Genomic DNA, 109,758 nt, shown 5'->3' with positions numbered 1-109,758 from the left:
ACCACTGCATCTCAAAGCGCATAGTTGAAATAGCGAAGGAAGAGGGCAAAGCCATCGCGCTTGAGAACCTGCTGGGTATCCGCGAGCGGACCAAAGGATCAAAGAAGTTCAACCGGATGATGTCCGGGTGGAACTTTAAGGAGCTGGCCTCGTTCATCGAATACAAGGCAGCCCTTGCCGGAGTGCCTGTAATCTACGTCGATCCCAAGGAGACCTCCAAGACTTGTCCGAAGTGCGGGAATGTTTCCCGGTATAACCGGAAGATCCAAGGCTGGTTTAAATGCGTAAAGTGTGGATACCAGTCTGATGCGGACAGGGTGGGGGCAATAAACATAGCCGCGAAAGCGCTCGATGCTCTCGGGGCATGACCCCGGGAGAAAGGGGAGCGTGACACCCCTTAAGGCCAAGGTGATGATCCGGGTAGACCGGGGAATGCTGGCTAACCTGCGGCTTAAAGCCGCCGTCCCACGTTGGGATGCCCCCTAATTCATTAGGGGGAGGATGTCACTTTTGGAACTCCTACAGTATCCAATAAACGCAAAGCATATTTAGGTATAAGTACAAATATATTTTCTCCTTCTTTCCAGTTTTCTGCAGAAGTACCTGAACTATCAGCTACAATAACTAAGCCGTCACTTATTCCAATCCATAATCTTGTAACAGCACCAAGAAAAACCTTCGTTTGGATTATACCAGGTATTTTATTGAATAAAAACTCATCACCATTGTCTTTTTTGCTAACCTTAATATCTTCTGGTCGAATTATAGCAATAATTTCTTCCCCTAATTTTTGCGACAGATCAAACATGGTTTCTATTTCGTGTTCTCCAATTAGTATACTATTTTTTGAGACTATAATCCCTTTAAAAATATTTGAAGTACCTACAAAACTAGCTACAAAAGGTGTAGCGGGAGCGGAGTATACGTGGAATGGTGTGTCAATTTGCTCTATATTGCCATGATTCATTATTACTATTCTATCGGAAACAGCTAAAGCCTCTTCTTGGTCGTGAGTTACAAGAATAGTTGTAATTCCTAAAACTTGATGTATTCGTCGCAATTCCCACCTTAAATGCTGTCTTACTGCAGCATCTAAGGCAGAAAGAGGCTCATCCAGCAAGAGAACTCTGGGATGTGGTGCTATCGCTCGTGCCAGAGCTACCCTCTGCTGCTGTCCGCCAGATAATTGATGTGGAAATCTAATGGCCAAATCTTTTAATCTTATCATTTCAAGAAGTTCATTTACTCGTGCATGCACTTTTTTCTCATCCATCTTCATAGCTCTTAATCCAAAAGCAATATTATCAAATACATTCATGTTTGGAAAAAGAGCATAAGACTGGAATACCAACCCTATGTTTCGATATCTTGAAGGAACATAAGTAATATCATGTCCCTCAAGAAATAATTGACCCGAATCTGGCTGTTCAAGCCCTGCAATTATCCTCAAAAGTGTTGTTTTTCCACATCCACTAGGTCCTAAAATTGTAATCCATTCTCCTTTTTTTACTTCAAGACTTACATTATTTACAGCTACAACATTACGAAAACTTTTTCTTATCTCTTTTAACACCAGATACAATTGGAATCCCTCCCAATTCTCCTTTTGATAACAGTAAAGAAGACAAAATATACACAAAAACAAAATTAATAACTGCTAAAACACTACCGATTTTCCCATCAATGCGAGAAACCTTAAAAGTCCATACAGGTATGGTTATCCAATTGGTGCCCACCAATAGATTTGCAAATACAAACTCACCAAAAACTAAACTTGCAACCAGCAAACTTCCATTTTGTAATCCCGTCAAAATATTGGGAAACAAAATTTTTTGCATAATGGTTATCCAGTCAGCTCCTAGAGTAAGCGCAGCTTCTATAAGCTGTTTAGCATTTGTCGCTTGTAAAGCGTTGTCAATAGTCCTGTACGTAAATGGCAATACCAATGTTGTTACGGCTAAAATTAGCAATAATGGTGTGCCATAGATTGGTATTGGCAGAGGTGCAAAAACTTGAATAATACCAAGTGCGAGTAAAACTGGAGGTATTGCATAAGGAAAAATCGAAAAAAGTTCTAAAAATGAGCGAAATTGAGGTAATTTTAATTCTACTGCCAAAGCGGCTGGTAAAATCAAAATTACACTTAAAAAAATAACTGATACTGACAATATGGAAGAATGGAGTAAAGAAAGCCAAAAATCTGGATTAGTAATTACTTTTTCAAAGGTTTCTATGGAAAAACCTTCAGGTAAAATAGTTGTATCCCATTTAGTAGAAAATGCGAATATTACAGAGGACAAAATAGGCAGTAGAATGTATAATAAAATTAGGATCAAAAAGATTTTTCCTATAATCTTAACCACGTGCGTACCCTCCCTTGTACTTTCAAATACACAAGCACCGTAATAGATAAAATTATAACCATAATTATAGCTGTAGCGCTTGCTTCTCCAGGTTCATATCCTACATTTCCTGCAGTTGCCAGACTGACTTGTATAGGTAAAAGATTAATACGGGCTCCCATAAGTGCAAATGCTGTAGCATATGCTCCAAAACTGTTAGCAAAAAGAATAGCAGAACTTCCAAGAATAGCAGGGGTAATAATAGGAATACCCACATTTTTCCAAAAGAAAAATGGAGTTGCTCCCATTGTCATCGAAACTTCTATCCACTCTTTTTTAATAGCATTAATTGCCGGTAAAAGCAGCAATATCATTAATGGGATTTGGAAATAGATATAGACAGCAATCAATCCCTTTAAACTATAAAGATTAAAAATATTAGTAAGATCTTTGCTTACATTTTTGAATAAAAGAGTAAATATACCCGAATATCCAAATAATATGATAAATGCAAAGGCCAAAGGTACACCTGCAAAGTTTGCAGCCACTCCAAAAAAAGTAATTACTAGGCGCTTTAAAATTGGATTCCTAATGAAAGTTACCGCAAAAGCAGCCGGAACACCTGAAATCGCTCCAATTGCTGTAGTGGTAAGAGATACAATAATGCTGTTTTTTAAGGCATCTAAATAAGTACTTGATGCAAGTGCTTTATAAAATTCAAAAGTCAATCCTTCTGGTTTTTTTAAACTTGTAATAAGAATAAAAGTGAGAGGCAGCAAAATAAAGAAAATTATAAAAAAAGAAAAAGGAATGATTGGAAGGTAATTAATTACTCCACCCAAAAAACTTCTTTTTTTCAACAATTTTGTCTGCACAATACTTCTTACAAAAGGTGATATACTGACATCACAGTTCTCCTGTAAACCTTTTCTTTTCATCATATAATCACCTTCCCATTAACTGGATTATTTTAGACCACTCCTCTGCTATTTTCTTGGCGCTCTTTTCAAAAGCATCCCAGTCAGTTATGGCTCTTGCGCTCTTATAAGCTGATTCGGGAAGCAATTTTGCTGCAACATCTGGTGGAAGATCAACTTTACGTATGGGTCTAGCATAACCTTTTGCAAGATTTATCTGCCCTTGATCGGAGAATACAAATTCCTGCCATAACTTTGCTGCATTAGGATGTGGCGCCCATTTATTAATTATGCTGACGTATGCGCCAATTACTGTTCCGTCCTCTGGTATAATTACCTCTAATGGAATTTTATCTTTTAAACGGTCTCTTTGTGCCAGTGTAAGGAAATCCCAATTTATCACAATTGGAGCTTCTCCCTTTTCAATATTCGCTGCTGATGGTTCTACCGGGATTAAATTGCCACTTTCAGCTAATTTACGGAAAAAGTCAAGTCCGGGCTGCACATTAGTTTCATCTCCTCCCATTGCAAAATTCGCGGCAAATATTGCCCAGTTCGCATTAGCAGCCTGGCGAGGATCTCCAAAAGCTATTTTACCTTTGTATTCCGGTTTGAGAAGGTCCTTAAAAGTTCTAGGTATATTTGGTACTAAATTTTTATTTACAGCAATCGACATTGTGCCTGTGTACCATGCTACCCAATGACCATCTGGATGCTTAGCCCAATTAGGTATTTCATTCCAATAACTATTTTTATACGGCATTGTTACCCCTTCAGAAACCGCTATAGGAGCAAATTGAATTCCAATATCTCCGACATCAGCTTTAGGGTTATTTCTTTCTGCCTTGAATTTTTGAATTTCTTCAGCAGACGACATATCTGTATCATGGTGAACAAGATTATATTTTCTAGTAAATTGTTCCCATGATTCTTTCCAATTAGCCCAATCATCGGGCAAACCATAGCTTACTATTTCTTTTTCATTTTTAACTGCCTCTTCCATCTGTTTTATCATTTCGGGTGTTGTTATGGAAACAGACTCCAAATTCGCATTTATAGGAGTAGACGGCTTGCATCCATTCAATAGTAATAGTGATAAAAATACTACAAGGAAACTCCCACATTTAGTTACATGAATTTTTTTCATAGAAGCCCCTCCTCGTTAAATTAGTTTTTAAAGGTTTATGTCTATAGTATAAATTTTGTATGTTAACTATGAATTAAATATATGTTAGCGATGAATTAAATAAAGGTTAAAACAAAGTAAAATATTTTTATCTTACTTGTCTTTCGTAACCTTTCATCAAATCTGCCGCCGCTATAGGTCCCTGCTGTCGTCTGTCGCGTGTAATTTTATATTTTAATCTTCGGCTTTCTATGTAGTTTATTAGGTTTGGGAATTGCTGCGTGTATTAGATGTATGTTTTTGGTGGGGCAGAGTGCATTCGAATGTGGGGAAAAAAACTATAAAAAAACTATATTAAAGGATAAAGGTATTTTTCTTCTCGCTCTATTCTCTGCCGTAATGCGGTGTTAATTTTTGAAAAATCTTCTATAAATTTTTCGGGGTTTTCCTTTATATTTTTGGCTTGCATGTATTCTGATTTGAAATTCGCGAATTTTTGCGAAAGGTCGCCCGTTTCATTCGTAAATTCGAGGGCTTTTTTCCTTATTTCGGGGTTATAATGGCTTAATAAAACCGGATAGAAATATTTATCTTCCGAATTTAGATGTAGGGAAAGCAGCCCGGAAAGCTTTCCGATCATTAAAGAGAGTTCAAACGCTTTTTTTCCGAAAAGTTTTTTACTAACCTATCAATTTCATCCAAAATTTTTGCAATTTCTTCATGCTGCCTCCTAAGAGATGAAATATTCATATTGGACACCACCTTTTAATAAAATTTAAAGCTTTGTATAATTTATATATAACAGGATGGATATCAATAGGAGTATGATATTTATCACAAATTTTCTATTTTTTTATATAAATAAAGTTTTATATTAAAAGGGTTTAAAAGGGGGAATGTTAGGATGAAAGTCATAGGGATTATAGGAAGTCCTAGGAAAGGCGGCAATACCGAAATCTTGGTGGAGAGAGTATTAAAAGGAGCGAGCGATAAGGGAGCTGAAGTTAAAACCTTCAAGTTGAATGAACTTAATATTAGAGGATGTCAGGGCTGCAATTACTGTAAGCAAAATGACGGGTGTATGCAGCAGGACGATATGCAAGAGATTTACAGGGAATTGGTTTCAGCAGATGCTGTAGTAATAGGTTCGCCGATATACATAAGCCATGTTACTGCCCAGACAAAGATTTTCCTTGACAGGCTTTATGCGTTTCTAGTAGTCGGGAAAGGTTCAAAGCTTCCAGTTGGAAAGAAATGCATCTTAGTGTATACCCAGGGAGGAGGAGATGACGGAAAGAAGGTAATGGAAGGAATAGCGTCGTTTTTAAAACGTGCCTTAGGTATGGACGTAAAAGCCATAATAGGCGGCAATAACCTCAATCCTTTGGGTGCAGTCAACGAAAGAGAGGATTTACTAAAGATGGCTTATGAAGCCGGTGAATTATTTGTAAGGTAAAAAAGGAGATGATGAAATTGAGACATGTTGAAGTGAAGAAAGGCATTTATTGGGTAGGGGCTATCGACTGGAATGTCAGAAACTTTCACGGCTATTCCACCCACAGGGGAACCACTTACAACTCTTATCTCGTCGTTGATAAGAAAATAGCCCTCATAGATACTGTAAAATCGCATTTTTTTGATGAGATGATATCGAGAATATCCAAAGTAATAGATCCCTCTAAGATAGACTACATAATTTGCAACCATCTGGAAATAGACCATTCGGGAAGCCTTCCAAGATTAATGAATGTAGCTAAAAACGCAAAAATAATAACATCTTTGAATGGTGAAAAGTTTTTAAAAGCTCACTTTGGAGCAAATGAAGAGTGGGACATTAAGGCGGTCAAATCGGGAGATATTTTGCAACTTGGGGAAAAATCTTTAGTATTTATTCATACACCTATGGTTCACTGGCCGGACAGCATGGTAAGCTACTTGCAAGATGATAAGATTTTGTTTTCTAACGATGCTTTTGGCCAACACTTAGCTTCTTATGAAAGGTTTGAGGATGAAATTCCCCTTGATGTTGTCCTTGAAGAAGCGGCTAAATATTACGCGAATATAGTGATGCCTTACGGAAACAACGTACAAAAGGCTATTGAAGCTTTATCCGGTCTTAATGTAGAAATTATTGCTCCAAGCCACGGAGTGATCTGGCGCTCGCATATTGAAAGGATAATTTCCGAGTACAAAAAGTGGTCTTCTAATATAACTGAAGATAAGGCTGCAATTGTGTACGATTCGATGTGGGGTTCTACGGAAAAAATAGCATACGCACTCTTTAAAGCTTTTGACAAGAGAAATATTCCTGTGAAAGTGTTTGACTTGAAGACGAATGATATTTCCGATATCATGACGTATATTCTCACTGCAAAATACATTTGCGTCGGATCGTCTACGCTCAATAACAATATGCTGCCTGCGGTAGCTGCCTTCCTGCAATATATGAAGGGACTTTCGCCCAAGAACCGTAAGGCTTTAGCTTTCGGTTCATACGGGTGGGGCGGGCAGAGCGTGACTCAGTTGGAGGAAGTACTGAAAAGCTGCGGCTTTGAAGTTCTTGAAAGCATACGTGTCCAGTTTGTACCCTCAGAATCAACGATTGAAGAAATCACGGAAAAAGTATATCAAAGTATAGGGAATAAGGGATAGAGCAAATACAAGATTTTATTGAAAAAACATAAAAGGCAAGGCACATAAAAGTAGCCTTGCCTTTATAATTTATATCTTCAGCCGCCGAAGATAGGTGGTAGAAATACAACCGTATCACCGTCGTGAAGGGGTGTCTTTAAACCTCCGATTAGCTCGTATTCCTGTCCGTTTATCAAGATCCTGAGGCCGTTGATGGAATTCATTTGGGTTTCGAAGTCTTTGTATTCTTTATCGAGATGAGAAATGAGGTGCGACAGAACAGAATTATCTTCTAATGCAATGGTCGTTTCTCGCGTCCCGGTTAAGGTCCTGAGCTGCCCGAAGAAAATCACCTTTATGCTTGCCATTTAATTTCACCCGGAGTATTTTGCGGCAAATTCAAGCCCAAGGGCTTTTAATTTCTCGGGAGTAGGTATGCCAGTGTTGAGGTCCCAGCCGCGGGCCTTGTAGTAATCTTCTAGCAAAGCCGCCTCTTCGAAAATCTGGCCTGCTGCGGGTCCTGCGGGGAGGGGTTCTGTTTTAAGCCTCTCGGGGAACGAATCGGCCTTTTTATCAAAGCCTTCCCTTACGTTAAACATTCTTTCTAAATTATAGATTCGTTCTCCTACTAGCCACATATAATCCGGGTCTGCGAAGTCTTTTATGCCTGTAAGCGTTGAGATTAATTTGCTGTATACCTCAGCGTTTATAAGCCCCATAGAGGGTGGGAAGCCGCACAGAATTCCGGTCTCCAGAAATGCCGTGAGGTCCTGGTTGAATTTAGTTATCTCTCCTTTTCCTTCTACGGCGAATCTATCAATCTTTTTGGGAACGGGTACGCCGAATATCTCCTGCGATGAATATCCGGTGTTGTGGTCTGCTCCAATGTTCGATGTGAGCAGGTTGAGTCCGTGGGCTTTGGCGCCCCTTGGGTCGTACGCCGGGAGTTCCAGACCCTTTACCTGAATAGCATATTTCTCCGCATCTTTTCCTATGCGGCGGGCTGCCTCTAGGGTGCCGTCGGCCAAAATGGCACCGAAACCTTCCCGGTAAGCAATCTGCCTGATGAGTTCCAGTACCGGTTCTTGATTTCCGTAGACCAGTTCGAGTCCTCCTGTGTCCGACTTTGTGATTATACCTTTTTCATACAGTTCATAAGCAAAACCTATGGCGCTTCCCGTGGAGATGGTATCCAGTCCCAAATCGTCGCACAATTTATCGGCTGCTACGGTAAGTCCGATATCCGGTAAGTTTATCGAGCCGGTAAAAGCCCATATAGTTTCGTATTCCGGACCTTCGCTCCAGGTGCCTTTATATCTTCCGAAATTCACTTTAGTTATGCTTCCGCAGTGGAGCATACAACTATAACAGGCAGTTTTTCTCACCCTCAGCTTTGTGTATTCTGAGCTTTCGATTTTTTCCCAGCCCGGCAGTACTCCTTCGCGGAAATTCCTAGTGGGGAACATGCCGAGAAGGTTAGTAAATTCGGCTATTTGCGTGCCGGTTTCGGAGAAGGATTCTGCCGCCGGGTTACCTTTGTAAAGTGCTATCTGTTCTTTTACCGCCGCTGCAAATCCCTCGGGATCTGCGATATCCACCTTTTGTCTTCCGCGAACCGCAATAGCTTTCAGGTTTTTCGCTCCCATTACCGTGCCGCCTCCGCCTCTTCCGGCAGCCCGGCGGTCACTGAAAATACCCGCAAACTTTACCCCGTTTTCGCCGGCAGGTCCGATACAAGCTATGCGGATGTTGGGGTCATGGAGTTCTTCGCGGATTAAGGTATGGGTATCATCGCAGTCCAATCCCCATAGATATGTTGCATCTCTCAGTTCGTATTTTCCGTCATTTATCCAAAGGTACACCGGTTTTTCGGACTTACCCTCTATAATTACCGCGTCAAATCCTGCGAATTTCAATTCGGCTGCTAAATGCCCGCCTCCTGAAGATTTGAAATAAGTCCCTGTCAGCGGTGACTTGAAAAATACCTTCCACCTTCCAAAAGACTGAGCGTTTGTACCGGCTAGAGGACCAGCAATAAATACCAGCTTATTTTCCTCGCCTAAAGGGTCAATTCCGGGTTTTAATTCATCGTAAAGGAGCTTAATTGCAAAGCCTCGTCCGCCTATGTAGTCGTGGATTAGGTCGTAAGACAATTCTTCTTCAGAAAAGGTGCGGCTGGTCAGATTAACCCTTAAGATTTTGTTTTTGTAACCTCCTAATTTCACTTCAATACCTCTCCTTTCCCGCTATTCCTTAACTCATTAACCCCGGCTCACAGGCACTATTCGGGGCTATACAGAATAGTTATTCAAGAAAATAATATCAGATAATGACATATAAGTCAATAAAATCAGAAAATAATGCTTTTGAGAAAGGGCGAGATTTTCTCGCCCCTAAGGTCATATAAAAAGCGTCATATTTGACTTTTCCGCGGAATTTAGGAAGGTGGCTACCCCGCCTATTTCCACGCCGTCTATCAATTCTTCCTTCTTTATCCCCATCACGTCCATAGACATGTTACAGGCGACCATCCTCACGCCCAAACGGCGGGCTTGTTCAATTAGTTCTTCCAGTGATGAAATGTTTTTCCTCTTCATTACCATCCTGATCATGCGGGGGCCGATTCCCAGCATGTTCATCTTGGAAAGCGGAAGATTTTTGCTTCCCTTCGGCATCATCATACCGAACATGCGGTCTAAAAGTCCTTTTTTAACGGGTACATACTGGTCCTTTCTGAGAATATTTAACCCCCAGAATGTGAAAAACATGGTGACAGGTTTTCCAGTAGATGCAGCTCCGTTTGCTATGATAAATGCGGCTATGGCTTTGTCCAAATCCCCGCTGAAGACCACCATGGTCTTTTCTTTTGTGCTTTTCTCGGTAAGTTCGGGAGTGCAGCATGATGAGTAATCGTCTTGTGCTTCCTTTTTGGCACCTTTTCTTATATAGGCGATATACGCATCCTTTGTTTTTTCAATTTTCAAAAGTTCGTTTCCCGTGGTTTCGCACCATGAGCGAATATCGTTTAAAAATCCCGGGTCTGTAGCCGAGACCTCAACTATAGAACTTTCTTCCAAATTTTTCATTGTCTGAAAAACCTGGACAATGGGACCGGGGCACTGAAGACCGCGGGCATCGATCTTAATAATATTGTCATTAATTTTAACATCTTCTTTGTCTTTAGTTTCTGAAGATAGATTTACGTTTTCTTTCGCAACTTCATTTTCTTTGTCATCTATCCTTTTTTTTTTTCGTCCATGGCCGGTTTATAAGTTTTCCAACCACCGCTCAGGTTCCTGACTTTGACGTATCCGTTTTGCATCAATATTCGGGTTGCTATATAACCCCTCAAGCCGACCTGGCAGTATATAACTATATCCTTGTCCTTCGGCAGTTCTCCAAGACGGTTCCTTAACTCGTCTACCGGAATATTGATGGAGCCTTCGATATGTCCCAGTTCATATTCCGCTTTAGTTCTTACGTCCACCAACAGCGTATTTTGCCTATCCAGGTTTTCTATTTCATGCCAATGGATTACCGGCATATCGCCATTTATTATATTTCCTGCGACGTATCCGGCCATGTTTACAGGGTCCTTTGCCGATGAGAACGGAGGCGCGTAAGCGAGCTCCAGTTCTTGCAGGTCGAATACCGTATCGCCCCTTCTTATTGCAGAAGCTATAACGTCAATTCGCTTATCTACTCCGTCCTTTCCTACAATTTGAGCACCCAAAATCTTGCCGGTTTTAGGATTGAATAAGAGCTTTATAGACATAGGGACAGGTCCCGGGTAGTATGCAGCATGGGATGCTGGGTGGGTGTAAGAAACCTCATAAGGTATTCCCAGTTTTTTCAAGATTTTTTCGTTGGCACCGGTGGAGGCAGCTACGCAGTCGAATATCTTAACTATTGCTGTACCCTGAGTGCCTTCATATTTGGAGTTCCTACCGGCTATAATATCTGCGACTATACGGCCCTGTTTATTCGCGGGTCCTGCCAAGGGGATCAGCGTATACTGCCCTGTTACTAAATCTTTTACTTCAATGGCATCACCTATGGCAAAGATATATGGATCGGATGTCTGGAGTTTTTCGTTTACCCTTATTCCGCCGCGCTCGCCTATTTCTAGGCCGGCTTCCTTTGCTAGTTTAACTTCCGGTTTTACGCCTATGGCAAGGATTACCAGGTCTGCTGGAATACGCCTTCCACTTTGTAGTTCAACTTCTTTGGTGAGGTTGTTCTCGTTGATGAAAGCCTTGACGCCGTCCTTGAGCACAAGGTCCACCCCGGCTGCCCTGATGTGGCTGTGGACTATGGCGGCCATTTCAAAATCGAGGGGGGCCAGCACCTGGTCCAACATCTCCACTATGGTAGTCTTTATGTCCCTGGCGTGGAGGTTTTCCGCCATCTCGAGACCTATAAAACCGCCTCCGACGACGACGGCCCGCTTGGGCTTTGTCTTTTCTATGAAATCCTTAATATTATCCACATCGGGAATGGTGCGCACGGTGAAGATATTTTCGGCCTCAATGCCAGGAATTGGGGGACGAACCGGCGAAGCGCCGGGGGACAGAATAAGGTAATCGTAAGTTTCGATGTATGTGCGTCCGTCTTTTTCCCTTACTTCCACCTGCTTTTTATAGGGGAAAATCCTTGTGACCTCGCTGTTTACCCTAACATCGATGTTGAAGCGGGCTTTGAAGTTTTCAGGGGTCTGCACCAGGAGTTTTTTCCGTTCGGCTATTACTTCCCCAACGTAATAGGGTAGGCCGCAGTTGGCAAAGGATACATACTCGCCGCGCTCAAATATTATTATTTGAGCGCTCTCATCCAGTCTGCGGAGTCTTGCCGCAGCGCTAGCTCCGCCGGCAACTCCTCCCACTATCAAAACTTTTTTACTCATGACTTTTCCCTCCCAATATCCATATATACAAATTAATTAATATATGTGGGCAAAAAATATTTGACATTAGCATTAAGAAAACAACGCTTCAATTAATCGCTTTACTTTTTCATCGACTACCGAGTAGTGGACTTCTGTGCCTTCCCTCCGGCCTTCTATGATTCCGGCAGTCCTCAGCTTTGCAAGGTGCTGTGAAATTGTCGACTGCGGAGTCTTGAGGCAGTTTTGAATTTGGGTAACGTTGGCTGATTTTTGCTCGATAAGGTTTTTTACTATACATAGTCGCACGGGATGTCCCAGCACCTTCAAAAGTTCCGCTTTTTCTTCGAAGATTTTGGGATGGGTTGAGTATGTCATCGATTGCAATTGATTCACCACCTGAGCATGAAAAAACTTTCTCTAATTCAAATATTATAATATATGGATATATAGAGTCAAGGATTTTTTGCAAAAATTGTATGGAAACATCGCAAAGTTAAATGATATAATCTATATTGACTAATTTTGTGATTTTTTGGTAAAATCACATATATGACGAAAGAAGGGGTCCAGGTGGACATAAAGCGCCGGCTGGGAGATTTGCTCGTAGAATCGGGTATGATAACGGCAGAACAGCTTGAAAAGGCGTTAAATGAGCAGAGACGGACTGGAGAGCGGTTGGGAAAAATTCTAACCCGCCTGGGATTTGTGAGAGAGAAGGATATTCTGGAAGTTCTGGAGTTTCAATTAGGCATACCCAAAGTAGTACTTGAGGATTATCAACTAGACTCCAACGTGGTACATATTGTACCTGAAGCTTTAGCGCGCAGATATATGGCGATCCCTATAAAAAAAGACGGGAACCGGCTATTGGTGGCCATGGCAGATCCTTTGAACCTCAATGCAATAGATGACCTGCGATTAGCTACGGGAATGGAAATAGTACCAGCTATTGCTTCAGAAAAGGAAATCGAAACTGCTATAGGGAGGTTTTTCGAACCACGAATAGACGAAGCGGCAATTTCGGCTTTGGAAGAAATAAAGGTGGATACTGCTGCTTCCTGGGATACTTATGACTTAGATGAACCTGCTGCTGGTGGGATCGATAGGGCACCGGCAGTTCAATTGGTCAACCAGCTTTTATCAAAGGCAATAAGGGCCAAAGCCAGCGACGTCCACATAGAGCCCCAAGAAAGCTACGTAGCGGTGCGCTACCGAATAGATGGGCTTTTGCGGGAGGTTATGAGGCTTCCTTTAGGAGTTTTAAACAGCCTCGTTTCCCGAATTAAGATCATGGCGGGGATGGACATAGCGGAAAAGCGTCTACCGCAGGATGGCCGTTTTCAAATAACGCTGGAAAGGCGAAGCATAGATTTTAGGGTTTCCACAATGCCTACAGTTTACGGAGAAAAAATAGTCCTGCGCATTTTGGACAAAGCTAACATGTTTTTGAGCCTCGATAGTTTAGGTTTTCTTCCGAGAACTCTTGAACAATACGAAAGTTTGATAAGAAGTTCTTACGGGATGATACTTATTACAGGACCTACGGGCAGCGGGAAAACTACTACCCTCTACGCTACTTTGAATACCTTGAATACCCCTGAAAAAAATATAATAACCATCGAAGATCCGGTGGAATATCTGCTTCCTGGAATCAACCAGGTGAGGGTGAACCCCAAAGCCGGCCTTGACTTTGCCCGGGGGTTAAGGGCGATACTTAGACAGGACCCGGATATAATTATGGTAGGTGAGATTAGAGACAGAGAAACCGCCGATATAGCGGTAAGGGCTGCCACAACAGGACATCTTGTTTTCAGCACTTTGCACACAAATGATGCTGCAGGGGCTGTGACCAGACTTTTGGACATGGGGATCGAGCCTTTTTTGGTCAACTCCTCGCTTCTTGGAGTGGTAGCCCAGCGCCTTGTAAGGCTTGTATGTCCTCAGTGTCGCGAATCTTATGAGCCGAAGCCGGGAGACATAGAATATGAGTTTATGGATGACAAAAGGAAGGTATTTTATCGGGGCAAAGGCTGCAGGCAATGCAACTATACGGGATACCAGGGAAGGACGGCAATCCACGAAATCCTGGTGATGACCGATGACATAAGGCAGATGGTATCTCAAAAGGTGCATGTATCGAAGATAAGGGAAGCTGCTATCGCCGGGGGGATGGTTACTTTGCGAGATGATGGGGTCTCAAAGGCTGCCCAAGGTCTGACAACGGTACAGGAAGTTTTAAGGGTGACGATAAGCGGATTTTAGTGGGGTATGGTGGTCATACTTGAAAGTTCAATTAATAGATATATTAAAAAAAGCGGTTGAAATAAAAGCTTCGGATATCCATTTAACGGTGGGATTGCATCCGGTTTTCCGTTGTAATGGAGTGCTGGAACCTCATACGGAATGGCCGGTGCTTGCTGCTTCTGATACGGAGAGGTTGGCCAGAGAAATTTTGGTTGGGAGATGGGAAGAATTTATCCAAAAAAAGGAAATTGACATTGCATATTCTGTAACAGGATTGGGACGATTCAGGGTGAACACCTTTTTCCAGCGGGGAAGCGTGAGCCTTGCCATACGCCTTGTAGGAGATTTAATCAGAAGTATTGAAGAACTGGGGCTTCCACCAATCGTAGGCGAGCTTGCCGATAAAAATCACGGCCTTGTTTTGGTTACCGGCCCCACCGGAAGCGGCAAAACCACGACCTTGGCGGCGATGATAGACAGGATAAACGAAACGCGAAGCTGCCATATAGTTACCTTGGAAGACCCGATAGAATACCTGCACAGGCATAAAAAGAGCATCGTAAATCAGCGGGAAATAGGGAGTGATACCTCTTCCTTTGCCAGTGCCTTGAGGGCTGCACTGCGCCAGGACCCTGATGTAATTCTTGTTGGTGAGATGCGTGACCTGGAGACTATCGCTACTGCCATTACAGCGGCGGAAACGGGTCATCTGGTGTTGGCGACCCTGCATACCGGCAGTGCCGTTCAGAGCATAGACAGGATAATAGACATTTTCCCACCCCACCAGCAAAACCAGGTAAGGTCTCAATTGGCAGATGTATTGATAGGGGTTGTTACTCAAAGGTTGCTACCTCGAGCTGACGGCGGAGGGCGGGTGGCGGCCGTCGAGATTTTGATAGCGACTCCGGCGGTCAGAAATCTCATACGGGAAGGCAAGACTTACCAGATAATTTCCCTTATGCAGACCGGAAGCCGCTTTGGAATGCAGACGATGGAAATGTCTATCCTCCAACTTTGCCAAAGAGGGATAGTTGATCCAAAAGCCTTTTTGATAGGAAAGGAAAATGATAATTTGTCCTGAAAAAGGGCAAACCCGGCGAAAGCCGGGGGCGCAAAGCTGCGGGCCTAAGGGCTTATGCCTATGGCAGCCGGGCTGCCGGGAATTTTTTCCCGGCATATTTTTTATAAATCGCAGGTGAGACATATATGGCAATTTTCGGGTATAAAGCCAGAGGAGAACGAGGAGAATTGATTACAGGTAAAATTGAAGCGAAAAGCGAAGAGGAGGCATTGAGGGAACTTGACGATAGAGGCCTTTTTGTGGTCGAACTGAAAAAAACAAGGGTGCTAGAAATAGCTAACTGGATTGAATCTGCGTTTTACAGAGTCAACAAAAAAGACCTGTCCGTTTTCTTCAGAGAATTAGCCACTATGATCAGTGCGGGAATCCCCATAGTGCCTGCATTAGAAATGCTTTCAACACAAACTGAAAAGAAGAAAATGAGAGAAAGCATAGAGAAAATACTGGAAAATTTAAGAGAAGGCTTCGCATTCTATGAAGCCTTGGAACGGCAACAAGGTATATTCCCTCAGATTGTTGTCCGCTCAATTGAGGCGGCAGAAATCAGCGGAACCCTAGACAAAACCTTGGAAGAACTTTCGGACCATCTTGCGAGAGACCACGAATTGGAAGAGAAAATAAAGTCGACTTTGGTGTATCCGGCCATAATAATTTCTTTGACAGTAGCAGTATTGATGGTGCTCCTTATCTTTGTTATTCCGGCCTTTCAAAACGTGATGAATTCTCTGGGAGTGCAACTGCCTTTACCTACTAAGGTGGTTTTACATACCGGCATTGCACTTCGAAGGGGATGGTATGCAATATTTGTCCTGCTTTTGGCACTTACTTTTTTCGCAATCCGCTTAATGAAATCGGAGCGCGCAAGACGAAAGGTTGACAAGTGGCTCTTGAAGGCCCCCATAGTAGGGATTCTTTACGAAAAAGCAGTGATATCGCGCTTCAGCAGGATTTTAGGGACGCTTCTTAAAAGTGGCGTCCCAATAATGGAGGCCCTTGAAGTGGCGGCGAGAACCGTTGGAAACCAGGTAGTGGGAGACGTTATCCTTCAGGCTAGGGAAAACATCAGGGAAGGCAGGAGCGTTGCGGATACCCTTGAAATAAGCGGCCTTTTTCCGCCGATGGTGACAGCCATGATAGCAGTGGGAGAAGAGACAGGTGCTCTGGATGCTCTCCTTGAGAGAGTCAATAACTTCTACGAACGCGAACTTGAAGAAGCAACTAGGCGACTTTCTTCGATGATAGAGCCGGTAATGATAGTCGTGCTGGGTGCGGCGGTGGGATTCATCGTTATTTCCATACTGCTGCCGTACTTCCAGATAATAGGGAATATGGGTTGACATGGAGGGAGGTGGACAAGAGAAAATAAAAAAAGGTGATGAATATAATAAACGAAAAAAATAAAAAATTAAGGGGGTTTTTGTTTATGGGTAAAGGGATTTTCCAGAAAGGAAAGTACCAGTCAGGTTTTACACTTGTGGAGCTCCTAGTTGTAATAGCAATTATCGGTATCCTTGCTGCAATAATCCTACCCAATGCTTTCAATGCTATAGAGAAAAGCAAAGTAGCGGCGGCGGAAGCGGATTATAAGGCAATTAAAGCGGCAGCGTTGAACTTTTATGCTGACTTAGGAAAATGGCCTGCAGATCTTACGAATAATAATGGAAACGACCCAGGTTTTGTGAGTAACCCTTTCACATCAGATCCTGATAAAAGTAATTGGAATGGTCCATATTTAGAGCGGTGGCCTTCCAAAAACCCGTGGGGTGGAAAGTATTTATATCAAAACGACAGCAATCACAACTGGGACAATCAAGCAGGTAACGATCTTGCTAGGTATTTAGAACTACAGTCTGTACCGGATAGTGCTTCCGACAGACTGAAGGCTGATCTAGGCGAAAGTATGGTTATTCAAGACAAAAGTGCCAAAAAAGTGTATATTTTAATTTCAAAGGATTAAGGGATTCTTTACAGTAAGCCTGCAACTCAATAATGCAAATTGCCCGGTCGGAGTAGCCTGCCTGTGGTGCTCATGCGCCTATAGCAGGCTACCCGGCCCTACCTTAACTCGCCTCATCTCATTTCCGGCAAGGGGTAGATGGTGAGCAGATGTTATTTTTTCTGGGAAGGATGTGAACCGTGAGGCTTGGTCTATCAAACCTGAGACGCGGCCAGCGAGGCTTCACCCTGGTGGAGCTTTTGGTAGTTATCGCCATCGCCGGTATCTTGGCGACTATTATTGTGCCCAATGTCTTCAAAGCGATGGAAAAGGCGAAGATATCGCGGGTGGTCGCCGATGTTCGGGCAATAAAGGCGGCCGGTTACGCCTATTACGCCGATACCGGTGATTGGCCGAAGGCAGGGCAGGATTTCTATGACCCCGGCTTCAGCGACGACTATGGCTTTGTGTACTTCATGAAGCCCGACGGTAATGCCGGTTGGAACGGGCCTTACTTGGAGAAGCCGCCCGGCGCCACGCCTTGGGGCGGGCGTTACCGCTACTGGAAGAGCAGAATAACAGGCACCGTGTATGACGCCGGGGGCAATCCGATTACGGTTAACAACACAAAATGCGCCGTGGTTACTATCGGCGGTTTTCCTGAAGAAGGGATTCGCGACGCCGTGGACAGGCAAATTCGAGAAGATATCGGTTATTCCTATGTAGGAGAGGAAAACGGCAAGTATTATATTTCGGTGGTCATCTGGATGGATGGATTGTAATGGTATAGTGTTTGGAATTTGAGCAAAGGGAAGGGACTTGAAAGATAACTATGTTTTGGATGGGGAGTTTCTTCTTAGTAGGCCTATTTATCGGCAGTTTTCTCAATGTAGTCATATACCGCCTGCCGCGAGGAGAGACGATAATTTGGGGGCGATCCCGCTGCCCTGCATGTGGGCGGGTGCTGGCATGGTACGACCTTGTGCCGGTGGTAAGTTACCTTGCCCTGCGGGGCAGATGCCGCCACTGCGGGGAGAAGATCTCCCCGCGGTACGTGGCAGTGGAGCTCCTGACGGGTGCGGTTTTCGCTGTGCTTTTTTGGCATTTCGGGTTAAGTGCGGCTCTCTTGAAATACCTTTTTTTGGGCTGTATCCTGATAGCGGCGTCGTTCATAGACCTGGAACATTACGTTATCCCGGATCGGTTGGTGGCGGCAGGGTTTATCGGGGTCGGGCTGTTTGAGCTTTATTTTCGGGAAGTTGGATTTTTGTCTTCGTTTTTTGGCAGTGTTGCATCGGGAGGAATCCTGCTTTCAGTCATTATCCTGAGCCGTGGCGGAATGGGGCTTGGCGATGCGAAGCTTGCCGCGATGGTGGGATTTTTTCTCGGGTGGCCGAAGGCTGTTTTTTCGCTTTTTTTGGCTGTAATTTCCGGCGGCATTGTGGCAGCTTTCCTTCTTTTATTAAAGCTCAAGGGGAGGAAGGACGCCGTGCCTTTCGGCCCCTTTATTTCCATCGGGGCGATTGCTGGCCTTTTATGGGGAGAGGTCGTTTTCGGGTGGTATGTGAACGTATTTATTCACTCCATTTAGGGATGACTTATTAAAGGGCGTTCGTTGGGGAGGCGCAAGCGATGAACTCAGGGCAAAAAATCGGCGGCTTTACCCTTGTCGAGGTGCTCCTTGCCACTTTGATCATAGTAGTTGCTACTGTCCCCATTATGAACGCCTTTTTTCAGGGGACAAGATGGACCGCAGAATCTCGGGAAATGATAATGGCCTTGAACCTGGCGCAGATGGTGCTAGAAAAATTGTATGATAAGGAGTATGATGAGTTGGATGCTTCGGAGGTTACAGAGCCGATTTCCTTTGACGAATATCCCCAATATAAATACCAAATACTGGTGGAGGATAATGGGATAGAAGGGATAAAAAGAATAAAAGTTACGGTATACGATGCCGATACCATGAAGGAACTTGCGACTCTGGTGACCGACAGGAGTGACTGGTGATGAACGAAAGCAAAAGTTCTAGAGCAGCTTTCGCCCTAATAGAAGTCGTCGTCGCCCTTTCGGTGTTCACGCTCGTTGTAGGAGCAGCCCTTACCCTTTACCAGCAATCGATTCTTACCTGGAAGAGGGATGAAGCGAGGTTTGACGTACAGGAGGAATTAAAATATGCTCTTGAGTGTATGAGCAGGGACATAATGTCTGCTGTAGAGGTAATTGATTTAGAACAATCGAAGCTGCACATAAAAGTAATACCGCAGAGTAGTGCTTCCCAAGGCATTGTGGATGCAAAAGAAGTAATTTATGAATGGGACTCGGCAAAAGAAGAATTGATAAAAATATTCGAAGGGAAACGGGAAGTCCTGGCAAAAAAGGTGACCGGCTTTGAAGTCGGATATTACAATGGCAACAATATTGCCACTAGCCCCGAAAATGTAAGGAGAATAGAAATCGCCTTAACGGCCAGAATAGGGATATCGAAAGAAAATAAGGCAGTGATGACGTTGAAAACCTCGGCTGTTATTAGGGCTTTCAGGTAGGAGGGGTCGATTTTGGCTTTTTTTTTATACTTAAAGCAAAATAAAAAAAGGGGACAGGCCCTCGTTCTGGTGTTGCTTGTGCTTGCTGTGGTGATGATTTTAAGCGCTGCAACGCTCACCCTGACCGCAAGTCACAGGCTCTCCGTGAGCAAGCTGAGCGACCGGATGCAGGCCCTTTACACGGCACAGGCCGGAGTGGAAAGGGCGCTTATTATGATAAAGAAAAATCCCCGGCTTTTAGAAGAAATCTCGCAAACTCCTAGACTTTTGATATCAGAAGAGCTTTATCTTGAAAAGGGAGAAAAAAAAAGTTACATTAAAAGTGTGACTGCTCAAAGAATACAAGGGGATGAGGGAAGATTGAAAATAACTGCGGTTGGAACGTTTGGAAATGCACAAAAGACCATTGTCGCAGTAGTAAAAATTAGACATTTCATAGGTTTTACAAAACTATTGAAAGGAATTGGTATACTTCCTGATAAAAAAGAGGATATTTTGATAAATAGCGGAAGCGTCTTCATAACAGCAGAAGAGGGAACTTCTCCTGTTTTTTATATTAACGGAGGATTAAATATAAAAAGCGCTTATATGCGGTTAGAGGGATTCAATTTATTTCTTTCAGGGGAAATAAAAATTACTAGCGGAAATGCAGATTTTCCCGAAACTATTATTGAGGAATTATACGATAATGTACCATCCTTTCCCCAAATGGATGCAGAAAGATACAGGATTTTGGCAAGCGAATACGGTCAGTGCTTTTATGAAGACAAGTTTTTTTCCCAGTCCAATTACGAGGGAGTATATTATGTGAAAGGGGATGCAAATTTTTCGAGTGCGAACTACACCGGCAGAGCTGTAATTTTTGTCGATGGAAGAGTATTGTTTGAAAGAGGCAGTGTACGCCTCATGCCGAAGACGGAAGATGACATGTTGCTCATTATAGCCCGGGAAGGCATAAAAGTTACTAGTTCATCAGTCAATATTGGGGCTCTGATAGTAACAGAAGGTAAAATTGAAATCTCAAGCGGCAGTGTGCGCATTGAGGGAGCGATACTATCAAAAGGTTTTGAGTTCAATAGCGCTCATCTTGACATAAACTGTGACCCTTCTCTGGTGGAAGAGCATTCCGAGCTTATGGAGCTTGCTTTTGGAGAAAGTAGCGGAGCTTCCGGTATGGAGATTGAAATTGAAAGCTGGAGCGTGCAATAAATATTTTGGGGGTCGGAAAGTGGGCATATTTGGGTTTGGGAGTAAAAGTTTTTTGGGTGTGGACATAGGAACCAGCCGTATAAAAGCAGTGGCCGTTGATAAGGGTAGGGTATTGGGCAAGGGCACGGCGACGATTGAGGGAAATGGAGCGGATGATTTTTCAAAAATAAAAAGTGCTCTTGAAATAGCATTGGAGCAGATAGGGGTGCGCGTATCCGAAGCGGTTCTTGCGTTAGGTGCTGACAAGGCCATTGTTAGGTATGTGCTTTTGCCGAAGATGACGGAAAAAGACCTTAGAGCAGGGTTGAAATACGAAGCGTCTAAATATTTGCCCATTGCAGACCAAGACGTGGTGGTCGACTTTGTAATTTTAGAAGACGAGGTGGAAGGTGAACCCGGGAAGATGAGGGTTCTCCTTGCTGCTTTGAGGCGGGAGCTGGCAGAAAAATATTATGGATTATTCAAGCAAACGGGCCTAAAATTGAAAGCAATTGATTTGATTCCCCTTGCTCTTTGCCGCCTCTTCAGGACATTGGGCGAAAGAGGGAATATTATAGCCGTGGACATCGGCGAAAACTTTAGCTATGTGGTGCTGTTAGAATCAGGGAAGCTAGCATTCAGCAGAGCGGTAAACATTGGATGCAGGGAAATGGCAAGAGTAGCCTTTCCATCGAGTTTAAACCCTGCAGCAGATCTGGTGCAGGAGATAAGGCGTTCTCTTGACTTTTACCGAATGCAAAAAAAGTATGACTACATCCCCGAGAGATTGCTTATTTGCGGAGGAGGAGGATATATATCAAATATCGAATCTATTTTGGAAGAAGGGATGGGAATTTCATCTGAAGTGGTAACTCCTCTAGGCCTCGGGCCCGAATACGCAGTAGCAGTAGGTTTGGCATTGAGGGAGAGATAAAGGATGTATGAAATAAATCTCCTGCCGGAGGAATTGCGGCGTTCCGGAAGAAAATTATTGAATGTAAAAACGCCCGGCGTTATATTTGGGACGGCCTTTTTCGTCTTATTGTCGTTTTACCTTTTTTTACTCGTAAATTCACATTTTTTGGAAACAACACTCGAAAATGTAAAACGTGAGGTGGAATCTTACGAGATTAAAGAAAAAGAGGTGATTAGGGAGCAGGAACTGCTTGAGAACCTGAAAAAGAAAAGGGAGGAAGTAAAAAATGTAGCGCAAGGCAGAATCTTTTGGTCGAAATTTTTGATCGAAATAGAGAATGCGCTTCCTCAAGACGTATGGATAAAATCCATAGAAATAGGGCCCGAAAACAAATTGAAGATGGTGGGCGTTTCTTCCAGTTTCGAGAGGATAGGTGATTTCTACGTAGCTTTGAAGGATGTTTCTCTGCTTAAAAACGTTTATCTGGAATCGGTTCAGGAAAGGGGAAAAGACGAAAGCGGAAAGCCCGTTTTGGAATTTACCGTTACGGCAGACATATTTCCCTAGAAAGTGAATAATTGGAAAGGGCGAAAAACATGCGGGAAAAGGGCAGGATGATACTTTATATTCTTATTGTGCTTTTGGCATTTTCAATATCGTTATCGATTAATAAAGCTTTGCCTCATTACATAGAACTCAGGTCGCAATTGAAGGCTGAAAATGATAAACTTTCCATGCTAAAACAGCGGGTCGAAAATTTACCGGAAATTGTAAATAAAAAAGAAGCGGCGATGCGGGAATTTTATGAGCTTTTGGAGGAATTAAACGTTGATTTTGACGACGATGACTCGTTTTTGCTTTCGGTAAACCCTCCTCAGTCAGGGCTGAGGATAACTAAATTTCGCCCTTCTGAGGAAGGGAAGCTTGAAAGTTTGAGCTACAAGCCTTTTGAAATAGAAGTAGCCGGGGATTATGGAGACCTCGTGGGGTATTTGGTCTACCTTGAAAATCTCAAAGCTTTAATTGAAATAAGAGAGCTCAAGATAGATGCCGACGAAAAAAATGGAGAAACGATAAGGGGAAGTTTTATAGTGCGCCTTTATAAATTAGGGTTGACGGAAGGAGTAAGTAAATCGGGAGATGGATTATCGTCATCTAACGGTGAAATATACAGAGAATATTTGCCAGCAAATAGCAGGAATATATTTAAAAAAGGAAGCGTAAAACTACCCGGCATGAATGGGGAAAAATGACAAAAAGTTTTTAATAAGCGTACATTTGTCCGTAAGGCCTGTGGCTCTTAGGCCTTAATTTTATGAAATTGTGAGAGAGTATAGAATTGGGATCGGCTATTCCGAAAGCATCGCAGAATTCCTGGACTATGTTTTTTAGTGCTGATAAGTCATTTTCGTCTATTTCTTCAATGCTCACGTCGTGGGCGACGTGACTTTTATTTATGCTCCCCCTTATATATATTGTGCCGCCGTGCATTCCGGTAGCTATGAATCTTCCAACGATTGGGTCCTTCTCCCTGCCATAAATTCCCAGAACGACTAATATTCCTCCTGCCATGTATTCTCCGAGAAAGTCACCGGCTTTACCGCCGATGACGATAACGGGACACTGGTCTTTGTAGGCCTTAATATGAATTCCGGTTCTGTAGCCTACTGAGCCCTTTATAAAAATCTTGCCCCCTCTCATCGAAAGCCCTACCACATTTCCCGCATCTTTATGCACTACTATTTTGCCGTTATTCATGGTGTTTCCTATTATATCCTGGCAACTTCCAAAAACATTGATGACCGGGCCATCCATAAAAGCTCCAAGGTCGCTGCCCGGAGTTCCGTAGACATTTATCGCAACTTTTTCTCCTATACCCGTGCCTATATAGCGCTGGCCTAGGACGTTTACAATGTCGATCTCTTTAATCCCTTTTAGTACCGCATCGTGAATCCTCTCGTTTAGTTCCATGTAATGCATTCCTCTTGCGTCAATTTTCATTATTATATCCCTCCGGAAGAATTATGAAATGCTTGAGATTTATCTGCCGGCCGGTTTTATCCCGAGCACGTCCAGATAAACTTCATCTAGGTCAATGCCTCTTAGCCTTTCCCGGTTGCCCCGAAGGCTTTCAATCGAATTAATACCTAATGCTCCCAGGATTTCTTTGATTTCCAGGTTCCAGGCTTTTACTAAATTTGTTACCCTTAAGACTCCTTCTTCCACATTTAAGCGCCTTGTAAGTTCGGGTCTTTGCGTGGTTATGCCCCATGCGCAAAGGCCCGTGTAACATTTCTGGCAAAGGTGGCAGCCTAATGCAATAAGAACTGCTGTACCGATAGCAACAGCGTCTGCACCAAGGGCTATGGCTTTTAGAACATCAGCACTGCTTCTTATCCCTCCGCTTGCGACAATTGATGCCAGATGACGTATGCCTTCTTTTCGAAGCTGTTCGTCGACCCGTGCAAGGGCAATTTCTATCGGCAACCCTGCGTGGTCCCTTATCACCTTTGGGGAAGCTCCCGTGCCACCTCTGAAGCCGTCGATAGTGATGATATCGGCTCCGGCTCTTACCACTCCGCTAGCGATGGCCGCCACGTTGTGAACGGCAGCTATTTTCACCCCGACCGGCTTTCTATATCGGGTGGCCTCCTTTATAGCGTAGATAAGCTGCCTTAAATCTTCGATAGAATAAATATCATGATGGGGCGCAGGGGATATGGCGTCCGTTCCGGCCGGTATCATCCTGGTTCTTGATATTTCCTCGGTTACTTTCTCGCCTGGCAGGTGTCCGCCAATGCCAGGTTTTGCACCCTGGCCGATTTTTATCTCGATCGCGGCGCAGGAGTTCAAGTACTCTAGATTTACTCCGAACCTCCCGGAAGCTATTTGCACAACGATGTGGTCTTTATATGGTAAGAGCTCTTGAGATAGCCCTCCTTCCCCGGTGTTCATGATGGTTCCTAATTCCTGAGCTGTTTTTGCCAGAATTAAATGCACGTTTAGGCTTACTGCGCCGTAAGACATTCCTGCAAAGATTACAGGGGTTTCGAGCTTTATTTGAGGTTCCATTACCGTAGTAAGTTTTATCTCGCCGGATTTGTCGTGCCAGAATTCCAGTTTTTCCGGTTTTTTACCAAGATAAGTGCGAAGTTCCATGGGTTCTCTCAGAGGATCTATGGATGGATTCGTCACCTGACACGCATCTATAAGCATCTTATCCCAAAGAACAGGGTAAGGTTTGTCATTTCCGCAGCCGGTGAGTATCTTACCGCCGGTATATGCCTGCTTTTTTATATCGCGGAGTATTTCTTCCGTCCAAAGATGATTTTCTTTGAAACTGACCGGGTATTTTAAGATGGTTATAGCAGATGCTGGACAGCAGGCAGCGCATCTATGACATGCTACGCACTTTTCATGGTTAATTTTAATTTTTTCCCCATCCCAGGAAAATACTCCAAAACTGCACTCCTTAATACAACGCCGGCACTTTATACAATTTTCGCTTACCTTGACTAGAAATTCTGGATAAGAGAAGTTCATATTTGCACCTCCAGACGCGCTACTACTGGTTCTCCGCCTTTTGGGCTCCAGACGGCATCGGGTTCTAGGCATATCTCCCTAATTGCAGCTTCTTCAGAAGCCATATAGACAAAATCGTCTTTTTTAGCGGCTACGAAAGGCCTCAGCATTATTCTGTCAGTAAGGCCTATCATGCTTTCGCTGTTGGCGATAATAATGCTGAACGGCCCGTTTAAAAGGGCGCTTCCGTAGACTATTCTCAAAGCTGTTAAAGCCTCTCTCATGTTTTTTTCCATGGAGTCTATTTCGCTCCAGAAGGGAGGGGCCAATGCATTAAGGGCTATATCTATAGGTAACCTGTGGCGCCTTATCATAAGGTCGAGCAGGTAAACAATTACTTCCGTGTCTGTAAGCAAAGAGCATTCATAGCCGAAGGTTTCTACATATCTTTTGTTTATGCCGTAAGAGCTTATTTCTCCATTGTGAACCACAGACCAATCCAGCAAAGCGAAAGGATGGGCACCTCCCCACCAACCCGGGGTATTTGTAGGAAATCTTCCGTGAGCCGTCCAAAGGTATCCTTCATATTCTTCAAGCCTGTAAAACCTGCTTATATCTTCGGGATAGCCAACCCCTTTGAAAACTCCCATGTTTTTGCCGCTGGAAAAAACAAAAGCTCCCTTAAAACGCTTGTTTATATTCATCACTATTGACACAACGTAGTCTTCTTCGGTTATTTTCGGGGTTAGTTTGCTTTGTGGGACTTCGAGGAAGTACCTCCACAGGATCGGAGTATTTAAGAAACTCATCTTTTTACGGATTGGTATGTCTTCGCTTTTAACCAGCACCATCTTTTCCTGGAGGTAAGCTTCTACCGATTCCTTGATGCCTTCATCCAGAAACATTATGTGGAAAGCATAATATTCTTTGTATTCCGGATATATTCCGTAGGCGGCAAAGCCACCTCCCAGGCCGTTAGAACGCTCGTGCATTACCGAAATAGCTTCTGTGATGACATCGCCTTTAATCGGTTTTCCTTTGGTATTTATAATGCCGAATATGGCGCATCCTGAAATATCTTTGGAATATAAAGGCTCAATCATTATTTCCCTCCTTGCACTAAATAATACTGGGAACTCACGTATGATTGTATACAAGAGTTTGATTCTAAATTATATATCGACATTGCCAGGTCGTCAATGGTTTATGTCAAGTTTGTTGTAAAAAAGTTGTTAAGTTCATTTTTAAAGGCTTGCAAATTTTAACAAAACAAAAAGACGGTTTTTTCCTCCCATGGAGGAAAAATGCCGCCTCTTTGACTCACCCCATTGCAGCAGCGGTGTTGGTATTTATTGCGATATATCCTATTTTTTCGTCCAAGCCGGAGAGAGTCGAACCCGGATTGAATCCGAACCGGCCGAACCACAGTATGAACGTGCCAAGAGCAGCTAACGTTATGCTGTGGCCGGGAATTGCATTTGCCCTGCCGTCCTTTGAATATTTTCCTGTCCTGGGACCGAGCATTGTTGCTCCAATAAGTGCTGCCCAGCCCCCAATAGAATGTACTACTGTTGAACCGGCAAAGTCAATAAATCCCATCTTGCTCAGCCAGCCGCCACCCCAAGCCCAGTGTCCTACTATAGGATATATGAGGAGCGAAATAGCGGCACTATATAGGCAATATGCGATAAATTTTGTCCTTCGGCCATTGCACCTGAGACGATTGTTGCGGCCGTTGCGGCGAATACGGTCTGAAAGATTAGGAAGGACATCAGAGGGATATTAAGTTGAAGGTGTTCGAAGCTATCTTTTAGGAAAAATCCTGATGTACCCACGAATCCACCCATATCCTTTCCGAACATCAATGCAAATCCCACAAGCCAGAAGGCGATAGAGCCTATAGCAAAATCCATCAGTTTTTTCATTACTATGTTGCCTGCATTTTTCGCTCGAGTGAAGCCTGCTTCAACCATCGCAAATCCGGCTTGCATGAAAAAAACATTAGTTAAAATGGAGGCTTAAGAGGCAATATTCTTTTATGTTCGCTTGATTTTATCATCGCGTTTATTTTCTCCTCGATTTCCCTCGAAGCCTTTCCGGTGAGGATGTATTCGTCCAGTTGATTGTATGTCAAGCCCATTTCACTCTCGTCGGTCTGTCCTTCCCAGAGCCCTGCTGTAGGGGGTTTATCGACAATTTCTTTAGGAATTTTGAGAAATCGGGCTAATTCGCGGACTTGACTTTTTATAAGATTCCCAAGGGGTAGCAGGTCTACTCCGCCATCGCCGTATTTAGTGAAGTAGCCCACAGTCAATTCGCTCCTGTTCCCCGTCCCTACCACTAAAAAATTGTTTAGAGCAGCATAGTAATAAAGTGTAATCATCCTAAGGCGAGATTTTATGTTGGCTAAAGCTTTTTTATTTTCAGTCTTATCAAGTATTGCAGCGAATTTGTCAAAAACCTCGTCCAAGATAATTTTTTTGTATGGAATGCCGAATTTTTCTGCAACCATTAGCGCATCTTCTTCGTCTTTTGGGTCACTGTGGCAAGGCATGATGAGCCCCAGGCAATCATCCTCGAAAGCCTTTTTGCAAAGGACCCCCACTACGGCAGAATCTATCCCGCCGCTCAACCCGAAGACCGCCCCCTTAGCATTGGCTTCATAGACTTTTTCCCTCAGCCAGCCGACCAGAGATTTATACAATTTTTCCATAGCAATCTCCTCTCGAAATGATAAATTACACGAGGAACAGTATATCGGTGTAAGTTGGCAATGGCCACAGTTTTGCGTCCACTATTTTTTCCAGTTTATCGCCGGTTTCTCTCAGTGCGGACATCTTACTGAATACCACATCCCTGTAATATGAGGCTTTGGCATAAAGGTCCTCCTCCATATTGGATGCTTCGTTAAGCGATGTTTCCAGTTCATCGAGTTTTTTCTTGAATTCCTCAAGCAACGTGGAAATTTCTTCGAGTAACTCGGTTTGAGCCGTTGTCGTTATTTTTAGTCCCGTGCTTTTGATCGAGTTAATAGATTCAGAAATCTTTGCGGTATAGTCTATTGTAGCGGGAATTATTTGCCGCATTGCTATATCGATCATGGTTAGTGCCTCGATATTAATCGTTTTTATATAATTTTCCAACATTATGTTGTAGCGCGATTCAAGTTCACGCCTGTTTAATACCCCGTGTTTTTCCATAAGCCTTATATTTTTCTCTCTGATCAAAGCGGGAATCGCTTCAACGGTGTTTTTGATATTTGGTAGTCCTCTTTTTTCGGCTTCTTTGACCCATTCTTCTGAGTATCCATCGCCGTTGAATATAATTTTTTTATGCCTTTTGACAATTTCCTGAAGTAAAGCCTGCACTTCTTCATCGAGATTCGATGCTTTTTCCAACCTATCGGCGATTTGGGACAGCGACTCGGCGACTATTGTATTTAGAACAAAACAGGCGGTTGCTATTGATGAAGAAGACCCGACCATCCTGAATTCAAATTTATTTCCCGTAAATGCAAAGGGAGATGTCCTGTTTCTGTCTGTTGTGTCCTTCCACAATGCGGGAAGGGTGGATACGCCTATTTTCAATACCCCGCCGTTTTTTGATGATGTTGCTGCACCTTTTTCTATCTGCTCGAGAATGTCCGTAAGCTGCTCGCCGAGGAAAATGGAGACTATCGCAGGGGGTGCCTCATTGGCTCCGAGACGGTGGTCATTTCCTGGATTTGCTATACTTACCCTCACTAAATCGGCATATTCATCTATGGCCTTGATTACGGCGCAGAGAAATACCAAGAATTGGGCGTTTTCGTGGGGGGTATGGCCTGGCTCCAAAAGATTTTGACCATCATCGGTGCTCATCGACCAGTTTATATGCTTACCTGAACCGTTGATACCTGTGAAGGGTTTTTCGTGTAAGAGACAGACAAGGCCATGCCGCAAAGCAATTTTTTTCATCAGCTCCATTGTGAGTTGATTGTGGTCTGCCGCGATGTTTGCCGTGTTGTAAACTATTGCAAGTTCATACTGGGAAGGTGCCACTTCATTGTGCTTGGTCTTGGCAGGTATGCCCAGCTTCCATAATTCTTCGTCCAGTTCTTTCATGAATGCCGAAATTCTTTCTTTGATAGAAGCAAAGTAATGGTCTTCCATTTCTTGGCCTTTTGGGGATCTTGCTCCAAATAGGGTCCTTCCTGTAAGAATTAGGTCCTTGCGCTTCTCGTACATCTTTTTATCAATTAGAAAGTATTCCTGTTCGGGGCCTACGGTTGAGACGACCTTTTTTGCGGTGTTATTGCCGAACAATCTCAATACTCTAAGGGCTTGTTTTGACAAGGCTTCCATAGACCGCAGCAGCGGTATTTTCAAATCCAACGCCTCACCCGTATAGGAGAAAAAAGCTGTGGGTATATACAGGGTGTTATCCATTATGAAAGCCGGCGAAGTGCAGTCCCACGCAGTATACCCTCTTGCTTCAAAGGTGCTCCTCAGGCCGCCGGATGGAAAAGAAGATGCATCGGGTTCTCCTTTTATAAGCTCTTTACCGGAGAATTCGGCGATAACCTTGCCTTCCTGAGTGGGAGAAATAAAAGAGTTGCGTTTTTCTGCTGTTGCGCCGGTGAGTGGCTGAAACCAGTGGGCGAAGTGAGTCGCGCCTTTTTCGATCGCCCAGTCCTTCATGGCGTTGGCTACTACTTCGGCAACCGATGGGTCAAGCGGAATCCCCTCCTCTATTGTTTTCTTTAAAACTTTGTATGTTGCTTCAGGGAGCCGCTCTCTCATAACAGAGTCGTTAAAAACATTTTTTCCAAAGGCTTCTCTAAATTTGCTCTCCATTTCTTTTAACCCCCTTGTTTGTGACTTGTAAACTATTTTTGTAAAAATTATATGCTCAGCGGGTAATATTGTCAATAAAATGTAAGGTTTTTAATATAAAAAATTGAAAACCTTACATTATGTGTCGAAATAATCTTTTGATAAGAAAAAAATAAAAGGCAAGGCGATTTTTACGCCTTGCCTGTGGCTACGAATGCCTATTCTATTTCAATCTTTCGGCCTGAAGGTTTGCTCGGGGTCATTTTGGGCAATATAACCTTTAGAACTCCGTTATTGTAGTTTGCCTTTATCTTTTCTGCATCTACATTTTCAGGGACAGGGATGGTTCTGCTGAAACTTCCCCTTCTGCGTTCGCGGTGAATGTAATTTTCTCTCTTTTCTTCGGTTATTTCATCATGCTGTCCGGAAATGGTGAGCATGTTGTTTTCGTACCTTATTTCTATGCTGTTTTTGTCAAAACCGGGCATATCGGCTTCTACTATATATTCGCTTTCGGTCTCCCGCATGTCGATCCGGATGGGCTGCTGTCCGAAGAAATCGAAGAAATTATCAAGGAAGTTTTCTACGTCAAACTCAAAGATGCTTGGGAAAAATCCTCTTCTTCTCCAAGGCATCAATTCCCGGCCGCGCATACCATTCCCTCCTTTTACAAATTTTACTACTGGCAATTATAATTATAATACAAAGGTCAAAGAAGGTCAATACCTTACCTGTAAAATTTTTTAATATTCGGGAAGGTGTTTGGGGTGGGAATATAGAATTATTTATTGCATTAGATTAACCTAGCATATATTATTTCCCTTTTTTCCTGGAAACATAGAGGTGATTTTTGGTGGAAATAGGAGTCGATATAATAGAGATCAAAAGGATAAAAAGAGCAGTGAAGAATGATAATTTTATAAGAAAGATATTTACAAAAGAGGAAATAAATTTAATTAAACAAAAAAAAGGCGAGATTCTCTACAGGTACGTGGCCGGCAGGTTTGCTGCAAAAGAAGCCGTAAGCAAAGTGTTAGGGACTGGCATTGGCTATGTAAGATGGAAGGATATACAGATACTATCGGATGAATCGGGAAAACCGACGGTGAGGCTCGGCGGAAAGGCTTTGGAATTAGCGGAAAGCTGGGGATTTACTCGGTTGCTTGTCAGCATTTCCCACTGCCGGGATTATGCCGTGGCCTTTTCAATGGCGGAAGGGGGCGTGAAGGATGAGGGCAGTAAGTCCTTCGACAATGCGGCAGATAGATAGAAGGGCTATTGAGGTTTACGGAGTTCCGGGGATAGTCCTGATGGAAAACGCCAGCAGAGCGGTGGCCGTTGCTGTGAGGCAAAAGATTGAAGAAGTGTACGGAAAAAAGAAATCTCCGCGGAAGGTGGCCGTGGTCTGCGGCAAGGGCAATAACGGCGGTGACGGCTTTGGGGCCGCAAGACACCTTGCCAATATGGGTTTTGAGGTGATGGTTTTTCTGGCGTCGCCTTTTAATGAGATTTCGGGGGATGCCGCGGTAAACCTCAAAGTCATAAAAAATATGGGAATTCCCGTTTTGGAGCTAAAAGGGGATGGCGAATCGGAGAAACTCAGGGGACTTTTTGATGGATTTAGTGCAGTAGTGGATGCCCTTTTCGGGACCGGCCTGAGGGGGGAAGTGGGAGGGTTTCACAAAAAGCTCATAGAAGCGATAAATGAGTCCGGACTTCCCGTTATTGCAGTAGATATACCATCGGGAATATGCGGGACGACCGGAAGGGTACTGGGCGCTGCGGTGAAAGCCGATGTCACGGTAACGATGGGAGCTTTGAAAGTAGGTTTGTTGCTCTATCCGGGGGCAGCCTATGCGGGTAGGGTAGTAATCGCGGACATAGGTATACCCAACAGGGTTTTTGAGGAATTCGAAGCCGATGGTTGTCTTTTGGAACCGGCGCTCATAAAAGGCTATATTAAAAGCCCCGCACCCGATGCCCACAAGGGAGACATGGGTAGGGTTTTCATTTTAGCGGGTTCAAAAGGGATGACGGGGGCTTGTGCCCTTTCGGGACTAGGTGCGGCCCGGTGCGGAGCAGGGCTCGTGACGCTGGGGGTGCCGGAAAGTTTGAACGACATCCTTGAGGTGAAGGTGACCGAGGTTATGACCCTGCCCCTTCCCGATACGGGGGAAGGGACGCTCTCGGAGGAAGCTTTAAAGCCCGCACTGGAATTTGCCCAAAAATGCGATGCGGTTGTAGTCGGCCCCGGGCTTTCGTGCCATCGGGAAACGGCGAAATTCGTGAGAAGCTTTGTATCAGAATACGAAAGGCCGATGGTGATAGACGCCGACGGGATAAACAACCTTTCTCGGAGTCCCGGGGTGCTCAAGGATGCTAAAGCTCCCGTCGTAATCACGCCTCACCCCGGGGAAATAGCAAGGCTGCTTTCCATGACACCCCGGGAAGTGCAGGAAAACAGGTGGGATGTGGCAAAAAAGGCCGGCGAAACCTTCGGATGTACGGTGGTCTTAAAGGGAGCCCGCACCTTGATATACTCGCCGGGACACCCGGTCTATATAAATCCCACCGGAAACCCGGGAATGGCTACGGGCGGCAGCGGCGATGTGCTCGCCGGCATGATAGGCGCTTTTCTGGCAAGGGGTCTTGATGCTGTGGAGGCTGCCGCGGCCGGAGTCTACCTGCACGGGCTGGCAGGGGATGCGGCGGCGGAGAAAAAAGGTGAAATCCCGCTGGTGGCAGGGGATATAATAGAAAACATCCCTGAGGCTTTAAAATACCTGCAAAAAGGGGAGAAAGTATATGGATATGAGATTCAGACCTACCAGGGCTGAGATAAACCTGGATAACCTGGAACACAACATCAACGAAATAAAAAGGATAACAAGTTCCGGGGCCTTCCTCTGCGCGGTGGTGAAGGCCGATGCCTACGGCCACGGAGCCGTGGAAGTAGCAAATACGGCCCTTTCATGCGGGGCAAAGTATTTGGCCGTGGCCATCTTGGAAGAAGCTTTATCTTTAAGGGAAGCGGGAATAAAAGCGCCCATCCTGATTTTGGGTTTTACACCCGAGGAGCAGTTTGATAAAATAGTAGAGTACGGCATAACCCAGACCGTTTACAACCTTAATTCCGCGAAGTTGCTTTCAAAAAAAGCCGAAGAGCGTGGATTTAAGGTCAAGGTTCATATAAAGCTCGATACCGGCATGTCGAGAATTGGCTTTCCGGCAAGAATGTCGTGCCTTACGGATATTGAGGAGATATTTAAACTCCCCGGGATTGAAGTGGAAGGCATTTTCACCCACTTTGCAAAGGCCGACGAAAGGGACAAGAGCTTTACTAAAGAGCAGTTTGAGAAATATGACATGATTGTAACGGCCTTGGAGAGCCGGGGATTCAGAATACCGATAAAACATGTGGCCAACAGCGCTGGGATTATCGACCTTCCGGAAATGCACCTTGACATGGTAAGGCCCGGCATCATCCTTTACGGCATCTACCCTTCCGATGAAGTAGAAAGGGAAAAAATCAATTTAAAACCCGTGATGAGCTTTAAAACCTGCGTATCCCACGTAAAAAGGGTGCCTGCAGGCACTCCGATAAGTTACGGAGGAACTTTTGTCACGAAAAGAGAGAGCATCATTGCGACCTTGCCTGTGGGGTATGCAGATGGTTACCCGAGACTTTTGTCTTCCAGAGCGGAGGTCTTGATAAAGGGGAAAAGAGCCCCGATAGTTGGCCGGATCTGTATGGACCAGAGCATGGTGGACGTTACCGATGTTCCCGGAGTAATGCCCGGCGACGATGTTGAACTTTTTGGCGAAGGAAAGGACGGCGCGGTTACGGCCGATGAAATAGCCAGGATAGTTGGTACCATCCCTTATGAAATTGTATGCGGCATATCCAAAAGGGTTCCCAGAATATACATTAAAAATGGTAAAATAATAAAAATAAATAACCCTCTGGCATGAGAGGTATAATTTACATAGCCAAAAGGCATAATGTTATTGATTTTTGATAACATGTAGGGGGTGCCAATGTGGTGGAACTCAGAAGGATTGTGGTCAACCTGCCAGACAGCCTTCTGAGGCAGGTGGACATGATATTGTCAAAGGAGAAAAAAAACCGAAGCGAATTTATTCAGGATGCCATGAGATTATATCTTAGAGAAAGGGAAAGGATAAGAATGAGAGAGCAGCTAAAAAGCGGGTATCTGGAAATGGCGGAAATAAATCTAAGGATGGCGGAATTTGGGATAAACGAAGACTTAAAAGATTTGATGCTTTATGAGACAAGTCTTTCGGAGAGTGAATAAGGTGCAGATAAGACGAGGAGACGTATTTTATGCCGACTTAAATCCCGTTGTCGGTTCCGAACAAGGGGGCATACGGCCTGTATTGGTAGTGCAAAATGACGTGGGGAACAAGTACAGCCCCACCGTTATCGTGGCAGCGATTACTTCCCAGATCGACAAGGCCAAACTGCCCACTCACGTGGAACTTAAACGCGGAGAATACGGCCTGGAGAAGGATTCGGTAATACTCCTGGAACAATTGAGAACCATAGACAAGAGGCGACTGAGGGAAAAGGTGGCTTTTCTTGACAGCGAAATAATGGCTAAGGTTGATGAAGCGCTGAAGATAAGCCTGGGACTTGTGGAATTTTAAATTTAAGCCCGCCCAGGGCTTTTTGATTTTTTGAAGGATTTTTAGGTTTTATTTAGAATTTAATAAATCAAAGTCATAAATGTCTGCAGGAAGAGGAGAGAAAATGAGGCCGTTGATAGCGATAACGTGTTCTTTTGCCGAAGAAAAAATTTTTTTAAATCGCGGGTATTATGAAGCGGTGGAAAAAGCTGGAGGGATTCCGGTAGGTGTTGCGCCTTTGAAGGACAAGGATGCCCTTTCTACTATTCTCGATAGGGTGGATGGTCTGCTCCTTTCGGGAGGTCCCGATGTTGACCCGAGGTATTTTGGAGAAAATCCGATGCCTGGTCTTGGCGTGGTAAATCCGTTGCGCGATGAGGCGGAAATCTTCCTATGCCGCGAAGCCGTAAAAAGGAAAAAGCCGTTGCTCGGCATATGCCGCGGTGTGCAGCTTATAAACATAGCCTTGGGAGGCACCGTTTACCAGGATATCGGCTCTGAAATTGAAAAGCCGCTGAAGCACCGGCAGGATGCTCCCCGGTGGTACGCCAGCCACGATGTGAATATATCGAAGGATTCACTGCTTTACCGAATATTGGAATCCAACCTAGTTCCGGTTAACAGCTTCCACCACCAGGCCGTAAAAGACGTGGCGGAATTATTAAAACCCGTGGCCTTTTCGCAGGATGGCATAGTGGAAGCATTGGAAAGTGCATCCGGGGAATTTTTTTTGCTGGGGGTGCAGTGGCACCCCGAGGAGATGTGGCAAGAATATCCTCTTCAGCTTAAGCTCTTTGAAGCTTTAGTCGATGCGGCCCGGAGGAAGTGACTACAAAGAGGAGGGATAAGTCGTGATAGCCATAAAAGGCGGTACGGTCTACACCATGAAGGGCGAAATAATAGAAGGAGGGACGGTGTTAATTGAGGACGGCAAGATTGTCAAAGTAGGTAAAGATATACGGGTGCCGGAAGGCTGTGAGGTGATAGACGCCGGGGGCAAATATATTTTTCCCGGCTTTATTGACGCCCACAGCCATGTGGGTATTTTTGAAGAAGGCGTGGGGGAAATAGGAGAGGACGGCAACGAAATGACTGACCCTGTAACGCCCCACCTGAGGGCCCTTGATGCCGTAAATCCGGGAGATAAGGCTTTTGACGATGCGATAAAGGGTGGAGTTACCTGCGTTTTTACCGGGCCCGGCAGTGCCAACGTGATAGGAGGCCAATCCATTGCTGTCAAGACCTTTGGTCGAGTCATAGACAAAATGGTCGTAAAAGCTCCGGCAGGGCTCAAAGTGGCTTTCGGAGAAAATCCCAAGCGAGTTTATGGTCAGCAAAAAAAGATGCCCTCCACCCGAATGGGAACGGCGGCCCTCCTAAGGGAGACATTAACAAAAGCGAAAAATTACCTGGAAAAAAGAAAAATAGCCATGGAAAAAGGAGAGTTTTTCGAAAAAGACCTTAAAATGGAAGTGCTCTCTGAGCTTTTGGAGAAAAAGATTCCACTGAGGGCCCACGCTCATAGGGCGGACGACATAATGACTGCTATAAGAATAGCTCGAGAATTCGATGTGGAAGTTGTGATAGAACACTGCACCGAGGGGCATCTCATTGCCGATGAGCTGGCGGAACTAGGCGTGCCTGCAGTGGTGGGACCTTCTTTGACGTCCCGCTCAAAAGTGGAGCTAAAAGATTTGAGTTTTAAAACCGCAGGCATCCTGGCAAAAAGAGGAGTCAAAGTAGCGATAATGACGGACCATCCCGTTGTTCCCATACAGTACCTAAATATATGCGCTGCCCTTGCGGTGAAAGAAGGAATGAAACAGGAAGATGCCCTTTCGGCCATTACCATTAACCCTGCCGAGATTATCGGCATAGCGGACAGGGTGGGCAGTATCGAGGAAGGCAAGGACGCCGATATAGTAATATGGGACGGCTTCCCATTAGAGGTCATGTCAAAACCGGAGCTTGTAATGATCGAGGGCAAGGTGGTTTATAAAAGAGAAGAATTCCCCCTTGACAAGTAAAAGTTATTTGATATATTTGATTATGAAAAACTTATTAATTTCCGAGGATATGCCTTCGGGGCAGGGTGAAATTCCCGACCGGCGGTGAGCCTGTAAGGCGAGCCCGCGAGCCCTTTTTTGGGGTTGACCCGGTGAAAATCCGGGGCCGACGGTTAAAGTCCGGATGGGAGAAGGCGAGAATTTATTGTGTGACATTGTTGCCCCGGGGTTTATCCCGGGGCTTAAATTATTATGAGATATTCGGAGGTGTAAAAAATGAGTGCGCTTAACAATTCAAAAGCGGAGTCTTTGCGCGAGACCAGAAACCTTACAAAAGTGGCGGTCCTGGGAGTTATGGCTTTTTTGTTGATGACTTACCTCGAATTTCCGCTTCCTATGTTTCCCTCTTTTTTGAAGATGGACTTAAGCGACCTGCCTGCCCTGCTTGCAGGTTTTGGAATAGGGCCATGGGCGGCAGTATTGGTCGAAATAATCAAAAACATTATGCACGCGATTTTTAAAAACCAGACCGCATTTGTAGGGGAGATAGCCAACTTTTTGACGGGAGTTCTATTTGTAGTGCCAGCAACCTTGGTGTACGCTGCTAATAAGACAAAAGCGGGTGCGATAATTGGAATGATCCTTGGAACTTTAATGATGGCTGTTGGCATGGCTCTGGCCAATTACTATGTCTTCCTCCCGCTTTATGCAAAAATATTTAATATGCCCATCGATGCAATAGTGAGTATGGGTTCGAGCGTCAACGGGAGGATAGTAGATTTGAAGACCCTTGTGGTTTATAGCATCGTTCCGTTCAACATCTTAAAAGGTGCAATAATAATGGCTATCACCCTGCTTATTTACAAAAAAGTTTCTCCCATTTTGCACAGCTAACTCGAATGAACGCAAGCACTAACCGGGTAACGGTTGGTGCTTTATTTTTAAGTTTTTATCAAAGGGAATTTGCGATATAATGTAAATGTATATGTAAAACTAATACGAAGAATGGGGAAAATTATGGAGTTTAAAGTTGTTTTTGAAACCAAAAGCGTTGTAGAGACACAGGAGCTGGGAGAAAAATTGGGTAGTCTCCTTTCAAAAGGGGATTTGGTGGCCTTAAAAGGGGATTTGGGTGCGGGTAAAACAGCCTTTGCAAGGGGAATTACAAGAGGGGTCGGAAGCGAGGATTTTGTGACGAGTCCCACCTTTACAATAATAAACGAGTATGGTGGAGATGTGCCTGTTGCCCACATTGATGTTTACAGGTTGAGCGATGCCGGAGAATTAGAAGAGATAGGATTTAGAGACTATTTAAAAGAATATGTCGTCATAATTGAGTGGGCGGATTTGGTCATCGACATTCTTCCCGAAGAGATTCTTTGGGTGGAATTAGAGACGATTGGAGAGCAGGAAAGAAGGATAATTTTCACGGCAAAGGGAAAAAAGTACGAAAAAATTTTGCAGGAGATGAAGAAGTCATGAAGGTCCTTGGCATAGATACATCTTCTGAAGTTGCAACGGCAGCATTGCTTGCGGAAGAAAAATTAGTGGGAGAGTACATTTTGAACCACCGTCACACCCATCTTGAAAAGCTCGTCTCAATGATTGACAGGCTTCTTTCCGATTCGTACACCCAATTGGGAGAATTGGACGCCATAGCGGTGGCCATAGGTCCGGGGTCCTTTACCGGAATAAGGATAGGAATGGCTTGTGCCCAGGGGCTTTCTCACGTTCACGGTATACCCCTTGTTGGGGTCAATACACTGGACGCTTTGGCACACAATCTCATGCACTGCGGTGATTTTTTATGCCCTGCCGTTGATGCCCAGAGGGGCGAAGTGTACGCTTGCCTTTACCGTTGGGAAGGCAAAGAATTGGTCCGCTTTTGGGATTATGAGGTAATAAAGGTGGAGAAACTAGTAAAACGGCTTATTGACTTAAACCAGAATGCCGTTTTGCTGGGAGATGGAGCGCCTTTGGTGCATTCTTCTCTTCCTGAAGATGTAAAATCTGCGGGAAAGCTCGTAGTGGCAAAAAGGCCTTTTGCCATGCCCAGAGCATCTTCGGTGGCTGAGGTTGGCTTAAAGGATTTGAAGGCCGGAAAAACCTTTAATTGTTTTAATATCAGGCCTTTTTACATGAGAAAATCCCATGCAGAAGAAAAGTGGGAGGAAAGGTATGGAAAGGGCAAGTCTGGAAAAAGTAACCGTTGAGCTTATGGGAGTGGAAGATTTGGACCAGGTGATGGAAGTAGAAAAGTTGAGCTTTACCAATCCTTGGTCCAAAAATTCTTTTTTCCTTGAGCTTACGACGAATGAGCTCGCCACGTACATAGTGGCCAAGGTCGACGGCAGGGTTGTGGGCTATGCGGGAATGTGGCTAATTGTTGGGGAAGCTCACGTGACCAACGTGGCGGTCCACCCCGGATTCAGAAAAAAGGGTATAGGGGAGCTTCTTATGCGCTCCCTCATAACGATGGCCAGGGAAAGCGGAGCCAAGATGATGACCCTCGAAGTGAGAAAGAGCAACTACATTGCCCAGAACCTTTATACTAAATTGGGATTTGAGCCCATAGGGATAAGGCGGGGATACTATACTGACAACAATGAAGACGCTGTCATAATGTGGACAAATTTGAATGAAAAGTAAGTATTATCCACATATCCACAAAGTTATCCACAGAAAAAACTTAAAAACCATCCTTTGTACGTCACTTATCCACAATTTCCCCAGTTTTATTTTCCACATGTATCAAAAAAGTCTCAGATTTGCATAAGCTTCGAGGCTTAGGTCTGACGAAAATCCTTGCCTGTACCTGTAATAGCCTGCACATGCTATCATGGCGGCGTTGTCAGTGCAGAGTTTTACTGGCGGGAAGTGAATTTCGAATTTGTCGTCGGCTCTTTTTTGGAATTCCTCCCTTAGCCGGCTGTTTGCAGCGACGCCTCCTGCCAGAGCTATAACCCGGCAGTTGGTTCTTTTTGCCGCTTCAATGGTATTTTCCACAAGAGCACTTACGACGGCTTTTTGAAAGCTGGCAGCTACGTCTTCTACTTTTACCAGAACCCCTTTTTGCCTGCAGTGGTTGAGAAAATTGAGAACGGCTGATTTAAGGCCGCTGAAGCTGAAATCCAGGTCACTTCCCTTTATCTGGGCGACCGGAAAAGAGATAGCGTTTTCGTCGCCCTGCCGGGCTATTTTGTCGATAGCCGGCCCCCCTGGGTAGCCAAGGTTCAAGGCCCTCGCTATTTTGTCAAAAGCCTCACCGGCAGCGTCGTCCACTGTCCTGCCCAGCACGGTGTATTTTCCATGGTCCTCCATGTGGATAAGATGAGTGTGTCCTCCAGAAACTACGAGGCAAATAAAGGGAGGTTCAAAATCGTTTTCAAGGAAATTAGCGTAAATATGCCCCTCTATGTGATTAACCCCGATGAGGGGCTTTTTTATTGCGTAAGCTACGGCTTTTGCGTAGGAGACGCCGACAATCAAAGCGCCTATTAGCCCGGGGCCATTGGTGACTGCTACCAGGTCTACGTCACTAAAATTGACGTTAGCTTCTTGAAATGCCTTCTCTACAACTGCGCATATAGATTCCAGGTGTTTCCTTGATGCGATTTCAGGTACAACGCCGCCGAATCTTTCGTGCCATTCAGTCTGGGAAAGTATGACGTTAGAAAGAATCTTTCTGCCGCCCGCTACTACTGAAGCCGACGTTTCATCGCAGGAAGTTTCTATGCCGAGTGTTATTAATTCTCCGTTTTTCATAGCAAATCCCCTTTCTAAAAAGTAATCTTAGCACAACGGCGTTCGTTGTGCAATTTGTTAAATAGTAAACTAATAATGTAAATTAAAAAATGTGTATTTAATTCGAAGGATTTTTTAAATAAATGAAGAATATCTATAAAGTAAATATAACTGGATGACCAAGTAAGCTAAATAGTCAGGAGGTCATCATGAATTTCCAAAGGGTCAAAAACGTGAGGCTGTATGAAACCATAATCCAGCAGGTAATGGGCATGATCGACAAGGGGGAATTGAAGCCCGGCGACAAGTTTCCGTCCGAAAGGCAGCTTATAGAACAACTCGGAGTGAGCAGGTCGATTTTGAGGGAGGCTTTCAGGGTGTTAGAATCAAGGGGCATAGTGGAGAGCCGTCCGGGCGGAGGGAGATATCTAAGGAAAATATCCGGCTCTTCCTTCATGAACTTTACCTCGATGGACTTGGAAAGAGATGCGCTTTTGGATGTCATTGAAGCCAGGGAAATTATCGAAATAAGGGTTGTAAGCTTGGCGACGAAGCGCGCAACAAAAGAGGACATAGAAAAGTTGATGGCATTGGATAGAGAATTCCACGGGGCTGGCACGAGTTTGGAAGAATACCGGGAAAAAGACAAAGATATGGCCTTTCATCTGGCATTGGCCGAAGCGTCGCATAATTTCGTCCTAAAGGAGGTGGTGGCCTACCTTCTCACGGTAAGCAAGGACTTGCGGGAAAAAACTATGTTGGATTTCGACGACTGGCTGGAGCTATGCAGGCAGCACAGCGATATAGTTAAAGCCATTTCTGAGCGCAAGGAAGATGAGGCCGTTGAAAAGATCAAAGTGCACCTCAGGGAATTGAGGCATTACATATTAAAAGAAAAGCATTTTAAAGATGAGAGGTGAAGGGACATGAGAATCGAAGAACACCCTATATTGACTTTCAAGCGGGGAAGGGAAGTTGAATTCACCTTTAACGGCAAAAAGATGAAAGGATTTGAAGGGGAGCCCATTGCGGCGGCGCTGCACGCCAACGGCGTGAGGGTTTTAAGTTACAGCAAAAAGCTGAAAAGACCGAGGGGATTTTATTGTGCCATAGGGAATTGTTCTTCATGCCTCATGACCGTGAACGGCGAACCGAACGTGAGGGTGTGCACCGAGAAGCTGCGCGAAGGCATGGTAATAGAAACACAGGAAGGCAGGGGTGAACTCAATTGAAGCAGGCACAGATTGCGGTTATAGGTGGGGGACCGGCTGGCCTCATGGCGGCGCTGGCTGCTGCGGAAATGGGCGCAAGCGTCACGCTGATAGACAGAAATTCGAGACTGGGAGGGCAGCTCGTAAAGCAGACACACAAGTTTTTCGGCTCGGAAAGGCAGTACGCTTCGGTGCGCGGAATAGAAATTGCTGAGATTTTGTCGGAAAAGATAAAAGAAAACCCGAAAATTAAAGTAATGTTGGATTCGACAGTCGTTGCCTATTATCCCGATGACGGCGTGTTGGGGATCGAGGTTGAAGAGAAAAAATGGGTTAAGATGAAGGCTGAGAGAATTGTTGTAGCAACGGGCGCCTCGGAAAAATTTCTGCTTTTTGAAAACAACGACCTTCCCGGAATTTACGGAGCCGGGGCCGTGCAGACCCTGATGAACGAACACGGGGTGTTGCCGGGTAAAAACGTGCTGATGGTCGGAGCAGGCAACATAGGCCTCATTGTGAGTTACCAGTTGATGCAGGCGGGGGTCAACGTAAAGGCGATAATCGATGCCGCGCCTACAATAGGGGGTTACTGGGTTCATGCTTCAAAAGTGGCAAGACTTGGAGTGCCCATCCTTACTTCTTATACTGTGAAGGCGGCATATCCCAACAAGATGACAGGAGCCCTGGAAAGGGCGGTTATATGGAAGTTGGATGAAAATTGGAAGCCGGTACCGGGGACTGAAAAAGTGTTTAACGTGGATGTGATGTGCATAGCGGTGGGGCTGTCACCTCTGGCAGAACTTTTGTGGCAGGCCGGCTGCAGGATGAAATACGTTCCGGAACTCGGAGGGCATGTGCCCGTGAGGAACGAGAATATGGAGACAACGGTTCCCGGAATTTACGTGGCCGGCGATGTGGCTGGAGTGGAAGAGGCTTCGAGCGCAATGATGGAGGGAAGGCTGGCAGGTCTTTCTGCTGCTCAAAGTCTCGGATATGACGATGGTAGTTGCGAGGAAAAGAAGGCAGAGGTTAAAAGAGAGCTTGAAAATCTGCGCTCCGGGCCGGTCGGGGAGAAAATCCGCAAAGGACTTTCCAAATTAGCCTCGTAAGGAGTGTGAATTGATATGCTTGCTACAAACGGAATACCGACGGCAGAGGAATTGGCCCCTAGGATTCCTCCGGCCGAAAGGCTCAAAAAGGGGCCAGTGGCGGTTATCGAATGTTTCCAAAAAATCCCTTGCAATCCGTGCTACACCGCCTGCAGGGTCGGAGCAATAGAAAAGTTTGAAGATATAAACGACCTTCCCAAAATCGATTACGAAAAATGCATTGGGTGCGGTCTTTGCATAAGCAAGTGTCCGGGACTTGCCATATTTGTAGTCGATGAGACTTATTCGGAAAGTGAAGCCACGGTGTCTATGCCCTTTGAGTTTCTCCCGCTTCCGGAAGAAGGCCAGGAGGTTGAGTTGCTGGACAGAAGCGGTGCGATGGTAGGTAGGGGTAGGGTCGTAAAGGTACGGAAGGGGAAGTATGAAGATAGGACCCCAATCGTTACCGTAACAGTTCCGAAGCATCTTTCGATGGCGGTAAGGAATATAAAGGTCGGGGTGGTATAAAATGAAAAGCAAGACGATTATCTGCCGGTGCGAGGACGTGACGCTTGAGGAAATCGAGGCCCTTATAGAAAAGGGATATACATCGATGGAAGAGATAAAAAGGATAACCCGCTGCGGCATGGGACAGTGCCAGGGCCGGACATGCCGGACGTTGCTTTTGGCGGAGCTTGCGAAGGCAACGAATAAAAATCCAGCAGAAATAGAGGTAACTACTTTCCGGCCTCCTGCCAAAAATATAAAGATGTCGGTGATACTGGAGGGAAGCGAAGATGAAAAAAACTGCTGAAATTGTAATTATAGGCGGGGGGATATCGGGCCTTGCCACGGCTTATAACCTCGCGGCCATGGGCATGAAGGATGTGGTGGTGTTAGAAAAAGGTTACCTGATGAGCGGTTCTACCGGAAGATGCGGCGCTGGCGTCAGGCAGCAGTGGGGAACGGAGATGAACTGCCGTCTTGCCAAGGCTTCCTGCGAGATTTTCGAAAACCTAAACGAAATTTTGGACTATGAAGGAGATATCGAATTCAAACAGGGCGGATACCTGCTGATGGCCGTAACGGAAAAAGAAGTGGAGCAGTTCAAGAAAAACGTTGCCCTTCAAAATAGTTTAGGGATAAATTCGGTGCTCCTCACCCCCGAAGAGGCAAGGGAGATAGTGCCGGACCTTAATATAGAAGGTATTTTGGCGTGTGCTTTCCACCAAAAGGATGGCCACGCCAATCCTTTCCACACTATGATAGCTTATGCACAAGCGGCAAAAAGGCTCGGCGTGGAGATTTATACCTATACTGAAGCGACGGGGATTATTGTCGAAGAAGGAAGGATTAAAGGCGTAAATACCAACAAAGGAGATATTTACACGGATAAGGTACTCATCGCCGCAGGTGCCTGGTCGAAGGAAGTGGGCTTTATGGCTGGCGTAGACATACCCGTGAGGCCAGAACGCCACCAGATCCTCGTTACAGAGCCCGTAAACCACCGCCTGGGCCCTATGATAATGTCCTTTGCTGGTAATATTTACTGTCAGCAGGAACCGGGCGGGGAATTCATAATGGGTCACGGCCCCGCGGAACACGAAACTTACAGCGTAACATCATCGTGGGACTTTGTGGAGGAGATGTGCAGGAAAGCGGTGAGATTCCTGCCTTACTTAAAAAATGTGCGAATCGTGCGGCAGTGGTCGGGTCTTTATGAGATATCTCCCGATGCCCAGCCCATCCTGGGCAGGGTAGAGCAGGTGGAGGGGCTTTACGTAGCCACCGGTTTTTCAGGCCACGGATTTATGTTCGGGCCCATAACCGGTGTGCTTATGGCGGAATGCGTTTTAGGACTTCCCACGAGTATACCTATCGATAAACTGGACCTCGGAAGGTTTGAAAGGGGCGAGCTCATATTCGAACCGTCTGTTGTATAAAGTTGCATAAATGGGCTATACGGCCCATTTTTTTTATATATAATTTTTTTTAAATAAGGCAAAAATAAAAAAATGGACATAGCGAAAAAATTTATGGTGAAAACTTATGAGCTTGCCTATAATAAAACTATACGATATAGTGTTAAAGTACGGTTGGATTGCTATTTTTGCTGTTTTTGCCTTGGAAGGAACGGGAATGCCGTTTCCCGTACAGGTGGTATTCATTGCTTGTGCCTTTCTCATAAAAATCGGAAGAATTTCTTTCTGGAATACCGTAATAATTATAGCCCTAGGCAACCTTTTTGGAAACGTGCTCGCATATTATGCGGGTCGCACCAAAGGAAAACCCTTTTTCGACAGGTACGGGAGAAAAATTAAGCTTTGGCGGGAAGGCTTTGAAATGGTAAAGGAGTGGTACATCCGCTATGGAGGTCCTTTCATAATCGCAAGCAGGTTCATTGGGATTCCGCGCACTCCGGCTATTTGGGCTTCGGGCATCGTAGGAATAGATTTTAAAGTTTATTTTATTTACAGTTTTCTTGCGGATTTTTTGTGGGCATATTTTTATACCTTTTTGACATATAAGGGGCTTACCTTATTTCCCTTGTTCCAATATTTTAAGGCCAGATATAAATAGCAAAGTAAGAGCCCGCAGCAACCTACGCTACGGCTATCAGAGATCTCTACGTAGCCCGCTGCAACCTTTCGGCTGCATGGGACCATTACAAAACCCCTGATAACCTTCGCTCGACCTTCACGAGTACCTTAGAAGCCTTAAGCAATCTCTCGACTGCTTAAGACCTCGAGCCAAACCTCATTAAAAGGTCGTGACCTGCGGAACCCATGAAGATCTTAGCTCGAATGTTATGCATCCTTTTGGACCCTTGAATGACCCAATCAGGCCATCCAAGAGCCTTATAAGACACATAACACTCTGCCCGCCGGCCGGTACCGGTGTTTGGCACCCGATACCGACCTTTGGCCGACCGCCGCAGGACCTTATCAAAGTCCTGCGGCGATCTTGGCTCGGCTGCTGCGAACCCTTACGTTCTTATTTTTCCCCCTTTGAAAATTAATATACATTTTTAAAGAATATTGGGGAGGCATTTTTGAATGTCAATGAATGAGAATAAAAAATTAAAAAGTTATATAGCTTTTGACCCGCTCCAATTGGAAGAATTCAAAAGGAGGACGCTGGGTTTCGGGTCAATCGGAGGAAAAGCTAAGGGATTTTTGTTTTCGAAACTACTGCTTGAAAAGAAGGAAGATGAAATTTTAACTAACGTGACAATACCTACTAGCTATTTTATAGCGACTAGTGTATATGAAGACTTTATTGAAAAAAATAAGATTTACAAGATTATAGAGGACGAGCCGGATGAAATTAAGAAAATTCAAAAGGCCATTATGGGTGGGGATTTTCCTGAATACGTGATCGGGTTTCTGAGGAAGATTGTTGCTGAGATGGACTATCCTCTGGCAATCAGGTCGTCTTCAATGTTGGAGGACAGCGTGAAATACTCTTTTGCAGGCAAATATTTTACTACGTTCATACCAAATAATGGTGGCGAAGAACAAAGACTGCACCAGATAACTTTTGCGATAAAACAGGTTTATGCCAGCACGTTTGGGATAAATGCGGTAGTGTACAGAAAAAAGCATAACCTACCCGAAGAAAAGATGGCGGTCATCGTTCAACAACTTTTTGGAAAACGAAGGGGCGATGGTTTTTACCCGGAAATTGCGGGTGTGGGGTTTTCCCAGAATTACCGGCGCTTTACGGAGAGGATACGAAAGGAAGACGGGGTCGTTCGGATGGTCTTCGGCCTCGGCACAAGGAGCACGAATAGAGGATATGCGAGAACCTTCTCTCTGACGAATCTGGAATTAAGGCCGGAAGGAAATAATGTCCAGGAGATTGCCAAGTACTCCCAGGAAACTTTTGATATGCTGAACTTGAGGACGGGATATTTGGAATCTTACAATATCAATGAGCGGCTCGACCTGATACCGTATCACAGGAACTTTAATAAACTCTGCAGCCTCTATTCTGCCTACGAAAACGTGATAAAGGATATTCCTGCTGTGATATCTTCCCTAGGACCGGGAGAAAAGCTTATATTCACCTTTGACAGGTTTCCCGCATATAAACCCCGTTTTTTCAAATTGATGAAATATCTTTTTTCAGTGCTCGAGGATGCGATGGGGATTGCGGTGGATGTGGAGTGGGCGTACGAGCCTGAGGATCCCAAGTTTGCCCTGATTCAGGTAAGGCCTCTTTCTAGCAAGGAAGAATACCGCAAGGTAAGGATTCCGGAAGGAATAAAAAGGGAGAATATTATACTTGCCGGGGACCGAATGCTGACCAACGGTATGGTGCAGGGGGTAAAATTTCTGGTCTACGTGGACCACGACGAATTTTACGCATGCGCTGACAAATACGCTATCGCCAGGGAAGTGGGAAGGGTTAACGAGAGCCTTGCAGGGGAAAAGTATATCCTGGTGGGGCCGGGGCGATGGGGCTCAAGCAACCCCTTGCAGGGCGTTCCCGTAAACTATAACGAAATCTGCAACTGCGGAGTTCTGGTTGAGGTGGGGATTCAAAGGAAAAATTTTACACCGGAACTTTCTTACGGCACCCACTTTTTCGCCGATTTAGAGCTGGACGGCATTCTGTACATGCCCGTTTTCGACAACATTAAGACAAATATCATTAATTTCGATTGGTTCAGAAACGCCCCCAGAAAGGCCACCGGTCATAAGGCTGTCTGGATTTATGAGGGAGAATTCGATGTCTACCTGGACGGGGACAACATGAAAGGGGTTATAGTCAAAAAATGAAGACGGGTTAAACAGGCACAAGCCTGATCAACCCGTCTTTACAAATCGTTACCTTTCCGCGCTCATAAACCGAACGAGGGCAACGGCTGCCTGGGCTCTAGTAACCTCAGCCTGAGGCAGGAAATTACCCGAGGTACCCCTGATAAGCCCAAGACCCATTGCTATTGCTGCATGGCCTTTGTAAGCCGGATTTACTGCCGAAGCGTCTTTTGCCTTTATTATATATATATCGTTAATCGAAGCTACCTTCTCAAACCCCATAGCTCTTACTAAAACTGCCGCCATCAATTCCCTCGAAATGGGGCTTTGTTTGGCGACTTCTCCCTTTTTGATCAATCCTAGCCTCACGGCGGATTCGATTATTTTTTCGTCCTGGTCTACGGTTTCCCGCGTTTCATCATTATTTACATATTCAGGCATGGGCTTTGCCATACCTGTTATTGGGTAACCGCCAGTAGCTTTAAGCATCATTTTCAAAAATTCAGTTGCTTTTATTTTTTCGTCAGGTCCGAATTTATCGCTTTCAGCTTCTATTATACCCAGGTCGCAAAGCAGCCTTATCTCCTTTTCCGCCCAATGGCCTTTTATGTCTTTAAATTCTATTCTGGGTTTTTCTTCGATGGTATTTCCTGTATAATCCAGGGGCTTCATGTTAAAGGCGTCAAAGGTGTTAGAGCTGAAGGGAGTAATTCTATATACGAGCTTGTAATTGCTCTTTCCCGATTCATAAAACGGCACATACGAAAGCTGCAGGCCTATTTTTTCCAAAAAGAGCTTTTCAGCGTCGCTTTTATCTACTATTCCGGCGGGTTCGGGGAAAGAAGCCTCCGTCCATCTGGTGTAGTAACTTAAAATCTTGCCGGTTTTAGCATCAACGGTTACGCTAAAGCCGTTGTCCGGGAAGGGTATGTCGTTTACCTGCCTTACATAATTGAAGCCGAATTCCCTGACTTCTTCGGAAGTCGGTGGTTGGCTTACGGGTTTTTCGAGCTTTACCATGCCGTACTTTTCGGGCTGCACCAATTTTAAAAATTCATCGGCCTTTTTCTGGGCATCTTCAAGGTTCAGGTTCTGCCTGAAATCCTGGGTGTATCTTGAGCTATCATAAGTATAAAAACTCAAGAGCTCTGCATTTGAAGCATCGATCTGCGCACTTATAGTTCCGTAGTCTTCGGGCTTATCAGTTCTCTTTTCCCAGCTTAAGCTCCACAACCTCCGGCCCGGATTTTCGTAATCCTCGTAAAGCGATGCATATTGTTGCACATAGTTTTCTGGAATTTCCACGTAATTTTTTACGATTTCGATAGCTTTTTCCTTTGATATTAGTTTTTTTGCATCTTCCAGCTCTTTTTGCTCCTGAGGAGTGAGTTCGGTCAAAGCCTGTTTGATTATATCACCCGCTCCGGCTTCCCCATAATATGGCGGGTACCTGTAATCAGGGCTTCTTTGTATGACCTCGCCAGAGTAAGCATCAACAAAGAAGCTGTTGGGACTTTCTATTTGATAAACCAGCTTTATTTTGAGCTGCCTTTTTTCATAGTCGAAGTAACGCTTGTAAATCAAATTCAACCCGGATTTTTCGAGGAAAATCTTTTCGGCATCACCTTTTGACAGGATTTTTTCAGGGGAGGGAAGTTCGCCGAAATACCACTCGAAACTGTAATCTATAACCTGGCCTGTAAAGGCGTCTACGGTTATATAAAAACCATTGTCGACTACAGGAATACCCTCGTGTATCCGTTGAAAATAAAAGCAGTACTGCCTCGCATAAATGTCGATAAGGGGCCGTACAGGTGGCAGCGGCTCAGGGCTTAGAACTGTGTTTTCAAACTCCTCGGGTTGCAGCTTTGCCGCGAACCCTATAGCGATGTTCTTCGCCTCGTCTTCAGAAAATTTTGGCAAAATTGCGCCTTTTCCTGAGTCACTTCCAGGGTATATGGAAAGATTCTTTATGTGTCCCCTGTCAGCGTCCACCGTAGCATAAAGACTTGGGTAAGGCTCTTTAGAAGAGGTCCAATTTAAATACCAGAAAGCGCCTTCCGGTGTTTCCCTGTAATCTATCGAAAATTTGTCGTATATCCTAGTATCGAAAAATTTCTTCACGAGTTCTACTGCTTGCTCTCGAGAAATTTTCGGACTTTCGCCTTCTAATGCGAAAGCGGGAAAGGCCGAGAATACCAGGAAAAGGATAAACAAAATAACGATAGAACTAATAAATTTTTTCCACATATATTATGTTCCCCCTCGCAAGATATAGGATTTAATTTTCTACCACCCCCTCTAAAATAATTATACTATTAATTGCTGAAATTTACCAGAAATAAAAAAATAACGGGCTTTTTAGCCCATTATTCCTGTTCCCAGACGAGTTTTAGGATTTTTTCAACATCTTTTATGGCTTTATTTATTTTCTCCACTACAACCTGGTTATTCGAAAACAGCAATTCTAGCATTTATGTTCCCCCCTAATGAAAATAATATTCAATCTCATCTAGTCACATTATAACATGAAAATGATTTTCAATCAAGCAGCTATTGAGAAATTTTTTCATCTAGTTTATATATGAAAGCAAGGACCTCGGCTATCGCTGCATATAGTTCTGGCGGAATTTCTAATCCAACCTCCACTGAAATTAGTGCCTTAACGAGTTCCGGGTCTTTATGGATTGGAATTCCGCATTCGGCGGCTGTCTCTATGATTTTTTGTGCTATTTCGCCCCTGCCGGAAGCGATGACTTTTGGAGCAAAATCCTTGTCGAGGTCGTATTTGATCGCAACGGCTTTTTTGCCCTGGTTGTTTTTCTCTTTCAGAGCGATGACCCCCTTTTTCTAATTGAAGCTATAGAATTACGTCTAGTTTTCTGTTTAAATTAAAGGATGCCAGATCCTCCTTTAAAAATTCTTCCAATAAATTGGATTTTTTCCACTGCCAAGAGAGCGTTTCGATAAAAGATGAAAAGATAAATTCGGTTTTGATTTCTTCATAGCGCTTTCGGGCCTTTTTTAAATTATCGGGACCTTCAAACACCAGGGTACCGCTTAACTTCCCGTTTATATAGAATAAATTTACAAGAACCTTCCCGAAATTGAAAGTATTAACGAAAAAGGAAAAAGATTTGGTTAAGTCTTCAGGGCTCTTATTTTTTAATTCTTCTTTCACTTTGATGAAGATATGTCTATAAACGGGATGATGCAGAGCAAAGAATGCTACTTTTTTGTCCTTAAGTGCAACATGGGCGACGTTCAGTATTTTGATGCCCAGTTCCAATGTTGGTTCGGCAACGGGTTTATATTCACTTTTTTTCTCTTGTACCAATTTTTTTGCCAGCCTTTCGACAATGCTGTGAAGCACTTTTAGTCTTTCTTGAGTAATAGGCAGGTTTAGGTTGGAAAGTGTAAGAAAAGGCAAGACATCGGGTGAAGGAGTCTTTGAAAAAGGAGGGTTTTCTTTCATTTCCTGCCGGCTTAGGAGTTTAAAAATTATTTTTCCACCGGAATAGGAGATGGGCTTTAAATGTACAATCTCCCCTTCAGGGATTTGAAGTTCACTCCTTGCGAAAAATTTTTCGCCGTCAATTTCGATTATGTAACCACCTTCAACTTTACACCGAATAAATGCCTTTAGTGGTGCATTTAAAGTTGCATTAAAGTTATTCCAAAAACTATCAACTACAAATGTCCTCATAGCGCTACCACTCCGGGTATCCTCATTTTTATTTATTATATAAAAAATTTAAGGGTATGGCAAAAAATAGAAACGAACGATTCACAAAATTAAGCTAAAAATTGTTCGATTCTATATTGACTTTTCCAAATTCATCTGGTAATATAAATTTAAACTTAAAACCGCCCCAATTTATTAACCCCCCTATATAATTCCGGGAATATGGCCCGGAAGTCTCTACCGGGTGGCCGTAAACCACCGAAGGCTATAGGGGAAAAATTACTTTCCCCATAGTCGGGGACTTTTTATTTTTTCGGGGGAATAATATCACTGGAGGGATTTATTGTGAGGGAGGAGATGGCTATTTCCAAAAAAACTTCAGAGAGCCTGGCGGAGAAGGTGTTCAAATTATCGGAAAATGGTACAAATGTGAGGACGGAGATTACCGCTGGTATTACAACTTTTGTGACGATGGCCTACATACTTCTGGTTAATCCGGTGATATTGAAGGATGCCGGTCTAGACCAGGGGGCAGTTTTTATGGCTACAGCTTTAGCTGCTGCGATTTCAACAATGTTTATGGGGCTTTATGCCAACTATCCTTTTGCATTAGCGCCTGGCATGGGGCTAAACGCGTTCTTCGCATACGTGATGGTGGGCGGCATGAAGATTCCATGGCAGACGGCGCTCGGTGCGGTTTTTGTTTCTGGAATAATAGCTGTTATAGTTACGCTGACGGGGATTAGGGAACTTCTGATAAGGGCGATTCCGCTGCAGTTAAAACACGCCGTGGGTGCAGGAATAGGACTATTCATAGCCTTTATAGGTTTTAAAAATGCCGGAATAATAGTCGCAAATCCTGCAACTTTTGTAGACTTAGGAAATTTGAAGGACCCGGGGACGCTTCTTGCAGTTATAGGGCTTGTTATTACTGCCGCGCTGGTGGCAAGAGGAGTAAGGGGCGGTATCCTCATAGGGATAATCCTGACGACCATCATCGGTATTCCCATGGGTATAACTAAGTTGCCTTCTTCTTTGATATCTTCGCCTCCTAGCATCGCCCCAGGATTTTTGAAGCTTGATATTATGGGGGCATTGAAACTTTCGATGTATCCTGTGATATTTTCACTGTTTTTTGCTGACCTCTTCGATACTATAGGCACGTTTGTAGGTGTTGCAAGTCGCACGGGAATGTTAGATGAGCACGGCAATTTAAAGCGGGGTAATAAAGCGCTCTTTGCCGATTCGTTAGGGACTGTTGTAGGTGCATTGTTGGGTACCAGCAATACTACCACTTATGTAGAAAGTGCGGCTGGCGTCAGTGTGGGTGGAAGGACGGGCCTTACATCCGTAGTTGTGGCGTTGCTTTTCATCGCTAGCATCATCTTTTCTCCGATAGCGCTGGCTGTGCCTGCCCAGGCTACAGCACCGGCATTGATAATAGTTGGGGTATTCATGGCCAGCAGCTTAAATGAAATAAAGTTCGGAGACTTTTTGGAAGCCTTTCCAGCTTTTCTCACGGCAATCCTGATGCCGCTTACTTTTAGCATATCGATGGGACTTGCGCTGGGATTTATATCGTATACTGTCTTGATGCTGCTTTCCGGAAAGGGAAGAGAGGTCCATTGGGTGATGTACATTTTATCGATAACCTTTGCCCTCTACTTCATGTTCATAAGATGATACGCTTTGAAATTGGGCACTTTTATGTAAAGGATGAACAGCAAATTAACGCGAGCGATAACTTCTTATATTGACATATTCCGTATTTTTATTATAAAATATATCAACAAGCAAGATTAAATAAGTTCAAATTCGATGAACGGGAAGGATGCGGTAAACCAGGTCGCAGAGAGCCGGGGTAGGTGGGAGCCCGGTACTCTGGTTGCCGCTTGATGGGCCCGGGAGGAGTCGTGCGAAAGGTCAGTAGTATTGACCGGGAGTCCGCCGTTAAAAGGGCAGGGTATCGAAGGGAAACCTTCCGTACCCGAAACGAGATGGCTGCATTTAGGTGGCTGAGAGAGGCATTTCGTCCTAAAGGATGAAATGCCTTTTTTGCTATAAAGGCTACTTGGGCGGCCGAAGTTGGGTGGCACCGCGAGGGCACCTCGTCCCATGGGATGAGGTGTCTTCTTTTTTTAAGCGTACAGTTTTATTTCAAAGCAAGTAAGAAAGGAGTGGAATTACAATGACATTTTTCCCCGAAGAAGATGAATTTAGAAAACTAAAGGGGAAAGGCGGCATTGTACCTGTAGTATTTAAACTAAAAGCCGATGAGCTTACCCCTATTGGGCTTTTCTACAATTTAGATGGAAAAAGGAAATTTCTGCTTGAGAGTGCGGAATGCGCAAGGAGTTGGGGAAGATATTCGTTTCTGGGCAGCAACCCCTACATGGCGATAAGCAGCTTTAAGGATAAGGTGACTGTAGAAAAGGGAGGGCTTACCGAAACGTTTACTGGCAGAGTCCTCGACGAAGTAAAAAAATTTATAAAGCGACATGAGGTAGTTTATAAAGCGGGACTCCCGCCCTTTGCAGGGGGCGCGGTGGGATATGTGGGTTACGATGTGATAAGGCAGTACGAAAAACTTCCAGATAAAAATCCGGATACTATTCAAGTGCCGGAAGCCTATCTTCTATTTTACAAAGAGGTCATTGTATACGACCATTTTTATCACACGATATCCATCATCCGTAACGTATTTCCCGAAGAAGAGGTAAGTTATGGCGATGTAATAGAGGCTTTGAACTTAAAAAAAGTTGAAATATTAAGGTGCTCACCACTGCACCCGATAAAAAATGAGGCGAGTTTAGAAAGTTTAGATTCAAATTTCGACGAAGAGAGTTTTTGTCAGATAGTGCGCAGGGCAAAGGATTATATAACTGCAGGCGATGCTTTCCAGATTGTCTTGTCCCAACGACTGACCGCCATAACCGACGCCAAGCCGTTTGACGCCTATAGGAAGCTCCGCTACCTCAATCCTTCTCCTTATATGTTCTATATAGATTTTGGGGATTTTCAGATAGTAGGCTCCTCTCCCGAAAGCCTAGTAAGGGTGGAAGGAAAGAAGGTGATGACCAATCCAATAGCGGGGACGAGGCCAAGGGGAAAAAACGAGCAAGAAGATGAAAGATTGAAATCAGAACTTTTGTCAGACGAGAAAGAAAGGGCAGAACACCTAATGCTGGTTGACCTTGCGAGGAACGACATAGGAAAGGTTAGCAAAATCGGCACGGTTGAGTTGGAAAGATTTATGGAAGTTGAGCTGTATTCGCACGTCATGCATATTGTCTCTACTGTATCGGGTCAGCTTAGCGATGATAAAGATTATTTCGATGCACTTGTGGCTTGCCTTCCTGCTGGTACAGTATCGGGGGCGCCTAAGATCAGAGCTATGGAAATAATTGATGAGCTTGAAAATGTAAGACGCGGGATATATGCCGGTGCGGTCGGGTATTTTTCCTATACTGGAAATATGGATATGTGTATCGCAATCAGGACGATTATATTTAAAGGACGGAAAGCCTACATTCAGGCGGGGGCTGGTATCGTCTATGACTCCGTCCCTGAATTGGAATACCAAGAGACTTTAAATAAGGCTATGGCGCTAAAGGAGGTGTTATAGATGGTACTTATCATAGATAATTACGACTCATTCACATACAATTTATACCAATACATCAGAGAAATTTATCCCCGTGTCGAAGTTGCGAGAAACGACGAGGTGTCGCCAGAACAAATATTGGGCTCTGGAGCTAAGGGAATAGTGCTCTCGCCAGGACCGGGAAGGCCGGAAGAAGCCGGGATCTGCGTTGAACTGGTAAGAAAAGCTGCGGGGAGAATTCCGATTATCGGGATTTGCCTGGGCCATCAGGCTATAGGGTACTCCTTTGGAGCGAAAGTTGTTAAGGCGGATAAGATACTGCACGGAAAGACATCTTTAGTTGTACACGAGGGAAAGGGGATATTGAAGGGATTAAAAAGTCCAGTTAGGGTGGCCAGGTATCATTCTTTAGTGCTCGACGAAAACAGCATACCGCCAGAGTTAGAAGTTACGGCTAAAACTTTAGATGGTACTATCATGGCCATAATGCACAAACATTTTCCTTTATTCGGTATACAGTTTCATCCAGAGTCAATAATGACCGAATATGGAAAAGAAATATTGAGAAATTTTATAGGAGTGATGCTGGATGCTGAAGGAAGCCATTAAAAAAATAACTTTAGGTGAAAATTTGAGCCAAGAAGAAGCTGCGATGGCGATGGACGATATAATGGAAGGTCGTGCCACACCGTCGCAGATAGGGGGATTTTTGGTGGGCCTTCGCATCAAAGGTGAGACAATTGATGAAATAACGGGCTGTGCATTTACTATGAGAAATAAGGCCAAAAAAGTGATACTGGACGGATACGCAATAGATACATGTGGAACCGGAGGGGATGGCGGCAGGACGTTCAACGTATCGACAGCAGTTGCGATTGTAGCGGCATCTTGCGGTGTGAGGGTTGCAAAGCACGGCAACAGAGCAGTCTCCGGAAAAAGTGGGAGCGCGGATGTCCTAGAGGCTCTTGGGGTAAATATTGAGATGTCCTCCGAAGAGGTTGCCGAAACCATCAGAAGGACGAATTTGGGCTTCATCTTTGCTCCACTTTATCATCTTTGCATGAAAAACGTTGCCGGGCCTCGAAGGGAATTGGGAATTAGGACAATCTTCAACATCCTTGGCCCACTTACTAACCCTGCTGGAGTAAAAGGCCAGGTAGTGGGAGTATACGACAGAGGACTTGTGGAAAGCATGGCTCAGGTGCTTGAAAATCTTGGAGTTAAAAGGGCTATGGTAGTGCACGGCCTGGACGGCCTTGATGAGATTACCACTACAACGAAAACTCTTGTGAGCGAGGTCAAGGATGGGAGAATAGTCCGTTATGAAATAGACCCTGCGGATTACGGAATCCCTTATGCAAGGCACCGGGACATCGCAGGAAATGATGCCTCTTACAACGCCCAACTTATAGTGAAGATATTCAAAGGAGAGAAAGGCCCGACGCGAGATATCGTCCTCTTAAATACAGCGGCCGCCTTATATATTGGAAATGAGGCAGAAAATATCAAAGAAGGGCTAGAAAAAGCTGCCTACGCCATTGACTCGGGAGCGGCTTATGAAAAACTGAGAGAATTCATAGAGATAAGTAAGGGGGTGCACGATGATACTGGACGAGATAATATATCACAAGAAAAAAATCTTGCGAGAAAAAAAACATCTTAAACCCCTTAAAATCCTTGAGAAAGAGGCCTATGATATGCAGCTTCCGAGGGATTTCCTTGGAGCACTTCGCACAGAGAAACCAAATGAGGTAAGGATTATAGCAGAAATAAAAAAGGCATCCCCATCGAAAGGCATAATAAGGGGGAATGTGAGCCCTTCCGAAATTGCGTCGATGTACCAAAGAGGGGGAGCTGATGCCATATCAGTTTTAACCGAGGACAAATATTTTATGGGAAATGATGAGTTTTTAAGACAGGTTAAAAAGTCTGCTACATGTCCAGTGCTGAGGAAAGATTTTATAATTGACCCTTATCAAATATACGAGTCAAAAGTATTGGGTGCCGATGCTGTGCTGCTAATAGCTGCAGTATTAGGAAGTAGGCTTAAAGAGTTCTACAATTTGGCAGAGTCGCTGGGGTTGGGGTGTCTGGTAGAGGTCCACGACGAATATGAACTTCAGATAGCTCTTGATATAGGTGCAAAGGTCATTGGTATTAACAACAGGGACCTCAGGACTTTCAAGGTCAATATCGAGACTACTGAAAGGCTCGTGCGACTGATTCCCGGGGATAGGGTGAAAGTTTCGGAAAGTGGGATAAAGAGCGTGGAGGATATAAAGAGACTTAAATTACATGGCGTCGATGCGTTTTTGATAGGCGAGGCGTTTATGGTTGCGGATGATGTAGAAGATGCCGTAAGAAAGTTTAAGGCCGGATAATGAGGTGAATGGATGAATGATCAGGATAAAGATATGTGGCCTTCGTAGAAAGCAGGATATTGAGTGGATAAACTTTTTAAAAGTGGACTATGCGGGATTCGTATTTGCTGAAAGCCGAAGGAGGGTATATTTGAAAGAGGCTGAAAGGTTGGTTGCGCTTCTTGAAAAGGGAATAAAAAAAGTGGGGGTATTTGTAAACCAAAATCCGGATTTTGTAAAAGGAGTTTGCAGTGCGTTAGGAATAGATGTTATCCAGCTTCACGGAGATGAAGGCCAAAAAGAAATAGAAAGCTATCTTGGTCTTGGCTTTGAAGTGTGGAAAGCTATCAGGATAAAGGATAAAAGTGATTTAATATCTGCCTTTGAATACCGAGTAGATGGCATATTGCTAGATGCCGCAGTGCGGGGGATGTATGGCGGGACTGGCAGGACATTCAACTGGGATATTTTAAAGGGGGCATATTTCAAAAACAAAATAATCCTGGCAGGAGGGCTTGACCCCCAAAATGTGGGCTTTGCCATTACCAAGGTAAAACCGTTTGCAGTGGATGTGAGCAGTGGTGTTGAAACCGAAGGGTATAAGGATTTTTTTAAGATGAAAGAATTTGTAGAAAGGGTGAGAAGATTTGGAAAACATGACAGGTAGGTTTGGAATTTTTGGAGGGCAGTACGTGCCGGAGACGGTCATGAATGCATTGACAGAACTTGAAAGGGAGTTTAATGCTGCAATAAAGGATGAAAATTTCATAAAGGAGTACAGATATTATTTGAAAGAATATTCGGGACGGCCTACGCCGCTTTATTTCGCATCTAACCTTACGGAGAAACTGGGCGGCGCCAAAGTATACCTTAAGAGGGAAGACTTAAACCACACAGGGGCGCACAAGATAAACAATGTTCTAGGGCAGGTCCTGCTCGCAAGACGGATGGGGAAGAAAAGGGTGACGGCTGAGACAGGAGCAGGACAGCACGGTGTAGCTACTGCAACAGTGGCAGCCATGTTCGGCCTGGAATGCGAGATTTTTATGGGGAGGGAAGACATAAGAAGACAGGCCCTGAACGTTTTCAGGATGAGGCTTTTAGGGGCGAAGGTGCACAGTGTGGATTCGGGGACCGGGACTTTAAAAGATGCAGTAAACGAGGCGATAAGGGATTGGGTGGCTAGAGTAGAGGATACTTTTTATGTCATAGGTTCAGCAGTAGGTCCGCACCCATACCCGACGATGGTAAGAGAGTTTCAAAAAGTAATAGGAGAAGAGGCGAAAGCGCAAATTCTTGAAAAGGAAGGCAGGCTACCTGATTATGTCATAGCCTGTTTAGGTGGAGGCAGCAATGCTATTGGGATATTCCACCCTTTTTATCATGACAAAGAAGTGAATTTGGTGGGTGTTGAGGCTGGGGGCTTTGGATTAGAAAGCACAAAGCACGCTGCTAAAATGGCAAGAGGCAGCGTAGGTGTGCTACACGGCATGAAGACCCTGGTTTTACAGGATGAGGAAGGTCATATTATGCCGGTACATTCTATCTCCGCAGGGCTCGATTATCCGGCTGTGGGGCCAGAGCATGCCTATTACAAAGAAATAGGAAGAGCCCAGTATGTAGCTGTGACCGACGACGAGGCAAAAGATGCTTTCATTAAGCTTTCGAGAATGGAAGGAATAATCCCCGCATTGGAAAGCGCCCACGCCGTAGCCTATGCCATCAAATTGGCTCCTCAACTTTCCAAGGATAAGGTCGTAATCGTAAACCTGTCGGGGCGAGGAGATAAGGATGTAGAGATAGTGGCAAATCTACCGGAGGTGATGCTATGAACAACAGGATTGACATGACTTTTGAAAGATTAAAAAAAGAAGGGAAAAAGGCTCTAATAGCATATATAACGGCTGGAGACCCGGATATTGAAACAACAGCTGAGTTAATATTTAAAATGATTGGGGCAGGAGCTGATGCGGTCGAAATAGGAGTACCTTATTCTGACCCCTTAGCCGACGGGCCGGTAATACAAAGGGCTTCTGCGAGAGCCCTAAAGAATGGTACAAGAATAAAGGATATAATGAAGATAGTTGAAATGATAAGGAAGAATTCCCAAATTCCAATCCTTTATCTTGTATATTATAATTCGGTATTCATCTATGGAGTAGAAAGGTTTATGAAAGAGGCCTATAGCGCGGGGGTTGACGGAATTATAATCCCCGATTTGCCGTTGGAGGAGAGGGGGGAGGTCTTTGAACTTACAAAAAAATACGGCTTGCATCTGATTCCCCTTGTTGCCCCAACTTCCCACGGGCGAATTAAAAAAATTGTGAAAAATGCAGGTGGATTTGTGTATTGTGTTTCAAGCACAGGGGTTACCGGTGAAAGGGAGCGCATTGAGACCGACATAAAATCCTATTTGGAAGAAGTTACAAAATACACAGGACTTCCAAAAGCTGTGGGATTTGGCATATCCAGCCCTGAGATGGCAAGAAATATAAAAGATTACTGCGAGGGTATAATAATAGGCAGCGCTATAGTTTCCATAATCGAAAAAGCGTCTACAAAGGAAGAAATGCTTGAAAAAATAGATAATTTTATAAGAAGCATAAAAAAAGTTTTGTAGTCCCGCTCTATAGCTGCTTTTTTAGGGAAGTTTTTGATGTATAATATTTTTGACATACATTGCGATAATGGGGGTAGTTGAAATGGGTTCTAAGGTTTACTTTTACAACATGAGGGCAAAAAGGCGGTCGCAGAACTTTCCGTCCAAAGTTGCAAAGCTTTTTGACGCTGCGGGCTTTGATAATATTATTTCGCCGAGCGAACTTGTGGCGATAAAGATTCATTTCGGGGAAAGAGGTAATACCGCATACATAAATCCCGTGTTTGTTAGGCAGGTGGTGGATAAAATAAAGGGAAAGGGAGCTAAGCCCTTTCTCACTGACACCAATACCCTATATAAAGGTTCCAGGAGCAATGGGGTGGACCACATTGTGAGCGCTATAGAAAACGGTTTTGCCTATGCGGTGGTTGGAGCGCCGGTAATAATAGCAGATGGAATTGTTAGCAAGGATTCGGTTGAAGTAGAAATAGGGAAGAAGCATTTTGAGAGGGTTAAGATTGCTTCGGGAATTTATTATGCCAATTCGATGATAGTGATGACACACTTTAAGGGCCATGAAATGGCGGGCTTTGGCGGGGCGATAAAAAACCTCGCTATGGGATGTGCTCCGGCTGCAGGGAAACAGCAGCAGCATTCCACATTAAAGCCGAAGGTAGGAGAAAAATGCAGGAGATGCCTTTCATGCGTAAACAATTGTCCCGAAAATGCAATTACTATCGTAGATAATGCAGCCTACATAGATCCCGAAAAATGCATCGGCTGCGGCGAATGCGTGTCGATGTGCTATTTCGGGGTGATAAAACCTCAGTGGGAAACTGACAGCCGGGAATTCATAGAAAGAATGACGGAGTATGCTTACGGGGCTTTCTTGGCTAAAAAAGGAAAGATAGCTTTTATGAATTTCGTTGTTGACGTTTCGCCTCTCTGTGATTGTACGCCGTGGAACGATGCGCCCATTGTGCCCGATATAGGAGTACTCGCATCCCTAGACCCGGTGGCTATAGACCAGGCAAGCTACGACCTGGTGACAAAGCAGCACGGAAATGCAAACAGCGTTCTAGGAGAAAAAGGGGTGGGTTTAAAACCCGGGGAGGACAAATTTAGGGCCGCGCATCCGGAGACTGACGGTCTTGTACAATTGGAGTATGCCGAAAAACTTGGGATGGGAACGAGGGAGTATGAGTTGGTAGAACTAAATTAAAAAAATTTCAAAAAACCTCCTGCCCTTAGGAACGGGGCTGGAGGTTTTTTGAATTATATGACATTCCGGCAATTATAATTATAAAAGTCAAATATTTTTAATAAATAAAACAATATTGACAAACAAAAATTACTTGTATATACTAGTAGTGAAAAATATATACAAAATTTAATAAATTATAAAATTATCTTGTTTTATGTTATATAACACGCTGTGTGTGATTCATTTTTTCTTGGGTTTGAAATTTAAAGCAATAAAATAAAGGGGGGACGAAATTATGAAAAATGCAGAAGAACTAAAAAAAGAAAGAACGGAAATTTTCCACGACCTATATGATGGCAAGATACCGAAAAGAGTTCCGGTTGGCGGCTTGATCGGGATAGAATTCTGCATCGAGTTTGCGGGACTACCACCTGCTAAGACACAATGGACGTTAGAAGGAATAGAGGAAGCAATGGACAGGATATGTCAGATGACGGGACAGGATATATATCCTTTCGGCTTTGCGAGGTCGCCGGTTGCCCTCCAGATCCTCGAATCAAGAATTCTTAGGATGGGGTCCGGGGGATTCATCCAGTACACCGAGGTTCCGGTCATGGAAGCGGATGAATACGATGACCTCATTAAAAATCCTCATGAATTCATAATGGAAAAAGTTCTTCCCAGGAAATACAAGGCTTTGGATGCCGACTCGGTGACCCGCTCTATAGTCTACGCAAAGGCTGCCAAAGCGCTTTTTGATCATTTGGATGCCTTTGCAAAAATAGATGCAAAATTGATAGAAAAATATGGATATTATACTCCCCCGCCTGAGTCTACCGGCATAGCTCTTGCACCTTTGGATTTTATCGCTGATGAGCTAAGGGGAGTAAAAGGACTTTTAATGGATGTTAGGAGATGTCCTGAAAAAGTGGCTGAGGCTTGTGAAGCTTTGCTGCCGCTGACCCTGAAAAGGGCTCTCCCGCCGGTGCCGTCAAAATACGGCCAGACCTTCATGCCATTACACATGCCGGGGTTTTTGAGGACCAACGATTTTGAAAAACTCTACTGGCCTACATTTTCCAGGATTGTGCAGGCACTGGCAAATGCGGGGCAACCCGTTTTCATGTTCTGCGACCATGACTGGATGAGGTTTTTGGATTACCTGTATGAACTTCCGGAGAATACAAGGATAGCCTTTGAATTCGGAGATCCAAAAGTAATAAAGGAAAAACTGGGGAAAAGGCATATACTTTCGGGTCTGTATCCGATGACCTATCTCAAGACGGCGACGAAAGAGCAATGCATAGATAAGGTAAAGGAACTCCTTGACATAATGGCACCCGGGGGTAGATATTACTTCGACTTTGACAAGAGCCTCATCACATTAAACTCTGTCAATGTAGAAAATTACTTTGCTGTAGTCCGATACGTGGCTGAAAATGCATATTACGACAATGCCGGAGAAGAAGCTCCAAAATATGAAAATTCCGGGAGGAGTTTTATAAAAGTAGGCGAAATACCCCCGTTTAAGTCGAAATATTATAAGACCTGGGAGGATTACAAAAAAGAGCACCCTGAAATTCCTGCAGAGCTCGAACCGGTTGTTGCCCAAAAGCTACAGATGTACGAAGAAATGTTTTTCATGTTGATCTCGTAGATAATATAAGGTAAATAATATAAGGGCCGGGCTTTTACCCGGCCTTTTTTACTATATCCCTTTTGTTATAAACCTTTGCCCCTGTCTCCCAGCAGGAGGAGTATCAGAATCAAAAATACTATAAACGCTTTGCTGTCATCAAAAAAGCCGCCGCCCACTGCGGTACCTCCTTTCAAGTTTTCTAGTTATAATATATGAAAGGAGGTTTTTTTGGGTTACTTTATAGTTTAACTAATTTGCCGTTATTTCCACCGTCCTTGACTTTTCATCCCATGTTATTTTTGCCCCAAGCACCTCGCTGATAAATCTTAAAGGCACAACTACCCTCGAGTTTTTGAGTTCGGCTTTAGTATCGAAATTCACCTTTTTCCCGTTGACAAGTGCGGATTTTTCTCCCACCCTAAGGGTAACGATGTTCCCATCTTTTTGTATGATTACCTGTCTTGCTCTGTCGTCCCAGTGCACCCTTGCCGATAGATGTTCTGACACAAACCTTACTGGGACCATCGTGCGCTGTTCCTCGTTAATATAAGGCTGCTGGTCGGGGAAGTTTATTTCTTTTCCGTTTACCTTTACTCCGACGTCGGAAATGTAAAGTTTTACTTTCCCGGTGAATACCTCAGTTTTTACCGTAATCTCGATTTCGACGGCTTTTTTCCCGTTAATTTCGAGAGTTTTCGAATCAAGAGTGCAAGCGCCGGGGGGAGTTATGTTATATTCTGCGGCGTAAGGGTATTCCAGCGGAACCTTAAAGCCTGTCGGGGAAATTCCAAAAAGTTTCAAGCGGCTAGGAATGCCTTTTCTGACAGATGGAGTTTCCGACACTATATTTTCGATTAAGGGGATGACCCTGTAATATATTTTGCTTTCTTGAATGTTAAATATCAGCGCTGCAGGTTCTTCGGCGTTTACACCGGGAACACTTATGTATTTTACCCCGTTTTCCATATTGGAGGCAAATTTTTTTGCTCCCCCACATAGCACTAGGATGTTTTTGAATGAAGCTTTGTTTTCTGACAGGACTTTTTTAAGAAGTTCGCCTTCTTGAGAGTCCTGGAAGCTTGAAATTGCCCTGTCCAGCACGACTACGAGGTTGTTGTAGCTGGATGCTGCGGATTTTACATCTTCTTTGAGCTTAATCCACTGGGTTGGGTCCGTCAACCTTATACTGCCCTTCGAAGCATTCAAGAACACAAACAGAGTATCGTTCGCCTTGTGGACTAGATAGCCTGTATTGGCCGTCAAGAATTTATTCAATGGCGGCAAGGATTTTGCATTTTCGGGTGGGGAGTTTGTTGCGTATAAGCGCCCCGCGATTATGTTGTAAGACGCCTTTTGGCGGTCGAACACTGCACGTGCCATGTTGAAGATTTTCAGGTAAGCGGGATTGTAATTGGCTTCAAGTAAAAGGTCTCCGAAAACCCCGAATGTCAATCCGCCTTTTTTAAAGGGAACATTTGCCCCGTCAGTGATAAGAGGCTTTGAGGGAAGAAGCGATTCGTCGAACCGGCCCGATTCTCCGATCTTTACCAGCGCTCCCGCCTTGATGTTCGAAAACTCGGCGATGACTGCACAGGAGCCAGGAGCTTGAGGTGCGATGAAAAGGCCGTTTTCGATGTAACCTCCGTCGCCCGCTATTTCCCACTTTATGTCATTAGGCTCTATGGGTGCCTTATATCCTTCAGCATCAACCGCATAAGCTCTGAAGGTCTGTTTTTGTCCGGGTGAAAGCTCGACCCTGTCGGGCTCCACGATTATATCCACCGCGTCCCCCAGAACTCTTACTTGCGCGGAAGCTTTGATGCCGCCTATGGAGGCCGTCACGGTGCCGGTTCCGGTTTTTCGTGCGTAAAATACGTTGCCTTCAAATGTTCCCAAATCTCCCGTGACCTCCCAGCGAACGAGGTTTGGGTCCACGTCCACGGGGTTGTAATTTTCGTCGTAAGCTTTTATTTCGAAGACCCGGCGGCCGTTTTTAGGTATGTTGAAAGAACTGGCTGTGATTTTGAATCCGTAAACTTTTCCGGAAGAAGATAGCCGGGAGAAGATACCTATTCCGTTTACTACTGGCCTTTCGGCCTTTTCGGATGGACTATTTACAACGCCGGGGGTTTTTTCGCCCGGTTCCCTCACCACCATGGTGGAAGAGCCGCCTCCATCGAGATTGAGGGCGTTGTAAGCCCCGAAACTCAGCATAAGACGGGCAAGTTCCTCCTGCGTCATGCCTCTGCTTTCCGCCTGCCTTCCATCTACCACCACGAGTATCAATTTTTTACCGTCTTTTGTGAAACCCACTGCAGTCCTGGGGTGTTGCCCCAGGATATTGTGGGAAAAGCTTGCCGGTATTTTGCCGTTGTCAACGAGGACTGCCCCGCCTCCCAAGGCCATCTTTAGGTTGGCAATATCCGGAGTTACATGGAGCTCTATCTTTACCTCATCCCCGATGAAAAAGTTGTTTTTCAAAAATGAGGAAGCTCCGCCTCCACCCGCCAAAACGATACCCCCCTCGGGGATTTCGGCGGACCTGCCGTCAAAAATACTTGCGATTCTGCCATCTTTCACCACTGCGTATGTAAGTTCCGGCGATGTTGCTTGCACCTGCGGTGTTGTTTTGCCGAATTCCGGGGTGTAAATCATTATTTTTCCGTACCCGTCTCCGAGTTTGTTTATACCGCCCACATCGAAAGATGCTCCATTAGGTGCGATTATCTTTCCAGTAAATTCGAACCTCAAAATCTGCGGAATTTTTTCGTAAGTTAGGGCAAAAGAAGCCATATCGCTCCTGTTGGAAGGCGTAGAAATTAGTTTACCTCCGGCAATTTGTATTCCGATGGGGGACGATGGGTTTGCCATTATGAAAAAGTCGCCGTTTACACCAGCCACGGCTCCGTTTTCCGAGACCAATTTGCTCAATATCTGCCGCTCGGAAAGGCCATTTTTGTTCATAAAGGCATCTATATCCACGTTTTCCGAGGTCAAATCTATCGTGAGGATGTGTACTTTTTGCCAGCCCGATGAGGTAAATATGGTCCTGCCTTCGTAAGAAACTCCCCGGGTTACGGGGAATTTCACCGACTCTTCGTGCAGAACTACTTCTTGGGCAAATGCATAAAAAATTTGGCTAAGCACAAGGCAAATCAAAAGGACTGAAAGAAGCTTTCTCAAAAAGTGCGGCATTTAATATTCAACTCCCTTTGAAATATTAATATAGTATGTCTCTTATTACCTTAATTCTACCCTTGAGGAATTTTTCCTTTTTTGTAACAGACTTGTAATATTAGAGGATTCCTGACTTTCGAGCGATAAAAAGGAATAGCAAAAGTACCGGTTGATGGATGAGGTAAATAATAAGCGAGTGTCTGCCCAGGAGCGAAAGGAAATTTTCGCGAAATTCCCCGAAAATTCTATAGCCTTTTGCGTAAAAATCTCTTCCGAAAGCCATCCCCAACAGGAATACTCCGAAGTACGGAATGAGAGGATAGTAGTCCAGCGACGAAAAGTAAGGGGTGGTAATTCCCAGCGGGAAAAGGTACGGATTTTGTGTGGTGAGGGAATCAAAGTAAGTTCCTGCTGCAAGTACGGCTAATGCTAAAAGGACCAACGCAAAAGAATCAATCTTTTTAAAGCAAGGCGAAAGCATATATGATGTACCCAGAAAGTGAAGGATACCGAACCTGATGTAATTCGTGCTGTCTAAAAGATAAGTTGCGACAGTTATTGCCATACTAAATAAGAAAAGCTTTATCCCTCTTTGGCGGGGATTGCGGCTGAAGTAAGAGGAGATACCGGCTATCCAAATGAACATAAGGGCGGAAAGTTTTCCTTCGTAATACCAAAAACCCCTGGAATAATCTATATTTAATCCGAAATAATACGAAAGGTCAAATATGCCGTGAAAAATTACCATGAGAAATACGGCTATTCCTCGAAAAGAGTCTAGTTCCACAATTCTGTGTTTCACTTTATCCCAACCTTTCACGTGATTAACTATAAGTATATCGAATTTTTTGAGTTGACAAAAGGGAAAGTTGCTATTAAAATAGACTTTAAAAAGTTAAAACGATAAAGGTGATGAGGGAAAGAGTAGCCATGGATGGGCTTAAAGAGAGCCGGTGGCTGGTGCGAACCGGTAAGCTCGCTGGGCGAAATACATTCCTAAACCGCAGGCTGAATTAAGTAGGCCAGGCCGCATCGGTGCGTTATGCTGTGGAGGGGATTTGCAGGAGAGATTTATTCCTGCAAATCAATTAGGGTGGTACCGCGAGAAGAGCTCGTCCCTGCCGGGGCGGGCTTTTATTTTACATAAAATTTAGGGGGTCCGACTAAAAATGTTTTTCAGTGAAATCGAGGCATTAGAGAGAGAAAAGTTGAAAGAGCTGCAACTGGAGAGGCTAAAGAAAATAGTGAAATATGCGTACGAAAATGTTCCGTTTTACAGAAAATTATTTGATGAGAAGGGATTAAAGCCAGAGGATATAAAGACAATAAAAGACATAGAGAAAATCCCTTTTACGACCAAAGACGATTTGAGAGAAGCATACCCTTATGGAATGTTTGCGGTGCCGTTAAAAAAGGTTGTAAGAATTCATGCATCTTCAGGTACCACAGGGAAGCCTACGGTCGTTGGATATACTAAAAAAGACATAGAAACATGGGCGCAGTTGGTGGCCAGAATTGCTTTTATGGCGGGAGTTAGGGAAGAAGACGTAGCCCAAATTGCATTCAGTTATGGCCTTTTTACCGGTGCCTTTGGACTTCATTACGGCCTTGAAAAAATAGGTGCGACCGTAGTTCCGGTTTCCAGCGGAAATACGGAGCGGCAAATAATGATAATGAAGGATTTCGGCTCGACTGTTCTTGTGAGCACGCCTTCGTACGCCCTTTATATGGCTGAAGTTGCCGAAGAAATTGGAGTAAAAAAAGGCGATTTAAGGCTTCGGCTGGGTCTGTTCGGAGCGGAAGGAGCAACTCTGGAGATGAAAAAGGAAATAGAGCGAAGGTTCGGTATTATGGCTACCGAAAATTATGGCCTGAGCGAAATAATAGGGCCGGGAGTCTCAGGCGAATGCCACGTTAGGGATGGACTTCACATAGCCGAGGACCATTTTTTGGTGGAAATCATTAACCCGGATACCGGCGAGGCTTTGGACTTCGGGGAAAAAGGGGAGCTGGTTATAACCACCTTGACTAAAGAAGCAATGCCGCTTTTGAGGTACAGAACAAGAGACATAACCAGTTTAAATCCGGAGCCGTGCAGATGCGGAAGAACGTTAATGCGGATGAGTCCTGTTCAGGGAAGAACTGATGACATGCTGATAATCAGGGGAGTCAATGTCTATCCTTCTCAAATAGAAAGCGTGCTCATGGGAATTAAGGGAATTGGCCCCCACTACGAGATTGTAGTTACAAAGAAGGGATATCTCGATGAATTAACAGTCAACGTAGAACTTGCCGATACGGATATGCTGGAAAAACATCAATTGCTGGAGAAATTAAAGGAGGAAGTGCGCTTTAAATTAAAATCCGTTCTGCAAATAGATGTAAATGTGCGGCTTGTTGAGCCGAAGAGCCTTGCGAGATTTGAAGGCAAGGCGAAGAGGGTGAAAGATTTGAGAAAGTAGTTGACGAAAAATGCATATCGTGATATAATTTCTAGAAACCTAAAGAGAAAAAAGCGATGACGGAAGAAAGTAGGCTACGGCTGCACCTTACAGGGAGGAGACGCCGAAGACTGAGAGCGTTTCCAGGTGCGAGTAGTTGAAGTTCGCTTCCTAGCTTTCGGGCTGAAATGAAGTAGGTCCGAACGGATTTGACCGTTAAAGCAATAGGGCATCGACTGAAATGTCCGTGCCCGAAAAACGAGCGGGCTTAAAGCCAATTTGGGTGGTACCGCGGAAATTAGCCTTTCGTCCCATGCGGATGAAAGGCTTTTTTGTTTACCGATAATATTGAATTAGGGGGTTGGATTATGTATTGGAATCCAAAGTACGAATGTATGCCGAGGGAGCAAATAAAAGAGCTCCAGTTAGAAAGGCTTCGAAATACTCTAGAAAGGGCGTATTACAATGTGCCTCACTACAGGAAAATCATGCAGGAAGTCGGATTCGAGCCTGAGGATTTAAAATCCCTGGATGACCTAAGAAGATTGCCGTTCACCTCAAAGAAGGACTTAAGGGATAATTACCCTTACGGCATGTTCGCCGTCCCTTTGAGCGAAGTAGTGAGGATACATTCTTCTTCTGGGACCACGGGAAAACCGACGGTTGTCGGCTATACGAGAAATGATATCAATGTTTGGGCTGAAATCATGGCTAGGACCCTTACCACGGCTGGAGCAAAGAAAAGCGATGTTATTCAGAATGCTTACGGTTACGGGCTTTTTACCGGAGGACTCGGGGTTCATTACGGGGCTGAAAGGATAGGTGCCACGATAATTCCCGTCTCGGGAGGAAATACAAAAAGACAGGTCATGATTATGAAGGATTACGGAACGACGGTCCTTACATGCACTCCTTCATATTCGCTCCACATAGCCGAGACTATAGAAGAGATGGGGATTTCCAAAGAAGAACTTAAATTGCGGATCGGAATATTCGGTGCGGAACCGTGGTCGGAAAATATGAGGAGGGAGATAGAAGATAGGTTGAAGTTGACTGCACTGGATATATACGGATTGAGCGAAATAATAGGACCGGGCGTGGCAATAGAATGCCCGCACAAAAATGGATTACATGTTCAGGAAGATCACTTCATTGTAGAAGTAATAGACCCAAAGACCGGTGAGGTACTGCCTCCCGGAGAGAAGGGAGAGTTAGTATTTACATCCCTCACTAAAGAGGCTCTACCCATGATACGCTACAGAACAGGGGACATCTCCAGGCTCATAGAAGAACCGTGTCCGTGCGGCAGGACCAGCGTAAGAATAGGAAGGATTGAAGGAAGGACCGACGACATGATAATAATCAGAGGAGTGAACGTCTTCCCTTCGCAGATAGAACACGTTTTGCTTGAAATAGGTCAGATCGAGCCTCACTATCAATTAGTTATCGACAGGATAGGCTACCTTGACATTCTGGAAGTCCATGTAGAGGTATCGGAAAAAATGTTTTCAGATGATGTAAAATCCCTTGAAATATTGAGTAAAAAGATTCAAAATGAAATAGAAAGCACCCTTGGGATTTCAGTTAAAGTAAAATTGGTAGAACCGAAGACTATCGAAAGAAGCGAAGGAAAGGCAAAGAGAATTATAGACAAAAGGAAAATTTAGGAGGGATTTAAAATGTTGGTTAAACAGTTATCAGTTTTTTTAGAAAACACCCCCGGCAGACTTTATTCCGTGACCTCAATTCTGGCAGAAAACAATGTTAAAATTAAAGCTTTGATGCTGGCAGATACTGCGGATTTTGGCGTTTTAAGGCTGATAGTGGATGAACCCGAAAAAACTTTGAAAATACTCCAGGAAAATGGTTACGCGGCTAAAATAACAAATGCCATTGCGGTTGAGGTATGCGATTCCCCGTTTAAAAAGATGCAGGAAGTCCTCAAGGTATTGAGCGAAAAAAATATCAACGTGGAATATATGTACGCCTTTTCCGGCGATGCCCCTGGTAAGGCACTGGTAGTTTTCAGAGTGGATGATATAGAATCCGCAATTGCGCATTTAAAGGAATTAGTAGGATAATAGGATAATAAGAAAAAATATGAGCCTCGGCGCCGTTTTCAATAGGCGCTGGGGCATTTTTTATATTGACAATTCCATAAGTGATATGCTAGTATATTAGAGTAAATATTTTAACAGAATTAATTTTTATAGTAAGGGTGAAATTTTAAAATGAGGCTATCACTCGAAGAATTGCAAAAAAACTCGCGTTTTTGGGAAGAAAGGGGCTACATACTTCCAAAATTCGATATAGCAAAAGTGCGGGAGAAAACCTTGCGCCAACCGGTGTGGATTCACTTTGGGGCGGGCAATATCTTCAGAGCCTTTTTGGCGTCGCTTCAGCAGGACCTGCTTGATAATGGGTACCACGATACCGGCATAATAGCGTGCGCACCTTTTGACGACGAGGTTATAAAGAAAGTCTATATCCCTTATGAAAATTTGACCTTATTGGTAAATTTAAACGGTGATGGGACGCTCGAAAAAAGGGTGATAGCAAGCATCGTTCATGCATTATGTGCGAGGGAAAACTTCGAAGAAGTCGAGCGGTTCTTTCAGAATCCATCACTTCAGCTTGTCTCTTTCACCATCACGGAAAAGGGCTATGCATTAAAAGATGCTAAAGGCGAATACCTTCCCGAGGTCCTGCACGATGTAGAAAACCCTGATTCGACTCCCAGGAGCACGATGGGGATGGTTGCAAAACTATGCTACAAAAGGTTCGTTGCGGGGCGTTACCCTATAGCGCTTGTTTCGATGGATAACTTTGCCCACAATGGGACGAAGCTTTACGAAGCAGTCAGGTTTTTCGCCGAAAGATGGGTAGAAAAAGGAACGGTAAATTCCGACTTTCTAAGTTATCTGGACGATAAAAATTTTATATCCTTCCCTTGGACGATGATAGACAAGATAACTCCGCGCCCATCGGAAAAAATAAAAAAATTGCTTCAGGAAGACGGAATAGAGGGGGTGGAGATTTTCCGGACCGCTAAAGGTTCTTACGTTGCTCCTTTTGTCAATGCCGAATCTACGGGTTACCTGGTAATTGAAGACACATTTCCCAATGGCAGACCGCCTCTTGAAAAAGCGGGTGTGATTTTTACAGATAAAGAGACAGTAGACAAAGTAGAAAAGATGAAAGTTTGCACGTGTTTAAACCCGCTGCACACGGTATTGGCCGTTTATGGATGCCTTTTGGGCTATGAATCGATTGCCGAAGAGATGAAGGATGATTTGCTAAAGGCATTTCTAGAAAAACTGGCGTATGAAGAAGCACTGCCGGTGGTTGTCGACCCGGGAATAATAAACCCCGAGGAATTTTTGAAGGAGGTTTTGGAAAGGAGATTCCCCAACCCCCACATACCGGACACCCCGCAGCGCATCGCGACAGATACATCCCAGAAAATACCAATCCGCTTCGGCGAGACCTTAAAGTCATACCTGAACGCAGGAAGGGATATTAAAGAACTCAAATATATACCTTTGTTTTTTGCCGGATGGCTGCGCTACTTGATGGGAGTGGACGATTTTGGCCGAACGTTTGAACCGAGTCCCGACCCGATGCTGGAAGAGCTCCGGAGCCGGTTAAAAACAGTAAAAATTGGCGATAGAGGCCCATTTACAGATGTTTTAAGGCCTATACTTTCCGACAGCAGGATATTCGGAATTGACTTATTTGAATACGGCCTTGCACAAAAAGTAGAAAGTTATTTTAAAAAGATGGTTGCCGGAGAGAATGCCGTTCGGAAAACATTGGAAGAAGTCGTTAGGGGGTCGGTTTAATGAAAAAAATTGATTACGTAGAAAAGTTGCTGGAGTTAGGGATATTTTTGTCTTTCGGATCATTGGTCCTTGTGGTATGCTTGCAGATTTTTACGAGGGTGTTCATACCTCAGGCAAGCTTTGTATGGACAGAAGAAGCGAGCAGATTTTTATTCATCTTTGCTATGTCTTTCGGTGCGCCTTTAGCTGTTAAGACTAAGGAATATGCGAGTCTTGACGTTTTAACTGGTAAGTTAAATGGAAAGTCGAAGAAGGTTTTGGAAATTTTTATCCAGGTGCTGACGGTATTGCTTTTTGTAATAGTTTTATTTCAGGCAGTCAAATTTACAAAGCTAGGTATAGGACAGACCTCGCCCACAATGAGAATACCGATGTATATAAGTTTTAGCAGCATGATAGTGATGATGCTTTTTTCCAGCCTATATTCTATATTGAATCTAATAAATTCAATAGCTGAATTTTAAAAATGAGGTGGATATTAATGTCTGCATTAATGTTATTTTTATCTTTCGTAGTATTGATATTTTTAGGCGTTCCCATAGCCTTCGCCCTTGGGATTTCTTCTCTGGTTTATATTTTCACCAACGACATCTCTTTGACGGTCTTAGCCCAGAAGATGTACGCAGGCCTCAATTCTTTTGTTTTGGTCGCCATACCCGGATTTGTGTTGGCTGGAAACCTTATGAACAATGGAGGGATTTCGAAGAGAATAGTGGAATTTGCCGATGCTATAGTGGGGTTTATAAAGGGAGGTCTGGCTATTGCAAATGTAGTTGCCTCCATGATTTTTGCAGGGGTTTCAGGAACAGCATTGGCCGACACGGCGAGCATTGGCCCAATTATAATTCCTGCTATGGTGCAACAAGGGTATGATCCTGATTTTTCTGCTGCTGTGACCGCAGCGTCCTCTACAGTCGGCCCGATAATTCCACCCAGCGTCCCGATGATTATTGCAGGCACGCTCGTGGGTACTTCTATAACGAAAATGTTTGTGGCTGGCATGATTCCGGGAATTTTAGTAGGTCTTTTACAAATGATTCTATGCTATTACTTTGCGGTCAAAAGAAATTATCCAAGAAGCGAACTTAATTCGCTAAAGCAAATATGGGAGAAGTTTAAAGGCGCAATTTGGGCAATTTTAATGCCCGCAATAATGATTTTCGGGATTTTAGGGGGCTTTTTTACGCCTACGGAAGCTTCTATAGTTACGGTGATCTATGGCTTGATAGTAGGACTTTTTGTCTACAAGGAATTGCAGTTGAAGGATATTCCAAGGATCTTGGTGGAGTCCATAAGGAGCACGGCAGCAATTATGGTCTTAGTGGGATTTGCTAATACTTTTGCGTGGATTTTAGCAAGCGAACAAATTCCCCAGCTTATTGCGGATTCGATACTGTCAATAAGCGATAACCCAATCGTCGTCATCTTATTGGTAAACCTCTTTTTGCTTTTCGTCGGCATGTTTATGGAAACAATCGCGGCCTTAATTATCCTATTTCCAGTTCTGCTCCCTGTGCTTACATCTGTCGGTATGGATCCAATTCAGGCGGGAGTGATGGTGGTTTTAAATCTGGTAATAGGGCTTAATACTCCTCCTGTTGGGGTGTGCCTTTATGTGGCATCAAATATTGCGAAAATTTCTATAGCCAGACTTACAGTAGCTATTTTGCCTTTTATCATAGCGAATATTGTTGTATTGATGCTGGTGAGCTATATTCCCCATTTTACGCTATTCCTTCCCAGATTGTTATTTGGCATGTAAAAGGAGGACTTAAGGTGAAAGCAGTTCTCATTTCAAACCCCGGGAACATAGAATTGGTCGAAAGGGATATTCCTGAAATAAAGAGCAGAGACGAGGTTTTGCTCAAAGTAAGATTGGCCGGAATATGCGGCTCCGATATGCATATTTATCACGGAACGTCTCCGGTTGCCACATATCCCAGGATTATTGGACATGAATTTGTCGGCGAGGTTGTTGAAAAAGGAAAGGAAGTAAAGAATCTGAAAATCGGGGATAAAGTAGTCGTAGAGCCTATAATCTATTGTGGAAAATGCTACCCGTGCAGAAAAGGTAGGCCAAACGTTTGTGAAAACTTAAAGGTGATGGGAGTCCATGTTGACGGAGGTTTTCAGGAATATGTAGTTGTAAAGGACGCAAATGTTCATAAATTTGCGGACTATTTGAGTTGGGAAGAAGCCGTAATGATAGAACCTTTCACTATTGCAGCTCAGGCAACGTGGAGGGGAGGCGTCGAAAAGGATGATTTTGTTTTAATAATTGGTGCGGGACCTATAGGGCTTACTATCTTGCAATATGCAAAGTATAAAGGGGCAATTTGCATAGTGTCCGATATAGTTGATTTTAGATTGGAGAAAGCCCTGGAGTTAGGCGCGGATTACGCAATAAAAGCTAGCGAAAACATCGAAAAAGAAATAAGAAAAATTACCGGCGGAATGGGTGTAAATATTGCAATAGATGCGGCGTGCACACCAAAAACTTTCGAAATGGCAGTTAATGTGGTTTCTCAAGCGGGAAGGGTTGTGGTATTAGGATTCGATACTTCCCCGTCCAGCATACCGCAGTTTAACATAACAAAAGGGGAACTTACAATATGCGGTTCCAGGCTGCAGACAAATAAATTCAAAGAAGTGATAGATGTATTTAATAAAAGAAAGCTGAATCCTACTGCTTTGATATCTCATAAATTCCATTTTACCGAGATAAAAGAGGCGATTAACTTGTTGGAAGAAGGAAATCAGAATGTTTTCAAGGTTATCCTTGAGTTTTAAAACAGATTTTAATTTTTGGAGGCAGCTATGAGAGCGAAGGTTTTGATTACTCCGAGGTCATTTTTAAAGGTAAAAGAACAAGCTCAGAACTTACTTAAAAGGTATGATTTGGATTTAATTTACAACGATACCGGGAAAACACTTACGGAGGAACAGATGCTAAAGATGTGTGAAGATGTGGATGGGCTAATAGTAGGAATAGACCCGGTCACGGAAAAAGTCTTGAAAAATGCCAGGAAACTAAAAGCTATTTCAAAATACGGGGCTGGACTTGACAATATAGACTTAAAAACGGCTCGAGAGCTCGGAATTAAGGTGGCCAGCGCAGCGGGCACAAATGCTACGTCTGTGGCAGAGTTGGCTATTGGTATGTTTTTTGCCCTTGCGAGGAACTTGGCAAAGCACGTTTTTCTTGTAAAAAATGGAGGATGGGATCGCATTCAAGGGGTAGAACTTACCGGAAAAACAGCCGGAATAATAGGCCTTGGCAATATAGGAAAAGAAGTGGCAAGACTGGCAAATGGAATAGGAATGCGGATTATAGCTTATGACCCGTACTTTGAAGATAGTGAGTTTCTCAAAAAATACGATGTAAAAATGGCGAGTCTGGAATCCGTTTTTAAAGAAGCAGATTTCGTGACCCTCCATGTCCCCCTTACTGAAGCTACAGCCAAAATTGTGAATGAAAATACATTGAAATTGATGAAAAAGACAGCGTATATCGTGAATACATCAAGAGGGGGATTAATCGACGAAGATGCACTTTATGAGGCCCTGAAAAATGACAAAATAGCGGGGGCAGCTTCGGATGTATTTTCGAAAGAACCTCCAGGCTTTCATAAATTGCTGACATTGGATAATTTCCTGCTCACGCCGCACATAGGTGCTTATACGGCTGAAGCAGTGGAAAAAATGGCTATAAAGTCAATTGAAAATTTGGTTGTGTTGTTGTTCGACGAAGAAATGAAGTCACAGGCCTAAAATTGGAAGGTGGTATTTTGAGCAAAGAGCTTTTCATGGGCATCGACATCGGCACTACAGGAGTGAGGGCGGTTTTATTCGACGAAAAAGGATATGAAGTTAGCTTAAGCTATAGGGAATACCCCATGAGGAGTTCGCCCGATGGTAAAGCTGAAATAGAGCCTGAAGTCGTTTTTAAATCGATGTTAGATGTCGTAAAAAATTGCATTGAACAAGTGGAAAATGCCAGGAACAAGATAAATGCAATAGGTTTAAGCACGCAACTTTTCAGTCTTGTAGCTGTTGATAGGTATGGGAACTGTTTAACAAATGTCATTACGTGGGCAGATACCAGGTCTATAAAAGAGGCGGGTTTTATTGAAAAAAATTTTGACTGCATGGCGTTATACAGAAAGACGGGTTGCAGGGTAGAGCATCCGATGTATCCATTGAGCAAGATTTTATGGATTAAGAACAATCACAGAGATATTTACGAAAAAACTTATAAGTTTGTCAGCATCAAGGAATATATAATTTTCAAACTTTACGGCGTATTTATTCTCGATTTGACGGATGCTTCGGCTACGGCTTGCTTTAATATACATAAATTTGTATGGGATGAAGATGTATTAAAAGAAGTACTAGGCGTTGATAAAGAAAAATTTGGTACTCCAGTAGAGTGCATACATGTACTTAAAGGCATGAAAGAGGAATATGCGAAAATTATGGGAATACCTAGAGATACCCCCCTTGTCATAGGGTCAGGCGACGGGATTTTGGCAAATCTGGGATGCGGGGTTTTCGACAATACCGAGCTTTCAAGCACAATCGGGACAAGTGGAGCTATCAGGACGGCTGTGGACTTTCCATTGCTAGATAAAGAAGCGAGGACTTGGTGTTACTGCTTCACAAGAGACAAATGGGTTGCCGGTGGGGCGATAAACAATGGAGGAATAGTATTAAGATGGTTGAGAGATATGCATGTCGGAGAATATTCGAAAGAAGCGATGGAAAAAGGCTTTAATAATGTCTATGAACTTTTTGACAGCTTTGCAAAAGAAATAAGACCGGGAAGTGATGGACTTTTATTCTTTCCTTATTTGACGGGACAAAGGTCTCCTCATTGGAGGGCCGATGCGAGAGGAGTCATATATGGCTTAAACCTCAGCCATGACAGAAGGCATCTTGTTAGGGCTGCAATGGAAGGTATTATCTTCAATATGTTTATGATTTACAATGCCCTGGTGGAGCAATTGAGGAATCCCGTAAGAAAAATTATTGCCAACGGAGGATATGCGAAGTCAGGAGTGTGGCTGCAAATACAAGCCGATGTCTTTGATAAAGAGATTCTTGTAGCTGGAGTCGAGGAAGCGGCTGCACTAGGGGCGGCGTTTCTTTCAATGGTAGGAATCGGGGCTAAGCGCATGATAAAAGAAGATGCTTTGCCTGCGATGAGAGCAAAAAGGCCTATTGAACCTATAAAGGAAAATGTGGAGATTTACAAGAATGTATACAGGAATTTCATCGAACTTTATAACCTTATTTTCAAAAATTCTGTGGAGGTAAAGTATGAACGAGATAATAATTGATAATCCAGGAAACGGATCTGTTTCAGAAGATGAAGTAAGGTCTGCTTTATATAGGGCTCTTGAAGGGAGAAAATTAGATAAAGTTCTTATTATACCACCAGATTTTACAAGAATAAACTCTCATGCGGGTATGATAACGAGAATTTTATATGAACTATTAAGTCCAAGCTCCGAAGTAGATATACTGCCTGCTACGGGAACTCATAGGCCGCTCAGCGACTTAGAACGAAAAAAGATGTTTGGAGATGAAATTCCTAAAGAAAGGTTCTTGGTCCATGATTGGGAGAAGGGTACAAAAAAGATTGGTGAGGTTTCTGCTGAATTTATCGAGCGAGTAACACAAGGTGCCTTGAGTTTCCCCATAAATGTTGAGATAAGCAAGCATATTGCAAATGAAGCCTATGACCTTATTATCTCCATAGGACAGGTAGTACCCCATGAAATTGTGGGTATGGCCAGTTACACGAAAAATATTCTTGTGGGATGCGGCGGAAAGGATGTTATCGACAAGTCCCATTTTATAGGGGCAGTTCACGGGATGGAGCGGATAATGGGAATCGACAGGACACCTGTGAGGCAAGTATTTGACTTCGTTGAAGAAAAATTTTTAAAAGAATACCCCATAATGTATGTGATGACAGTGACTACTACTAAAGGGGGTGCTATCAATTTAGATGGGCTCTTTATAGGCAGAAGCAGGAAGATTTTCGAAAAAGCCGTAGCTTTAAGTCAAAAAAAGAACATCGAATTTCTCGAAAGGCCGGTAAAGAAAGTGGTAGTTTATCTAGACGACAAAAAATACAGGAGCACCTGGATAGGCAATAAAGCTATCTATAGGACCAGGATGGCGATTCAGGATGGAGGAGAATTAATAATTCTGGCTCCGGGGATTGAGAGATTTGGGGAAAATGAGATAGGGGAAGAATTGATAAGAAAGTACGGATATGCAGGGATGCAAAAAATACTAAAACTTATACATAAAGATGAAAAGTTAAAAGAAAATTTGGCTATAGCGGCCCATCTGATACACGGCTCGAGCGAAGGAAGATTTACCATAACTTATGCTGTTGAAAAGCTCAAAGAAAAAGAAATAAGAAAAGTAAATTACAATTATCTACCTTTTAGAAAAGCTTATAAAATCTACAATCCAGATATTTTAAATCCTGGATTTAATACCCTGCCAAATGGAGAGGAGGTGTTTTTTGTCAGCGATCCAGCATTAGGCCTTTGGGCCTGGAAGGAAAAATTCAACAAAAATATTACAATGGCGAGGGAGGACAATTGAAATGAAAGTAAGGGTAAAAGTAATTTCGCTAATTTTAGTATTGGCTCTTGTCTTGATTTCTATTACAGCGTGCAGTGGAGGCAAGAAGGGCCAAGAAAATAATGCCGGGCAAAAACAAGAGACGATTGAATGGAAATTCGGTTACCTTGCAAATGAAGAACACATATGGCATAAGACTGCCCAAGAATTTGCAAGATTGGTCAACGAAAAGACGAATGGCCGCCTTGTGATCAAATTGTATCCCAACGAGCAGCTTGGCAGCGAAATGGATGTACTCAACATGATAAGGGATGGGTCCGCGGATATGACCATATCAGGTGAATCCATGCAGAACTGGGCACCTAAAGCAGCACTGATGGCAGTACCTTATGCATTTAGGGATATAAATCACATGAAAAAAGTGATTGAAGGTGAAATAGGCAAGGAGATAAGCCAGGAAATCATGGACAAAGTAGGGGTAACACCGCTTTATTATCACTTGAGGGCACCTAGAAACCTGACTTCAAACAAGCCGATTAGAAATCTAAGCGATCTTAAAGGACTAAAACTGCGTGTTCCTAATGTTCCTGTTTTTGTAGAAGCGTGGAAAGCGGCAGGGGCAAGCCCGCAGGTAATGGCCTTCAGCGAGGTGTTTACAGCATTGCAACAAAATGTGATTGAAGCTCAAGAAAACCCGTATGACTTGATATTGAGTGGAGGACTTTATGAAGTGCAAAAGTATGTGAACGAGACGGAGCACGTAATAGGATGGGTTTACGTTGTAGTTGGGAATAAACAGCTCAATTCCCTCCCTGAGGATATGAGAAAAGCCGTGTTGGAAGCTGCAAAAGAGGTACAAGTTTACGCCAATCAGTTGTTTGAAAAGGATACGGAAGCGTGCAAGCAAAAGCTTATCGAAAAAGGTATGACGATAATTTCCGACGTTAACAAGGAAGAGTTCAAAAACGCTATGGTGCCGGCTGTGCTCAAGATGTTAAACGATGAGCAAAAAGCTCTATATCAAAAGATACTGGAGGTTCAGTAAGATAAATTGCTGCAAAGGTTTTAAGCTATCGCCAAAAAACTGGAGGTAGATATAACTATGAAACTGGTCTTTAGATGGTTCGGGAAAGAGTACGACAAAATTCCACTAGAATATATCCGGCAAATTCCGGGCATCACAGGGGTTGTTACGAGCTTGATGGACATTCCAGTGGGAGAAGTATGGCCGCAGGAAAGGCTCAAAGCTTTGAAAGAAGAGGTTGAAAGACAAGGACTTAAAGTCGAAGTCATTGAAAGCGTAAATGTCCATGAGGATATAAAGTTAGGAGAGCCTTCTAGAGATATTTATATTGAAAACTACATTGAAACGATGAAAAATTTAGCGCAAATAGGTGTAAAGGTAATTTGCTATAACTTCATGCCTGTATTCGACTGGTTGAGGACGGAGCTGGAAAGGCCTTTAGAGGACGGTTCTCGAACTATGGCATATCGGCATGAAATGGTCATGAAGATTGATCCAAAAAATTTTGCTAACGAATTTATAGACCAATCCGGTGATGTCGAATTACCCGGCTGGGAACCGGAAAGGCTGAAAGAAATCTCCGAAACCCTGAAAAAATACAGTGATATGACCGAAGAAAAATATTGGCGGAACATAAAATATTTTTTAGACAGCATAATTCCGTATGCAGAAAAATTCGATATAAAAATGGCCATACATCCGGATGATCCACCGTGGCCTATCTTTGGTTTGCCAAGAGTTATTACGAGCAGGGAAAATATTCGTAAATTCCTTGATTTATACAAGAGCCCATACAATGGAATTACTCTTTGCACGGGTTCGCTGGGTGCTGACCGGAGAAACGACCTACCGGCAATAATCAAGGAGTTTGCCAAAGAAGGGAGGATACACTTCGCCCATATAAGAAATCTAAAATTCGAAGCTGAAAAGGACTTTTACGAAAGTGCTCACCTGTCAAAGTGCGGCTCATTCGATATGTTTGAAATAGTTAAGGCTTTTTACGATAGCGGATTTGATGGATATGTGCGTCCTGACCATGGCAGAATGATATGGGGCGAAACGGGACGCCCGGGATACGGACTATACGATAGGGCATTGGGAGCAACGTATATCATGGGATTATGGGAAGCTATTGACAAGATGAGCAGAAATTGATAAAAATTATTAAAAATGCTCGAGAAAGCAGGTGTGCCATAGCATGCTGGAAGTCCTGGAAAGAAACATTAGAGAAAATGCGAGAGAGTATGCCATAAGAGTTCTGTATCATAATATTATAAATATGAACTTAGAGCCGGGACAGCAAATAAGCGAGAGCGAAATTTCTAAGATTTTGGGAATCAGCCGCACGCCGGTCAGGGAAGCGCTGATAGAACTTTCAAAGTTGTCTCTGGTAGAAATATACCCGCAGAGAGGCACGTACATTTCCAAAATAGATATGGATAGGGTGGAAGAATCTCGTTTCGCAAGATGTGTTCTTGAAAAGGCGGTTGTCAAGCTTGCATGCAAGATGATTGATGAAAGATACGAGGCTGAAATCGAAGAAAATCTGAAATTGCAGGAAGTAAGCGCCAAGAGAAAGGATTTCAAGCACCTGCTTTTTCTCGATAATAAATTTCACGAGTTGATTTTTAAGGCTTGTAACAAAGAAGCGACTTTTAATCTCATTAGAAGCATGATGTCGCACTTTGACAGAGTGCGAATCCTCAACTTCGTAAAAATGGACATGAATAGGACTGTAAACGACCATAAAAAAATATACCATGCAATTAAGGAAAGGGACGAAAAAAAGGCGGAAGAATTAATGGAGGAACACCTTACAAGAGTAGTCTTTGACCAGGAGTATCTCAGAAAGCTGTATCCGGAATATTTTAAGTGAATTCGCATGTATTTGTAAAAGGGAGCGCTTTAGCGCTCCCTTTTAAATCTCCAGTTTTGCGAGCTTTAAGCGGATTTTCCTACCTTCTTTAAGACCAGGTGTTTGGGGATTAAGTATTACCAGGTCTTTTTCTTTTAATCCTTCCTCGATTACTACAAAATTATCACTTTCAAAACCTGTTTTTACGGGCATTATTTTGGCCCTTCCATGTTCTACCGTCCATACAGCGTCGCCGTCCCCATAGGGGAAAAGGGAAGTTTTAGGCACAGCAAGCACTTCTTTTTTTTCTTGAATCGTAAATTCTACATCTATAACCATGCCGGGTATTAATTTTGATGTTTCCGCGGTAAAAGGTTTTACAGTAACTTTAATGCGCTGTTCTTCGATTCCAAGGGCAGATATTTTTTCGACAGCCGAGGGGGCGATTTTTTCAACAACCCCTTTTGAAATTAATTCTTTTCCGTTTGTACCTTGGATCAATTTTACCTCCATCCCCGGATTTATGTTCGGTGCAAAATCAGCAGGGATAAATACTTCCAACAGATATTCCCCGCTTTTAAATATTTTCATAAATTTGGTTCCGGGGCTTACCACATCTTGCAATTTTGTTGAAAGTTCTGCCACAATTCCGTCAATAGGCGAAGTTACCTTGCACCTTTCTATTTTATACTTTAAAAGGTCTATCTGTGCTTCTAGGGCTTCGATTCTTCCTGCATAGTAAGTTCTTGATTCCTCGGTAGGATTTCTGGATTCATAAAGAAGTTTCAATGCTTCCTGTTGTCTTTGGAGGTTTATTTTTGCCTTTTCCAGCATATTTTTTATGCTTTCGTATTCTTTTAAAGTGACAGCACCCTGGCTATAGAGCTCCTTTATTCTTTTAAATTCACTCTCTTGTGCTTCAAAATCTTTTTTTGCCTCTTCTACTTGTAACTCTTGAGTTTTGACTTCAGAGTCTAAGGGTTTTCTAAATGATAAAGCTTCTTGCGCTTTTAAGACTTTGAGTTCGGCTTGAAGTTGTTTCAATTGAAACTCCAGTTCTTTAGAATCAACTTCGGCTAAAACCTGTCCTGTTTTGACTTCGTGGCCTTCTTCTACGTACATTCTAATTATTTTTCCTGCTACAACGCTCTGGATGGTGTATTCCACCTTAGGCACAATTTTTCCTACTTCCTTAATTGTCTTGGCAAGTGTGACTGGCTGGATTTCTATAATCTCAACTTCAATTGCCCTATTTTTCTCATAAAAAACAAGCGCCAAGATTAGTATTAATATTGCCGAAAATGCAAAAAACTTCCATTTCATAATCTCACCTCTTTTATGAAAATTTTACTCCACTGATTTAAGAACTTCTAAGATGTTCATGAATTTAATCTTCCTTAATGCTGCCCTCTGAGCTGTTATTATGGAAGACGTTGTAACCGTGAATGCAAGAATCAAAGATTTGAGTGTTAGGATTTCTGGTATGCTAAACATATCATTGCTTATAAAACGGGAAATTCCTGCCATCATAGCCTTTGAAAGGGGAATGCCCAAAATCATAGCGGGTATACTTATGAACCATTGTTCGAAGGTTACTACAGAAAATACCTCCTCGGGATTCATTCCTAAAACCATCATAGATGAAAGTTCTCTTGAGCGCTCTGACAAGGATATTACAAGGGAGCTGTATATTATGGCAAAGCCTATTATTATTCCTAAAATAGCGTATATATATATCATGCTGCCGTAAGAAGCCATCATTTCCTTCATTTTTGACAGTCTCTGTTTTCTTTCTTCAATCGAGTTTATATATTTGCTATACATATATTTTTGCTTAAAAGATTTTATAGCCTGCGGTTCGATTTTTATCAAGGCAGAAGTTACAATATCCCTTTGTTTTAAAAATTCTTGGAGTGCTCCAATTTCCATATAAGCGTTTAGCCCAACATATTGGGGGATAATTCCCGCAACCTCGATAATTTCGGGGTCTTTATCCGTTCTAAAGGGACTTTCAACTACCAGTTTAGTTCCAACTTTTGCTCTGAGAAGCTTTGCCAATCTTTCGGAAATTAGTATACCGTTTTTTGGAATGGAAACTTTATTGTAATTTTTATCCATAATATTATAAAGCCTGCTGCTTTTCGTAAGGCCAAGAATAACTGCTTCCTTTTTCAGCCATTGGTTCTTAATAGTGGCGGGTACTTCCAGCACAGGTTCGACGAATCTAATACCAAAAAGGTTCGAAAGTTCATATAAGATGCCGTTCTCATGAAGGGGTCTTGTAAAGTTTATTTTAACGTCATAGACTTCTACTTTTTCATACTGATCGAACATCATCTTATGAACCAGGTCATTCATCGACCAAGTAAAAGTTGAGATAGCAAAACTAATCATTATCCCAAAAAATATAAATAGACTCCTGCCAACATTCCTCGATAGATTCCTGACCGCCATTTTTTCCTGAACCGTTAGGACTTTCCAAAGTAATCTTATATTTTCCAAAAAGATTTTTTTTCCATAGGGTGGAGTAGGAGGACGCATAGCTTCGGCAGGCTCAAGTACTAGAACTTTCTTACACCCTTGATATCCAGCAATGAGCGAGGTTAAAAGAGAAAGCAATATACCGCAAAATATTAATGTGGGAGAAAAATTTCCCTTAAGGTTAGGGAGATTAAAAAAATTGCTGTACATCGACGCCAATGGGAAGGAAAGGAAAGCTCCCGACAAGCTTCCTGAGAATCCTCCTACGAACCCCAGAAAAATAGCATAAGACATGTAGTGTAATAGGATTTCTCTAGAGGTATATCCCATAGCCTTTAAAATCCCTATTTGCACTCGCTGTTGTTCTATAAGTCTCTTTAGGGTTATGTATAAAATTACACCTGCAATAGAAAGAAAAAGTAGAGGCATCGCTCGGGACATCGATTCTACACTTTGGAGCTCCATGTCAAGGAGAAGATGGCTCAGTTGTTCAGAGCGGGGAATAATGCTCTCTATGCCGTACTTTGAAAGATTTTTCTCCAACTCTTCTTTCACTTTTTCAAAGTCGGTTTCTGGCTTTAAAGTAAATACAATTTCATTAAACAGGTTATCATTAGGGAAAAGCTTTTTCATGGATTTTATAGGCATAAAAGCGATTCCGAAAGTTTCCGGCGAAGGATAAAGATCAGATGCCGTGCGAAGGGCGTATACGAATTCTGGGCTATCTCCCGAGCCCGCTATTGAAAGCTCTCTTACCTTTCCACTTGCTATAATCTGAATTTTGTTGCCAATTTTTAGGTTATGTGTTTTGAAAAATTTGCTGTCAACCCATATGCTCAACGAATCATCTTCAAGATGTAAACCCTTAATGAGGAGGACACCGTTTATGGGATCTTTTTGATTCGGGTCAACAGAAACAAGTCTTAAGTATACATTGTCGCTCGTACCTGGCATTAGTACTATTACATCTTTTACCATGCGCCCCTGTACCTTTTGTATTCCTTTAATGCTTTCGAGTCGCTTTACCTCGCCCGAAGGAATTCCGCGCAATCTTATAAAACCATCGGCGAAGTTCAGTTCTTTGTAAAATGTCTTTTGGGATATTCTCAGATTTTGTACTACAATAGTTAGAGAAATAAAAATCATAAGTCCCAGGAAAATTATTGTAGTACACGCAATATAAGACCCTTTATTTTCTTTTAAGTCCCTTAACATTTTTTGTCTTAACATTACCAAATCACCTTCTCTGGAGGCAGTGGGTTTTCGTTTACTTCAATTTTGTCCAGCCTGCCGTCTTTCAAATAAAATATTCTATGGGCAATCCGTGAAATAGCGGTGTTGTGAGTTATTATCACCACTGTCTTTGAATATATATCGCAAAAGTCCTTGAGTAGCCTCAACACCTGAATGCTTGTCTTATAATCTAGAGCACCCGTAGGTTCATCGCAAAGCAGCATCCTTGGGTTTTTTGCCATAGCTCTAGCTATTGCTACCCTTTGCTGCTCTCCCCCGGAAAGTTGGGAGGGGAAGTGGTTCTTCCTATCGTAAAGACCAACTTTCTTTAACAATTCTTCAGCCGAAAGCGGGTTTTTAGCTATCTGAACTGAAAGAAGTATGTTTTCCAAAGCGGTTAGATTGTGCATGAGATTGTAAAATTGAAAGACAAATCCAACTTCATTCCTGCGATAGAATGTGAGCTTCCTTAAATCAGCATTATGCAAAGGCTTGCCAATAAAAAAAAAAGCTCTCCTTTTGTTGGTCTGTCCATGCCCCCTATAATATTAAGTATAGTACTCTTTCCTGAACCGCTCGGACCGAGCACGACGACTAGTTCACCTTCTAACAATTCGAAGCTTACGCCCTTTAAGGCCTCGACATAAACCTCTCCCATCTTGTATACCTTGTATAAATTTCGAGCTTCTAACAGGAGATTCAACAAAACCCCTCCTCGTAATAGGCAAATTGAATAACAAGTTTAACTTTTAGAAATTATTAGGACTATATTATTTTAACAAATTTTAGTAGTAAATTGCAACGAATCTATTTTCTCTCCAATACTATTTTTACATAAAATTATTGGGAGATAGAGAAAGAAGGTAATATTTCCCCGGAAATAACCTAATAATTTTTTCTAGTAAACGAAAAGGAGAGGGATGGTAGTTATAATTGGGGTTTCCCTCTCCTTTCACCTCATCTATATATTCTGCGCCTTCTGCGCAGTAATTCAAATATTAATAGGGCAAGCACTAGTGAGCGCAGCGGCCTTCTTCCAAACTGCTGGGTTTCTGCTTCGGCAGAATACCACGACGGGGACCACGAATATAAAACTTCATCGCACCAGCGCTCCACCATCTCCCGGGTGGGACAAGGGCATCTCCATGGGTCATCGTACCTGTCGCATACCATCCGAACGTGATGCATTATCTCATGGCAGAGCGGATCGTACATGGACATCATCTCGGCTTCGATCATGTCGAAGTTGCAGTGGTCGTATTGGTGGTCATTATAGTCGTGGTTATGATGTTCGTGATGGTCGTGATAATCGGGGCAACCATTATAGCTGGGGTAGTTCGGATACTCACTCATCAAAATTAACCCTCCTTCCTTCGAGTCTACTATAATTATATTAAGTTTTATTTTAATGGGTTCTGTTGGAAAGAAAAAAACTCCCCGATTGTCGGGGAGCATCCTTATATAGATCTAAATTTATGACTTCAGCCTTTTTTCTTGGCTATCAGGAAGTATTCTCCCGAATGACCGCCGTGAGGCTGGTAATCGAAGCCCTGATTCTTCAACTCTTCCACTATAAGGTCGGCTTGATGCGCATCTGTAGCTTCCATACGGATGACGATTTCTTCTCCAGGCTTTATCGACTGGAGTCTCCTCTTAAGAGAATTAATGTCGAAATAGTTGATTTCCTGCCCTAGGTTTAAGTAAATTTCAGTCATTTAGATTCACCTCATGTTTATAATATGTGCTTTATATAGGATATCCATGCTTTTAAACTTTTATCAGTTTTGCAATCGCTGAAATATTTTTCTCTATTTTGATGAATGTGCGAATGAAAGTAATGGCATATGTTGGCCGAGAAGTCTAAAAATCCGCAATGTCCTAAAAAAGTAAGGCCCTAGGGTAAACTTTTTACCCTAAGGCCTTATATTAATTTTCAAAATCTACTCTCAGTGAATTCTCCCATAGGCCGTGGATGTTGCAGTAGCTTAAGGCGGTCAACGAACCTGGTTTTTCCAAAATCACGCGGGTATACACGTAAGGTTCGCATTTTGCAGAACCCTTGTTGGGTCCTTCTGTTGATTCAGCATGAGCTTCAAACATGTAGGTTCCCAGGTGAATGGTGAATTTTTCGCCATCGGGCTGGAAAAATAGTTTTATCCACCTGATGTGATGTTCAGTGGTATTCGGGTGAGGGATTTCTTTCCCGACGCAAAGATATACGTCTATTGGCTCGCCTTTTTTAGTTGGTCCTTTTATCTCTATGACTGGGACGTGCTTTTCTTTTTTCCAGTCATCCTTTTGAATGATAAGTTTTAAAGAATCCATCTCTATCCCCTCCTTTAATAAAAATGGTATTTATTACTGTTAAAATACTACAAAAAATGGCAGATTCCTTCATGCAAAATAAATATTTTTGTTCAGAAGCAGGTATAATTTTAAAGTCGTAGAAATCAATATAATAGGTATTAAATTTGGGAACAAAAGGCGGGATTTTAAAATAATTAAGCAGAGGTTTGATTGAACATTTTAAAGAGAGGTTTTTTTAACATTTTTCTTTCCTTAGATTTGTTGGTTACGCAAATTTTGCCGCTTACTGCTTCAACTTCCCTTACGACCATGGTGGCTTCTTCATAACCATATCTTTTCAGAAGTTCTTTTAATAGGGGCAGCTCTTTTCTTATAATTGTAATATTTATTGAAAATCGTTCGGCTCCGCCATAGCCATAACCTTTATGGGTTGTTACCGAATATCCCATATCTCTTAAAGAATCTGCGATTTTTTTGGCTTTTTCTTTTTTAGCAAAAACAGAGACTTCTACTACACCTATTCCCATGATGTCTTCAATAAAGTGGCCAAGCCATACGCCAGCCACCCTTCCAAAAGAAAAGGCAAGCAGTAAGAGAATTTGTCTGTTTTGTGAAATTAGTTGGAAACCTAAAGCTGTTACTATAGCTTCAAGAAATACTATTAGATAAGCGGGTTTTAGTATCTTTCGGCTTATCATTATGGTTTTTAAAGTGTGAAGGGAAGTGTACATTGCATTTAACAAAAAAGCCAGAAAGCAATTCCAAAGCATCTTCATCCCCTCCCCATACTGGAACTTGCGAGCGGCAATTTATTCATGAGGAATTTTGGTTGTCAACGCTTTGGGGCAAAAGCTATATCTTGTAGCGATGGCGGTGGTGCTAACGCCGCTCTCCCCGAGAGGGTATTATTTATAGGGACATAAGGGGAGCCCCGGCTAAAGGCGCGAGTTCCTTAGTGTTGGGGTAGGGACTACGGAAGTGATGAAACATCGCCTCGGGAAATGAGTACTCGCTCGGAGGGCAGAATTCGAATAATCCTCGATGTCTGATGACAGGTTGACGGCACATTATTTTATTAAAAATTCATGATAAGTTCAATGTTTGATAAAATAAAATATGGAAACTTATTAAAAAGTATTGCCGAATATTTAAAACTAACTCTGGATTCCTTTGGGAAATTATCTTTTAAAGGGGGTTTTTTAATGATAACGAAAGAACAATTGGCAAAAGTTATAGACCAAACTCTTTTAAAACCTACGGCTACTTATGATGATATCGACAAGCTCTGCGAAGAAGCAAAAAAATACGGCTTTTACTTAGTGTGTGTGAGTCCCTGTTATGTGAGCTACACCGCCGAAAAACTTTCGGGAAGCGATGTGAAAGTTGGAACAACCGTGGGATTCCCTCTTGGGGCTATATCACCAGAAGTTAAGGCGTTTGAAGCAAAAAAAGCTGTTGAAGCCGGAGCTTCTGAGGTGGACATGGTTATAAATCTTGGATATTTAAAAAGCGGAGATTATTATGCGGTGAAAGAGGACATTGAAGGAGTTGTACAGGCGGCAAAGGAAGCAAACCCTGAAACTATAGTTAAAGTTATCATCGAAACGTGTTATCTTACGGAAAATGAAAAGGTTACTGCTGTAAAACTTTGCATGGATGCGAAAGCGGATTTTGTGAAGACCTCTACTGGTTTTGGCCCTGGGGGGGCCACTGTAGAAGACGTACGGCTGATATCCAAGTTAGTTGAAGGCAAAATGGGGATAAAAGCTTCCGGCGGAATAAGGGATCTAAAAACCGCATTGCAGATGCTCGATGCAGGAGCTACCAGAATAGGTACAAGCTCGGGAGTTGCGATAATGGAAGAATTTGAATAATTATTGGGTAATTGAACTGGAAGCTTTTTCGATTTGTGAAAGAGAATCATCGCACTTTGTTATGGTCTCAAATACTTTGTCTATTGCTTGACTTTGTAAAAGGGCATTTTGAGCCCTTGCCAGAGCCGATATGGCCTGCTGCATCGCCTGAATTACCTGCATATCAATGGCCACCTGCTGCTCGTGGCACTGCTTTTCCATGCTTTCCAATATATTTTTGAACTGTGGGGCATTGGCCTGTATATTGGAAAACCCCATTTTTGCCAACTGTTCCAGCTTTTTTGCGCTATTTAGTATATTTTCTAAGCGTCTGGAGTCCATCATGTTGCAAGATGCCTGTGAAAGAGAACTTTTAATCTGCTGCTCCGTTGATATATGCTGATCTCTGACGACATCAGCTATGTTTTGAATGTCTTGAAAGAATTGGTCCAACATTATGTCCTCCTCCTAGAACTTATATATACCTTAATTTTATTTTTTTCCTTTTTGCATAAAAAAATGTGTGTATTAGCGATGAAAAATGAGGAGACAATAAAACTGTGAAAAGCTAGGAGGAGGTATAAAAATGGCTAAGACTGTTATAGGAGTTTTTGAAAACCGTCAGCAGGCCGAGAAAGCAGTAAACGAGATGAGAAATTCTGGTTTTGATACCAATGAGATCTCGGTGGTTGCGAAAGGCACGAAGAGAGGAAACGGGAATGATGAAACGATGAACATGGACACGATAGCGGATGGTACTACTACTGGAGGAATTTTAGGAGGCTTAGCAGGACTTGCGGTTGGAGCCGGAGCTTTGGCAATACCAGGACTTGGGCCCATAGTTGCGGCAGGGCCTATAGCGGGAATGCTATCGGGTGCTGCAACTGGTGGAATAGCTGGCGGACTTTTAGACTGGGGTATTCCGGAGGAGAGAGGCCGTTATTATGAAGAAGAAGTTAAAAGAGGTAAGATTTTGGCAGCAGTCCGCACCCACGATCAAAAAGTACAAAAGGCGGCAGACATAATGAGGCAAAACGGTGCGAGGGACGTAGAAACCCATTAAAAGGCGGAGGGGGAGAGATTAATTTTGGGTCCTCCCCCTCTTTTTTATTTTATGATATAATAAAATTAAAAGTGTGTTATATAATATTTCGCTTTAATTTTAAAAAAAATTGTTCAATAAATGTATATTTGCAAAAGAGGTAAGATTGATATTCTTGTCGAATATAATAAATAATAATCTGTTTTTTTGGATTTTATGGGCTTAGGGGGCTCAAATTATGCAAATGAATTATAGTCTTACCCTTTCTCAGACCCAAAAGCTTTTGATGACTCCGGAGTTGAGACAAGCGATAACGATACTTCAGTTATCCAGTCTGGAACTTTGCGACTATATAGAGCAAGAGCTGTTGAATAATCCTCTTTTAGATAAAGAAGAGGATGAATATATGGCCTTTTCGGAAGACGGAATGAGGGTTGATGAAGGTAAGGCGAACGAGGACACTATAGAGTGGGAAGAATACTTGCAGGATTATTTCGATTGGGATTTTCTGAGATTTCCCAAGGAGAGAAAAGAAGAGGAGACGAGTTTTGAAAATTTTGTCTCTGCTAACCAGACACTGCAAGAATATCTTTTGATGCAGCTTCGCTTAGCAGTTGCCGACAAAAAAATTTTTAAAATAGGAGAATTCCTGATAGGAAATCTAGATAAAAATGGATATCTTGCGGTGAGCGTGCAGGAGGCAGCAAGGATTTTAAGAGTTCGCGAGGAAGAGGTGGAAAAAGCCTTAAAAGTAGTCCAAACCCTTGACCCTCCTGGTGTTGGCGCAAGGAACCTACAGGAATGTCTCTTGATTCAGGTAGAACATAAAGGAATTAAAGACCACAAATTGAATGAATTAATAAAACATCATTTAGAAGACTTGGCGGAAGCAAGGTACACGAGAATAGCAGAAAAGCTAAATGTGCCGCTTTCTAAAGTTCAGGAACTAAAAGATATAGTGCTGAGCTTAGACCCCAAACCGGCGAGGAACTTTTCGTCGGCTAACGAAATCCAGTATGTAATACCAGATGCGGTTATAGAAAAAGTCGGCAATGAGTATGTGGTAATAATGAACGATTCGGTAACTCCGAGGCTCTCAATTAACCCATATTACAGGTCCTTGCTAATGTCGGAAGATAAGGAGTCTTTGACTTCCAAGTTTCTGACAAGAAAACTGGAAGCGGCCCTCTGGCTCATAAAAAGCCTAGAACAGCGGCGGATGACTCTTTATAAAGTTATAAAGGCCATCGTGGAAGTGCAGCGCGATTTTTTAGAAAAAGGCATATCGGGTTTAAAACCCCTCACTTTAAAACAGATAGCAGATGTTGTGGGGGTGCATGAATCTACCGTCAGCAGAGCGATAAGCGGCAAATATGTCCAAACACCTAGAGGGGTTTTTGAACTGAAATTTTTCTTCCAAAACGGCCTGGAAAATGAAAACGGGTCTTCGACGTGCGCTGAGACCATAAAGAAAATGTTAAAAGAGATGATTTCTAATGAAGACCCTTATAACCCCTTGAGCGATCAGATGATAGCCGATGACTTGAAAAAGAAAGGTATAAGGATATCAAGGCGCACCGTGGCAAAATACAGGGAACAGCTTGGAATACCTTCTTCGGCAAAAAGGAAAAGATATTAATATTTTAAAAGAAGGTATTGAATGGTATGCGTGGAATTATATATAATATATTATGCAAGAACCTTTTTGGTAATTTTTTTTAAAATACGCGGGACGTAAAATATAACATAGGGACAAAAAATATCCCGGGAGGTGATCGTTGGAAATAAATTAAATTAATTAAAATGAGACAAAATATTAAAAAACGCAATCGAAGGAGGATTTTTCATGGGTATTAAGGTTGGAATCAACGGGTTTGGAAGGATAGGTAGAAATTCTTTCAAGGCCGCACTTAAAAATCATCCTGACATAGAAATAGTGGCCATTAACGACCTTACCGATGCAGCTACCTTAGCTCATCTTTTGAAATACGATTCAGTTTTCGGCAGGTTTGAAGGCGAGGTTGCCGCAAAAGAAGATGCGATTGTAGTAAACGGAAAAGAAATAAAGGTATTTGCCGAAAAAGACCCTGCTAATATTCCTTGGAAGGATGTAGGTGTAGATATAGTTGTAGAGTCAACAGGTGTTTTTACCTCAAAAGATAAGGCTGTAAAACACATCGACGGCGGCGGAGCTAAAAAAGTTATTATATCCGCTCCGGCTAAGGGCGAGGATATCACCATCGTTATGGGGGTAAACCACGAAAAATATAATCCCAAAGAACATAACGTAATTTCCAATGCTTCCTGCACCACAAACTGCCTTGCACCAGTAGTGAAGGTTTTGATGGATAACTTTGGGATTAAAAAAGGGCTTATGAATACGGTTCACTCTTATACCAACGACCAGAGGATTTTAGATCTTCCCCACAAAGATTTGAGAAGAGCGCGGGCTGCGGCGTTAAATATAATCCCGACAACGACAGGTGCTGCAAAAGCTGTAGCTTTGGTAATACCCGAACTTGCAGGCAAATTAAATGGTTTTGCCCTGAGGGTTCCGACTCCCACCGTATCGATAGTGGATTTTACTGCGGTAGTGGAAAAAAGCGTGACGGTAGACGAAGTGAACCAGGCACTAAAAGCTGCAGCTGAAGGCCCCATGAAAGGGATTCTGGGTTATACCGAGGAACCTTTGGTCTCCATGGACTTCAAAGGGTCAGAGCTTTCCTCAATAGTGGACGGACTTTCCACCATGGTGATGGAAGGCGATTTGGTAAAGGTAGTAGCCTGGTACGACAACGAATGGGGTTATTCCTGCCGTGTGATGGATTTAGTGAAATATATAGCGGAGAAGGGACTATAAAGCAAAATAGCCCTTTTGGGCTATTTTGCTTAAAAGGAGACCGCATTGAATGGAAGAAATTGCAAACCTCCTTAAAAAGATTGCTCCAGAGATGGCACATGTAGTTGAGCAGAGATTTGAGATTCTAAAAAATATTTATTACAATCAGCCGATAGGCCGAAGAGCTCTTTCCTCTGTAATGTCCCTTTCGGAAAGGTCCCTGAGGACGGAGGTTAAGCGATTAGAAGAATTGGGTTTGCTAGAAATTGAACCGAAAGGGATGAAGGTTTCAAGAGAAGGAGAGGCACTTATAAATTGCCTTGAGAATTTCGTATACTTTATGAAAGGATTAAACTTTATTGCCGATAGGATTAAAGAAAGATTTGGATGCGAAGAGGTGATAATTGCACCGGGCGATTCGGATGTAGATGAGACTGTCAAAAATCTTATGGGAAAAGAGGCTGCCTCTTATCTGAAGTCTTTTTTGAAAAACGGGGATATCGTGGCTGTAACTGGTGGAACCACTATGGCTCAAGTACCCAAAGGCATGCCCCGACTTGAGGGATTTGAGGATGTGGTAGTAGTTGCAGCAAGAGGTGGTCTTGGTGAAAAAGTAGAAATTCAGGCCAATACCATAGCAGCGGAGTTGGCAGAACGGCTGGGGGCTCGATACAGGTTGCTTTATGTCCCGGATAACCTGGGACCTGAAGCGATGGAGTCCATAACCAGCGAACCGCGCATAAGAGAAGTGTTATCTCTAATTAAAAATGCCGATGTTGTGATTCACGGCATCGGAAGGGCTGAAGAAATGGCTCGAAGGCGAGGTCTTGATGAAAGTATCATAGAGGAAATTTTAAAAAAAGGAGCTGTTGCAGAAGCTTTCGGATATTACTTTGACAGTGAAGGAAGGGTAGTATTTACCACAACTAGCGCAGGGCTCAGCATTGCGGATTTAAAAAATGTACGAAAAGTAATATCGGTGGCGGGAGGTGCAAAAAAAGCACCAGCCATAAGGGCTTTTTTAAAATATCACTGTCCGACAGCTCTCATTACCGACGAGGGAGCTGCGAGAAAACTTATAGAGTTGGAAGGGGGAAGTCTAGGTGAATAAAAAGACCGTTGAAGATTTTGACGTCAACGGCAAAAGGGTTCTGGTGAGGGTAGACTTTAACGTTCCAATGGACGAAAAGGGAAATATCACAGACGATACCCGAATAAGAGCAACGTTGCCCACCATCCAGTACCTTATTAAAAATGGTGCGAAAGTTATACTGGCATCCCATTTGGGAAGGCCCAAGGGAAAGAAAAACCCCAAGTACAGCCTGGCGCCCGTGGCGAGAAAACTTTCAGAGCTTTTGGGAAAAAATGTCGTTATGGCCGGGGATTGCATAGGTGAAGAGGTGGAAAAAGCCGTAGCTTCTATGAAACCCGGAGACGTAATGCTTCTTGAAAACGTCCGGTTTTATGCACAAGAGGAGGCCAACGACAGGGAATTTGCAGAAAAACTTGCAAGGCTTGCCGACATATATATAAATGATGCTTTTGGCACAGCCCACAGGGCTCACGCCTCTACGGCAGGAGTAGCTGAGTTTTTGCCTGCGGGTGCGGGGTTTTTGATGAAAAAGGAAATAGAAATTATGGGTAAGGCCCTTGAAGCACCAGAAAGGCCGTTTGTTGCAATTTTGGGTGGAGCAAAAGTAAGCGATAAGATAGGCGTCATAAGGAATCTCTTAAGCAAAGTGGACTATCTACTAATAGGCGGAGGGATGGCTTTTACCTTCCTGAAAGGATTGGGGTATAATATCGGCAGGTCCCTCCTTGAAGAGGACAAAATAGAACTCGCGAAGGACCTTTTAAAAGAAGCTGAAGAAAAAGGAGTAAAAGCTCTGCTGCCGGATGACGTGGTGGTGGCTCCTGAAGTGAAAGAAGGAGTTGAATACAGGACGGTCCCTGTAAGCCAAATACCCGATGACATGATAGGCGTAGATATTGGTGAAGTAACTCGCGACAAGTTTGCAAAAGTGATAAAAGAGGCAAAAACTGTAGTGTGGAATGGACCGATGGGCGTTTTCGAAATAAAGGATTTTGCGAAAGGTACCCTTGCCGTGGCAAAAGCTATGGCGGAATCCGGCGCTGTAACTATCGTCGGCGGAGGAGATTCGGCGGCTGCGGTGGAGCAGTTAGGCTTTGCCGATGCTATGACTCACATATCGACAGGCGGCGGAGCTTCGCTGGAGTTTTTGGAAGGAAAGGAATTGCCGGGAGTTGCAGTTTTAAATGACAAATGATAGGAGTGAAGGGCATGTCGAGGACTCCGCTTTTTGCAGGCAACTGGAAAATGCATAAGAACGTAAAGGAAACGTTGGAGTTTCTTGAAGACTTTCTCCCCCTTGCAAAAGATATTCCCTCAGAAATAGAAATAGCTATATTCCCTCCTTTTACCAGCCTTTATGCAGCTTTTGAAAAACTCAAAGGAAGCGCTATAAAGTTGGGGGCGCAAAACATGCACTGGGAGGACAAGGGCGCTTTTACAGGCGAAATTTCTCCTCCCATGCTGAAAGAAATCCCTTGCGATTACGTGATAATAGGCCACTCTGAGCGCCGCCAATATTTTGCAGAGACCGACGATACTGTAAACAAGAAGGTAAAATCGGCGGTAAAGTATGGGATAGTCCCTATTATCTGCGTAGGGGAGAGTTTGGAACAAAGGGAAAAAGGCGAGACCCTTTCTGTTGTTTTAAGTCAGGTGGAAAAAGCGATTTGGGAAGTCCAAATTGAAGATGGAGGCAAGTTGATTTTTGCCTACGAGCCCATCTGGGCCATAGGCACGGGAAAAGTAGCCCTGCCTTCCGATGCTCAGGAGGTTATAGGGGCTATAAGGGAAAAGCTCTGTAAACTTTACGGCAACGTTGCACAGGATATCCGCATACTTTACGGCGGAAGTGTAAAACCGGACAATATTAAGGACCTAATGGCTCAGCCGGATATAGATGGAGCTCTGGTAGGTGGTGCAAGCCTTGATGCAAAGGCTTTTTACCAAATAGCTACATACAATCGCGGTTAGGAGTTGAACAAAGTGGCGAAAAAACCTCTTGTACTCATAATATTGGACGGGTGGGGCATAAATGAAAATGTACAGGGTAACGCAATTTTAAACGCCCGCACCCCCAATTTCGACCGACTTTTAAGGCATTTTCCGAACACCGTGTTGGAATCTAGCGGCCTTGCGGTGGGACTGCCCGAAGGCCAGATGGGAAACTCCGAAGTGGGACATTTAAACCTCGGAGCGGGGCGCATAGTGTATCAGGAGTTTACCCGAATAAGCGAAGACATAAAAAGCGGTAGATTCTTCGAAAACGAAAAACTCGTAAATGCCGTAAGGCAGGCACGCGAAGCCGGCAAGGCTTTACACCTAATGGGTCTTTTGTCCGATGGTGGGGTCCACAGCCACATAGACCATCTCATAGCCCTTTTGGAACTTTGCCGCAGGAAAGACATGAAAAGGGTCTACGTCCACGCCTTCCTCGACGGGAGGGACGTTCCACCTGCTAATGCGGCCATTTACATCGAAAGACTCGAAAACGAAATGTCGAAAATTGGTATTGGCAAAATAGCTACGATTGCTGGAAGGTATTACGCTATGGATAGGGACCGCCGATGGGAAAGAACCGAGAAAGCTTATAACGCTATGGTTTTGGGGGAAGGGCTCAAGGCAAGAAGTGCAATGGAAGCTCTACAAGAAGCCTATAAAAGGGGCGAGACCGACGAGTTTGTAATTCCTACGGTTATCGTCGATGGAAGCGGTAAACCTATTGCGACAGTGGAAGAAGGGGATTCCATAATATTTTTCAACTTCAGGCCGGATAGGGCGCGGCAACTGACGTATGCTTTTTGTGAAGAGGACTTTCAGGGGTTCGCAAGGAAAAGGGGATTTTTCTTTGTCAATTTCGTATGCATGACGCAGTACGATGCAAAAGTTAAAAATGCAAAGGTCGCTTATGAACCCTTGTCGATGAATAACATTTTTGCCGAAGTCATATCTAAAGAGGGATTAAAGCAGCTTCGTATAGCAGAGACAGAAAAGTACGCCCACGTGACGTTCTTTTTTAACGGTGGGATAGAAAAGCCATTCCCCGGCGAAGAGAGGATATTGATACCTTCTCCGAAAGTTGCCACCTACGACTTAAAGCCGGAAATGAGCGCTTATGAAGTGACGGATACGGTTATAAATAAGATAAACGAAGACGTATACGATGTAATCATAATGAACTATGCAAATCCAGACATGGTAGGCCACACGGGCGTTTACGAAGCCGCGGTTAAAGCTATAGAGGCGGTGGACCAGTGTATGGGACGGGTGGTGGATGCCGTTATCAGAAAGAACGGGACGGTCATAATCACCGCGGACCACGGCAATGCGGAAAAAATGGTGGACTACGAGACGGGCGAAGCGCATACGGCTCATACCAGCGACCCTGTGCCTTTCATCCTGGTGAGCGACAGGAAATACAGGCTCCGGCCGGGGATATTGGCTGATGTGGCGCCGACCATGTTGGAGCTATTGGGGATAGAAAAACCAGAGGAAATGACAGGAAGCTCTCTAATAGAAAAAAATTATAAAACGGAGGAGTGATTTTATGTCAATAATTGCCAATGTATTTGCAAGGGAAATTTTGGACTCTCGAGGAAATCCCACAGTAGAAGTAGAGGTCATCCTCGAAGACGGCACATTGGGAAGGGCTGCAGTACCTTCGGGAGCTTCTACGGGGCAGTTTGAGGCTGTGGAACTGAGGGACAATGACCCGAAAAGGTTCAAAGGAAAAGGTGTTTTGAAAGCTGTAGAAAATGTAAACGAGATAATAGCGCCAGAACTTGAAGGAATGGATGCCCTCGATCAAGTGGCGATAGATGAATTTCTGATAGAGCTAGACGGCACAAAAAATAAGTCAAAGTTAGGGGCTAACGCCATCTTAGGAGTTTCTCTGGCTGTTGCAAAAGCGGCTGCAAACTACCTCGGTATACCTCTTTACCGCTATATTGGAGGAACGAATGCGAAGACGCTTCCCATTCCTATGATGAATATCTTAAACGGGGGAAAACATGCAGATAATAATGTGGACCTTCAGGAATTTATGATAATGCCGGTAGGGGCTGAAAATTTTGCACATGCCCTTAGAATGGGCGCGGAGACATTCCACACTTTGAAGAAAGTCCTTTCAGAAAAAGGGCTAAGCACTACTGTAGGCGATGAAGGTGGATTTGCGCCGGACCTTTCCTCCAATGAAGATGCTATAAAATATATAATTGAGGCTATCGAAAAGGCCGGCTATACACCCGGAAAGGATATTTATATTGCTTTAGATCCAGCAGCTTCTGAGTTCTTTTCAGATGGAAAGTACAAGTTGAGTGGTGAGGGTTTAGAGTTATCACCTGCTGAAATGGTAGATTATTATGTAAGGCTAGTTGAAAAATATCCAATCATATCCATTGAGGATGGTATGGCAGAAGATGATTGGGAGGGGTGGAAGCTCCTTACCCAGGCGATTGGTAAGAAAATCCAGTTAGTTGGAGATGACCTTTTTGTCACCAATACTGAAAGGCTTTCAAAAGGAATAGAACTGGGAGTGGCCAACTCTATTTTGATTAAGCTCAACCAAATAGGCACTCTCACCGAAACCTTGGATGCCATTAAGATGGCCGAAAGGGCAGGGTATACCGCCGTAGTCTCTCACAGGTCTGGTGAAACGGAGGACACTACAATTGCGGATTTGGTGGTAGGAGTCAACGCTGGTATGATAAAGACGGGAGCTCCTTCCAGAACGGATAGAGTTGCAAAATACAACCAGCTTCTAAGAATAGAAGAGGAACTGGACGCGGCGGCACAATACCCTGGAATTGCAGCCTTCTACAATATAAAGAAAAAATAAACGAGCTCCCCTTCTAGGGGGGCTTTTTATACCTTTTTATTGCATAAATGGCCTTTTGTGAGGTAGAATAAATGTGAAGGAGGTCGAAAAAATGGAAATAAATCTAGAAAAAATTGACTTATTGAGGGAAAGGACGGGCTGCAGTTACCGCAAAGCTAAGGAAGCTTTGGAAGCTGCTGGCGGCGATGTGGTTAAAGCATTGATAATTTTAGAGGAAGAAGGGGAAAAGGATTTTTTAAAGTTTGGCAACCTTAGCGCTAAGGGGAATAAACTTTTGGAAAAAATTAAGGAACTGATACGAAAGGGAAATGTGACCCGTTTGAGAATAAAACACGGCGACATGGTACTGCTTGAGATTCCAGTAACCGTTGGTGCTATTGGTGCTATATTGGCTCCTTATCTTGCCGCCATAGGAGTGATAGCGGCATTGGTTACTCGCTGTACCATTCAGATTGAAAAAGAAAACGGGGAAAAAGAGGAAATCGTCTTCGAAAACAAGTCTACTGCGGACAAAGAATAGTGATTAATATTTTTGCAGGCCCTTTTTATAGTGAAGGGTTTTCTTTATTTGCCTTTTCATAAGACGGCTGGCAATATTGAGTTTTTAGGCATATTGTGATAAAATTACATTCGTTAATTGAAAAAGGGGGTGCAGGAGGTGCAGGCTTTTCGCATCGTTTTTTCAATGATATACGTTCTTATTTGCATAGGACTTATAGCTACAGTCCTTTTGCAATCAGGGAAGAGTACCGGCCTTTCAGGAACTATTTCAGGTGGAGCGGAGGTTTTTTTCGGGAAGAAAAAGGGTATTGATGACAAATTGGCAAAGTTTACGGAAATTTTAGCAGTAGCTTTCCTTGGACTATCCATCTTAATGATGGTAGTTTTAAAATAACAGACTTTGTGGGGGGAGACTGATGGAAAATTTAATAGTACTTGCGCCCCTTGCGGGATTGCTTGCGCTGTTATTCGCCTACCTGCTTGCTATTAGAATCATCAAAAGTCCAGCAGGTACCGCAAAAATGAGGGAAATATCTGACGCGATTCATGAAGGCGCCATGGCTTTTCTATTCAGAGAATACCGGACTTTAGTGATTTTTGTATTAGTTATGTTCCTTATAATTGGCTTTTTTATAAACTGGCAGACTGCCATAAGCTACATAACCGGTTCAGTGGCATCGGTTCTTGCGGGGTTTATAGGAATGAACGTGGCAACTAGGGCTAATGTGAGGACGGCAGATGCCGCGCGGGAGGGAATGAATAAGGCCCTTTCTATAGCATTTTCGGGCGGCGCGGTTATGGGAATGTCGGTCGTTGGATTGGGAATATTGGGACTTGGGATACTTTACTTTGTTTTCGGAGACCCGTCGAATGTAAAGAGCTTCGACGTGATAAACGGCTTTGCCTTAGGGGCGAGTTCTATTGCCCTATTTGCCAGGGTCGGAGGAGGAATTTACACCAAAGCTGCAGATGTCGGGGCAGACCTGGTAGGAAAGGTTGAGGCAGGCATCCCTGAAGATGACCCGAGAAATCCCGCGGTAATAGCGGACAACGTAGGTGACAACGTAGGAGATGTAGCAGGTATGGGAGCCGACCTTTTCGAGTCGTACGTAGGCTCGATAGTATCCGGTATGGCAATCGGCGCCGTGGCCGTTAGCACCGTTACAGGACAGCCTTACGGTATAAAGGGCATAATTTTCCCAATGCTGGTGGCGGCGGCCGGCGTACTTAGCTCTATAATAGGGACGATGTTCGTAAGAACAGGAGAAGGAGCCGACCCGCAAAAGGCTTTAAGGAACGGTACCTTTGCCAGCGGCATACTTGTGATTGTGGCAACTTTATTGCTGAGCGTTTATTTCTTAAACGAAATTAATGCCTTTTATGCTGTGGCTTCTGGTATTATAGTTGGTATTATCATTGGAATGCTCACCGAGTACTATACTTCTTCGAGTTATAACCCAGTTAAAGAGATAGCCAAAGCTTCTCAAACTGGCCCTGCTACCAACATTATAACTGGATTGGCTGTAGGAATGAAAAGCACCGGCCTTCCTGTGTTATTTATTGCGCTGGCGGTTATAATATCTTATAAATTTGCTGGGCTTTACGGCATAGCACTGGCGGCCATAGGTATGCTGTCTACCACGGGAATGACTGTAGCTGTTGATGCTTACGGTCCCATAGCCGATAACGCTGGCGGTATTGCGGAAATGGCCGAGCTCGACCCATCGGTCAGAAAGATAACCGACAAATTGGATGCAGTAGGTAACACGACGGCGGCTATGGGGAAAGGGTTTGCCATCGGTTCGGCGGCGCTGACGGCGCTGGCTCTATTTTCAGCGTACACCACGGCAGCAGGATTAACTGAGGGGATAAACCTCCTTCGGGCAGATGTTATAGTTGGGCTTTTCATAGGAGGCATGTTGCCGTATCTGTTTTCTGCCATGACCATGGAGGCGGTAGGTAAGGCTGCTTATCAGATGATAGAAGAGGTACGCCGGCAGTTCAGGGAAATCCCGGGCATAATGGAAGAAAAGGCCAAGCCTGAATACGCAAGGTGTGTGGACATAAGCACGCAGGCGGCCCTCAGGGAAATGATAATTCCGGGTCTCATGGCTGTTGCCGCACCTTTAGCGGTAGGTTTCATTTTCGGCAAAGAGGCGTTAGGGGGGCTCCTTGCGGGTGCCCTGGTTACCGGCGTTATGATTGCGATTCAGATGGCTAACTCCGGCGGTGCCTGGGACAACGCTAAAAAGTATATAGAAGAAGGAAATTACGGCGGAAAGGGCACGCCGACTCATGCAGCAGCCGTAGTAGGAGATACGGTGGGAGATCCGTTCAAAGATACCGCTGGACCTTCTCTGAATATATTGATAAAACTCATGACCATTGTATCTCTGGTGTTCGCACCGCTTTTCATGAAGTAAGAGGAAGAAGACTCCTGCTGGGGATTTCGCTCCACAGGAGTCTTTGTGATATCTGCAAAAAAAGACGAAGTAGAAGTTGGAAAGGAGTCGACTTAATTGGAAAAAAAGCTCATCTACTTATATATATCAATAGGAGGAGCTCTTGGTGCCTTAGCCCGGTATATTCTATCAGCGTGGCTTAACGATAAAATTACCACGGACATTCCTTTCGGAACTTTATTCATAAATTTGACCGGCTCGTTTTTACTTGGATTGTTGTATTCTCTTTCAATGAATTTTATTGTCTCTGAGAACATTATTAAGTTTTTTATAATGATAGGTTTTTTGGGCGCATTTACGACCTTTTCAACATTTTCTCTAGAGACCCTGATTATGTTGTATGAAGGCAGTTTGAAAGGTGCATTGATTAATGTAGTGAGCAATGTGCTGGGAGGGCTAGTAGCGACCTTTTTGGGAATAAATTTAATTAATTTGATAGCCGGTGTGAAGGGATTGGTGTGAAATGGATGTAATAGGACCGGCAAAACGAGTGAGGATATATATAGGCGAGAATGACAAATATGCGGGAAAGCCGCTATATCATGCGATTGTTCTAAAAGCTAGAGAAATGGGTATGGCTGGTGCCACTGTCGTTAGGGGTATAGAGGGTTTTGGGGCAAAAAGTCGCATTCATTCAGCACGGGTATTGGTTTTATCCAGCGACCTTCCGATCATAGTGGATATTGTAGATAAGGAAGAAAGAATAGAAAGATTCATCTCACATATAAAAGAAATTGTAAAAGAGGGATTGATAACGGTTGAAGACGTGGAGGTAATAAAATACTCGGATAAAGATCATAAATGAGGTGTTTCGATATTGTTGCCCTGAATCGGAAAAAGATATATAATATATAATAGCAAGTTAATAGGTGATGGAGCTCACCGTAACTGCCTTCAGGCTAATAGCTCCTACAATATCATGAGATATTGTAGGAGCTTTTTACGTTTCAAAGAGAGGTGAGAAAGAAGTGCTAGATTTCGAAAAAACGAAAGAACAGTTGATCCAATGCTTAAAAGAGGCAAAAAAGATAACCGATTATAAAAAAGACGAAACGATAACCGCAGATATAGATTATGAATTAGATAAACTTTTGAAAAATAGGTTTAACTTGGCAGTTGTGGGCCAATTTAAACGAGGGAAATCCACATTTATTAATGCAGTGCTGGGAGAAAAAGTAGTACCAACCGCAGTTGTGCCGCTTACTTCTGTAGTTACTGTAATAAAATACGGCCCCACGCTGAAAGTGACGGTTAATTTTTTGGACGGTTCTGAGGAAGAAATAAATGTTAAAGAATTGGACAAGTACGCAACCGAAAAGGGTAACCCGGGCAATGAAAAGAAAGTAAAGGAGATAGTGGTAGAATATCCATCGGAGTTTCTCAAAAAAGGCGTAATTTTGATAGATACACCGGGTGTCGGATCTGTCTACCAGCACAACACCGATACGACGTATCATTTTCTACCAAAACTCGATGCAGCCATATTCCTTTTTACCATAGATTCTCCTGTTTCCCAAAATGAATACGAATTTCTAAAAGACGTGAAGGAGCATGCCGTTAGGATTTTTTTTGTGCTGAACAAGATAGATTACACTGAAGAAAATGATGTGAAAGAGGCCCTTGATTTTGCTCGTGGTATTTTAAAAGAGAAGTTGGGCTACGAAGAAATCAAAATTTTTCCCCTTTCCGCCAAAATGGCGCTGGAAGCAAAGGAGACGCACGATGAGGATAGGTTAAGGCTCAGCGGATTGCCGGAGTTTTTGTCAATGCTAGATGAATTCATAACTAAGGAAAAAGGCAAGGCCCTCTTGCTTTCAAGCTGCAACAATGCGCTGAGATTTACATCAATGTTGAGGTTTGATATTGAACTAGAAGCAAGTGCAATAAAGACTCCTCTAGAGGACCTGGAAAAAAATATAGAGGTTCTAAGAAAGAAAATAGAGGAAATAGAGGATGAGAAAAAGGATGTAGTGCTTATTTTTGAAGGGGAAAGCAGGGAGCTGCTTGCCCAATTCAACGCTGAGTATGAAAAATTCAAGAATTCCGAATACAGGAAGCTGGAAGCCGCCCTGGAGGAGTATTTCAAAAGCAACGCAGCTTTGCCGTTAAAAGAGTTAATAGAAAAGACCAGAGAATATATAACCGGGAAGACCCTTGAGGCCATAGATTCATGGAAGGAAGAGGAACTTAAACGCCTGGCCGAGGCGTCTGCAAGAATAACGGGAAGGCTTGGAGAAAAGGTGGAAAAGATTATTATGGAACTCAAGCAATTGACGGCCAACATGTTTCATATAAAGTTTGAGAGCTTTACGAGAATAGAGAATTTTAAAGAAGCGGGATATTTTTACTACAATATGGAACCGGAAAAGAATTATCTTTTGCCTACGCCGTTATCAATCGCTCCGTTTCTCCCCGGTTTTATTGCCCGAAAAATGGCCCTCAACAGTTTGAAAAACTGGCTTCAGCAGCAATTTGATAGGCAGTGCGGCCGGGTGAGGTACGACATCGCCCAAAGAATGGAAAAAACCTTCAAGGAGTATTATAATTATCTTGAAGGTAAAATTGCAGAAACCGCCGGTGTTATAATGGAATCGGTAAGAGAGGCTGTGGAGCTTAAAAAGTCCGGAGAAGACCGCATAAAGGGCAGGCTGAAAGAACTGGAAGCCTTTTTAGAAAGGCTGAATGAAATCGAAGGTAAGATAAAAGAATTGAAAGACCACCTGGAAAGGGTTGCGTAAAATGGATGGGATTGAGTTTTCCCGCAGGATATTTACTGTCGTGGATAACATTGGAAAAGTAATTGTAGGCAAAACTCAGGTTATCGAATTGGTGCTAACGGCGCTTATAGCCGGCGGTCATGTGCTGCTGGAGGATGTGCCGGGAGTGGGCAAAACTCTGATGGCCAAAGCTCTGGCCAGGTCATTAAACCTGGAATTCGGAAGGATTCAGTTTACTCCTGACCTTTTGCCGGCGGATGTGTTAGGGATAAGTATCTACAGTCAGAAGACCGGAGAGTTTGTGTTCAACCCCGGGCCAATAATGACAAATGTTCTCCTTGCCGACGAAATAAACAGGGCAACTCCCAGGACCCAGTCCAGCCTTCTCGAAGCTATGGAGGAAAGGCAGTTCACCGTAGACGGGGTCACCAGGCGGCTAAAAGAGCCTTTTCTGGTGCTTGCGACTCAAAATCCCGTGGAAATGGAAGGCACCTTTCCCCTGCCCGAAGCCCAATTGGACAGGTTTTTGATGAGGTTAAGACTGGGTTATCCGGAGTTGGAGGAAGAAAGGTCCATACTTCATCGTTTTGGAGCGGGAAATCCTTTAGAAGAAATAAAACCCGTTTTAAATGCCGAAGATATACTCGCGATGCGGGAGCAGGCAAAAGGCGTCAACGTAGATGAAAGCGTAGAGTACTATATGCTAACCGTTATTAGGGAGACGAGAAACCATCCTGCGGTAAAACTGGGAGCCAGCCCCAGGGCTTCACTGCTGCTTTATAAATGCGCTAAGGCCTTTGCGGCAATAAAAGGCAGAGATTACGTGATACCCGATGATATTAAACATCTGGCCGTGCCGGTGCTGAGTCACAGGTTACTCCTCAGCCATGAGAACCTGCTTAGAGATTACAAGCCCGAGGATGTAATAGCCGAAATCCTCGAGAAAACGGCGGTCCCTGTTGAATAAATACCGGGGATGGAAAAAACTATGCATGTATTGGTGTTTGTGGCAGCCGTGGCCGCGGTTCTTGGGATATCGTATTTGTGGAGTATATTGAGTGTTAAAGGGTTAGAATTCAGTCACCGCTTTGAAAAAGATCGGGTGTTTTTCGGCGATACTGTAAATTATATACAGGAGATAACAAATGCCAAAATCCTTCCGCTTGCCTGGATAAGAGTAGATACCGAGGTGCCGGCGGCGGTTGAATTTTTAAAGGGGAATCTCGTCCCTCACCACAGGGCTGATAAGAAAATCTTAAGCGGTTTATATTCACTATTATGGTACCAGAAAATAAGAAGAAAATACCCGGTTTATTGTAAAAGCCGCGGGATTTTCGCCTTTGGACCTGGGATTTTGAGTACAGGAGACGTATTCGGCTTCTTTGAAAAAGAAAAGCCCATGGGTTCCACTGCCAGTCTGATAGTGTATCCTCGGATAGTCGATATTATTGTAGCAGAAGGCAAACCGGACATAACCCTTTCGGGTGTCATCGGCCGCAAAACGCTTTTAACGGATCCTTTTTGCTTTACCGGCACAAGAGACTATGTTCCGGGAGATTTGCTAAAATGTGTGGACTGGAAATCCACGGCCAAACTTGACAGGCTCAGGGTAAAGGTTTACGACTCCAGCTTTACAAAACGGATTTCCATCCTGCTTGATGTAAACACATTCGAAATTGCCTGGGAAGGAATCGATCCTGAGCTGTCGGAATTCCTTGTAATACTGGCGGCGTCGGTTGCAAAGAAAGCCTTGGATCAGGGCTTTGAAGTGATGCTTGCCAGCAACGGAAGGATGGCTTCCCCTGAGAAGGATACCGATTTAATAACATTGATACCTTACGGTTCGGGTTCGATGCACCTGAGGAATATCCTGGAATGCCTTGCTCGCCTTTCAAATTACAGCATATTTGAAATTAAAGAAATATTGCCAAGAACTCTGGGGATGTTAAAAAAAGGCAGCAAAGTTATATACATAACCGGCATCTGGGGTAAAAACACCGAAAAGGTCGTTAAATTGCTGCAGAAAATGGGGATGGATGTGGTTTTAATTCTTGCGGGAAAAAAGAATGCTAAACTAAAAGGGCCTGAAGGTGTCCTCACGTATCACGCTCTCGGGGAGGAAGCATGGCGTGAAATTTCCCTTATCAAATTGGTTTAGAGCGTTAAAAATCATACTTTTTTCCGGTGTCAACTATTTATTCGCCCTCATCGTGCTTTCGGTAATCGGACAATACGCTCCTGAAGGCGTACTTTTGCCGGCTTATAATGTTTTATTGTGGCTTTTAGCCGGGCTTATTTTTAATACCGCTTATTACAGATTTGAAAGCCTTAGAAAATTGCTTTTCATCTCAGTTTTAGTTTTAATAACAGTCTTGAAAATCGGCTCCGGTTATTACGAACTGGCTATCGCTTTTTTTTGCTTTATCCTAGGAGTGTGGCAGGGCAGTTGGGTACTGAGCCATTACGAGCTGATGGTGAGGCTCAAACAGTATACATTTTTAATCCTTTTGGGGCTCTTTTTTTATAAAGGCAGGGGGAAAACCGGTGAACTGCTCTTGTTGCTTACAGGCTATATTTTAATTTCACTTTTAGCGCTCTCCACCTATAACCTGGAAACCATTTCTTTCCATGTATCCCAAAAAAAGTGGGTATTTGTAACTGTTATTGTTTCTTTAATGGCGGTTATTATTGCACTGCTTTTTGCCCTGTTCGTCGATCCGGCTTATGTTTCATCTTTCTTCAGCCTCTTAAAGGACACTTATTTTGCTCTTGTAGATGTTGTGGTGAAGATACTAACTCCTCTTTTTGCTCCGCTTGTTAACGCGCTGAGTTTTATTCTATCCGCCATCCTAAGATACTCACACATCAGACGTTTTCAGGCTGGATCGGGAGAAACGGGTGCTCAAAGCGCTTCGTATGAATATAAAGAATACATTATGCCTGAAGTTCTAGAAATTATTTTAAAAATAGCCAGTTTTATACTCGTTATACTGGTTTTTGCAACATTTATCTTGACGGTGCTTAAAAAGTACACCTCTTCTAAAAAAAAGGACTTTATGGAAGATGAGAAAGAAACGGTATTTAAACTCAGTTCTTTTAAAAATAGTCTTTTGCGGCTGATTACAAAAACGGGTAAGGTATTAAACTCTTATAAAAGGACTGCTGCCTATTGGGATTCACCTGCCGGCAAAATTAGGAGAATTTATGCGCAGATCCTTAAAGAAGCAGCAAAAAAGGGATATTGTAGAAATTCCTCAGAGACGCCCCTTGAATACATGCCCCGGCTGAAGAAGGCGTTTGAAGATGCCGGGGGCTTTGTGGAGAGAATTACTCTGCTTTACCAAAGGGCCAGATACTTTCCAGACTCCGTCTCGCCCTCTGATGTAGAAGATATAAAAAAATTTCTTAAAGCCCTGTTTTCTAAATAAGATTTTATGAAGACACTAAATCTAAAAACTAAAAATTGCTGCATGGCCAACTTAAACTGAACTTTGTGGAGGAGGGTTTAATAATGATAAAGGTGAGAGCAGGTATTATTTTAATAGAAAACGCCGTCTTTTATACCGTTATCCGATCTCAAAAACATTATCTTGTTGCCCAACATTAAGGAATATATTAGACGTATTTATGAAGGAGAAATTTTTAGAGGGGTTTATTTAAAGAATATGTGGGAAGATAAAACAATATAAAGAAAGGAGCAAAAAGAAAAATTTAATTTTTATGAAAAAGCGCAAAAACTCAAGAGGAGAGGGATTTGAAAATATTGTAAAAGTGATGATGGGTGAAGAGATAACTTTAAAGAACGAAGAAGAGTTAAATAAGGGAGAATTGGTTATCTTTCAAACCGGTGACATCATTCCCGCCGATATTGTACTTTTGGAAGCAAATAATTTAGAGATGGATGAATTTGATTTGACGGGAGAAATAAAACCGGTCCGTAAAAAAGCCACAGAAAAAGAAACAGTTACAACATTGGAAAGGTCTAATATGGTTTTTAGAGGAACAAAGGTATTGAGGGGAAGCGGTAAAGGAATAGTTTTGGCTGCAGGGGAAGATACCGAATACGGTAAAATCCTGATACAGGCCAGCAAGACTGTCATAAAAACAAGCGGGCTGTTAAGGTACAACTTTCCTTTACAGCTTAAACAGGATATATATTTGCAAATACTAATAATTCCTGCTTTATTATGGATGCTGTTATATAGAGCAAATCTAGAATTTATATTATACTTATATCTTGCTACAAACTTGTGGTTGATAGTTTTCGAACATCAAGTTATATTTAATTATATTATTCTAAACATATCAAACCGATTTTTATTTAAAAAAGGCATTTTCATAAGAGATTTTTCGGTTTTTGATTCATTAATAGACATAGATGTCGTTTGCTTTGACAAAACCGGAGTCATAACTTCCCGAGATATGGATGTATCAGGGATCATAATCGGTAGTCAAAAGATAGATATAAAATCATACACTCGAAAAAATGAAATTTTAACTTGTGTTTTTAATGGATTTGTTTTATGTAATGACCTTGTATTTACAGAAGAGCTCTTTAAATTAAATCCTATTGATAAAGCGTTAATTCATTTTGCTAAGGAGCATGGTTTCTCAGTGGAGGAAATAAGAAAAGGGTATGAAAGAGTTTATGAGCTTCCGTTTAGTTCCGAGAATAGGTATATGGTGGCTGGATATGTAGATAAGATAAATAAGAATATTTTATTTTACGCCAAAGGGGATCCAGAGGTTATTTTTA

103 protein-coding genes, 3 pseudogenes, 4 riboswitches and 2 other annotated features (1 of these 112 cut by a window edge) are annotated in these 109,758 nt (G+C 43.4%); of the genes and pseudogenes, 76 read left to right on the top strand and 30 right to left on the bottom strand.

Going from position 1 to position 109,758, the window contains the following annotated elements; genetic code table 11:
- A partial coding sequence (locus BUB66_RS03820) for an RNA-guided endonuclease TnpB family protein (protein WP_073254878.1) occupies positions 1 to 368 on the top strand: 368 nt, incomplete at its 5' end.
- 122 nt (positions 369 to 490) lie between these two features.
- Here BUB66_RS03820 and BUB66_RS03815 read toward each other — a convergent pair.
- From BUB66_RS03815 to BUB66_RS03795, 5 genes are all read right to left on the bottom strand, one after another.
- Entirely contained in the window at positions 491 to 1,573 is a 1,083-nt protein-coding gene (locus tag BUB66_RS03815; RefSeq protein WP_244269740.1) for an ABC transporter ATP-binding protein, read from the bottom strand.
- Positions 1,542 to 2,363 (bottom strand): ABC transporter permease, encoded by an 822-nt coding sequence (locus BUB66_RS03810; RefSeq protein ID WP_073254872.1) that lies wholly within the window; start codon positions 2,361 to 2,363, stop codon positions 1,542 to 1,544. The genes BUB66_RS03815 and BUB66_RS03810 overlap by 32 nt, the downstream gene beginning before the upstream one ends.
- Positions 2,348 to 3,283, bottom strand: coding sequence for an ABC transporter permease (locus BUB66_RS03805; RefSeq protein ID WP_084098707.1), 936 nt, complete (start codon positions 3,281 to 3,283; stop codon positions 2,348 to 2,350). Before BUB66_RS03805 ends, BUB66_RS03810 begins: the two co-directional genes overlap by 16 nt.
- Positions 3,284 to 3,287: 4 nt before the next feature.
- Positions 3,288 to 4,406, bottom strand: coding sequence for an extracellular solute-binding protein (locus BUB66_RS03800; protein ID WP_073254868.1), 1,119 nt, complete (start codon positions 4,404 to 4,406; stop codon positions 3,288 to 3,290).
- Between the two features lie 328 nt (positions 4,407 to 4,734).
- Entirely contained in the window at positions 4,735 to 5,025 is a 291-nt protein-coding gene (locus BUB66_RS03795; protein WP_084098704.1) for a hemerythrin domain-containing protein, read from the bottom strand.
- Positions 5,026 to 5,289: 264 nt separating this feature from the next.
- On the opposite strand from BUB66_RS03795, the gene BUB66_RS03790 reads away from it, so the two are divergent.
- Positions 5,290 to 5,841, top strand: a complete 552-nt coding sequence (locus tag BUB66_RS03790; protein ID WP_073254865.1) for a flavodoxin family protein — start codon at positions 5,290 to 5,292, stop codon at positions 5,839 to 5,841.
- Positions 5,842 to 5,849: 8 nt separating this feature from the next.
- Positions 5,850 to 7,037, top strand: a complete 1,188-nt coding sequence (locus BUB66_RS03785) for an FprA family A-type flavoprotein (protein WP_073254862.1) — start codon at positions 5,850 to 5,852, stop codon at positions 7,035 to 7,037.
- Positions 7,038 to 7,114: 77 nt separating this feature from the next.
- Here BUB66_RS03785 and BUB66_RS03780 read toward each other — a convergent pair whose 3' ends face one another.
- The 4 genes and pseudogenes from BUB66_RS03780 to BUB66_RS03760 all read right to left on the bottom strand — a co-directional run bounded on the left by BUB66_RS03780 (position 7,115) and on the right by BUB66_RS03760 (position 12,276).
- Positions 7,115 to 7,384 (bottom strand): MoaD/ThiS family protein, encoded by a 270-nt coding sequence (locus BUB66_RS03780; protein ID WP_073254859.1) that lies wholly within the window; start codon positions 7,382 to 7,384, stop codon positions 7,115 to 7,117.
- A 6-nt stretch (positions 7,385 to 7,390) separates the two neighbouring features.
- Positions 7,391 to 9,241, bottom strand: coding sequence for an aldehyde ferredoxin oxidoreductase family protein (locus tag BUB66_RS03775; protein WP_084098701.1), 1,851 nt, complete (start codon positions 9,239 to 9,241; stop codon positions 7,391 to 7,393).
- Positions 9,242 to 9,415: 174 nt separating this feature from the next.
- A pseudogene (locus BUB66_RS03765) lies at positions 9,416 to 11,919 on the bottom strand (FAD-dependent oxidoreductase).
- Positions 11,920 to 11,991: 72 nt separating this feature from the next.
- Positions 11,992 to 12,276 (bottom strand): ArsR/SmtB family transcription factor, encoded by a 285-nt coding sequence (locus tag BUB66_RS03760; protein ID WP_073254940.1) that lies wholly within the window; start codon positions 12,274 to 12,276, stop codon positions 11,992 to 11,994.
- A gap of 195 nt (positions 12,277 to 12,471) precedes the next feature.
- On the opposite strand from BUB66_RS03760, the gene gspE reads away from it, so the two are divergent.
- From gspE to pilO, 12 genes are all read left to right on the top strand, one after another.
- On the top strand, positions 12,472 to 14,163 hold the full coding sequence (gene gspE / locus BUB66_RS03755; protein WP_084098698.1) for a type II secretion system ATPase GspE: 1,692 nt from the start codon (positions 12,472 to 12,474) through the stop codon (positions 14,161 to 14,163).
- A gap of 19 nt (positions 14,164 to 14,182) precedes the next feature.
- Positions 14,183 to 15,226: a type IV pilus twitching motility protein PilT gene (locus tag BUB66_RS03750; RefSeq protein WP_143156200.1), complete on the top strand. Its 1,044-nt coding sequence runs from the start codon at positions 14,183 to 14,185 to the stop codon at positions 15,224 to 15,226.
- Positions 15,222 to 15,306: riboswitch (cyclic di-GMP riboswitch) on the top strand. (Overlaps the previous gene by 5 nt.)
- A gap of 45 nt (positions 15,307 to 15,351) precedes the next feature.
- Entirely contained in the window at positions 15,352 to 16,563 is a 1,212-nt protein-coding gene (locus BUB66_RS03745; protein ID WP_073254844.1) for a type II secretion system F family protein, read from the top strand.
- A gap of 38 nt (positions 16,564 to 16,601) precedes the next feature.
- Positions 16,602 to 17,183: a prepilin-type N-terminal cleavage/methylation domain-containing protein gene (locus BUB66_RS03740; RefSeq protein ID WP_280144535.1), complete on the top strand. Its 582-nt coding sequence runs from the start codon at positions 16,602 to 16,604 to the stop codon at positions 17,181 to 17,183.
- Positions 17,184 to 17,362: 179 nt separating this feature from the next.
- Positions 17,363 to 17,944, top strand: coding sequence for a type II secretion system protein (locus tag BUB66_RS03735; protein WP_073254837.1), 582 nt, complete (start codon positions 17,363 to 17,365; stop codon positions 17,942 to 17,944).
- 59 nt (positions 17,945 to 18,003) lie between these two features.
- A complete protein-coding gene (locus tag BUB66_RS03730; protein ID WP_244269737.1) occupies positions 18,004 to 18,753 on the top strand; it encodes a prepilin peptidase in 750 nt (249 codons plus the stop codon).
- A 41-nt stretch (positions 18,754 to 18,794) separates the two neighbouring features.
- Positions 18,795 to 19,172: a hypothetical protein gene (locus tag BUB66_RS03725; RefSeq protein ID WP_073254832.1), complete on the top strand. Its 378-nt coding sequence runs from the start codon at positions 18,795 to 18,797 to the stop codon at positions 19,170 to 19,172.
- A complete protein-coding gene (locus BUB66_RS03720) occupies positions 19,172 to 19,708 on the top strand; it encodes a PilW family protein (protein WP_073254829.1) in 537 nt (178 codons plus the stop codon). Before BUB66_RS03725 ends, BUB66_RS03720 begins: the two co-directional genes overlap by 1 nt.
- 12 nt (positions 19,709 to 19,720) lie before the next feature.
- Complete coding sequence (locus BUB66_RS03715) at positions 19,721 to 20,917, top strand: PilX N-terminal domain-containing pilus assembly protein (protein WP_073254826.1); 1,197 nt, start codon at positions 19,721 to 19,723, stop codon at positions 20,915 to 20,917.
- A gap of 19 nt (positions 20,918 to 20,936) precedes the next feature.
- Entirely contained in the window at positions 20,937 to 21,830 is an 894-nt protein-coding gene (gene pilM, locus BUB66_RS03710; protein WP_073254823.1) for a type IV pilus biogenesis protein PilM, read from the top strand.
- A gap of 3 nt (positions 21,831 to 21,833) precedes the next feature.
- Positions 21,834 to 22,379 (top strand): PilN domain-containing protein, encoded by a 546-nt coding sequence (locus BUB66_RS03705; protein ID WP_073254820.1) that lies wholly within the window; start codon positions 21,834 to 21,836, stop codon positions 22,377 to 22,379.
- A gap of 11 nt (positions 22,380 to 22,390) precedes the next feature.
- Positions 22,391 to 23,065: a type 4a pilus biogenesis protein PilO gene (pilO, locus tag BUB66_RS03700; protein ID WP_073254817.1), complete on the top strand. Its 675-nt coding sequence runs from the start codon at positions 22,391 to 22,393 to the stop codon at positions 23,063 to 23,065.
- 10 nt (positions 23,066 to 23,075) lie between these two features.
- Here pilO and BUB66_RS03695 read toward each other — a convergent pair whose 3' ends face one another.
- From BUB66_RS03695 to BUB66_RS03665, 7 genes and pseudogenes are all read right to left on the bottom strand, one after another.
- Positions 23,076 to 23,813: a GltB/FmdC/FwdC-like GXGXG domain-containing protein gene (locus BUB66_RS03695; protein WP_143156199.1), complete on the bottom strand. Its 738-nt coding sequence runs from the start codon at positions 23,811 to 23,813 to the stop codon at positions 23,076 to 23,078.
- A 39-nt stretch (positions 23,814 to 23,852) separates the two neighbouring features.
- Complete coding sequence (locus BUB66_RS03690) at positions 23,853 to 25,355, bottom strand: FMN-binding glutamate synthase family protein (RefSeq protein ID WP_073254811.1); 1,503 nt, start codon at positions 25,353 to 25,355, stop codon at positions 23,853 to 23,855.
- On the bottom strand, positions 25,352 to 26,437 hold the full coding sequence (locus BUB66_RS03685; RefSeq protein ID WP_073254808.1) for a class II glutamine amidotransferase: 1,086 nt from the start codon (positions 26,435 to 26,437) through the stop codon (positions 25,352 to 25,354). Before BUB66_RS03685 ends, BUB66_RS03690 begins: the two co-directional genes overlap by 4 nt.
- Positions 26,438 to 26,657: 220 nt before the next feature.
- Positions 26,658 to 27,334: pseudogene (locus BUB66_RS03680) on the bottom strand (ammonium transporter); the annotation flags it as partial.
- A 5-nt stretch (positions 27,335 to 27,339) separates the two neighbouring features.
- Positions 27,340 to 28,047 (bottom strand): NAD(+) synthase, encoded by a 708-nt coding sequence (nadE, locus tag BUB66_RS03675; RefSeq protein ID WP_073254805.1) that lies wholly within the window; start codon positions 28,045 to 28,047, stop codon positions 27,340 to 27,342.
- Positions 28,048 to 28,072: 25 nt separating this feature from the next.
- Complete coding sequence (locus BUB66_RS03670; protein ID WP_073254802.1) at positions 28,073 to 30,169, bottom strand: glutamine synthetase III family protein; 2,097 nt, start codon at positions 30,167 to 30,169, stop codon at positions 28,073 to 28,075.
- 197 nt (positions 30,170 to 30,366) lie between these two features.
- Positions 30,367 to 30,801: an Hsp20/alpha crystallin family protein gene (locus BUB66_RS03665; protein WP_084098691.1), complete on the bottom strand. Its 435-nt coding sequence runs from the start codon at positions 30,799 to 30,801 to the stop codon at positions 30,367 to 30,369.
- Positions 30,802 to 31,001: 200 nt separating this feature from the next.
- Here BUB66_RS03665 and acpS point away from each other — a divergent pair, with 200 nt between their 5' ends.
- The 11 genes from acpS (at position 31,002) to rimI (ending at position 39,450) form a co-directional block, all read left to right on the top strand.
- Entirely contained in the window at positions 31,002 to 31,418 is a 417-nt protein-coding gene (acpS, locus tag BUB66_RS03660; protein ID WP_084098722.1) for a holo-ACP synthase, read from the top strand.
- Positions 31,378 to 32,985 carry a bifunctional ADP-dependent NAD(P)H-hydrate dehydratase/NAD(P)H-hydrate epimerase gene (locus BUB66_RS03655; RefSeq protein ID WP_073254796.1) on the top strand — a complete coding sequence of 536 codons (1,608 nt, stop codon included), beginning with the start codon at positions 31,378 to 31,380 and terminating at the stop codon, positions 32,983 to 32,985. The genes acpS and BUB66_RS03655 overlap by 41 nt, the downstream gene beginning before the upstream one ends.
- A complete protein-coding gene (gene alr, locus BUB66_RS03650; RefSeq protein ID WP_073254793.1) occupies positions 32,954 to 34,120 on the top strand; it encodes an alanine racemase in 1,167 nt (388 codons plus the stop codon). The genes BUB66_RS03655 and alr overlap by 32 nt, the downstream gene beginning before the upstream one ends.
- Positions 34,121 to 34,188: 68 nt before the next feature.
- A complete protein-coding gene (locus BUB66_RS03645; RefSeq protein WP_073254790.1) occupies positions 34,189 to 34,464 on the top strand; it encodes a CopG family ribbon-helix-helix protein in 276 nt (91 codons plus the stop codon).
- Between the two features lies 1 nt (position 34,465).
- Positions 34,466 to 34,816 carry a type II toxin-antitoxin system PemK/MazF family toxin gene (locus BUB66_RS03640; RefSeq protein WP_143156198.1) on the top strand — a complete coding sequence of 117 codons (351 nt, stop codon included), beginning with the start codon at positions 34,466 to 34,468 and terminating at the stop codon, positions 34,814 to 34,816.
- A 103-nt stretch (positions 34,817 to 34,919) separates the two neighbouring features.
- Positions 34,920 to 35,624, top strand: coding sequence for a gamma-glutamyl-gamma-aminobutyrate hydrolase family protein (locus tag BUB66_RS03635; RefSeq protein ID WP_073254784.1), 705 nt, complete (start codon positions 34,920 to 34,922; stop codon positions 35,622 to 35,624).
- 22 nt (positions 35,625 to 35,646) lie between these two features.
- Positions 35,647 to 36,822, top strand: coding sequence for an amidohydrolase (locus tag BUB66_RS03630; RefSeq protein ID WP_084098688.1), 1,176 nt, complete (start codon positions 35,647 to 35,649; stop codon positions 36,820 to 36,822).
- A 47-nt stretch (positions 36,823 to 36,869) separates the two neighbouring features.
- A riboswitch (FMN riboswitch) is annotated at positions 36,870 to 37,001 on the top strand.
- Positions 37,002 to 37,077: 76 nt separating this feature from the next.
- Positions 37,078 to 37,695 carry an ECF transporter S component gene (locus BUB66_RS03625; RefSeq protein WP_143156197.1) on the top strand — a complete coding sequence of 206 codons (618 nt, stop codon included), beginning with the start codon at positions 37,078 to 37,080 and terminating at the stop codon, positions 37,693 to 37,695.
- Between the two features lie 123 nt (positions 37,696 to 37,818).
- Positions 37,819 to 38,283 (top strand): tRNA (adenosine(37)-N6)-threonylcarbamoyltransferase complex ATPase subunit type 1 TsaE, encoded by a 465-nt coding sequence (tsaE, locus tag BUB66_RS03620; protein WP_073254781.1) that lies wholly within the window; start codon positions 37,819 to 37,821, stop codon positions 38,281 to 38,283.
- On the top strand, positions 38,280 to 39,014 hold the full coding sequence (gene tsaB / locus BUB66_RS03615) for a tRNA (adenosine(37)-N6)-threonylcarbamoyltransferase complex dimerization subunit type 1 TsaB (protein WP_073254778.1): 735 nt from the start codon (positions 38,280 to 38,282) through the stop codon (positions 39,012 to 39,014). The genes tsaE and tsaB overlap by 4 nt, the downstream gene beginning before the upstream one ends.
- Positions 38,980 to 39,450, top strand: a complete 471-nt coding sequence (gene rimI / locus BUB66_RS03610) for a ribosomal protein S18-alanine N-acetyltransferase (protein ID WP_073254775.1) — start codon at positions 38,980 to 38,982, stop codon at positions 39,448 to 39,450. The genes tsaB and rimI overlap by 35 nt, the downstream gene beginning before the upstream one ends.
- Before the next feature lie 102 nt (positions 39,451 to 39,552).
- On the opposite strand, the gene tsaD is transcribed toward rimI, so the two are convergent.
- Positions 39,553 to 40,566 (bottom strand): tRNA (adenosine(37)-N6)-threonylcarbamoyltransferase complex transferase subunit TsaD, encoded by a 1,014-nt coding sequence (gene tsaD / locus BUB66_RS03605; RefSeq protein WP_073254772.1) that lies wholly within the window; start codon positions 40,564 to 40,566, stop codon positions 39,553 to 39,555.
- A 188-nt stretch (positions 40,567 to 40,754) separates the two neighbouring features.
- On the opposite strand from tsaD, the gene BUB66_RS03600 reads away from it, so the two are divergent.
- The 8 genes from BUB66_RS03600 (at position 40,755) to BUB66_RS03565 (ending at position 47,628) form a co-directional block, all read left to right on the top strand.
- Entirely contained in the window at positions 40,755 to 41,465 is a 711-nt protein-coding gene (locus BUB66_RS03600) for a FadR/GntR family transcriptional regulator (protein ID WP_073254769.1), read from the top strand.
- 6 nt (positions 41,466 to 41,471) lie between these two features.
- Complete coding sequence (locus BUB66_RS03595) at positions 41,472 to 41,777, top strand: (2Fe-2S)-binding protein (RefSeq protein WP_073254766.1); 306 nt, start codon at positions 41,472 to 41,474, stop codon at positions 41,775 to 41,777.
- The gene (locus BUB66_RS03590) at positions 41,774 to 42,865 is read left to right on the top strand and encodes an NAD(P)/FAD-dependent oxidoreductase (RefSeq protein ID WP_143156196.1); all 1,092 of its coding nucleotides are present in this window, start codon (positions 41,774 to 41,776) and stop codon (positions 42,863 to 42,865) included. Before BUB66_RS03595 ends, BUB66_RS03590 begins: the two co-directional genes overlap by 4 nt.
- 15 nt (positions 42,866 to 42,880) lie before the next feature.
- Positions 42,881 to 43,372, top strand: a complete 492-nt coding sequence (locus tag BUB66_RS03585; RefSeq protein ID WP_073254763.1) for a 4Fe-4S binding protein — start codon at positions 42,881 to 42,883, stop codon at positions 43,370 to 43,372.
- Position 43,373: 1 nt separating this feature from the next.
- Positions 43,374 to 43,658, top strand: coding sequence for a (2Fe-2S)-binding protein (locus tag BUB66_RS03580; RefSeq protein ID WP_073254760.1), 285 nt, complete (start codon positions 43,374 to 43,376; stop codon positions 43,656 to 43,658).
- Positions 43,642 to 44,787, top strand: coding sequence for an NAD(P)/FAD-dependent oxidoreductase (locus tag BUB66_RS03575; RefSeq protein ID WP_073254757.1), 1,146 nt, complete (start codon positions 43,642 to 43,644; stop codon positions 44,785 to 44,787). Before BUB66_RS03580 ends, BUB66_RS03575 begins: the two co-directional genes overlap by 17 nt.
- 106 nt (positions 44,788 to 44,893) lie before the next feature.
- Positions 44,894 to 45,424, top strand: coding sequence for a DedA family protein (locus BUB66_RS03570; RefSeq protein WP_073254754.1), 531 nt, complete (start codon positions 44,894 to 44,896; stop codon positions 45,422 to 45,424).
- Between the two features lie 476 nt (positions 45,425 to 45,900).
- On the top strand, positions 45,901 to 47,628 hold the full coding sequence (locus BUB66_RS03565; RefSeq protein WP_188092870.1) for a PEP/pyruvate-binding domain-containing protein: 1,728 nt from the start codon (positions 45,901 to 45,903) through the stop codon (positions 47,626 to 47,628).
- A 48-nt stretch (positions 47,629 to 47,676) separates the two neighbouring features.
- Here BUB66_RS03565 and BUB66_RS03560 read toward each other — a convergent pair whose 3' ends face one another.
- The 3 genes from BUB66_RS03560 to BUB66_RS03550 all read right to left on the bottom strand — a co-directional run bounded on the left by BUB66_RS03560 (position 47,677) and on the right by BUB66_RS03550 (position 51,313).
- On the bottom strand, positions 47,677 to 49,857 hold the full coding sequence (locus BUB66_RS03560; protein ID WP_073254751.1) for a YcdB/YcdC domain-containing protein: 2,181 nt from the start codon (positions 49,855 to 49,857) through the stop codon (positions 47,677 to 47,679).
- Between the two features lie 303 nt (positions 49,858 to 50,160).
- Positions 50,161 to 50,361: an EscU/YscU/HrcU family type III secretion system export apparatus switch protein gene (locus BUB66_RS03555; RefSeq protein WP_244269738.1), complete on the bottom strand. Its 201-nt coding sequence runs from the start codon at positions 50,359 to 50,361 to the stop codon at positions 50,161 to 50,163.
- A gap of 106 nt (positions 50,362 to 50,467) precedes the next feature.
- Entirely contained in the window at positions 50,468 to 51,313 is an 846-nt protein-coding gene (locus BUB66_RS03550; RefSeq protein ID WP_073254745.1) for a hypothetical protein, read from the bottom strand.
- 163 nt (positions 51,314 to 51,476) lie between these two features.
- Positions 51,477 to 51,580: riboswitch (purine riboswitch) on the top strand.
- Positions 51,581 to 51,649: 69 nt separating this feature from the next.
- On the opposite strand from BUB66_RS03550, the gene BUB66_RS03545 reads away from it, so the two are divergent.
- The 10 genes from BUB66_RS03545 to BUB66_RS03500 all read left to right on the top strand — a co-directional run bounded on the left by BUB66_RS03545 (position 51,650) and on the right by BUB66_RS03500 (position 62,716).
- The gene (locus BUB66_RS03545; protein WP_073254919.1) at positions 51,650 to 52,975 is read left to right on the top strand and encodes an NCS2 family permease; all 1,326 of its coding nucleotides are present in this window, start codon (positions 51,650 to 51,652) and stop codon (positions 52,973 to 52,975) included.
- Positions 52,976 to 53,480: 505 nt separating this feature from the next.
- Positions 53,481 to 54,917: an anthranilate synthase component I gene (gene trpE, locus BUB66_RS03540; RefSeq protein WP_073254742.1), complete on the top strand. Its 1,437-nt coding sequence runs from the start codon at positions 53,481 to 53,483 to the stop codon at positions 54,915 to 54,917.
- The gene (locus BUB66_RS03535; protein WP_073254739.1) at positions 54,918 to 55,505 is read left to right on the top strand and encodes an anthranilate synthase component II; all 588 of its coding nucleotides are present in this window, start codon (positions 54,918 to 54,920) and stop codon (positions 55,503 to 55,505) included.
- Positions 55,486 to 56,559: an anthranilate phosphoribosyltransferase gene (trpD, locus tag BUB66_RS03530; RefSeq protein WP_073254736.1), complete on the top strand. Its 1,074-nt coding sequence runs from the start codon at positions 55,486 to 55,488 to the stop codon at positions 56,557 to 56,559. Before BUB66_RS03535 ends, trpD begins: the two co-directional genes overlap by 20 nt.
- Complete coding sequence (gene trpC, locus BUB66_RS03525) at positions 56,498 to 57,277, top strand: indole-3-glycerol phosphate synthase TrpC (protein ID WP_073254733.1); 780 nt, start codon at positions 56,498 to 56,500, stop codon at positions 57,275 to 57,277. The genes trpD and trpC overlap by 62 nt, the downstream gene beginning before the upstream one ends.
- 16 nt (positions 57,278 to 57,293) lie before the next feature.
- Entirely contained in the window at positions 57,294 to 57,923 is a 630-nt protein-coding gene (locus BUB66_RS03520; protein ID WP_073254730.1) for a phosphoribosylanthranilate isomerase, read from the top strand.
- The gene (gene trpB / locus BUB66_RS03515; RefSeq protein ID WP_073254917.1) at positions 57,913 to 59,088 is read left to right on the top strand and encodes a tryptophan synthase subunit beta; all 1,176 of its coding nucleotides are present in this window, start codon (positions 57,913 to 57,915) and stop codon (positions 59,086 to 59,088) included. The genes BUB66_RS03520 and trpB overlap by 11 nt, the downstream gene beginning before the upstream one ends.
- Positions 59,085 to 59,876, top strand: coding sequence for a tryptophan synthase subunit alpha (gene trpA / locus BUB66_RS03510; protein ID WP_073254727.1), 792 nt, complete (start codon positions 59,085 to 59,087; stop codon positions 59,874 to 59,876). Before trpB ends, trpA begins: the two co-directional genes overlap by 4 nt.
- An 82-nt stretch (positions 59,877 to 59,958) precedes the next feature.
- Positions 59,959 to 61,077, top strand: a complete 1,119-nt coding sequence (locus BUB66_RS03505; RefSeq protein ID WP_073254724.1) for a DUF362 domain-containing protein — start codon at positions 59,959 to 59,961, stop codon at positions 61,075 to 61,077.
- Positions 61,078 to 61,354: 277 nt separating this feature from the next.
- Positions 61,355 to 62,716 carry a uroporphyrinogen decarboxylase/cobalamine-independent methonine synthase family protein gene (locus tag BUB66_RS03500; protein ID WP_073254721.1) on the top strand — a complete coding sequence of 454 codons (1,362 nt, stop codon included), beginning with the start codon at positions 61,355 to 61,357 and terminating at the stop codon, positions 62,714 to 62,716.
- A 231-nt stretch (positions 62,717 to 62,947) separates the two neighbouring features.
- Here the strand turns inward: BUB66_RS03500 and BUB66_RS03495 are convergent, their stop codons facing one another.
- The gene (locus tag BUB66_RS03495) at positions 62,948 to 65,845 is read right to left on the bottom strand and encodes a phosphodiester glycosidase family protein (RefSeq protein ID WP_244269734.1); all 2,898 of its coding nucleotides are present in this window, start codon (positions 65,843 to 65,845) and stop codon (positions 62,948 to 62,950) included.
- Positions 65,846 to 65,993: 148 nt separating this feature from the next.
- On the bottom strand, positions 65,994 to 66,677 hold the full coding sequence (locus tag BUB66_RS03490; RefSeq protein ID WP_084098685.1) for a heparan-alpha-glucosaminide N-acetyltransferase: 684 nt from the start codon (positions 66,675 to 66,677) through the stop codon (positions 65,994 to 65,996).
- A 101-nt stretch (positions 66,678 to 66,778) separates the two neighbouring features.
- Positions 66,779 to 66,998 (top strand) — a binding site (T-box leader).
- A 46-nt stretch (positions 66,999 to 67,044) separates the two neighbouring features.
- Here BUB66_RS03490 and BUB66_RS03485 point away from each other — a divergent pair.
- From BUB66_RS03485 to BUB66_RS03425, 13 genes are all read left to right on the top strand, one after another.
- Positions 67,045 to 68,337 (top strand): phenylacetate--CoA ligase family protein, encoded by a 1,293-nt coding sequence (locus BUB66_RS03485; RefSeq protein WP_073254712.1) that lies wholly within the window; start codon positions 67,045 to 67,047, stop codon positions 68,335 to 68,337.
- Positions 68,338 to 68,384: 47 nt separating this feature from the next.
- Positions 68,385 to 68,633, top strand: a binding site (T-box leader).
- Between the two features lie 51 nt (positions 68,634 to 68,684).
- A complete protein-coding gene (locus BUB66_RS03480) occupies positions 68,685 to 69,983 on the top strand; it encodes a phenylacetate--CoA ligase family protein (protein ID WP_143156195.1) in 1,299 nt (432 codons plus the stop codon).
- 12 nt (positions 69,984 to 69,995) lie between these two features.
- Complete coding sequence (locus BUB66_RS03475; protein WP_073254709.1) at positions 69,996 to 70,397, top strand: hypothetical protein; 402 nt, start codon at positions 69,996 to 69,998, stop codon at positions 70,395 to 70,397.
- 150 nt (positions 70,398 to 70,547) lie between these two features.
- Positions 70,548 to 72,158, top strand: coding sequence for a mannitol dehydrogenase family protein (locus tag BUB66_RS03470; RefSeq protein WP_073254706.1), 1,611 nt, complete (start codon positions 70,548 to 70,550; stop codon positions 72,156 to 72,158).
- Positions 72,158 to 72,622, top strand: coding sequence for a TRAP transporter small permease (locus BUB66_RS03465; protein WP_073254703.1), 465 nt, complete (start codon positions 72,158 to 72,160; stop codon positions 72,620 to 72,622). Before BUB66_RS03470 ends, BUB66_RS03465 begins: the two co-directional genes overlap by 1 nt.
- A 17-nt stretch (positions 72,623 to 72,639) precedes the next feature.
- On the top strand, positions 72,640 to 73,920 hold the full coding sequence (locus BUB66_RS03460) for a TRAP transporter large permease (RefSeq protein ID WP_073254700.1): 1,281 nt from the start codon (positions 72,640 to 72,642) through the stop codon (positions 73,918 to 73,920).
- Between the two features lie 14 nt (positions 73,921 to 73,934).
- On the top strand, positions 73,935 to 74,948 hold the full coding sequence (locus tag BUB66_RS03455; RefSeq protein WP_073254697.1) for a zinc-binding alcohol dehydrogenase family protein: 1,014 nt from the start codon (positions 73,935 to 73,937) through the stop codon (positions 74,946 to 74,948).
- A 27-nt stretch (positions 74,949 to 74,975) separates the two neighbouring features.
- On the top strand, positions 74,976 to 75,929 hold the full coding sequence (locus tag BUB66_RS03450) for a phosphoglycerate dehydrogenase (protein WP_073254694.1): 954 nt from the start codon (positions 74,976 to 74,978) through the stop codon (positions 75,927 to 75,929).
- A 17-nt stretch (positions 75,930 to 75,946) separates the two neighbouring features.
- Positions 75,947 to 77,497: a gluconokinase gene (locus BUB66_RS03445; protein WP_073254691.1), complete on the top strand. Its 1,551-nt coding sequence runs from the start codon at positions 75,947 to 75,949 to the stop codon at positions 77,495 to 77,497.
- Positions 77,478 to 78,782 (top strand): nickel-dependent putative hexonate epimerase, encoded by a 1,305-nt coding sequence (locus tag BUB66_RS03440; protein WP_073254688.1) that lies wholly within the window; start codon positions 77,478 to 77,480, stop codon positions 78,780 to 78,782. The genes BUB66_RS03445 and BUB66_RS03440 overlap by 20 nt, the downstream gene beginning before the upstream one ends.
- Position 78,783: 1 nt before the next feature.
- Positions 78,784 to 79,806, top strand: coding sequence for a TRAP transporter substrate-binding protein (locus BUB66_RS03435; RefSeq protein ID WP_073254685.1), 1,023 nt, complete (start codon positions 78,784 to 78,786; stop codon positions 79,804 to 79,806).
- A gap of 57 nt (positions 79,807 to 79,863) precedes the next feature.
- Complete coding sequence (uxuA, locus tag BUB66_RS03430; protein ID WP_073254681.1) at positions 79,864 to 80,940, top strand: mannonate dehydratase; 1,077 nt, start codon at positions 79,864 to 79,866, stop codon at positions 80,938 to 80,940.
- Positions 80,941 to 80,983: 43 nt separating this feature from the next.
- On the top strand, positions 80,984 to 81,661 hold the full coding sequence (locus BUB66_RS03425) for a GntR family transcriptional regulator (RefSeq protein ID WP_073254678.1): 678 nt from the start codon (positions 80,984 to 80,986) through the stop codon (positions 81,659 to 81,661).
- Between the two features lie 42 nt (positions 81,662 to 81,703).
- Here the strand turns inward: BUB66_RS03425 and BUB66_RS03420 are convergent, their stop codons facing one another.
- The 7 genes and pseudogenes from BUB66_RS03420 to BUB66_RS03395 all read right to left on the bottom strand — a co-directional run bounded on the left by BUB66_RS03420 (position 81,704) and on the right by BUB66_RS03395 (position 88,431).
- Entirely contained in the window at positions 81,704 to 82,963 is a 1,260-nt protein-coding gene (locus BUB66_RS03420) for an efflux RND transporter periplasmic adaptor subunit (RefSeq protein ID WP_073254675.1), read from the bottom strand.
- Between the two features lie 24 nt (positions 82,964 to 82,987).
- Positions 82,988 to 85,351: an ABC transporter permease gene (locus BUB66_RS03415; RefSeq protein WP_084098683.1), complete on the bottom strand. Its 2,364-nt coding sequence runs from the start codon at positions 85,349 to 85,351 to the stop codon at positions 82,988 to 82,990.
- Positions 85,351 to 86,057 (bottom strand): annotated as a pseudogene (locus BUB66_RS03410) (ABC transporter ATP-binding protein). The gene BUB66_RS03415 and the pseudogene BUB66_RS03410 overlap by 1 nt, the downstream one beginning before the upstream one ends.
- A gap of 254 nt (positions 86,058 to 86,311) precedes the next feature.
- Positions 86,312 to 86,710, bottom strand: a complete 399-nt coding sequence (locus BUB66_RS12000; RefSeq protein WP_143156194.1) for a hypothetical protein — start codon at positions 86,708 to 86,710, stop codon at positions 86,312 to 86,314.
- Between the two features lie 125 nt (positions 86,711 to 86,835).
- Positions 86,836 to 87,069, bottom strand: a complete 234-nt coding sequence (locus BUB66_RS03405; protein ID WP_073254669.1) for a hypothetical protein — start codon at positions 87,067 to 87,069, stop codon at positions 86,836 to 86,838.
- A gap of 211 nt (positions 87,070 to 87,280) precedes the next feature.
- The gene (locus BUB66_RS03400) at positions 87,281 to 87,679 is read right to left on the bottom strand and encodes a class II SORL domain-containing protein (RefSeq protein WP_073254666.1); all 399 of its coding nucleotides are present in this window, start codon (positions 87,677 to 87,679) and stop codon (positions 87,281 to 87,283) included.
- A 176-nt stretch (positions 87,680 to 87,855) separates the two neighbouring features.
- On the bottom strand, positions 87,856 to 88,431 hold the full coding sequence (locus BUB66_RS03395; RefSeq protein ID WP_073254663.1) for a hypothetical protein: 576 nt from the start codon (positions 88,429 to 88,431) through the stop codon (positions 87,856 to 87,858).
- 432 nt (positions 88,432 to 88,863) lie between these two features.
- Between BUB66_RS03395 and deoC the strand changes: the two genes are divergently transcribed.
- The gene (gene deoC, locus BUB66_RS03390; protein ID WP_073254660.1) at positions 88,864 to 89,535 is read left to right on the top strand and encodes a deoxyribose-phosphate aldolase; all 672 of its coding nucleotides are present in this window, start codon (positions 88,864 to 88,866) and stop codon (positions 89,533 to 89,535) included.
- Here the strand turns inward: deoC and BUB66_RS03385 are convergent, their stop codons facing one another.
- Positions 89,536 to 89,970, bottom strand: coding sequence for an exonuclease SbcC (locus BUB66_RS03385; RefSeq protein ID WP_073254657.1), 435 nt, complete (start codon positions 89,968 to 89,970; stop codon positions 89,536 to 89,538).
- A gap of 130 nt (positions 89,971 to 90,100) precedes the next feature.
- On the opposite strand from BUB66_RS03385, the gene BUB66_RS03380 reads away from it, so the two are divergent.
- From BUB66_RS03380 to BUB66_RS03295, 18 genes are all read left to right on the top strand, one after another.
- A complete protein-coding gene (locus BUB66_RS03380; protein ID WP_073254654.1) occupies positions 90,101 to 90,577 on the top strand; it encodes a general stress protein in 477 nt (158 codons plus the stop codon).
- A 217-nt stretch (positions 90,578 to 90,794) separates the two neighbouring features.
- Positions 90,795 to 92,195, top strand: coding sequence for an RNA polymerase factor sigma-54 (gene rpoN / locus BUB66_RS03375; RefSeq protein ID WP_073254651.1), 1,401 nt, complete (start codon positions 90,795 to 90,797; stop codon positions 92,193 to 92,195).
- 207 nt (positions 92,196 to 92,402) lie between these two features.
- Positions 92,403 to 93,416: a type I glyceraldehyde-3-phosphate dehydrogenase gene (gap, locus tag BUB66_RS03370; RefSeq protein WP_073254648.1), complete on the top strand. Its 1,014-nt coding sequence runs from the start codon at positions 92,403 to 92,405 to the stop codon at positions 93,414 to 93,416.
- Between the two features lie 49 nt (positions 93,417 to 93,465).
- Positions 93,466 to 94,506 (top strand): sugar-binding transcriptional regulator, encoded by a 1,041-nt coding sequence (locus tag BUB66_RS03365; protein ID WP_073254645.1) that lies wholly within the window; start codon positions 93,466 to 93,468, stop codon positions 94,504 to 94,506.
- Positions 94,499 to 95,683, top strand: a complete 1,185-nt coding sequence (locus BUB66_RS03360) for a phosphoglycerate kinase (RefSeq protein WP_073254640.1) — start codon at positions 94,499 to 94,501, stop codon at positions 95,681 to 95,683. Before BUB66_RS03365 ends, BUB66_RS03360 begins: the two co-directional genes overlap by 8 nt.
- A gap of 14 nt (positions 95,684 to 95,697) precedes the next feature.
- Positions 95,698 to 96,459 carry a triose-phosphate isomerase gene (gene tpiA / locus BUB66_RS03355; protein WP_073254637.1) on the top strand — a complete coding sequence of 254 codons (762 nt, stop codon included), beginning with the start codon at positions 95,698 to 95,700 and terminating at the stop codon, positions 96,457 to 96,459.
- 12 nt (positions 96,460 to 96,471) lie between these two features.
- Complete coding sequence (gene gpmI, locus BUB66_RS03350; protein ID WP_073254634.1) at positions 96,472 to 98,028, top strand: 2,3-bisphosphoglycerate-independent phosphoglycerate mutase; 1,557 nt, start codon at positions 96,472 to 96,474, stop codon at positions 98,026 to 98,028.
- Between the two features lie 4 nt (positions 98,029 to 98,032).
- On the top strand, positions 98,033 to 99,322 hold the full coding sequence (gene eno / locus BUB66_RS03345; protein WP_073254631.1) for a phosphopyruvate hydratase: 1,290 nt from the start codon (positions 98,033 to 98,035) through the stop codon (positions 99,320 to 99,322).
- A gap of 91 nt (positions 99,323 to 99,413) precedes the next feature.
- The gene (locus tag BUB66_RS03340; RefSeq protein WP_073254628.1) at positions 99,414 to 99,842 is read left to right on the top strand and encodes a DUF4342 domain-containing protein; all 429 of its coding nucleotides are present in this window, start codon (positions 99,414 to 99,416) and stop codon (positions 99,840 to 99,842) included.
- A gap of 165 nt (positions 99,843 to 100,007) precedes the next feature.
- Positions 100,008 to 100,217: a preprotein translocase subunit SecG gene (gene secG, locus BUB66_RS03335; RefSeq protein WP_073254911.1), complete on the top strand. Its 210-nt coding sequence runs from the start codon at positions 100,008 to 100,010 to the stop codon at positions 100,215 to 100,217.
- A 22-nt stretch (positions 100,218 to 100,239) separates the two neighbouring features.
- Positions 100,240 to 102,246 (top strand): sodium-translocating pyrophosphatase, encoded by a 2,007-nt coding sequence (locus BUB66_RS03330; RefSeq protein WP_073254625.1) that lies wholly within the window; start codon positions 100,240 to 100,242, stop codon positions 102,244 to 102,246.
- Positions 102,247 to 102,342: 96 nt separating this feature from the next.
- Entirely contained in the window at positions 102,343 to 102,747 is a 405-nt protein-coding gene (gene crcB / locus BUB66_RS03325; RefSeq protein ID WP_073254622.1) for a fluoride efflux transporter CrcB, read from the top strand.
- A gap of 1 nt (position 102,748) precedes the next feature.
- A complete protein-coding gene (locus BUB66_RS03320; RefSeq protein ID WP_073254619.1) occupies positions 102,749 to 103,090 on the top strand; it encodes a DUF190 domain-containing protein in 342 nt (113 codons plus the stop codon).
- Positions 103,091 to 103,144: 54 nt separating this feature from the next.
- Positions 103,145 to 103,204: riboswitch (Fluoride riboswitch) on the top strand.
- A 49-nt stretch (positions 103,205 to 103,253) separates the two neighbouring features.
- Positions 103,254 to 105,023, top strand: a complete 1,770-nt coding sequence (locus tag BUB66_RS03315) for a dynamin family protein (RefSeq protein WP_073254616.1) — start codon at positions 103,254 to 103,256, stop codon at positions 105,021 to 105,023.
- Positions 105,024 to 105,033: 10 nt separating this feature from the next.
- Positions 105,034 to 105,969: an AAA family ATPase gene (locus BUB66_RS03310; RefSeq protein WP_073254907.1), complete on the top strand. Its 936-nt coding sequence runs from the start codon at positions 105,034 to 105,036 to the stop codon at positions 105,967 to 105,969.
- A gap of 9 nt (positions 105,970 to 105,978) precedes the next feature.
- Positions 105,979 to 107,160 (top strand): DUF58 domain-containing protein, encoded by a 1,182-nt coding sequence (locus tag BUB66_RS03305; RefSeq protein ID WP_084098677.1) that lies wholly within the window; start codon positions 105,979 to 105,981, stop codon positions 107,158 to 107,160.
- Positions 107,132 to 108,430 (top strand): DUF4129 domain-containing protein, encoded by a 1,299-nt coding sequence (locus tag BUB66_RS03300; RefSeq protein ID WP_073254610.1) that lies wholly within the window; start codon positions 107,132 to 107,134, stop codon positions 108,428 to 108,430. Before BUB66_RS03305 ends, BUB66_RS03300 begins: the two co-directional genes overlap by 29 nt.
- 292 nt (positions 108,431 to 108,722) lie before the next feature.
- Positions 108,723 to 109,758, top strand: the 5' portion of a protein-coding gene (locus tag BUB66_RS03295; protein ID WP_073254607.1) for an HAD-IC family P-type ATPase. The gene runs 842 nt beyond the window's last position; only the first 1,036 of its 1,878 coding nucleotides appear in the window; its start codon is at positions 108,723 to 108,725; the stop codon falls past the right edge of the window.

The sequence above is a fragment of the Caldanaerovirga acetigignens genome, from assembly GCF_900142995.1.
Lineage (GTDB): Bacteria > Bacillota > Thermosediminibacteria > Thermosediminibacterales > Thermosediminibacteraceae > Fervidicola > Fervidicola acetigignens.
This window is presented reverse-complemented; position numbering and strand designations above follow the sequence as displayed.

Coding starts and splice junctions, on each gene's coding strand:
- BUB66_RS03745 (WP_073254844.1), top strand. CDS start 15,352: ATGGCAATTTTCGGGTATAAAGCCAGAGGAGAACGAGGAGAATTGATT.
- BUB66_RS03635 (WP_073254784.1), top strand. CDS start 34,920: ATGAGGCCGTTGATAGCGATAACGTGTTCTTTTGCCGAAGAAAAAATT.
- BUB66_RS03625 (WP_143156197.1), top strand. CDS start 37,078: ATGAGTGCGCTTAACAATTCAAAAGCGGAGTCTTTGCGCGAGACCAGA.
- gap (WP_073254648.1), top strand. CDS start 92,403: ATGGGTATTAAGGTTGGAATCAACGGGTTTGGAAGGATAGGTAGAAAT.
- BUB66_RS03575 (WP_073254757.1), top strand. CDS start 43,642: ATGAAAAAAACTGCTGAAATTGTAATTATAGGCGGGGGGATATCGGGC.
- BUB66_RS03320 (WP_073254619.1), top strand. CDS start 102,749: ATGGATGTAATAGGACCGGCAAAACGAGTGAGGATATATATAGGCGAG.
- BUB66_RS03305 (WP_084098677.1), top strand. CDS start 105,979: ATGGAAAAAACTATGCATGTATTGGTGTTTGTGGCAGCCGTGGCCGCG.
- rimI (WP_073254775.1), top strand. CDS start 38,980: ATGGAAAGGGCAAGTCTGGAAAAAGTAACCGTTGAGCTTATGGGAGTG.
- BUB66_RS03585 (WP_073254763.1), top strand. CDS start 42,881: ATGCTTGCTACAAACGGAATACCGACGGCAGAGGAATTGGCCCCTAGG.
- BUB66_RS03400 (WP_073254666.1), bottom strand. CDS start 87,679: ATGGATTCTTTAAAACTTATCATTCAAAAGGATGACTGGAAAAAAGAA.
- BUB66_RS03665 (WP_084098691.1), bottom strand. CDS start 30,801: ATGCGCGGCCGGGAATTGATGCCTTGGAGAAGAAGAGGATTTTTCCCA.
- BUB66_RS03415 (WP_084098683.1), bottom strand. CDS start 85,351: ATGTTAAGACAAAAAATGTTAAGGGACTTAAAAGAAAATAAAGGGTCT.
- BUB66_RS03420 (WP_073254675.1), bottom strand. CDS start 82,963: ATGAAATGGAAGTTTTTTGCATTTTCGGCAATATTAATACTAATCTTG.
- tsaD (WP_073254772.1), bottom strand. CDS start 40,566: ATGAAAAACGGAGAATTAATAACACTCGGCATAGAAACTTCCTGCGAT.
- BUB66_RS03500 (WP_073254721.1), top strand. CDS start 61,355: ATGAAAAATGCAGAAGAACTAAAAAAAGAAAGAACGGAAATTTTCCAC.
- BUB66_RS03385 (WP_073254657.1), bottom strand. CDS start 89,970: ATGTTGGACCAATTCTTTCAAGACATTCAAAACATAGCTGATGTCGTC.
- BUB66_RS03565 (WP_188092870.1), top strand. CDS start 45,901: ATGTCAATGAATGAGAATAAAAAATTAAAAAGTTATATAGCTTTTGAC.
- BUB66_RS03690 (WP_073254811.1), bottom strand. CDS start 25,355: ATGAACTTCTCTTATCCAGAATTTCTAGTCAAGGTAAGCGAAAATTGT.
- BUB66_RS03340 (WP_073254628.1), top strand. CDS start 99,414: ATGGAAATAAATCTAGAAAAAATTGACTTATTGAGGGAAAGGACGGGC.
- BUB66_RS03480 (WP_143156195.1), top strand. CDS start 68,685: ATGTATTGGAATCCAAAGTACGAATGTATGCCGAGGGAGCAAATAAAA.
- BUB66_RS03475 (WP_073254709.1), top strand. CDS start 69,996: ATGTTGGTTAAACAGTTATCAGTTTTTTTAGAAAACACCCCCGGCAGA.
- BUB66_RS03780 (WP_073254859.1), bottom strand. CDS start 7,384: ATGGCAAGCATAAAGGTGATTTTCTTCGGGCAGCTCAGGACCTTAACC.
- trpD (WP_073254736.1), top strand. CDS start 55,486: ATGCTGAAGGAAGCCATTAAAAAAATAACTTTAGGTGAAAATTTGAGC.
- BUB66_RS03460 (WP_073254700.1), top strand. CDS start 72,640: ATGTCTGCATTAATGTTATTTTTATCTTTCGTAGTATTGATATTTTTA.
- BUB66_RS03435 (WP_073254685.1), top strand. CDS start 78,784: ATGAAAGTAAGGGTAAAAGTAATTTCGCTAATTTTAGTATTGGCTCTT.
- BUB66_RS03550 (WP_073254745.1), bottom strand. CDS start 51,313: ATGAGGACATTTGTAGTTGATAGTTTTTGGAATAACTTTAATGCAACT.
- BUB66_RS03800 (WP_073254868.1), bottom strand. CDS start 4,406: ATGAAAAAAATTCATGTAACTAAATGTGGGAGTTTCCTTGTAGTATTT.
- BUB66_RS03695 (WP_143156199.1), bottom strand. CDS start 23,813: ATGAAAATTGACGCAAGAGGAATGCATTACATGGAACTAAACGAGAGG.
- BUB66_RS03380 (WP_073254654.1), top strand. CDS start 90,101: ATGGCTAAGACTGTTATAGGAGTTTTTGAAAACCGTCAGCAGGCCGAG.
- BUB66_RS03725 (WP_073254832.1), top strand. CDS start 18,795: ATGAACTCAGGGCAAAAAATCGGCGGCTTTACCCTTGTCGAGGTGCTC.
- BUB66_RS03730 (WP_244269737.1), top strand. CDS start 18,004: ATGGGGAGTTTCTTCTTAGTAGGCCTATTTATCGGCAGTTTTCTCAAT.
- alr (WP_073254793.1), top strand. CDS start 32,954: ATGGATATGAGATTCAGACCTACCAGGGCTGAGATAAACCTGGATAAC.
- BUB66_RS03560 (WP_073254751.1), bottom strand. CDS start 49,857: ATGTGGAAAAAATTTATTAGTTCTATCGTTATTTTGTTTATCCTTTTC.
- deoC (WP_073254660.1), top strand. CDS start 88,864: ATGATAACGAAAGAACAATTGGCAAAAGTTATAGACCAAACTCTTTTA.
- trpC (WP_073254733.1), top strand. CDS start 56,498: ATGATACTGGACGAGATAATATATCACAAGAAAAAAATCTTGCGAGAA.
- BUB66_RS03535 (WP_073254739.1), top strand. CDS start 54,918: ATGGTACTTATCATAGATAATTACGACTCATTCACATACAATTTATAC.
- BUB66_RS03785 (WP_073254862.1), top strand. CDS start 5,850: ATGATGAAATTGAGACATGTTGAAGTGAAGAAAGGCATTTATTGGGTA.
- tsaB (WP_073254778.1), top strand. CDS start 38,280: ATGAAGGTCCTTGGCATAGATACATCTTCTGAAGTTGCAACGGCAGCA.
- rpoN (WP_073254651.1), top strand. CDS start 90,795: ATGCAAATGAATTATAGTCTTACCCTTTCTCAGACCCAAAAGCTTTTG.
- BUB66_RS03655 (WP_073254796.1), top strand. CDS start 31,378: ATGAGGGCAGTAAGTCCTTCGACAATGCGGCAGATAGATAGAAGGGCT.
- BUB66_RS03720 (WP_073254829.1), top strand. CDS start 19,172: ATGAACGAAAGCAAAAGTTCTAGAGCAGCTTTCGCCCTAATAGAAGTC.
- trpE (WP_073254742.1), top strand. CDS start 53,481: ATGACATTTTTCCCCGAAGAAGATGAATTTAGAAAACTAAAGGGGAAA.
- BUB66_RS03670 (WP_073254802.1), bottom strand. CDS start 30,169: ATGGAGAGCAAATTTAGAGAAGCCTTTGGAAAAAATGTTTTTAACGAC.
- tpiA (WP_073254637.1), top strand. CDS start 95,698: ATGTCGAGGACTCCGCTTTTTGCAGGCAACTGGAAAATGCATAAGAAC.
- BUB66_RS03595 (WP_073254766.1), top strand. CDS start 41,472: ATGAGAATCGAAGAACACCCTATATTGACTTTCAAGCGGGGAAGGGAA.
- trpB (WP_073254917.1), top strand. CDS start 57,913: ATGACAGGTAGGTTTGGAATTTTTGGAGGGCAGTACGTGCCGGAGACG.
- BUB66_RS03425 (WP_073254678.1), top strand. CDS start 80,984: ATGCTGGAAGTCCTGGAAAGAAACATTAGAGAAAATGCGAGAGAGTAT.
- BUB66_RS03570 (WP_073254754.1), top strand. CDS start 44,894: ATGAGCTTGCCTATAATAAAACTATACGATATAGTGTTAAAGTACGGT.
- nadE (WP_073254805.1), bottom strand. CDS start 28,047: ATGGAAAAATTGTATAAATCTCTGGTCGGCTGGCTGAGGGAAAAAGTC.
- BUB66_RS03795 (WP_084098704.1), bottom strand. CDS start 5,025: ATGATCGGAAAGCTTTCCGGGCTGCTTTCCCTACATCTAAATTCGGAA.
- BUB66_RS03520 (WP_073254730.1), top strand. CDS start 57,294: ATGATCAGGATAAAGATATGTGGCCTTCGTAGAAAGCAGGATATTGAG.
- BUB66_RS03740 (WP_280144535.1), top strand. CDS start 16,602: ATGAATATAATAAACGAAAAAAATAAAAAATTAAGGGGGTTTTTGTTT.
- BUB66_RS03365 (WP_073254645.1), top strand. CDS start 93,466: ATGGAAGAAATTGCAAACCTCCTTAAAAAGATTGCTCCAGAGATGGCA.
- BUB66_RS03395 (WP_073254663.1), bottom strand. CDS start 88,431: ATGCTTTGGAATTGCTTTCTGGCTTTTTTGTTAAATGCAATGTACACT.
- BUB66_RS03470 (WP_073254706.1), top strand. CDS start 70,548: ATGAGGCTATCACTCGAAGAATTGCAAAAAAACTCGCGTTTTTGGGAA.
- secG (WP_073254911.1), top strand. CDS start 100,008: ATGATATACGTTCTTATTTGCATAGGACTTATAGCTACAGTCCTTTTG.
- eno (WP_073254631.1), top strand. CDS start 98,033: ATGTCAATAATTGCCAATGTATTTGCAAGGGAAATTTTGGACTCTCGA.
- BUB66_RS03805 (WP_084098707.1), bottom strand. CDS start 3,283: ATGATGAAAAGAAAAGGTTTACAGGAGAACTGTGATGTCAGTATATCA.
- BUB66_RS03405 (WP_073254669.1), bottom strand. CDS start 87,069: ATGACTGAAATTTACTTAAACCTAGGGCAGGAAATCAACTATTTCGAC.
- BUB66_RS03705 (WP_073254820.1), top strand. CDS start 21,834: ATGTATGAAATAAATCTCCTGCCGGAGGAATTGCGGCGTTCCGGAAGA.
- trpA (WP_073254727.1), top strand. CDS start 59,085: ATGAACAACAGGATTGACATGACTTTTGAAAGATTAAAAAAAGAAGGG.
- BUB66_RS03600 (WP_073254769.1), top strand. CDS start 40,755: ATGAATTTCCAAAGGGTCAAAAACGTGAGGCTGTATGAAACCATAATC.
- BUB66_RS03440 (WP_073254688.1), top strand. CDS start 77,478: ATGAACGAGATAATAATTGATAATCCAGGAAACGGATCTGTTTCAGAA.
- BUB66_RS03790 (WP_073254865.1), top strand. CDS start 5,290: ATGAAAGTCATAGGGATTATAGGAAGTCCTAGGAAAGGCGGCAATACC.
- BUB66_RS03580 (WP_073254760.1), top strand. CDS start 43,374: ATGAAAAGCAAGACGATTATCTGCCGGTGCGAGGACGTGACGCTTGAG.
- BUB66_RS03760 (WP_073254940.1), bottom strand. CDS start 12,276: ATGACATACTCAACCCATCCCAAAATCTTCGAAGAAAAAGCGGAACTT.
- BUB66_RS03485 (WP_073254712.1), top strand. CDS start 67,045: ATGTTTTTCAGTGAAATCGAGGCATTAGAGAGAGAAAAGTTGAAAGAG.
- BUB66_RS03465 (WP_073254703.1), top strand. CDS start 72,158: ATGAAAAAAATTGATTACGTAGAAAAGTTGCTGGAGTTAGGGATATTT.
- tsaE (WP_073254781.1), top strand. CDS start 37,819: ATGGAGTTTAAAGTTGTTTTTGAAACCAAAAGCGTTGTAGAGACACAG.
- BUB66_RS03450 (WP_073254694.1), top strand. CDS start 74,976: ATGAGAGCGAAGGTTTTGATTACTCCGAGGTCATTTTTAAAGGTAAAA.
- BUB66_RS03330 (WP_073254625.1), top strand. CDS start 100,240: ATGGAAAATTTAATAGTACTTGCGCCCCTTGCGGGATTGCTTGCGCTG.
- BUB66_RS03505 (WP_073254724.1), top strand. CDS start 59,959: ATGGGTTCTAAGGTTTACTTTTACAACATGAGGGCAAAAAGGCGGTCG.
- BUB66_RS03545 (WP_073254919.1), top strand. CDS start 51,650: ATGGCTATTTCCAAAAAAACTTCAGAGAGCCTGGCGGAGAAGGTGTTC.
- BUB66_RS03685 (WP_073254808.1), bottom strand. CDS start 26,437: ATGATTGAGCCTTTATATTCCAAAGATATTTCAGGATGCGCCATATTC.
- uxuA (WP_073254681.1), top strand. CDS start 79,864: ATGAAACTGGTCTTTAGATGGTTCGGGAAAGAGTACGACAAAATTCCA.